Annotated in this window: 104 protein-coding genes, 3 tRNA genes and 1 pseudogene (2 of these 108 running past the window's edge); 57 read left to right on the plus strand and 51 right to left on the minus strand. The window is 66.2% G+C overall.

Annotated elements, in window-relative coordinates; all coding sequences use genetic code 11:
- Positions 1–585, plus strand: partial view of a peptide chain release factor 3 gene (locus tag ACSX1D_RS17200; protein ID WP_439859663.1) — the 3' portion only. 999 nt of this gene lie to the left of the window's left edge; only the last 585 of its 1584 coding nucleotides appear in the window; its start codon lies beyond the left edge, outside the window; its stop codon occupies positions 583–585.
- A gap of 60 nt (positions 586–645) precedes the next feature.
- On the opposite strand, the gene ACSX1D_RS17205 is transcribed toward ACSX1D_RS17200, so the two are convergent.
- The 3 genes from ACSX1D_RS17205 to ptsP are packed head-to-tail and all read right to left on the minus strand — an operon-like array spanning position 646 to position 6218.
- Positions 646–2391 carry a PTS fructose-like transporter subunit IIB gene (locus ACSX1D_RS17205; RefSeq protein WP_439859664.1) on the minus strand — a complete coding sequence of 582 codons (1746 nt, stop codon included), beginning with the start codon at positions 2389–2391 and terminating at the stop codon, positions 646–648.
- Between the two features lie 21 nt (positions 2392–2412).
- Positions 2413–3348, minus strand: coding sequence for a 1-phosphofructokinase (gene pfkB, locus ACSX1D_RS17210; protein WP_439859665.1), 936 nt, complete (start codon positions 3346–3348; stop codon positions 2413–2415).
- On the minus strand, positions 3348–6218 hold the full coding sequence (gene ptsP, locus ACSX1D_RS17215) for a phosphoenolpyruvate--protein phosphotransferase (protein ID WP_439859666.1): 2871 nt from the start codon (positions 6216–6218) through the stop codon (positions 3348–3350). The genes pfkB and ptsP overlap by 1 nt, the downstream gene beginning before the upstream one ends.
- A gap of 169 nt (positions 6219–6387) precedes the next feature.
- On the opposite strand from ptsP, the gene cra reads away from it, so the two are divergent.
- Positions 6388–7389 carry a catabolite repressor/activator gene (cra, locus tag ACSX1D_RS17220; RefSeq protein WP_439859667.1) on the plus strand — a complete coding sequence of 334 codons (1002 nt, stop codon included), beginning with the start codon at positions 6388–6390 and terminating at the stop codon, positions 7387–7389.
- A gap of 51 nt (positions 7390–7440) precedes the next feature.
- Positions 7441–8223, plus strand: coding sequence for a TatD family hydrolase (locus tag ACSX1D_RS17225; RefSeq protein WP_439862356.1), 783 nt, complete (start codon positions 7441–7443; stop codon positions 8221–8223).
- Between the two features lie 60 nt (positions 8224–8283).
- Here ACSX1D_RS17225 and ACSX1D_RS17230 read toward each other — a convergent pair whose 3' ends face one another.
- From ACSX1D_RS17230 to ACSX1D_RS17250, 5 genes and pseudogenes are all read right to left on the minus strand, one after another.
- The gene (locus ACSX1D_RS17230) at positions 8284–9213 is read right to left on the minus strand and encodes a methyl-accepting chemotaxis protein (protein WP_439862357.1); all 930 of its coding nucleotides are present in this window, start codon (positions 9211–9213) and stop codon (positions 8284–8286) included.
- Positions 9190–10269, minus strand: a pseudogene (locus ACSX1D_RS17235) (methyl-accepting chemotaxis protein); the annotation flags it as partial. The gene ACSX1D_RS17230 and the pseudogene ACSX1D_RS17235, both read right to left, overlap by 24 nt.
- Positions 10270–10527: 258 nt before the next feature.
- Positions 10528–11364, minus strand: coding sequence for a regulatory signaling modulator protein AmpE (ampE, locus tag ACSX1D_RS17240; RefSeq protein WP_439859668.1), 837 nt, complete (start codon positions 11362–11364; stop codon positions 10528–10530).
- Complete coding sequence (ampD, locus tag ACSX1D_RS17245) at positions 11361–11924, minus strand: 1,6-anhydro-N-acetylmuramyl-L-alanine amidase AmpD (protein WP_439859669.1); 564 nt, start codon at positions 11922–11924, stop codon at positions 11361–11363. The genes ampE and ampD overlap by 4 nt, the downstream gene beginning before the upstream one ends.
- Positions 11925–12019: 95 nt before the next feature.
- Positions 12020–14320, minus strand: coding sequence for a DUF1631 domain-containing protein (locus tag ACSX1D_RS17250; RefSeq protein WP_439859670.1), 2301 nt, complete (start codon positions 14318–14320; stop codon positions 12020–12022).
- A 463-nt stretch (positions 14321–14783) separates the two neighbouring features.
- On the opposite strand from ACSX1D_RS17250, the gene nadC reads away from it, so the two are divergent.
- Positions 14784–15632 carry a carboxylating nicotinate-nucleotide diphosphorylase gene (nadC, locus tag ACSX1D_RS17255; protein ID WP_439859671.1) on the plus strand — a complete coding sequence of 283 codons (849 nt, stop codon included), beginning with the start codon at positions 14784–14786 and terminating at the stop codon, positions 15630–15632.
- A 173-nt stretch (positions 15633–15805) separates the two neighbouring features.
- Here nadC and tfpZ read toward each other — a convergent pair whose 3' ends face one another.
- Both tfpZ and ACSX1D_RS17265 read right to left on the minus strand, forming a co-directional pair.
- Entirely contained in the window at positions 15806–16552 is a 747-nt protein-coding gene (gene tfpZ, locus ACSX1D_RS17260; protein ID WP_439859672.1) for a TfpX/TfpZ family type IV pilin accessory protein, read from the minus strand.
- A 123-nt stretch (positions 16553–16675) separates the two neighbouring features.
- Positions 16676–17185: a pilin gene (locus ACSX1D_RS17265; protein ID WP_439859673.1), complete on the minus strand. Its 510-nt coding sequence runs from the start codon at positions 17183–17185 to the stop codon at positions 16676–16678.
- 223 nt (positions 17186–17408) lie between these two features.
- Between ACSX1D_RS17265 and pilB the strand changes: the two genes are divergently transcribed.
- The 5 genes from pilB to yacG all read left to right on the plus strand — a co-directional run bounded on the left by pilB (position 17409) and on the right by yacG (position 22218).
- Positions 17409–19112: a type IV-A pilus assembly ATPase PilB gene (gene pilB, locus ACSX1D_RS17270; RefSeq protein WP_439859674.1), complete on the plus strand. Its 1704-nt coding sequence runs from the start codon at positions 17409–17411 to the stop codon at positions 19110–19112.
- A 2-nt stretch (positions 19113–19114) separates the two neighbouring features.
- Positions 19115–20332, plus strand: coding sequence for a type II secretion system F family protein (locus ACSX1D_RS17275; RefSeq protein ID WP_439859675.1), 1218 nt, complete (start codon positions 19115–19117; stop codon positions 20330–20332).
- A 3-nt stretch (positions 20333–20335) separates the two neighbouring features.
- Positions 20336–21208: a prepilin peptidase gene (locus ACSX1D_RS17280; RefSeq protein ID WP_439859676.1), complete on the plus strand. Its 873-nt coding sequence runs from the start codon at positions 20336–20338 to the stop codon at positions 21206–21208.
- A gap of 204 nt (positions 21209–21412) precedes the next feature.
- Complete coding sequence (gene coaE / locus ACSX1D_RS17285) at positions 21413–22021, plus strand: dephospho-CoA kinase (RefSeq protein ID WP_439859677.1); 609 nt, start codon at positions 21413–21415, stop codon at positions 22019–22021.
- A complete protein-coding gene (yacG, locus tag ACSX1D_RS17290; protein WP_439859678.1) occupies positions 22018–22218 on the plus strand; it encodes a DNA gyrase inhibitor YacG in 201 nt (66 codons plus the stop codon). The genes coaE and yacG overlap by 4 nt, the downstream gene beginning before the upstream one ends.
- A 35-nt stretch (positions 22219–22253) precedes the next feature.
- On the opposite strand, the gene ACSX1D_RS17295 is transcribed toward yacG, so the two are convergent.
- A complete protein-coding gene (locus tag ACSX1D_RS17295) occupies positions 22254–22943 on the minus strand; it encodes an energy-coupling factor ABC transporter permease (RefSeq protein ID WP_439859679.1) in 690 nt (229 codons plus the stop codon).
- A gap of 274 nt (positions 22944–23217) precedes the next feature.
- Here ACSX1D_RS17295 and ACSX1D_RS17300 point away from each other — a divergent pair, with 274 nt between their 5' ends.
- The 5 genes from ACSX1D_RS17300 (at position 23218) to ACSX1D_RS17320 (ending at position 26725) form a co-directional block, all read left to right on the plus strand.
- Positions 23218–23847 carry a DUF1780 domain-containing protein gene (locus ACSX1D_RS17300; RefSeq protein WP_439859680.1) on the plus strand — a complete coding sequence of 210 codons (630 nt, stop codon included), beginning with the start codon at positions 23218–23220 and terminating at the stop codon, positions 23845–23847.
- Positions 23844–24338 carry an MOSC domain-containing protein gene (locus ACSX1D_RS17305; RefSeq protein WP_439859681.1) on the plus strand — a complete coding sequence of 165 codons (495 nt, stop codon included), beginning with the start codon at positions 23844–23846 and terminating at the stop codon, positions 24336–24338. Before ACSX1D_RS17300 ends, ACSX1D_RS17305 begins: the two co-directional genes overlap by 4 nt.
- An 80-nt stretch (positions 24339–24418) precedes the next feature.
- Positions 24419–24592, plus strand: coding sequence for a DUF3094 family protein (locus ACSX1D_RS17310; RefSeq protein WP_439859682.1), 174 nt, complete (start codon positions 24419–24421; stop codon positions 24590–24592).
- 63 nt (positions 24593–24655) lie between these two features.
- A complete protein-coding gene (locus ACSX1D_RS17315; RefSeq protein ID WP_439859683.1) occupies positions 24656–25957 on the plus strand; it encodes an NAD(P)/FAD-dependent oxidoreductase in 1302 nt (433 codons plus the stop codon).
- Between the two features lie 48 nt (positions 25958–26005).
- Complete coding sequence (locus ACSX1D_RS17320) at positions 26006–26725, plus strand: substrate-binding periplasmic protein (protein ID WP_439859684.1); 720 nt, start codon at positions 26006–26008, stop codon at positions 26723–26725.
- Positions 26726–26738: 13 nt separating this feature from the next.
- Here the strand turns inward: ACSX1D_RS17320 and ACSX1D_RS17325 are convergent.
- The 3 genes from ACSX1D_RS17325 to ACSX1D_RS17335 all read right to left on the minus strand — a co-directional run bounded on the left by ACSX1D_RS17325 (position 26739) and on the right by ACSX1D_RS17335 (position 26981).
- A tRNA-Lys gene (locus ACSX1D_RS17325) sits at positions 26739–26814 on the minus strand.
- Positions 26815–26819: 5 nt separating this feature from the next.
- Positions 26820–26896: transfer RNA gene (locus tag ACSX1D_RS17330), tRNA-Pro, on the minus strand.
- 9 nt (positions 26897–26905) lie between these two features.
- Positions 26906–26981: transfer RNA gene (locus tag ACSX1D_RS17335), tRNA-Asn, on the minus strand.
- A 209-nt stretch (positions 26982–27190) separates the two neighbouring features.
- Here ACSX1D_RS17335 and ACSX1D_RS17340 point away from each other — a divergent pair.
- Positions 27191–29572, plus strand: a complete 2382-nt coding sequence (locus ACSX1D_RS17340; protein WP_439859685.1) for a DUF1631 domain-containing protein — start codon at positions 27191–27193, stop codon at positions 29570–29572.
- A 9-nt stretch (positions 29573–29581) separates the two neighbouring features.
- Positions 29582–29914, plus strand: coding sequence for a PilZ domain-containing protein (locus ACSX1D_RS17345; protein WP_439859686.1), 333 nt, complete (start codon positions 29582–29584; stop codon positions 29912–29914).
- A gap of 46 nt (positions 29915–29960) precedes the next feature.
- Here ACSX1D_RS17345 and clpB read toward each other — a convergent pair whose 3' ends face one another.
- The 3 genes from clpB to rluD all read right to left on the minus strand — a co-directional run bounded on the left by clpB (position 29961) and on the right by rluD (position 34357).
- Entirely contained in the window at positions 29961–32525 is a 2565-nt protein-coding gene (gene clpB / locus ACSX1D_RS17350) for an ATP-dependent chaperone ClpB (protein ID WP_439859687.1), read from the minus strand.
- A 123-nt stretch (positions 32526–32648) separates the two neighbouring features.
- Positions 32649–33386, minus strand: a complete 738-nt coding sequence (pgeF, locus tag ACSX1D_RS17355) for a peptidoglycan editing factor PgeF (RefSeq protein ID WP_439859688.1) — start codon at positions 33384–33386, stop codon at positions 32649–32651.
- Complete coding sequence (rluD, locus tag ACSX1D_RS17360) at positions 33383–34357, minus strand: 23S rRNA pseudouridine(1911/1915/1917) synthase RluD (RefSeq protein WP_439859689.1); 975 nt, start codon at positions 34355–34357, stop codon at positions 33383–33385. Before rluD ends, pgeF begins: the two co-directional genes overlap by 4 nt.
- A gap of 148 nt (positions 34358–34505) precedes the next feature.
- Between rluD and ACSX1D_RS17365 the strand changes: the two genes are divergently transcribed.
- Positions 34506–35498, plus strand: coding sequence for an outer membrane protein assembly factor BamD (locus ACSX1D_RS17365; RefSeq protein WP_439859690.1), 993 nt, complete (start codon positions 34506–34508; stop codon positions 35496–35498).
- Positions 35499–35571: 73 nt separating this feature from the next.
- Here the strand turns inward: ACSX1D_RS17365 and ACSX1D_RS17370 are convergent, their stop codons facing one another.
- Positions 35572–37203: an NAD+ synthase gene (locus ACSX1D_RS17370; protein ID WP_439859691.1), complete on the minus strand. Its 1632-nt coding sequence runs from the start codon at positions 37201–37203 to the stop codon at positions 35572–35574.
- A 176-nt stretch (positions 37204–37379) separates the two neighbouring features.
- On the opposite strand from ACSX1D_RS17370, the gene ACSX1D_RS17375 reads away from it, so the two are divergent.
- The 3 genes from ACSX1D_RS17375 to ACSX1D_RS17385 are packed head-to-tail and all read left to right on the plus strand — an operon-like array spanning position 37380 to position 40538.
- Positions 37380–37616 (plus strand): PP0621 family protein, encoded by a 237-nt coding sequence (locus ACSX1D_RS17375; protein ID WP_439859692.1) that lies wholly within the window; start codon positions 37380–37382, stop codon positions 37614–37616.
- A complete protein-coding gene (locus ACSX1D_RS17380; RefSeq protein ID WP_439859693.1) occupies positions 37606–39198 on the plus strand; it encodes a two-component system sensor histidine kinase NtrB in 1593 nt (530 codons plus the stop codon). Before ACSX1D_RS17375 ends, ACSX1D_RS17380 begins: the two co-directional genes overlap by 11 nt.
- A gap of 2 nt (positions 39199–39200) precedes the next feature.
- A complete protein-coding gene (locus tag ACSX1D_RS17385; protein ID WP_439859694.1) occupies positions 39201–40538 on the plus strand; it encodes a sigma-54-dependent transcriptional regulator in 1338 nt (445 codons plus the stop codon).
- A 61-nt stretch (positions 40539–40599) separates the two neighbouring features.
- Here the strand turns inward: ACSX1D_RS17385 and thiO are convergent, their stop codons facing one another.
- Positions 40600–41694 (minus strand): glycine oxidase ThiO, encoded by a 1095-nt coding sequence (gene thiO, locus ACSX1D_RS17390; RefSeq protein ID WP_439859695.1) that lies wholly within the window; start codon positions 41692–41694, stop codon positions 40600–40602.
- Positions 41695–41804: 110 nt separating this feature from the next.
- Between thiO and ACSX1D_RS17395 the strand changes: the two genes are divergently transcribed.
- The 7 genes from ACSX1D_RS17395 to ACSX1D_RS17425 all read left to right on the plus strand — a co-directional run bounded on the left by ACSX1D_RS17395 (position 41805) and on the right by ACSX1D_RS17425 (position 49080).
- Entirely contained in the window at positions 41805–42329 is a 525-nt protein-coding gene (locus ACSX1D_RS17395) for a GspH/FimT family pseudopilin (protein WP_439859696.1), read from the plus strand.
- A gap of 96 nt (positions 42330–42425) precedes the next feature.
- Positions 42426–42902 carry a GspH/FimT family pseudopilin gene (locus ACSX1D_RS17400; RefSeq protein WP_439859697.1) on the plus strand — a complete coding sequence of 159 codons (477 nt, stop codon included), beginning with the start codon at positions 42426–42428 and terminating at the stop codon, positions 42900–42902.
- Positions 42902–43363, plus strand: coding sequence for a type IV pilus modification protein PilV (pilV, locus tag ACSX1D_RS17405; RefSeq protein ID WP_439859698.1), 462 nt, complete (start codon positions 42902–42904; stop codon positions 43361–43363). The genes ACSX1D_RS17400 and pilV overlap by 1 nt, the downstream gene beginning before the upstream one ends.
- Complete coding sequence (locus ACSX1D_RS17410; protein WP_439859699.1) at positions 43360–44355, plus strand: PilW family protein; 996 nt, start codon at positions 43360–43362, stop codon at positions 44353–44355. The genes pilV and ACSX1D_RS17410 overlap by 4 nt, the downstream gene beginning before the upstream one ends.
- A complete protein-coding gene (locus ACSX1D_RS17415; RefSeq protein ID WP_439859700.1) occupies positions 44352–44831 on the plus strand; it encodes a pilus assembly PilX family protein in 480 nt (159 codons plus the stop codon). The genes ACSX1D_RS17410 and ACSX1D_RS17415 overlap by 4 nt, the downstream gene beginning before the upstream one ends.
- Positions 44832–44926: 95 nt before the next feature.
- Complete coding sequence (locus ACSX1D_RS17420) at positions 44927–48631, plus strand: pilus assembly protein (protein WP_439859701.1); 3705 nt, start codon at positions 44927–44929, stop codon at positions 48629–48631.
- On the plus strand, positions 48631–49080 hold the full coding sequence (locus tag ACSX1D_RS17425) for a type IV pilin protein (RefSeq protein ID WP_439859702.1): 450 nt from the start codon (positions 48631–48633) through the stop codon (positions 49078–49080). The genes ACSX1D_RS17420 and ACSX1D_RS17425 overlap by 1 nt, the downstream gene beginning before the upstream one ends.
- Positions 49081–49179: 99 nt before the next feature.
- Here ACSX1D_RS17425 and ispH read toward each other — a convergent pair whose 3' ends face one another.
- From ispH to murJ, 6 genes are all read right to left on the minus strand, one after another.
- Positions 49180–50124 carry a 4-hydroxy-3-methylbut-2-enyl diphosphate reductase gene (gene ispH / locus ACSX1D_RS17430; RefSeq protein ID WP_439859703.1) on the minus strand — a complete coding sequence of 315 codons (945 nt, stop codon included), beginning with the start codon at positions 50122–50124 and terminating at the stop codon, positions 49180–49182.
- 106 nt (positions 50125–50230) lie between these two features.
- A complete protein-coding gene (locus ACSX1D_RS17435) occupies positions 50231–50668 on the minus strand; it encodes an FKBP-type peptidyl-prolyl cis-trans isomerase (protein WP_439859704.1) in 438 nt (145 codons plus the stop codon).
- The gene (gene lspA / locus ACSX1D_RS17440; protein WP_439859705.1) at positions 50661–51170 is read right to left on the minus strand and encodes a signal peptidase II; all 510 of its coding nucleotides are present in this window, start codon (positions 51168–51170) and stop codon (positions 50661–50663) included. The genes ACSX1D_RS17435 and lspA overlap by 8 nt, the downstream gene beginning before the upstream one ends.
- Positions 51163–53994 (minus strand): isoleucine--tRNA ligase, encoded by a 2832-nt coding sequence (gene ileS / locus ACSX1D_RS17445; protein ID WP_439859706.1) that lies wholly within the window; start codon positions 53992–53994, stop codon positions 51163–51165. Before ileS ends, lspA begins: the two co-directional genes overlap by 8 nt.
- 10 nt (positions 53995–54004) lie before the next feature.
- On the minus strand, positions 54005–54943 hold the full coding sequence (gene ribF, locus ACSX1D_RS17450; RefSeq protein ID WP_439859707.1) for a bifunctional riboflavin kinase/FAD synthetase: 939 nt from the start codon (positions 54941–54943) through the stop codon (positions 54005–54007).
- 82 nt (positions 54944–55025) lie between these two features.
- The gene (gene murJ, locus ACSX1D_RS17455) at positions 55026–56564 is read right to left on the minus strand and encodes a murein biosynthesis integral membrane protein MurJ (RefSeq protein WP_439859708.1); all 1539 of its coding nucleotides are present in this window, start codon (positions 56562–56564) and stop codon (positions 55026–55028) included.
- A 192-nt stretch (positions 56565–56756) separates the two neighbouring features.
- Between murJ and rpsT the strand changes: the two genes are divergently transcribed.
- Positions 56757–57035 carry a 30S ribosomal protein S20 gene (rpsT, locus tag ACSX1D_RS17460; RefSeq protein ID WP_213641307.1) on the plus strand — a complete coding sequence of 93 codons (279 nt, stop codon included), beginning with the start codon at positions 56757–56759 and terminating at the stop codon, positions 57033–57035.
- Positions 57036–57123: 88 nt separating this feature from the next.
- Here the strand turns inward: rpsT and ACSX1D_RS17465 are convergent, their stop codons facing one another.
- From ACSX1D_RS17465 to rplU, 5 genes are all read right to left on the minus strand, one after another.
- Positions 57124–57588, minus strand: a complete 465-nt coding sequence (locus ACSX1D_RS17465; RefSeq protein ID WP_439859709.1) for a CreA family protein — start codon at positions 57586–57588, stop codon at positions 57124–57126.
- 9 nt (positions 57589–57597) lie between these two features.
- The gene (gene proB, locus ACSX1D_RS17470) at positions 57598–58716 is read right to left on the minus strand and encodes a glutamate 5-kinase (protein ID WP_439859710.1); all 1119 of its coding nucleotides are present in this window, start codon (positions 58714–58716) and stop codon (positions 57598–57600) included.
- Between the two features lie 77 nt (positions 58717–58793).
- The gene (gene cgtA / locus ACSX1D_RS17475) at positions 58794–60011 is read right to left on the minus strand and encodes an Obg family GTPase CgtA (RefSeq protein WP_439859711.1); all 1218 of its coding nucleotides are present in this window, start codon (positions 60009–60011) and stop codon (positions 58794–58796) included.
- A gap of 170 nt (positions 60012–60181) precedes the next feature.
- Entirely contained in the window at positions 60182–60439 is a 258-nt protein-coding gene (gene rpmA / locus ACSX1D_RS17480; protein ID WP_213641310.1) for a 50S ribosomal protein L27, read from the minus strand.
- 39 nt (positions 60440–60478) lie between these two features.
- Complete coding sequence (rplU, locus tag ACSX1D_RS17485) at positions 60479–60790, minus strand: 50S ribosomal protein L21 (protein WP_255837241.1); 312 nt, start codon at positions 60788–60790, stop codon at positions 60479–60481.
- Positions 60791–61035: 245 nt separating this feature from the next.
- Here rplU and ACSX1D_RS17490 point away from each other — a divergent pair, with 245 nt between their 5' ends.
- Positions 61036–62004: a polyprenyl synthetase family protein gene (locus tag ACSX1D_RS17490; protein ID WP_439859712.1), complete on the plus strand. Its 969-nt coding sequence runs from the start codon at positions 61036–61038 to the stop codon at positions 62002–62004.
- A 127-nt stretch (positions 62005–62131) separates the two neighbouring features.
- Positions 62132–62359: a PA4570 family protein gene (locus ACSX1D_RS17495; RefSeq protein ID WP_439859713.1), complete on the plus strand. Its 228-nt coding sequence runs from the start codon at positions 62132–62134 to the stop codon at positions 62357–62359.
- 87 nt (positions 62360–62446) lie between these two features.
- Here the strand turns inward: ACSX1D_RS17495 and ACSX1D_RS17500 are convergent, their stop codons facing one another.
- The 5 genes from ACSX1D_RS17500 to ACSX1D_RS17520 all read right to left on the minus strand — a co-directional run bounded on the left by ACSX1D_RS17500 (position 62447) and on the right by ACSX1D_RS17520 (position 67325).
- Positions 62447–63064 carry an FKBP-type peptidyl-prolyl cis-trans isomerase gene (locus tag ACSX1D_RS17500; protein WP_439859714.1) on the minus strand — a complete coding sequence of 206 codons (618 nt, stop codon included), beginning with the start codon at positions 63062–63064 and terminating at the stop codon, positions 62447–62449.
- A gap of 113 nt (positions 63065–63177) precedes the next feature.
- Complete coding sequence (locus tag ACSX1D_RS17505) at positions 63178–63483, minus strand: DUF6482 family protein (RefSeq protein WP_439859715.1); 306 nt, start codon at positions 63481–63483, stop codon at positions 63178–63180.
- 137 nt (positions 63484–63620) lie between these two features.
- On the minus strand, positions 63621–64115 hold the full coding sequence (locus ACSX1D_RS17510) for a TIGR00645 family protein (protein WP_439859716.1): 495 nt from the start codon (positions 64113–64115) through the stop codon (positions 63621–63623).
- Between the two features lie 194 nt (positions 64116–64309).
- A complete protein-coding gene (locus ACSX1D_RS17515; RefSeq protein ID WP_439859717.1) occupies positions 64310–64651 on the minus strand; it encodes a hypothetical protein in 342 nt (113 codons plus the stop codon).
- A 205-nt stretch (positions 64652–64856) separates the two neighbouring features.
- On the minus strand, positions 64857–67325 hold the full coding sequence (locus ACSX1D_RS17520; protein ID WP_439859718.1) for a Lon protease family protein: 2469 nt from the start codon (positions 67323–67325) through the stop codon (positions 64857–64859).
- Between the two features lie 142 nt (positions 67326–67467).
- Here ACSX1D_RS17520 and ACSX1D_RS17525 point away from each other — a divergent pair, with 142 nt between their 5' ends.
- Positions 67468–69102 (plus strand): cation:proton antiporter, encoded by a 1635-nt coding sequence (locus ACSX1D_RS17525; RefSeq protein ID WP_439859719.1) that lies wholly within the window; start codon positions 67468–67470, stop codon positions 69100–69102.
- Here the strand turns inward: ACSX1D_RS17525 and ACSX1D_RS17530 are convergent.
- Positions 69099–69434 (minus strand): TraR/DksA family transcriptional regulator, encoded by a 336-nt coding sequence (locus tag ACSX1D_RS17530; RefSeq protein WP_439859720.1) that lies wholly within the window; start codon positions 69432–69434, stop codon positions 69099–69101. The two genes, ACSX1D_RS17525 and ACSX1D_RS17530, sit on opposite strands and share 4 nt — an antisense overlap.
- 211 nt (positions 69435–69645) lie before the next feature.
- On the opposite strand from ACSX1D_RS17530, the gene ACSX1D_RS17535 reads away from it, so the two are divergent.
- Entirely contained in the window at positions 69646–70866 is a 1221-nt protein-coding gene (locus ACSX1D_RS17535) for an RtcB family protein (RefSeq protein WP_439859721.1), read from the plus strand.
- 63 nt (positions 70867–70929) lie between these two features.
- Here the strand turns inward: ACSX1D_RS17535 and ettA are convergent, their stop codons facing one another.
- Positions 70930–72594 (minus strand): energy-dependent translational throttle protein EttA, encoded by a 1665-nt coding sequence (ettA, locus tag ACSX1D_RS17540; protein ID WP_439859722.1) that lies wholly within the window; start codon positions 72592–72594, stop codon positions 70930–70932.
- A 318-nt stretch (positions 72595–72912) separates the two neighbouring features.
- Here ettA and ACSX1D_RS17545 point away from each other — a divergent pair, with 318 nt between their 5' ends.
- The 3 genes from ACSX1D_RS17545 (at position 72913) to ACSX1D_RS17555 (ending at position 79041) form a co-directional block, all read left to right on the plus strand.
- Positions 72913–77163 carry a sensor domain-containing protein gene (locus tag ACSX1D_RS17545; RefSeq protein WP_439859723.1) on the plus strand — a complete coding sequence of 1417 codons (4251 nt, stop codon included), beginning with the start codon at positions 72913–72915 and terminating at the stop codon, positions 77161–77163.
- 111 nt (positions 77164–77274) lie between these two features.
- The gene (gene glyA, locus ACSX1D_RS17550; RefSeq protein WP_439859724.1) at positions 77275–78528 is read left to right on the plus strand and encodes a serine hydroxymethyltransferase; all 1254 of its coding nucleotides are present in this window, start codon (positions 77275–77277) and stop codon (positions 78526–78528) included.
- A 144-nt stretch (positions 78529–78672) separates the two neighbouring features.
- Positions 78673–79041, plus strand: coding sequence for a PilZ domain-containing protein (locus ACSX1D_RS17555; protein ID WP_439859725.1), 369 nt, complete (start codon positions 78673–78675; stop codon positions 79039–79041).
- Positions 79042–79081: 40 nt separating this feature from the next.
- Here ACSX1D_RS17555 and radA read toward each other — a convergent pair whose 3' ends face one another.
- On the minus strand, positions 79082–80446 hold the full coding sequence (gene radA, locus ACSX1D_RS17560) for a DNA repair protein RadA (RefSeq protein WP_439859726.1): 1365 nt from the start codon (positions 80444–80446) through the stop codon (positions 79082–79084).
- A 211-nt stretch (positions 80447–80657) separates the two neighbouring features.
- A complete protein-coding gene (locus ACSX1D_RS17565; protein ID WP_439859727.1) occupies positions 80658–80906 on the minus strand; it encodes a YdcH family protein in 249 nt (82 codons plus the stop codon).
- 265 nt (positions 80907–81171) lie between these two features.
- Between ACSX1D_RS17565 and mscL the strand changes: the two genes are divergently transcribed.
- Entirely contained in the window at positions 81172–81579 is a 408-nt protein-coding gene (gene mscL, locus ACSX1D_RS17570) for a large-conductance mechanosensitive channel protein MscL (RefSeq protein ID WP_439862358.1), read from the plus strand.
- Between the two features lie 30 nt (positions 81580–81609).
- On the opposite strand, the gene ACSX1D_RS17575 is transcribed toward mscL, so the two are convergent.
- Positions 81610–82386, minus strand: a complete 777-nt coding sequence (locus ACSX1D_RS17575; RefSeq protein ID WP_439859728.1) for a ferredoxin--NADP reductase — start codon at positions 82384–82386, stop codon at positions 81610–81612.
- 88 nt (positions 82387–82474) lie between these two features.
- Complete coding sequence (locus ACSX1D_RS17580) at positions 82475–83470, minus strand: TRAP transporter substrate-binding protein (RefSeq protein ID WP_439859729.1); 996 nt, start codon at positions 83468–83470, stop codon at positions 82475–82477.
- 367 nt (positions 83471–83837) lie between these two features.
- Here ACSX1D_RS17580 and ACSX1D_RS17585 point away from each other — a divergent pair, with 367 nt between their 5' ends.
- Positions 83838–84962 carry a methyltransferase gene (locus ACSX1D_RS17585; protein ID WP_439859730.1) on the plus strand — a complete coding sequence of 375 codons (1125 nt, stop codon included), beginning with the start codon at positions 83838–83840 and terminating at the stop codon, positions 84960–84962.
- Positions 84963–85063: 101 nt separating this feature from the next.
- Here ACSX1D_RS17585 and ACSX1D_RS17590 read toward each other — a convergent pair whose 3' ends face one another.
- From ACSX1D_RS17590 to ACSX1D_RS17600, 3 genes are read right to left on the minus strand one after another with little or no spacing between them, the layout of a single operon-like run.
- A complete protein-coding gene (locus ACSX1D_RS17590) occupies positions 85064–85207 on the minus strand; it encodes a DUF2474 domain-containing protein (RefSeq protein ID WP_439859731.1) in 144 nt (47 codons plus the stop codon).
- A 10-nt stretch (positions 85208–85217) separates the two neighbouring features.
- A complete protein-coding gene (cydB, locus tag ACSX1D_RS17595; RefSeq protein ID WP_439859732.1) occupies positions 85218–86225 on the minus strand; it encodes a cytochrome d ubiquinol oxidase subunit II in 1008 nt (335 codons plus the stop codon).
- A gap of 2 nt (positions 86226–86227) precedes the next feature.
- Positions 86228–87667 (minus strand): cytochrome ubiquinol oxidase subunit I, encoded by a 1440-nt coding sequence (locus ACSX1D_RS17600; RefSeq protein ID WP_439859733.1) that lies wholly within the window; start codon positions 87665–87667, stop codon positions 86228–86230.
- Between the two features lie 215 nt (positions 87668–87882).
- Here ACSX1D_RS17600 and ACSX1D_RS17605 point away from each other — a divergent pair, with 215 nt between their 5' ends.
- Positions 87883–89133, plus strand: a complete 1251-nt coding sequence (locus ACSX1D_RS17605; protein ID WP_439859734.1) for an MFS transporter — start codon at positions 87883–87885, stop codon at positions 89131–89133.
- Positions 89134–89137: 4 nt separating this feature from the next.
- On the opposite strand, the gene ACSX1D_RS17610 is transcribed toward ACSX1D_RS17605, so the two are convergent.
- Positions 89138–90013, minus strand: coding sequence for a LysR family transcriptional regulator (locus ACSX1D_RS17610; protein WP_439859735.1), 876 nt, complete (start codon positions 90011–90013; stop codon positions 89138–89140).
- Between the two features lie 108 nt (positions 90014–90121).
- On the opposite strand from ACSX1D_RS17610, the gene ACSX1D_RS17615 reads away from it, so the two are divergent.
- Positions 90122–90538, plus strand: a complete 417-nt coding sequence (locus tag ACSX1D_RS17615) for a DoxX family membrane protein (RefSeq protein ID WP_439859736.1) — start codon at positions 90122–90124, stop codon at positions 90536–90538.
- Entirely contained in the window at positions 90535–91212 is a 678-nt protein-coding gene (locus ACSX1D_RS17620) for a glutathione S-transferase family protein (RefSeq protein ID WP_439859737.1), read from the plus strand. The genes ACSX1D_RS17615 and ACSX1D_RS17620 overlap by 4 nt, the downstream gene beginning before the upstream one ends.
- 29 nt (positions 91213–91241) lie before the next feature.
- On the opposite strand, the gene ACSX1D_RS17625 is transcribed toward ACSX1D_RS17620, so the two are convergent.
- A complete protein-coding gene (locus ACSX1D_RS17625; RefSeq protein WP_439859738.1) occupies positions 91242–91796 on the minus strand; it encodes a DJ-1 family glyoxalase III in 555 nt (184 codons plus the stop codon).
- 183 nt (positions 91797–91979) lie between these two features.
- On the opposite strand from ACSX1D_RS17625, the gene ACSX1D_RS17630 reads away from it, so the two are divergent.
- Both ACSX1D_RS17630 and trmA read left to right on the plus strand, forming a co-directional pair.
- Positions 91980–93272: an NCS2 family permease gene (locus ACSX1D_RS17630; RefSeq protein ID WP_439859739.1), complete on the plus strand. Its 1293-nt coding sequence runs from the start codon at positions 91980–91982 to the stop codon at positions 93270–93272.
- A gap of 77 nt (positions 93273–93349) precedes the next feature.
- Positions 93350–94438 carry a tRNA (uridine(54)-C5)-methyltransferase TrmA gene (gene trmA, locus ACSX1D_RS17635; RefSeq protein ID WP_439859740.1) on the plus strand — a complete coding sequence of 363 codons (1089 nt, stop codon included), beginning with the start codon at positions 93350–93352 and terminating at the stop codon, positions 94436–94438.
- A gap of 4 nt (positions 94439–94442) precedes the next feature.
- On the opposite strand, the gene ACSX1D_RS17640 is transcribed toward trmA, so the two are convergent.
- Entirely contained in the window at positions 94443–94829 is a 387-nt protein-coding gene (locus ACSX1D_RS17640; protein WP_439859741.1) for a DUF4345 family protein, read from the minus strand.
- A 134-nt stretch (positions 94830–94963) separates the two neighbouring features.
- On the opposite strand from ACSX1D_RS17640, the gene ACSX1D_RS17645 reads away from it, so the two are divergent.
- The 10 genes from ACSX1D_RS17645 (at position 94964) to ACSX1D_RS17690 (ending at position 104816) form a co-directional block, all read left to right on the plus strand.
- The gene (locus tag ACSX1D_RS17645) at positions 94964–95398 is read left to right on the plus strand and encodes a DUF411 domain-containing protein (RefSeq protein WP_439859742.1); all 435 of its coding nucleotides are present in this window, start codon (positions 94964–94966) and stop codon (positions 95396–95398) included.
- Positions 95399–95505: 107 nt separating this feature from the next.
- Positions 95506–96435 (plus strand): aldo/keto reductase, encoded by a 930-nt coding sequence (locus tag ACSX1D_RS17650; protein ID WP_439859743.1) that lies wholly within the window; start codon positions 95506–95508, stop codon positions 96433–96435.
- A gap of 25 nt (positions 96436–96460) precedes the next feature.
- Positions 96461–97735 carry an NTP/NDP exchange transporter gene (locus ACSX1D_RS17655; protein WP_439862359.1) on the plus strand — a complete coding sequence of 425 codons (1275 nt, stop codon included), beginning with the start codon at positions 96461–96463 and terminating at the stop codon, positions 97733–97735.
- A gap of 110 nt (positions 97736–97845) precedes the next feature.
- Positions 97846–98514, plus strand: a complete 669-nt coding sequence (locus ACSX1D_RS17660) for a TetR/AcrR family transcriptional regulator (RefSeq protein WP_439859744.1) — start codon at positions 97846–97848, stop codon at positions 98512–98514.
- Positions 98514–99098 carry an IMPACT family protein gene (locus ACSX1D_RS17665; RefSeq protein ID WP_439859745.1) on the plus strand — a complete coding sequence of 195 codons (585 nt, stop codon included), beginning with the start codon at positions 98514–98516 and terminating at the stop codon, positions 99096–99098. The genes ACSX1D_RS17660 and ACSX1D_RS17665 overlap by 1 nt, the downstream gene beginning before the upstream one ends.
- Before the next feature lie 135 nt (positions 99099–99233).
- Positions 99234–100589 (plus strand): 8-oxoguanine deaminase, encoded by a 1356-nt coding sequence (locus ACSX1D_RS17670; RefSeq protein WP_439859746.1) that lies wholly within the window; start codon positions 99234–99236, stop codon positions 100587–100589.
- 169 nt (positions 100590–100758) lie between these two features.
- Complete coding sequence (locus ACSX1D_RS17675; RefSeq protein WP_439859747.1) at positions 100759–101706, plus strand: adenosine deaminase; 948 nt, start codon at positions 100759–100761, stop codon at positions 101704–101706.
- A gap of 245 nt (positions 101707–101951) precedes the next feature.
- On the plus strand, positions 101952–102713 hold the full coding sequence (locus tag ACSX1D_RS17680) for a substrate-binding periplasmic protein (RefSeq protein ID WP_439859748.1): 762 nt from the start codon (positions 101952–101954) through the stop codon (positions 102711–102713).
- A 1-nt stretch (position 102714) separates the two neighbouring features.
- On the plus strand, positions 102715–104064 hold the full coding sequence (locus ACSX1D_RS17685) for a diguanylate cyclase domain-containing protein (RefSeq protein ID WP_439859749.1): 1350 nt from the start codon (positions 102715–102717) through the stop codon (positions 104062–104064).
- Positions 104065–104081: 17 nt separating this feature from the next.
- The gene (locus ACSX1D_RS17690) at positions 104082–104816 is read left to right on the plus strand and encodes an ABC transporter substrate-binding protein (RefSeq protein ID WP_439859750.1); all 735 of its coding nucleotides are present in this window, start codon (positions 104082–104084) and stop codon (positions 104814–104816) included.
- Positions 104817–104857: 41 nt separating this feature from the next.
- Here the strand turns inward: ACSX1D_RS17690 and ACSX1D_RS17695 are convergent, their stop codons facing one another.
- From ACSX1D_RS17695 to ACSX1D_RS17710, 4 genes are all read right to left on the minus strand, one after another.
- Positions 104858–105325, minus strand: a complete 468-nt coding sequence (locus ACSX1D_RS17695; RefSeq protein ID WP_439859751.1) for a copper chaperone PCu(A)C — start codon at positions 105323–105325, stop codon at positions 104858–104860.
- A 69-nt stretch (positions 105326–105394) separates the two neighbouring features.
- Positions 105395–106771 carry a PepSY-associated TM helix domain-containing protein gene (locus ACSX1D_RS17700; RefSeq protein WP_439859752.1) on the minus strand — a complete coding sequence of 459 codons (1377 nt, stop codon included), beginning with the start codon at positions 106769–106771 and terminating at the stop codon, positions 105395–105397.
- 131 nt (positions 106772–106902) lie between these two features.
- The gene (locus ACSX1D_RS17705) at positions 106903–107286 is read right to left on the minus strand and encodes a DUF2946 family protein (RefSeq protein ID WP_439859753.1); all 384 of its coding nucleotides are present in this window, start codon (positions 107284–107286) and stop codon (positions 106903–106905) included.
- An 82-nt stretch (positions 107287–107368) separates the two neighbouring features.
- Positions 107369–108286 carry a LysR family transcriptional regulator gene (locus tag ACSX1D_RS17710; protein WP_439859754.1) on the minus strand — a complete coding sequence of 306 codons (918 nt, stop codon included), beginning with the start codon at positions 108284–108286 and terminating at the stop codon, positions 107369–107371.
- Positions 108287–108390: 104 nt separating this feature from the next.
- Here ACSX1D_RS17710 and ACSX1D_RS17715 point away from each other — a divergent pair, with 104 nt between their 5' ends.
- The 5 genes from ACSX1D_RS17715 to ACSX1D_RS17735 form a co-directional block, all read left to right on the plus strand.
- Positions 108391–108684 carry a putative quinol monooxygenase gene (locus ACSX1D_RS17715; RefSeq protein WP_439859755.1) on the plus strand — a complete coding sequence of 98 codons (294 nt, stop codon included), beginning with the start codon at positions 108391–108393 and terminating at the stop codon, positions 108682–108684.
- 9 nt (positions 108685–108693) lie between these two features.
- Complete coding sequence (locus ACSX1D_RS17720; protein ID WP_439859756.1) at positions 108694–109710, plus strand: zinc-binding alcohol dehydrogenase family protein; 1017 nt, start codon at positions 108694–108696, stop codon at positions 109708–109710.
- Positions 109711–109822: 112 nt separating this feature from the next.
- Complete coding sequence (locus tag ACSX1D_RS17725; protein WP_439859757.1) at positions 109823–110092, plus strand: DUF2790 domain-containing protein; 270 nt, start codon at positions 109823–109825, stop codon at positions 110090–110092.
- A 164-nt stretch (positions 110093–110256) separates the two neighbouring features.
- Positions 110257–112104 carry a PAS domain S-box protein gene (locus ACSX1D_RS17730; protein WP_439859758.1) on the plus strand — a complete coding sequence of 616 codons (1848 nt, stop codon included), beginning with the start codon at positions 110257–110259 and terminating at the stop codon, positions 112102–112104.
- An 84-nt stretch (positions 112105–112188) separates the two neighbouring features.
- A protein-coding gene (locus tag ACSX1D_RS17735; RefSeq protein WP_439859759.1) for a hypothetical protein crosses the window boundary here: on the plus strand, positions 112189–112224 show its 5' end (the start). The gene runs 144 nt beyond the window's last position; the window shows 36 of its 180 coding nt (coding positions 1–36); it begins with the start codon at positions 112189–112191; the stop codon falls past the right edge of the window.

Raw genomic sequence — 112224 nt, forward strand, 5'->3', positions numbered from 1 at the left:
GGCAAGGACGTGCGCATCGCCGACGCCCTGACCTTCTTCTCCAGCGAGCGCGAGCAGTTGGAGGAGGCCTACGCCGGCGACATCATCGGCCTGCACAACCACGGCACCATCCAGATCGGCGACACCTTCACCGAAGGCGAGAACCTCGGTTTCACCGGCATCCCGCACTTCGCCCCGGAACTGTTCCGCCGCGTGCGCCTGAAGGACCCGCTGAAATCCAAGCAGCTGCGCCAGGGCCTGCAGGAACTGGCCGAGGAAGGCGCCACCCAGGTGTTCTTTCCCGAGCGCAGCAACGACATCATCCTCGGTGCGGTCGGCGTGCTGCAGTTCGACGTGGTCGCCAGCCGCCTCAAGGAGGAATACAAGGTCGAGTGCGCCTACGAGCCGATCACCGTGTGGTCGGCGCGCTGGATCGAGTGCAGCGACAAGAAGAAGCTCGAGGAATTCAGCAACAAGGCGGCGGAAAACCTGGCCGTAGACGGCGGCGGCCACCTCACCTACCTGGCACCGACCCGGGTCAACCTGAGCCTGATGGAGGAGCGCTGGCCGGACGTCAAGTTCCGCGCCACCCGCGAACACCACTGAGCCCCACGCCGGGCGCCGCCGCTGCCAGCTTGGCCAGGCGGCGCACGGCGCAGCCCGTATCTAGGCCTTCTCCCCCGCCACCACCAGCCCCACCGCCTCGCCGCGCTTGAGCAGCGCATAGCTCACCCCGGTCAGCAGGCTGCCGGCGGCTATCGCCAGCAGGTACAGCGCCGCCTGGTTGATCGCATTGGGGATCAGCAGGACGAACAGGCCACCGTGGGGCGCCATCAGCTTGCAGCCGAAATACATCGACAGCGCGCCGGTCAGGGCGCCGCCGGCGATGCACGCCGGGATCACCCGCAACGGGTCCTTGGCGGCGAAGGGAATCGCCCCTTCGGAGATGAAGCACAGCCCCAGTACCCCGGCCGCCTTGCCCGCCTCGCGCTCGCTCTCGGCGAACTTGCGCCGCGCCAGCAGCGAGGCGATGGCCATGCCGAGCGGCGGCACCATGCCGGCGGCCATGGTCGCGGCCATGGGCGCGTAGCTCTGCGAGGCCAGCAGGCCGACCGAGAACGCATAGGCGGCCTTGTTGATCGGCCCGCCGAGGTCGACGCACATCATGCCGCCGAGCAGTAGGCCGAGGAAGATGGCATTGGTGCTGCCCATGCCGTCGAGGAACGCAGTCAGCTCCTGGAGCAGGCCGGCCACCGGCTGGCCGACCACGTAGATCATCACCAGGCCGGTGAACAGGCTGGCCAGCAGCGGGATGAGCAGGATCGGCTTGAGCGCCTCGACGCTGGCCGGCAACTGCAGCCAGCGGTTCAGCGCGCGGGCGGCATAGCCGGCGAGGAAGCCGGCGATGATGCCGCCGATGAAGCCGGCGCCGAGGGAGCTGGCCAGCAGGCCGCCGATCATCCCCGGCGCCAGGCCCGGGCGGTCGGCGATGGAATAGGCGATATAGCCCGCCAGCACCGGCACCATCAGCTTGAACGCGGCATCGCCGCCGATCTGCATCAGCGTCGCCGCCAGGCTGCCCTCCTCCTTGAAGGCCTCGATGCCGAAGACGAACGAGAGGGCGATCAGCAGGCCGCCGGCCACCACCATCGGCAGCATGTAGGACACCCCGGTCAGCAGGTGCTTGTAGGGTCCAGCCTGGGCCGCCGGCTTGCTCCCCTGGGCACTCTGCGCCTGGGCCGGCGCCAGCGGCGTCGCCTCATCCAGGGCGCGGCGCAGGGTCTCTTGTGGCTGCTTGAGGGCCACCCCGGTGCCGCAGCGCAGCACCCGCTTGCCGGCGAAGCGCGCGGTGTCCACCTCGATGTCGGCGGCCAGCAGCACCGCATCGGCGGCGGCGATGTCGGCCTCGCTCAGCACGTTGCGCGCGCCCACCGAGCCACGGGTTTCCACCTGCAACGCGTAACCCAGTTGCGCGGCCGCCTGCTGCAGGGCCTCGGCGGCCATGAAGGTATGCGCCACGCCGGTCGGGCAGGCGGTCACCGCCACCAGCCTGGGCTGGGCCGCGGCGGCGCCCGCGGCATTCGGGCCGGCGTCGGCGGCCGCCAGCGGAGCGGCCTGCGCGGCGGCGTCGCGCAGGAACGCCTGCGGATCGGCCAGGGCCGCGGCCGGGGTCGACTGCAGCAGACGCTTGCCGACGAAGCGCTGCAGCGGCAGCTCGCCGGTCTTGACCACCACCACCAGGTCGGCGGCGGCGATGTCCTCGGCGCTGAGCGGCGAACCTATGGCCTTGGGGTCATGCACCTCGACGCGGGTGGACCAGCCCAGACGCTGGGCGGCGGCCTCCAGCAGGCGCGAGCAGAGCACGCTGGTGACCATGCCGTTGGGGCAGGCGGTGACGATCAGCAGATTCATGGAAAAGACCTCTTATTGTTTTTAACTCAGGGCGACCACGGTCACGCCCGCTTCCAGGCGCGCGAGCTGTTCCCGATCGTGAATACCGAACTCGAGCTGGGTCACCGCCTGGGCGCCGATGGCCGTGGCCAGGCGCAGCGTGCGCTCGGCCGGCCAGCCGCTGAGCAGGCCATGCAGGGTTGCGGCCAGCAGCGAATCGCCGGCGCCCACGGTGCTGACCACCTTGACCGATGGCGGCGTGGCCTGCAGGGCGAAGCCCGGGCCGAGCCAGCAGACCCCGGCGGCGCCACGCGACAGCAGCACGTGCTCGACGCCCTGGCGGTGCAGGCGCAGCGCCGCCGCCATTAGGGCGGTCGAGTCGAGGGCCGGCAGGTCACAGGCCTCGGCCAGCTCCTGCTCATTCGGCTTGACCAGCCAGGGCGACAGCGCCAGCCCGGCGCGCAAGGCCGCGCCGCTGCTGTCGAGCAGCAGCGGCAGATTGAAGGCCTGCAGGCGCCGCAGCAGCGCGGCGAACCACTCGGGGCCGACGCCCTGGGGCAGGCTGCCGGCCACCACGATGGCGTCGTGGCCGGCAACGATGGGTTCGAGCGTGTCGAGCAGCTCGGCCCGATGGCCGGCGCCGATCAGCGGCCCCGGGCCGTTGAGGTCGGTAATCCGCCCGTCGCCCTCGGCCAGCTTGATGTTGCTGCGGGTTTCCCCCGGCACCCGGACGAAGGCATCGACGAAGCCACGGCGCTCGAACAGGCGCTCGAAGGGCTGGGCATTGGCGGCGCCGAGAAAGCCGCTGACCGTGACCTTGTGGCCGAGGTCGGCGAGCACCTGGGCGACGTTGAGGCCCTTGCCCGCGGCCTGGCTGCTCTGCCCCAGGCTGCGGTTGACCGCCCCGGGGTGCAGCGCGTCGAGACGCACGGTGAGGTCCAGCGCCGGGTTCAGGGTCAGGGTCAGGATGCGCGCCATCAGTGGACCTCCCCGATCAGCGCGCGCACCGCCGCGGCGCTTTCCAGCGCCAGTGCCTGCTGCGCCAGGGCCTGGCTGTGGCGGTAGTCCAGCTCGCGCACCCGCGCCTTGACCAGAGCGATGGCCCGTGGCGAGACGCTCAGTTCATCCACCCCCAGGCCGACCAGCACCGGCACGGCGAGCATGTCGCAGGCCAGCTCGCCGCAGACACCGACCCACTTGCCCTGGGCATGAGCGGCCTCGACCGTCATGGCGATCAGGCGCAGCACCGCCGGGTGCAGGCCATCGGCCTGGGCCGACAGGGTCGGATGGTCACGGTCGATGGCCAGGCAATACTGGGTCAGGTCGTTGGTGCCGATGCTGAAGAAGTCCACCTCGCGCGCCAGCAAGGGCGCCAGCAAAGCCGCCGAAGGCACTTCGACCATGATCCCCAGCTGCAGGTCGTCCACCGGAATTTCCTGGCGCAGGCGCAGGGTCAGGTCGCGCGCCGCGCGCCACTCCTCGATGGTGCCGACCATGGGAAACATGATTCGCAGCGGACGGCCCTCGGCCGACGCCAGCAAGGCGCGTAGCTGGGTCTCGAGGATGTCCGGGCGCTGCAGGCTCAGGCGGATGCCACGCACGCCGAGAAAGGGGTTGCTCTCCGCCGCCATGGGCCAGTAGGGCAAGGGCTTGTCGCCGCCGACATCCAGGGTACGCACCACCAGCGGCCGGCCGTCGAGGGCGTCGAGCACACGGCGATAGGCCTGCTCCTGGACGGCCTGGCCCGGCGCCTCGGGCAGGTCCATGAACACCAGCTCGGTACGCAGCAGGCCGACGCCTTCGGCCCCCAGCTCGACCGCCTCGGCGGTATCGCCGCCGGAGCCGATATTCGCCGCCACCTCGACCGCGTGGCCGTCGCCGGTCACGGCCGGGCGCAGGCGCTCGGCATGGGCGCGCTCGCGCCGCTTCAGGCTGGCCTCGCGCTCGCGCCGGGCCTGCTCCAGGGCCTGCCGGTCGGGCGCCACGCGCAGCAGGCCGTGGTCGCCATCGAGCAGCAGCTCGGTGCCCTGGGCCAGGGCCAGCACCGCCTCGCCGGCGCCGACCACCGCGGGAATGCCCAGGGTCCGCGCGATGATCGCGCTATGGGCGGTGGCGCCGCCGCGGGCGGCGAGGATGCCGGCGACCCGCTGGCGATCGAGGCAGGCGACATCCGAGGGCGCCACCTCCTCCATCACCAGGATGTAGGGTTCATCGGGCTCGCGCGGCGCCTCGACGCCGCACAGCTGCCCCAGCACCCGACGGCCGATGTCGCGCAGATCGGCGGCGCGCTCGGCCAGCAAGGCATCGTGCAGGGCCTCCTGCTGCTGCGCCGCCGCCTCGACCTCGGTGATCCACGCCGCCTCGGCGCTGAAGCCCTCGGCCAGCCGGGCGTCGACGTCCTCGCGCAGGGCCGGGTCGCGCAGCATGACCTGGTGGGTGGCGAATATCTCGCGGATATTCTCCTCGCGGGTCGTCTCGATCAGCCGCTGGATATCCGCGCCGACCTGCTCCAGCGCCTGCTCCAGGCGCTGGCGCTCGGTGGCCGCATCCTCGCCGCGCTGCGGATAGTCGAAGGTCGCGGCGATGCGCACCAGCGCCGGGCCTATGGCGATCCCCGGGGCAGCCGCGACCGCCTGGATCCGCGCCCCGGGCAAGGGCGCCCGCGGCGCCGGCGGCTCACTCGGCGCGGCGCCCGTCGGCGCCGCCATGCCGCCAGCCGGCAGCGGCTCGACGGTTTCGCCGAGGCCCGCCTGCACGGCCGCCAGCAAGGCCGGCAGGGCGTCGTCGGCGATGTCCGGCTCGGCGCTGAACTCCAGCTCCTGGCCGCGTCGCGCGCCCAGGCCGAGCAGCTTGCTCAGGCTCTTCACCGAAACCCCCGGGCCGGCCTCACCGACCAGGCGCACCCGTACTTCGCCGGCGAAGGCCTGGGCGATCTCGGTCAGCGCCTTGGCCGGACGGGCATGCAGGCCATGGGCATTGGCCAGGGTGACGCGCTGGCTGGGCCAGTGCGCCGGCACCTCGCCGCCCAGCGCCTCGAGCACGCTGTGACTGGAACTGGCCTCGCTGAAGGTCGCCGCGCGCCCGTCGATCAGCAGGTCGCAGAGGCGCTCGAGCAACTGCCGCGAGGCCTCGCCGATGCTGGCCAGGCAGAACAACCCGGTCAGCGGCTGGCCGTGCAACTGCAGCGGCTGCTGCGGCGTGACGAAGGCCAGCCCGGGGCGCAGCACGGCCTGCTCGCAGTGCACCCACCAGAGTCCGTTGCCCAGCGGCAAGGGCGTGCGCTGGGTCAGGCCAGCGATAAAGCCTGGCTCGACACAGGCGCCGCGCTTGAGCAGCTGGGCGGCATGCCAGAGCAGCTCGTCGAAGTCGGCGGCGGCCACGTCCAGGCCGATCAGCTGGCTGTCCAGGGCCAGCTCCTGGGGCGCGCCCTGGAGCAGCGCGACTATCGCCTCGGGCTGCTGCGCCTCGCGCAGTGCCTGGCTCAAGTCGCCCTCGCCAAGGGCGCGGGTGAGCAGCTGCAGCAGGCGCAGATGTTCGTCGGAGCGGGCGGCGATGGCGATGGCCAGGTAGACCCTCTGCCCATCGCCCCAGTCCACGCCATCGGGGAACTGAATCAGGCGCACCCCGGTGCGGTAGACCTGATCGCGGGTTTCCGGGGTGCCGTGGGGGATGGCGATGCCCTGGCCCAGGTAGGTCGAGCCCTGCGCCTCGCGGGCCTGCATGCCGGCGAGGTAGCCGGGCGCCACCAGCCCCTCGCCGACCAGGCTGTCGGCCAGCATCGCCAGCGCCGCCGACTTGCTGGCGGCACGGCCACCCATCTGGATCTGCTTGGCATTCAATTCGAGCATAAGACTCTCCCCTGGCGACTGCGGCCGGCTGATGCAGGCGGCTCGCGACACCCTCGAGGATAGCCGGCCAAGTCGCTTGCTGAATCGTTTCATCAAGTACTGGCACGTTACCCCATAATCGGCGATCCTTGAAGCCCGATCGTCAGCCGCCAAATCCAGGACCACCGCCGTGAAGCTTTCCGATATCGCCCGCCTGGCCGGAGTCTCGGTCACCACCGCAAGCTATGTGGTCAATGGCCAGGCCGCCAAGCGGCGGATCAGCCCGGCCACGGTGCAGCGGGTGCTGGAGGTGGTCGAGGCCCACGGCTTTCGCCCCGACCAGCAGGCCGCCGGCCTGCGCCGCGGCCAGAGCCGCTGCCTGGGTTTCATCCTGCCGGATCTGGAAAACCCCAGTTACGCGCGCCTGGCCAAGCTGCTCGAGCAGCGCGCACGCAGCAGAGGCTACCAACTGCTGATCGCCAGTTCCGACGACGACCCGCACAGCGAGCGCCTGCTGCTCGAACTGTTCCGCTCGCGGCGCTGCGATGCCCTGATAGTCGCCAGTTGCCTGCCCCAGGACGACCCGGTCTACCGCCGCCTGGTCGCCGACGGGGTGCCGGTGATCGCTGTCGACCGCGCCCTCGACCCGGCAGCCATCCGCTCGGTGGTCAGCGACGACCGCCAGGCCGGCGCCCTGCTCACCGGCAGCCTGCTGCAACCGCCGCCGCGGCATATCGCCCTGCTCGGCGCGCGCGGCGAACTGGTGATCAGCCAGGCCCGCGAGCAGGGCTTCCGCCAGGCCCTCGCGGGCTTTGGCGGCGCCGTCAGCGTCAGCCATGGCGAGCAGTTCAGCCGCGCCTGCGGCTACCGGCTGATGCGCGCCCTGCTGGCGGGGGACGGCGAGATGCCGGATGCAGTGGTCACCACCGCCTACGTCCTGCTCGAAGGGGTGTTCGACGCCCTGCGCGAGCGGTCCCCCTCAGCCGACCAGGTCGAACCGCGCCTGGCGACCTTCGGCGATACCCAGCTGCTGGACTTCCTGCCGCAACGGGTCAATGCGATCTCCCAGCAACACGCACAAATTGCCGAGCGAGTGCTGGACTGGGCGCTGCAGGCGATCGAGCAGGACCACTACTTGCCCGGCGTGGAAGCCATTCCGCGGGTGCTCAAGCAGCGCCAGGCAGTACAGTAGGCACCCGCATCCGGCTGGCGCCGGGCGGGTAAATCGCCGATGCTTCAAGCCATGCGCCTGATCGATACCCACACCCACATGGACTTCCCCGACTTCGACGCCGACCGCGACGCGCTGCTGGCGCGCTGCCGCGCCCGGGGCGTGGAGCGCCTGGTGGTGCTCGGCGTGCACCGGGACAACTGGCCGCGCCTGTGGCAGCTGGTGCAAGGCGACAGCCGGCTGCACGCCGCCTTCGGCCTGCACCCGGTCTATCTCGAGCAGCACCGCGCCGAGCACCTGGGCGAACTGCGCGACTGGCTGCAGCGCCTGGCCGGCCACCTGCAGCTGTGCGCGGTGGGCGAGTTCGGCCTGGACTACTTCCTCGAACAGCTCGACCGCGAGCGCCAGCAGGCGCTGTTCGAGGCCCAGCTGGCGCTGGCCGCCGAGTTCGAGCTGCCCGCCCTGCTACATGTGCGCCGCGCCCACGCGCCGACCATCGCCACCCTGAAACGCTTCCGGCTCAAGCGCGGCGGCATCATCCATGCCTTCGCCGGCAGCTACGAGGAAGCCCGCGAATACCTCAAGCTCGGTTTCAGGCTCGGCCTCGGCGGCGCGCCGACCTGGCCCCAGGCCAAACGCCTGCGCAAGATCCTGGGGCAGTTGCCGGCCGACGCCGTGGTGCTGGAGACCGATGCCCCGGACATGGCCCCGGCCATGCACCCCAACCAGCGTAACAGCCCGGAATTCCTGCCCGATATCTGCGCCGAGCTGGCGCCGCTGCTGGGCCTGAGCGCGGACGAGCTGGCCGCCGCCAGCAGCCGCAACGCCGCCGAGCTGTTCGGCTGGAGCCTGTGAGCGGCGCCACAACGTAAAAAGGCCCGCCAGATGGCGGGCCTTCTTTGCACTACAGCGCAATCAGACGCTGAAGGCGCCGATCAGCTGCTTGAGGTGCGACACCTGCTCGGACAGCTCGCGGCTGGCCTGCTCGGTCTGACTGGCGCCCTGGGCGGTGCGCTCGCCGGCGTGGTTGATCTCCACGATGTTCTGGTCGATGTCGTGGGCCACCGCGGTCTGCTCCTCGGCGGCCGCGGCGATCTGCTGATTCTGGTCGACGATCATGCCCACCGCGGCGAGGATGTTCTCCAGCGCCTGCTGCACCTTGCCCGACTCGCTGACCGTGCCGTCGGCCATCTGGTGGCTGACGCTCATGGTCTTGACCGCCGCGCCGACGCCGCCCTGCAGCTTGCTGATCATCTTCTCGATCTCTTCGGTGGACTGCTGGGTGCGCTTGGCCAGATTGCGCACCTCGTCGGCCACCACGGCGAAACCTCGGCCCTGTTCACCAGCCCGTGCTGCCTCGATGGCGGCATTGAGCGCCAGCAGGTTGGTCTGCTCGGCGATGCCCTTGATCACGTCCAGCACCTGGCTGATCGAGGCGCTGTCGTTGGCCAGCTGGTTGATCACCGCCACCGACTGGTCGATCTCCCCGGCCAGACGCTGGATGCTGCCGACCTGAGATTCGACCAGGGCGCGACCGCTGACGGTTTCATCATTCACGCTCTGCGCACTGCCTACCGCCGCGGCGGCGCTGCGGGCGACCTCCTGAGCGGTGGCGGACATCTGGTTCATCGCCGTCGCCACCTGTTCGATCTGGTTGCGCTGCCCGGCCACCGCCTGGTTGCTCTCGCCGGAAACCAGCTCCACCCGGTCGGCCTGTCGTTCGACCTCGGTCACGGTGTGGCCGACACGCTCGATCAGGTGGCGGATCTTCCTCACGGTCTCGTTGAACACCTGGCCCAACTCGCCCAGCTCATCCTTACTCTGGGCCTTGAAGCTGACGGTCATGTCGCCGGCGGCGACCTGCCCCATGACCCCGCCGAGGCTCTTCAGGGTGGTGCGGATCGACACATAGAAACCGCTGTAGAGATAGACGATCAGCAGGAACACCAGCAGCAGGGCCGCCGCCAGCAGCATCATCTGCCCGCGATTGTCCTGCAGACGCTCCTGCAGCTGCTGATCGAGAAAGGCCAGCACCGCGTCGTTGAACGCGTAGGTCTTGCCCATCTGCGCACTGACCTGGTCATAGAACTGCTGCCACGGCATTTCCAGGGTATCGGCGACCACCACCTTGTCCTCGAACAGCAGGGCGCTGTCCTTCAGACTGCCGCGGCTGGCGTCGGCTTGACTCTGCAGCGCCGAACGCGCGCCCAGTGCCTCCTGCAGGTTGAGACCGTACTCCGCGTGAGCCTTCTCCAGCTCCAGCAACAGTTCGTCGAACTCGGTGCTGGCCGCCGAATTGAGGAAGCCCTGGCCCAACGAATAGGAGCCCGTCGCCCGGCCCTCGCTGAGCAGCGCGGTGACCATCGGCGTGACCACCGTAACCAGTTCGGTCATCTGCCGCACCTCACGCTGGCGATCCTGGCTCAGCCCCGCCTGACTGGCCACCAGCTTGATGAAGACCTGGGCGCTGCCCTGCAGCTTCCTGGCCAGCACCGTCTTGCCCTGCAGCGAGGATTCCTTCTGCAGCGCCTGCAGGCCGGCGATCAGCTCGTCGCGCTTGGCATTGAATTCCTCGACCTGCTCGGCGTCGCGCACCACCGGCGCCAGCCCCTGCAGGGTGGTGTTCAGGCTGCTCTGCAGCTGACCGATACGGCTGTTGAGGTCGCCGGCCTGGCCGGACTGACCGATGATCTCGTTGATCTTCAGCAGGTCGGCATAGCTCTCGAGGTCGCGGCGCAGCGACAGGCTGGCGCCGAGCAGATCGAGACTGGAGAGGGCCACCTGGGTGCCGACGAACTGCCGATAGGAGTCACGCACCAGGTAGTAGTTGGTGACCAGCATGGGCAGGAAGAACAGCACGCTGATCAGGCTGAACTTCATGCCGAAGCTGAGGCGGTTCATCAGCGCGATGGCCGGATACAACACGGTCTTCACAAGACGTCTCCTGTTGTAATTATTGTGGTGTATACAGGGTCGGTGACGCGGATTGGTAGAGCGCGGCAGTCACGACTCTGCAGCTCGATCCACGGCATCCGGGGTTGCTGCGCAGGTGCGGACACCCGACGCGCGCGACGCCTTATATACCCGTTATCGACGGGAGACTGTGTAACTTAAGGTTAAGCAGACCAGGCGCTCACGGCGCCGGGACAAGCGCTGGCGCTAGAGGAACAGCGTCCACAGGGCGAACACTGCGTACCAGAGGACGGCCGCACGCACCAGCAGCTGCCACAGGTTGTCCAGGCTGCTGACCCCGGCCTCGCCGGGCGCGGAGTCCGGGATGTCGCAGGCGGCGCGGCCGACGTTGATCGCCAGCTGCGCGGCACTGATGTCCCAGCTCAGCAGCTCGTGCAGCAACGCCCGATTGACCGCGACGAAATTGCCGACCAGGGCAAAGCTCGCCGCCAGAACCCGCGCCGGCAGCCAGTCGAAGGCATGCCGCAGGTGCACGGCACGCTCGCGCAGGGCCGGTTGCCCGGCGTGCTCGCAGAGCAGGGCCAGCAGGCGATAGGCCAGGGCCGCCAAGGGACCCAGCAGGGCATACCAGAAGATCACCGCGAAGAAGCTCTGGTAGGCCTGCCACAGCATGTGCCCCTGCACACGCTGCAGCAACGCACCCTCGGCGTCCGCGTCCAAAGCCAGGTCGCGCCGCGCCACCAGATAGGCCGCCTCGGTATCACCGCGCCGCCAGCTGTCGCGGAACGGCCCCAGGGCCGCCAGCAGGTCGCCTCGGCCGAGGCTGTAGATAAGCACCAGCAGATGCACCGGCAGGGCCAGCCAGCCGTAGAGCAGCGGCTCAAGCAGCGACAGCACCAAGGTCAGGGCCAGCAGCGGTAGCACCACCAACAGGGCAATGCCCAACCAGGGGCTCTCGATGAAATCCGGCTGTCGCTCGGCCTTCGCCAGCAGACGCAACCAGGGGCCATCCTGCTGGATGGCGTCGCGCCAGGCGGAAAACTTCTCGACCCACAGCACCAGCAACAGCACCAGAAAACTCATAACGCCTCCTTCTTATCCTTCAGCGCGGCGCGCAACCGCGGCCAGTCGAACGCCGGACCGGGATCGGTCTTGCGCGTCGGAGCAATGTCACTGTGCCCGCAGATGCGCTCCGAGGCGAGCGCCGGATAGTGCCGCTGCAGTTCACCAATCAGCGCCTCGAGGGCGATGTACTGGGCCTCAGTGAAGGGGATGTCGTCGGTGCCCTCCAGTTCGATGCCGAGGGAAAAATCATTGCAGTTCTCCCGCCCGCCAAAACTCGACTGGCCGGCATGCCAGGCGCGCTCATTGCAGGAGACGAACTGGGTAATGGCGCCGTCGCGCTCGATCAGAAAATGCGCCGACACCTGCAGCGTCGCGATGCTCGCGAAGTACGGATGCTCGTCGGCGGGCAGTTGGTTACGGAAGAATTGCTGCACCCTGCCGGTGCCGAACTGGCCCGGCGGCAGGCTGATATTGTGGATCACCAGCAGGGACACCTCCCCCTGCGGGCGCGCATTGAAGTTGGGCGAGGGACAGTGGTGGATGCCCGCGCACCAACCACTCTGAGGGTCCAGCTGCATATCGGCTCCTTGAACGAGCCACCACTCTAGTGCAGCGCTGCGGCGCGGCCAAGCGTTGCCGGCAATGCCAGGCGCGCCTCACGGCCGCGCCCGGGTCAGGCGCCCTTGAGCTTGCGCAGGTTGCCGATCACCGACTCCAGGGCGCGATCGAACAGCAGTGCGTCGTCGAGCAGGCGAATGGCGCAGCGGCGGAACTCCACGGCCAGGCCCATGCGGGTCTTCTCCAACACCTTCATGCCGGTGCGATTGACGAAGATGTACTTGCCCGTAGGCTTGATCACCGCCGCCAGCTTGCAGCGCAGCTTGTGCTCGTCGTCCTCCTGGAACTCGACCCAACTGCCGACCCGCAGGTTGTCCACCTGCTGCAGCGATTCGTCGTCATCCGGCAGCTTGATCTCCGGTTCGGCCACACGCCGCTCGCCCGGCGCCTGCAGCACCATCTCTTCGACCACCGCCACCATCGGAGCCGTCTCGGCCGCCGCTGCAGCCTCCTCGTCCGCCGGTAGCTCCAGCAGCGGCAGCTCGATACCCGCTTCGGCCAAGGCCACGCGCTGCTCCTCGTCGATCTCCGGCGCCTCGGCCAGCGGCCGCTTGAAGCGCTGGAAGGCCTGCACATGCAGCGCCTCCAGCTGGCTGAAGAACTCGCCGGTGGAGAACGGGTCGAAGGCTGCGCTGGCCATGCCCTCGCGCAAGGCCTTGAGCAGCCCGGGCACCAGTTCCAGCAGGCGCAGGCGCGCCTCCGGATCTTCGTGCGGCGCCACACTCCAGACCAGATCGTCCATGGTCTGCAGCGCCGCGTGCCACTGTGGCGAGTCCACCCCATGCTTCAGGCAGGTCAGCATCAGCACCTTGCTCCAGGCCTCCTGCAGCAGGCGCACCACCACCTCTGGCAGGGTCTTGCCGAGCAGGCGCTCATTCAACGCCTGCTCGACCTGGCGCCGGGCCAGCTCGGCCTTGGCGCTGCCCTCCTCGGCATCGCGGGTACGCTGCTCGAGCAGTTCGCTGCGGCGCCGCTCATCGCCGGTGAAAGCGAGAAAATCGGCGAGCAGCTCGGAGAAGATCACCGGATCGTCGACGAAGTCATTGAGCAGACGCTGCACCACCTGCTCGATCTTCTGATACAGGCTGTCGCGCCGGGCGTTGTCCTGATCGCTCCAACCGAGCGCCGCCGAGGCGATCTCGTTGAGCAGGCGTCGCGCCGGGTGACTGCCGCGACCGAAGAAGGTCTTGTCCAGCACCGCCACCTTGAGCATCGGGATCTGCAGGCGGCCGATGAGCGCCTTCAGCGAATCCGGCAGGGTGCGGTCGTCGAGAATGAACTCGAACAGCATCGCCACCAGGTTGATCACATCCTCGTCGACCTCGCCGACCACCCGGGCCTTGCCGCTCTTGGCGCTGGCCCGGGTCAGCAACTGGCCGAGCTGATCGCGCACATCGAACTCGTCGGCGACCTGCGCCGGCGCGCGCTGCTGCATGTAGGAGAGCAGGCGCATCAGGTCATGACTGGAAATCGGCTGCGCATCGGCCGGAATCTCGCGCCGCGGTATGCCGCTGCCACGGGCCTGGGACAGCAACTCCTGCAGGGCGCCAAATACCTCCTGCACGCTCTGCTCGGCATACTCGCCAGCGCTGGACTGCATGGCAGCGCCCTCGCCGCCGGCTGCCGACGAAGCACTACGCCCCGGCTGACGGCGCGTGGGCGCCGACTTCAGCTCCGGCAGCACGCCCGCCTCGATCAACGCCTGGTTGGCCTCGGCGTACAGCTGATCGAGATCACCCAGCACGTACTTCTCGAACAGCTTGAGGATGATCAGCTTGACCCTGATCTCCACACCCAGACCGCTGCACGACTGCAGGAACGCCTCACAAAGGGCCACCGGACCGAGCGGGTTGGAGCGCTCGTCGAGCTTCTTGCTGACCATGGCGTTGAGCCGCGCCGTCAGGTGGCTGACAGCCATGCTGTCGCGGCTCATGACCTTGGCGACCATGGCGTCCAGTGCCACCGTCTCCTCGAGTTCGTCGTTCTGCACCAGCGACAGGCTGTCGAACGACATGGCGTCCAAGGGAGGCGGCTTGCCGATCTCATACTGATTGAGACTGAAAAAGGACTCGAAGACCTTTTGCAGGAAACCGCGCTCGATGTTCTTGCGCTTCAGGCGCAGGTCGCGCATGGCTTCGAAGAAGGCGTTCTGCTCGGTGTTGCTGGTGGCCCGATCGGCCATCTCGAACAGGGTGTCGTCGGCATTGTCGAACAGCGCCTGCAACGCCTGCTTGAGCTGCTGCGCAGCCTTGTCACGCACTTGAATGAGCGCCACGGGCAGTCTTCCTAGCGGCGAAGTGGGCGATTGCTCAGGGGCCACCTTGCTCAGGTGCACCACTTTCGCATCAGTCTTCATTGCAAGCCTCCTGCAGACGGTCCCTTATGGGCGCACCGATCTGCACAGCGATCAACTGGGCGTCATCCGTAACGTCAAGGTCCTGGCGTCATCATTCCAAAAAGTAAAGTCATTATAGGGACGCCCCCGCACGCACCACGCAGACTTCTACTGCAGATATGACCCAGGTCACAGATGTAACGCGCCAGCTTCTCAACGGCCAGCTAAAGGCGACAAACGCATCAGTACGCCGGTATTTTCCGGCAAACAGCGGGCAACCCGTGGCGATCGCGCGCAACACGCAGCACCACGCCGGCCCACATCCCGACCAGGAACGCCTGACCATTATCCTTTTAAGACTAGCACTTGAGCGGTTCTGGCTACGTAGACCAGGTACTCATCCGAGAATGCCTACGGCGCCAATCCCGCTGCAACCGCCGCTCGCTATCCCTATAATCGCCCCACTCAGACTGTGGAGCCCGACATGCCCAACCTAACCCTCGCCGACCTCACCGCCGAAATCGAGGCCAACGTGCGCCGCGCCCTGAGCGAGGACATCGGTAGCGGCGACATCACCGCACAGCTGATCCCGGAACAGCGCCTGGCCCACGCCACGGTGATCACCCGCGAAGCCGCGGTAGTCTGCGGCACCGCCTGGGTCGACGCGGTGTTTCGCCAGCTCGACCCGCGGGTCACGGTGCACTGGGAAGTCCGCGACGGCCAGCGGGTCGCACCGAACCAGGCCCTGTTCCACCTGGAAGGCCCCGCCCGCGCCCTGCTGAGCGGCGAGCGCAGCGCCCTGAACTTCCTGCAGACCCTGTCCGCCGTGGCGACGCGCTGCCAGCACTACGCCGACCTGGTGCAGGGCACTGCGGTGAAACTGCTCGACACCCGCAAGACCCTGCCCGGCCTGCGCCTGGCGCAGAAATACGCGGTCACCTGCGGCGGCTGCCACAACCACCGCATCGGCCTGTACGACGCCTTCCTGATCAAGGAAAACCACATCGCCGCCTGCGGCGGCATCGCCGAGGCCGTGCAAGCCGCCCACCGGATCGCCCCCGGCAAGCCGGTGGAGGTGGAGGTGGAGAGCCTGGAAGAACTGCGCGAAGCCCTGGACGCCGACGCCGACATCATCATGCTCGATGAACTGTCGCTGGACGACATGCGCCAAGCCGTGGCCATCACCCAGGGCCTCGCCAAGCTGGAAGCCTCGGGCGGGGTCAACGAAAGCACATTGCGGGAAATTGCCGAGACCGGAGTGGACTATGTGTCGATTGGCACGCTGACCAAGGATGTAAAGGCGGTGGATTTGTCGATGCGGCTGAGGCTCTGACCCTGCCCGCCGAAACTCTACCCATGAGGGAAGCTTCCGCCAGACTCCTACAGAAATTGAGCACAGCGACGAAGCACTGCCGAATCTATTTCACCTGGCCCTGTATAACATCCGCAAGAATGGGCGGCGTCGATCTGTGACTGAAAGGCTTCCTGACCACTGCAACCCTCACCCTATAGGAGGTCAACGGGAACGTAGCCCACTGGCCAACCCTGTTCATTAATCAGCACAGACCAAGAAGACATTCGGGACGCTAGTGGTAATACCTTTATGCTTCTCGCCTTCAGCCCCAGCGCCTGAACCACCCCGTCAAAGACTTTCCGCTCAGCAGGCCTGCGCTCCATTAACGCATCCAACTGTACAGCCCGCTCAACCACCTGCGCCCGAACCTGATCGTACGCCACCCAACGCTGCGGCTGCATAGCTAGATCGAATCCCCGCAAAGCATCGTCTATCCCCTGGAGCACCTCTTCCGCGCTAGAGGCACGTCTTGTACCAATGAGAACAGGGCCAGAAATTGACAGCTGACGAAACTCCTTTGGTGCCTGCTCCAGCATGGCAGCCTCTAGGTCTGCCGCCCTGACCACCCTAAATCTATCAACCTCAAATACCGTATAAACGGGTCGCGCCTGATACAGGCTCCAACCTCCGTAACCCAAAGCCGACAACTGGACGATGAAGATGAAGAACAAGTCTCGACACAGCTCCACCCGAGCCTTATTCCGACTCGCGATCAGCGCAGTTAGCAACGGTCCCAAAACCACGTCCACCGTAAAGACCATCAAGAACAACAAACCGCCACCACTTATTCTCGAATAAGGCGGCGGGTACCAAACAAAGAAAACAACAGCAGCCAAGATCGCAACTACGACAGAGCTGCCGATAAAATGGAGGCTTGCAATCTTGAAACGGAAACCCACTCTCAACCTCCAATCCTGCAGCAGATCGCACAAACGAAAACGCCCCGCATTCGCGAGGCGTCAACATTCAGACTAAACGACGGAATTTCACGAAAGGCTTACCCCATCGAATAGTTTTCGCTGTTAGCGACACTCAGCCGGAGCAAGGTTCGCCGGCAGAGTGCCCGCAGCGCCGACACCGAAAGCTGCACCGAGAGCCATGCAACGCCAGCCGATATTGCCCTGGGCCGGAGTGAAGGCTGCAGTCGCATCAGGCAGCAAAACAGGAGCGGCAACACCACCAGAGAAAGGTACCAGGGTGACGGTTTGGTTAGCTGCGGTTCCAACACGGGCAGTAAACTGCAACGTGATAACACCGGTAGTCGGTGCAATGGTGATGGCAGCGACATTATCTGTTGCACTAAATGCAGGCGGATTGGTGTTGTAGCCTGTGGCTGCAGTGAAATTCCCACCAGCATGTATATCAGCAACATGGGCTTTAAAGGCCGAAGCCAGCGACAGACCTTCAGTAACACGAGCACGCTTGGTGTAATCCTGATACGCCGGCAGCGCAACCGCAGCCAGAATACCGATGATCGCGACCACGATCATCAATTCGATCAGGGTAAAACCCTTTTGCATTTGAGCTTTCATGAAGTCTCTCCTAAATATGGACAGGTCCAGTGACCTGCCCAGACTTATGCAGCTAGCATGCCAAACCGTAAATTAGCCGTTTTTTGGGCATTCAGGCACCGCATATCAAGCACTGCCTCCCCCGCCAAGACAGTAACTGACATTTTTTGGCACCCCAACTCACCATGTTTGGCAGTGGTCGACCAACTACGTTATAAGGCAGGCATAGCGTACGGAGTCTGCAATGAACGAAAGCGTGTCCCTTACCGGCCTGGCCAAACAGATGGTGCTGGCCGAACTGCTGGATGAGAAGTCAGCCCAGCAGGCCCAGCAGCAGGCCCAACGCAACAAGCTGCCCCTGGTGACCTATTTGGTTCAGAACAAGCTGGTGAAGAGCCGGGCACTGGCCGAACTGGCTGCCGACCAATTCGGCGTAGCCTTCTTCGACCTGAATACGCTCGACAAGGACGGGGCACCGCGTGAGCTGGTAAGCGAAAAACTGGCACGCCAGCACCGCGTGCTCCCCCTATGGCGCCGGGGCAACAAGCTTTTTATCGGCGTTTCCGACCCGACCAATCATCAAGCTGTTACGGATATCCAGTTCAGCACCGGCCTCAATACCGAGGCTATTCTGGTCGAAGACGACAAGCTTGGTGACGCCATCGACAAGTTCTTCGACTCCGCGTCCAGCGGCATGGAAGACCTGGCCGACGTCGATCTCGATGGGCTGGACGTCGAAGCCGTCGACGAAACCAAACAGGACAATGATGGCGGCGTTGACGCCGACGACGCGCCGGTCGTGCGCTTCGTCAACAAGATGCTGCTCGACGCCATCAAGGGCGGCTCGTCGGACCTGCACTTCGAGCCCTACGAAAAAGTCTACCGCGTACGCTTGCGCACCGACGGCATTCTCCACGAGGTGGCGCGGCCGCCGATTCAGCTGGCTCCGCGCATATCGGCCCGTCTCAAGGTGATGGCCGCGCTGGATATCTCCGAGCGGCGCAAGCCGCAGGATGGCCGGATCAAGATGAAAATTTCGAAGAACAAGGCCATCGACTTTCGCGTCAACACCCTGCCCACCCTGTGGGGAGAGAAGATCGTGATGCGTATCCTCGACCCGACCAGCGCCCAGATGGGCATCGACGCGCTGGGTTATGAGGAAGACCAGAAAGAGCTTTACATGACAGCCCTGAAACAGCCACAGGGCATGATACTGGTGACCGGCCCCACGGGCTCGGGTAAGACCGTTTCGCTCTATACAGGCTTGAATATCCTCAACACCCCGGACGTGAATATTTCCACCGCCGAAGACCCCGTGGAGATCAATCTCGAGGGGATCAACCAGGTGAATGTAAACCCGAAGCAGGGCATGGACTTTACCCAGGCGCTGCGTGCGTTCCTGCGCCAGGACCCCGACATCATCATGGTGGGTGAGATCCGTGACCTGGACACCGCATCCATCGCAGTCAAGGCTGCGCAAACCGGCCACATGGTCATGTCGACCCTGCACACCAACAGCGCTGCAGAAACCCTCACGCGCCTGCGCAACATGGGCGTGCCCTCGTTCAACATCGCCACCTCGGTCAACCTGATCATCGCCCAACGCCTGGCGCGCAAGCTGTGCGGCCACTGCAAGAAGGAAGTCGACATTCCCAAAGAGGCCCTTCTCGCCGAGGGCTTCCCAGAAAGCAAGATAGGCTCGTTCAAGATCTACGGTCCGGTGGGCTGCGAAAACTGCAAGGGTGGCTACAAGGGACGCGTCGGTATTTATGAAGTGGTTAAAAACACGCCCAACCTTCAGCGGATTATCATGGAGGAAGGCAACTCCATCGACATTGCCGCACAGATGCGTAAAGACGGCTTTAATGATCTGCGCACCTCAGCCCTGTTGAAGGCCATGCAAGGCGTAACCAGCCTTGAGGAAGTCAACCGCGTGACCAAGGATTAACCATGGCGGAAAAAGCACTGAAAACCAGCGTATTCAGCTGGGAAGGCAAAGACAAGAAAGGCGCCATCGTCAAGGGTGAAATCAACGGGCAGAACCCCGCGCTGGTCAAGGCCCAGCTGCGCAAGCAAGGCATCAACCCGACCAAGGTGCGAAAAAAAGCCACTTCGCTATTCAGCGCCGGCAAGAAAATCAAGCCCATGGACATCGCCCTGTTCACCAGGCAGATGGCGACCATGATGAAAGCGGGCGTTCCCCTGCTGCAGTCGTTCGATATCATTGGTGAAGGCTTCGACAACCCCAACATGCGCAAACTCGTGGACGAGGTGAAGCAGGAGGTCGCAGCCGGTAATAGCTTCGCCGCTTCGCTGCGCAAGAAACCCGAATACTTCGACGATCTCTACTGCAATCTGGTTGACTCCGGCGAGCAGGCCGGAGCACTGGAAACCCTGCTGGACCGCATCGCCACCTACAAGGAAAAGACCGAGGCCTTGAAGGCCAAGATCAAGAAAGCCATGAACTACCCGATCGCGGTGATCGTGGTGGCCATCATCGTTTCGGCCATCCTCTTGATCAAGGTAGTTCCACAGTTTGAGTCTGTGTTCGAGAACTTCGGCGCCGAACTCCCGGCCTTTACCCAGATGGTCATCGGACTGTCGCAGGCACTGCAGGAGTGGTGGCTGATCATTTTGATTGGAATGTTTGCAACCGCTTTCGCCCTGAAGGAAATGCACAAGCGGTCGCAGAAATTTCGTGACTGGATGGATCGAACCGTGCTCAAGATGCCTATTGTCGGCGACATTCTCTACAAATCGGCCGTAGCTCGCTTTGCTCGCACCCTTTCCACCACATTTGCCGCCGGCGTTCCGCTTGTGGAAGCTCTTGACTCCGTAGCCGGCGCAACCGGCAACGTCGTTTTCAAGAACGCGACCAATAAAGTCAAAGCTGACGTATCCACCGGCATGCAGCTTAACTTTTCCATGCGCACCACGGGCACCTTTCCATCAATGGCGATACAAATGACCGCGATTGGCGAAGAGTCCGGCGCACTGGACGAAATGTTGGACAAAGTGGCGACTTTTTATGAAGAGGAAGTTGACAATATGGTCGACGGCCTGACCAGCCTTATGGAACCCATCATCATGTCGGTGCTGGGTGTATTGGTGGGCGGCCTTATTATCGCCATGTACCTGCCCATATTCCAACTTGGCGCCGTCGTTTAGAGCATGTCAGTTATCCACTTTCTGGCCACACACGCGCTGGCCTTGGCTCTACTTGTCCTGCTGATCGGCCTGCTGATCGGCAGTTTCCTCAACGTAGTTACCTATCGCCTGCCCCTTATGCTGCAGCGAGACTGGCAGACACAGGCCAGGGAGATTCTTGAACTTCCGGCCCAGCCGCACCCCGGTACGTTCAACCTGCTCTTACCCAACTCCCAATGCCCACACTGCGGCCATGAGATTCGCCCCTGGGAGAACATTCCGGTACTGAGCTATCTGGCATTGCGCGGCAAATGCTCCAGCTGCAAGACAGCCATAAGTCCTCGCTACCCCATTGTAGAGCTGGCCTGTGGCCTGCTGTCTGCCTACGTTGCCTGGCATTTCGGTTTCACCTGGCAGACCGCCGGCATGTTGCTGCTGACCTGGGGGCTGCTGGCGATGAGCCTGATCGACGCCGACCATCAGTTGCTGCCCGATGCCCTGGTGCTGCCGCTGTTGTGGCTCGGACTGATCGCGAACTACTTCGGCTTGTATGCCAGCCTCGGCGACGCGCTGTGGGGGGCGGTTGCTGGCTACCTCAGCCTGTGGTCGGTGTACTGGCTGTTCAAGCTGGTGACCGGCAAGGAAGGCATGGGCTACGGCGACTTCAAGCTGCTGGCCATGCTCGGCGCCTGGGGTGGCTGGCAGGTGTTGCCGCTGACCATCCTGCTGTCGTCGCTGGTCGGGGCCGTGCTCGGGGTGATCATGCTGCGCCTGCGCAATGCCGAGACCAGCACGCCGATCCCCTTCGGCCCCTACCTGGCGATCGCCGGCTGGATCGCCCTGCTATGGGGTGAGCAGATCACCGGCACCTACCTGCAATTTGCCGGATTTCGCTAGCGCACCTGCGGGAGCGGGCTTGTTCGCGATACCGTGCACTCGCCGTACGGATCGCCAGCAGGCTCGCACCTGTAAGCAACCCATCTGCATTCCGTTCCGTCCGCTCAGACCAAGGCCCACGAGCGCCTCGGCCGTTCGCCGGCTCACGGCCGCATGCCTTACAATCGACGGCCAACCAGCAACCCACGCGAGCCGCACCCGTTTATGAAGCCCTGGATCCTCGGTATTACTGGCGGCATTGGCAGCGGCAAGAGCGCAGTCGCGCAGCTGTTCATCGACCTGGGCGTGCATCTGGTGGACGCCGATCATGCCGCGCGCTGGGTGGTCGAGCCCGGCCAGCCGGCACTGGCGAAGATAGCCGAGCACTTCGGCGCCGAGGTACTGCAAGCCGATGGCCAACTGGACCGCGCCGCCCTGCGCGCGCGCGTGTTTGCCGATGTCGCCGAGCGCCGCTGGCTGGAGGCCTTGCTACACCCCTTGATCCGCCAACGGATCGTCGACTACCTGGCCCGCGCCGAATCCCCCTACGCTGCGCTAGTGTCGCCCCTGCTGGTGGAATCGGGCCAGCACCAACTGACTCAGCGGATACTGGTGATCGACGCCCCCGAACAGTTGCGCGTGCAGCGCACCATGGACCGCGATCAGGCCACCGCCGAACAGGTGCAGGCCATCCTCAGGGCCCAGGCCAGCCGGGAAGAGCGCCTGCGCTACGCCGACGATGTGCTGGTGAATGACCGCGACCTGCACTGGTTGCGCAGCGAAGTCGAACGCCTGCACAATTTTTATCTCACTTTAAGCGGAGGCCAACCATGAGCGCACCCACCACCGTCGCCTGCCCCACCTGCTGCGCCCCCGTGGAATGGGGCCCGCAAAGTCCGAGCCGGCCGTTCTGCTCCGAGCGCTGCAAGCTGATCGACCTGGGCGCCTGGGCATCGGAAGAACACGCGATTCCCGGCAATGAACTGGAGGACGACCTGTTTTCCGGCGAGTTGCCGCCGCGCCAGCACTGATAACAGCCCGCAGATCGCGCCCGCCGCCCTACCATTCAATCTGACCTGTCGTCGCCTCTCCATGGCGCCGACAGGTAGCGCGTGCGATTGAAGGTCTCCAGCCAGTCGGGACAGAACACCACCAGCGCAGTGATCAGCATGCCGTTGATAAAGGCCTCGGGAAACATCGCCAGCCACAGGTAGCCGGCCAGGTCGCCCAGCCAGTACGGCAGCGTGAACAGCCCGTCGAGCCAGAGCAGACCCAACCCGAGCAGAATGCAAGCTAATGCTGACAGGGCCGCCGGAAAGAACGCACAGAAGAAGATATAGACGAACAGGTTGCGCGGGTGCGCGCGCTCTACCCGTAGGGCACAAAGCTCGGCAATCAACACTGGTACCAGCACCAGCAACACACCGTTCACCCCCAACGCCCGCAGGTCCTGATACCCCAGCACCAGCATGCCCAACTGAGCCGCGGCACCAGCCAGAATCGCCAGCGGCCAGTCGAGCAACAGGGTCACCGCGGTCATGCCGATCAAGTGGTAGGACAGCCCGGAGTCGAAATCGCGCCGCACCAGCCACAGCAGAAACAGCGCGAACGCCGTGCCGCACAGCAGGTGCTGCCGGCGCAGGTCACTGAACAGCGCCAGCCAGGGCGCACGCCAAATCGCCCACAGCAGCACCGCCAGATACAGCAGCCAACCAACCCACTGACTGCTGGATGAAAGCAACGCAGCCGCGATCATGACCGAAACCCCAACGCTTGGCGGATGAACGCAACCAGTCTACACCGCCGCCCACACAATCGAATCGGCGCAAGCTGGCTGCGGCAATCGGCCACCAGCGACTGACCACGCGCCCCCACTGCAACATCACATTAGCTGGGGACTCCGGACGACGACAAAGCTGCCGGCAGCCAACCGCCGGGCCGCCGCGACACGCCTGATACGCCGCGGTGCCAGATGTCTATTGGCGCCCAAAGGGTACCAAGCGCCCCGCACCACGGGCTAAGCTGAGCGCATGGACGACTCCGACTACTTGCGCCTGCTCACGCACCAGGCCGAGCAAGCCAATGCCTTTCTCTCCAACGCCCGCAAGTGGGAGCGCGAGCGCTGGGTGTGCCAGCGCCTGTTGCAAGCCCTGAACATCGAGCACCGCCTCGAGGAGTTCAGCGCAGCCGAACAGGAGCCGCCCGACGTGCTGTTTCGCGAAGCCAGCTTCGAGGTGTTCTTCGTACTCGACGAAGGGCGGCGCCTGAACGACGAATGGCGCGCTGAACTGGAGCGCCGCCGCAGCGCCTTTTCCCTCAAGCAACTGGTTCGCCGCGAAGCCAAGCCAAGGCGCATCCCAGCGGCAGAACTGCAGGCACGCCTGGGGCCGACCCTGCGCAAGAAAGCGCACAACTACAGCGAGCGCGGCCTCGACCTCGGCGAGCTGGACCTGCTCGCCTACGTCAACCTCAAGCGCGCCGTACCGGACTTCAACAGCCACTTCCCCCCGCCCACCGAGTATCTGCGCCAAGGCTGGCGCTCGCTGTCGCTGGTAGGTCCGACTTTTGCGCGAGTGCTGTTCGCCCACCCGGACGCGCCGGACTTCCTGCGCGGCAACCTGGGCCGCAGCGTGCTGTTCGACGTTGGAATCAGCCTATGAGCCCGCTGCAGCAATTGCTCGCCACCGTCCCACAACAGGGTCGAGTACGCTGGATTGGCGTGCGCCCGCTCGCGCGCGGCGAAATGCTCGAGCTGGAAGCAGTGGAAGCGCGTCGCGATGCCGGCCTGACTGGCGACCACAGCCGCCCAGGGCCGCGCAACGCGCGCCAGGTGACCCTGATTCAGTGGGAGCACCTGCCGGTGATCGGCGCCTTGATCGGGCGAACCGCCGAGCAGCCGCTGCGGGCGGAGGAGCTGCGGCGCAATATCGCCGTCAGCGGCATCAACCTGTTCAGCCTCAAGGGTCGGCGCTTCCGCATTGGCCAGGCGATCCTGGAAACCACCGGCTGGTGCCAGCCCTGCGCCCGCCTGGAGGAACGCCTCGGCCCCGGCACCTTCCAGGCAGTACGCGGCCATGGCGGGATCACCGCGCGAGTACTGCAGGGCGGTATTATCAGACTGAATGATGACCTTTGCGTTGAGCCTTTATAACCACCGCGGCTAGAATAGCCAGCATCTCCAGGCCGGGCGAACGCCATCAGGCACCCCGCGCCAGTCCCATCGAGGCCCCCATGTCCAGCCGCCTGAGCCCAGACGACCAACAACGCGTCGACCAGTACCTGAGCGCACCGCAACATCAAGTCGCGCGCCAGCCCTTCAGGGTCTGGCGCCTGCTGCTGGTGATCCTCGTCGTGGTCATCGGACTGGGCCTGCTGAGCCGCCTGCTGAGCCGGTTGGTGCTATGAGCTGCTTCGCGCTCGCCCAACCGCACGCCCTCCGCTTTCTTCAAAGCCTTGTGAGAGTGTCCCATGTCCCATCGCATCATCATCGTCGGCGGCGGCGCCGGCGGCCTGGAGCTTGCCACCCGCCTGGGTAGAACCCTGGGCAAGCGCGGCCGTGCCAAAGTCACCCTGGTCGACGCCAACCTGACGCACATCTGGAAGCCACTGCTGCATGAGGTGGCGGCAGGCTCGCTCAACTCCTCGGAAGACGAACTGAACTATGTAGCCCAGGCCAAGTGGAATCACTTCGAGTTCCAGTATGGCCGCATGAGCGGGCTGAATCGCGCCGAACGACGCATCACCCTGGCCGCCACCCTCGACGAGCACGGCGAGCTGCTGATGCCCGAACGCGAGCTGGGCTACGACAGCCTGGTGATAGCCGTCGGCAGCACCACCAATGATTTCGGCACGCCCGGCGCCGCCGAACATTGCCTGTTCCTCGATACCCGCGAGCAGGCGGAACGCTTTCACCGCCAACTGCTCAGCCACTACCTGCGCGCCCATGCCGACCAGGGCAACAGCAGCGCGCAAATCAGCGTGGCCATAGTCGGCGCCGGCGCCACAGGGGTGGAGCTGGCCGCCGAGCTGCACCACGCCGCCCACGAGCTGGCCGCCTACGGACTGGACCGCATCCGCCCGGAAAATATGCGCATCACCCTGATCGAGGCCGGCCCTCGGGTATTGCCGGCGCTGCCGGAGCGCATCGGCCAGCCCGTGCACCAGACCCTGGAAAAGCTCGGGGTGACCGTCATGACCAATGCAGCAGTCAGCCAGGTGACCCGCGACGCCTTGCACACCGCCCAGGGCGAAACCATCACCGCCAGTTTCAAGGTGTGGGCCGCGGGCATCCGCGCCCCGGGCTTCCTCAAGGATCTGGACGGCCTGGAGAGCAACCGCATCAACCAGTTGCAAGTGCGCCCGACCCTGCAGACTACGCGCGACGACAACATCTTCGCCTTCGGCGACTGCGCCGCCTGCCCACAACCGGGCAGCGAAGGCCGCAACGTGCCGCCGCGCGCCCAGGCCGCCCACCAGCAAGCCACGCTACTGGCCAAATCCCTGAAGCAGCGCATCGAGGGCCAGCCCCTGCCGGAATACCGCTACCGCGACTACGGCTCGTTGATTTCCCTGGCGAGCTTTTCCGCTGTCGGCAACCTGATGGGCAACCTGACCGGCAGCGTGATGCTCGAAGGCTGGCTGGCTCGGGTGTTCTACGTATCGCTCTACCGCATGCACCAGATGGCACTGTACGGTGCATTCCGCACGTTGCTGCTGATGCTCAGTGACCGCATCGGTCGCAGCACCGAGCCGCGCCTGAAACTGCACTAGCACCATCACCTATACTGCGCACGGCACACTCCGCAGTGAGACGTACCCATGCGCAGCCTCCTCTGGCTTGGGCTGCTGCTTACCGCACTCGCGGCCGCAGCGGAGCCCTTGCCGGTCTACTACATTGAAAAGCCGCCCTACTACCATAGCGAACAGGGCGAGCCGGCCGGCTTCCTGCTGGAACGCGCGCAGGCGATATTCAAAGAGGCCGGCATAACGATCAGGCTCCAGTCGCGCCCGTCCAAGCGCATCCAGATGAAACTTGCACTGGAGCGCGAAGCCGCCTGCTCGATTGGCTGGTTCAAAACGGAGCAACGCAGTGCCTATGCCTGGTTCTCCCGCCCCATCTATCGCGACAGGCCAATGGTCGTGCTGACCCGGACCGACCTGGCCTCGCAGGTCAAAGCCCACGAGAACTTCGCCGCACTGCTGAAGAGCCCACTGCGTCTGGGCCTGATTGACGGGTATTCCTATGGAGAACTGGACGCCCTGCTGGCCCAGGCCGAACACAGCAGCATTACCGCGGCGCCGACACATAACGTACTGATGCTAGCCGCCAAGCGCATCGACTACACCCTGGTCGACGAGCGGGAGATACCCTATATTCTGGCGGAAGCCGATATGTACGATGCCAGGGTGACGCAACTGGGCATGCCGGACTTACCAGCGGGACAATTGCGTTACCTGATGTGCAGCAAAGGAGTGGACCGAGCGCTGCGAGAGCGTATCGATCAGGCCATACTGGCCTTGGGCCTGCAGCCCGAGTGAAGCGAGGGAAAGGTGGTGGGTCGTGTAGGATTCGAACCTACGACCAATTGGTTAAAAGCCAACTGCTCTACCAACTGAGCTAACGACCCAAAAATGGTCGGGGTAGGGGGATTCGAACTCCCGACATCCTGCTCCCAAAGCAGGCGCGCTACCGGACTGCGCTATACCCCGGCTGAAGATTGGCTCCGCGACCTGGACTCGAACCAGGGACCCAATGATTAACAGTCATTTGCTCTACCGACTGAGCTATCGCGGAACTACCATCCTTCAATGCTCTGCTGCCGTTCCCGGTGTTCGCCGTTTCCCGCATCAGAGGCGCGCCATTTTACGGTTCCAGAACGCCCTGTCAACCCCTTAAAGTGCTTTTATGACAATGCCTTGCAGTCATGACATCGGCTGCTATATCTACTGAGACTGTGTTCGTTGCGGGACGCGCCGGCCGCAAGGCTTTAGCCAGGAAAATGCATGAGTATCCAGGACACGCCCCCAGACTCCCCGACTTCCGTACCGACCCTCGCCAGCCGTGGCATACAACCACGCTACGGCGAGCTGGGGCAGAGCTGCCGGAAGCTGGTGATGAATCGCCTGGCCGAACATCTGACCGGCGTCTTCGCCCAGGTCGACGACACCCTGTTCGAATGCGCGGAGCAGGCCGAGAACAATCAGGTGCAGACGCTGTTCTTCGACAGCATGCGCGAGATACGCAAACAGCGGCCGCAGATCGAGCGCAGCTATCACCAGAAGATCTCGCGCAATTTCTCCGACTTTCTCGACGGCACGCTCAGGCCGCCCACCAGAGCCGACGAGGTCGACGCAGAGCAGCTGGCCCTGGTGCAGAACGAGGATTACGAAGAAAGCCTGCAAGTCACCAATATGGTCAGCCGCGTCAAGGCGCGCTGCGCCCAGGCTATCTTCGCCCTGGAGCAGCGCCTGGCCCTGCTCAACAACGGCAAGAAGCTCGGCGAAGACGGCAACCCCTTCGGCCCGCAGATGATTGCCCAGGCATTCCGCGAAGCCCTAGCGCCCAGCCCCTTCCCGCTGCGCATCAAGGTGATCCTCTACGGCCTGTTCGACCAGCACGTCATGCACAGCCTGGACAGCCTGTATGCAGCCCTGAACCAGCGCCTCATCGACGCCGGCGTCCTGCCCAACCTGAAATACAGCGCCCAGCGCAGCAGCAGCAGCGCCGAGCGTCCGTCCGCAGCGCCCGCATCTGCTCCCGGCGAGGCCGCTGATGCCGCGGCGTCCGCGCCAAATGAGGGCCAGCGCGCGCCTGGCCGCGCGACCGAGCCCAGCAGTACGCACGCGATCAGCGGCACACAAGCGCCCCAGCCCCCACTCAATCTCGACGGGCCACCGCCGGCCGACCCCGCCCAGCTGCTCAGCAGCCTCGGCGCTCTGCTCGGCGAGCACCGCCAGCGCGACAGCGACGCGCCTCTGCTCGGCGGCACCCGCAGCATCGCCAGCTTCGCACCACGCGATGCCAGCCATACCTACAGCGCCAGCGACCTGCTCGAAGCGCTCAACCGCATGCAACGCCAGTCTGCCGAGGACCTGGCCCAACGCATAAGTCAGCGACAGCAGGTCGAGGGGCTGAAAGTCGACCTGCAGCAGCAACTGGAGGCGAACAGCGCCAACCCCGGCGAACACAAGCTGGCTGACAAGGAGGCCGACATCGTCGACCTGGTCGGAATGCTGTTCGACTTCATCCTGGACGACGACAACCTGCCGGACAGCTGCAAGACCATACTCTCCCACCTGCACACGCCCTATCTGAAGATCGCCCTGCAGGACAAAGCGCTGTTCACCCAGCATCACCACCCGGCACGCCGCCTGCTCAATGCCATGGCGCAGGCCGGCGTGCTGCATGGCGGCGAAGGCGATGAGCGGGGCCTGCTGGCCAAGTTGCAGTGGGTCGTCGAACAGGTCATTCAGGACCCAATTGGCAATGCTCAGCTATTCGAGCGCCTGCTGGAGGAGTTCAACGAGTTCAGCGAAACCCTCAAGCACAAGGTCGAGCTGCGCGAAAAGCGCGCCGTGGAGGCCGCCAAGGGGCGGGACAAGCTGCTCGGCGCACGCCAGCGGGCACTCGACGTGATCGACCGCAGCCTGCATGAGCGCGAACCACCGGCCATCATTCAGAACTTCCTCCAGCAGACCTGGGCCGACGTACTGGTCTTCACCCTCCTGCGCCACGGCGACCAGAGCAGCGAATGGCAGCGCACCTGCGAGGTCGCCGAGCAACTGGCCTGGAGCGGCACCGAACTGGACGATGCCGGGCGCGAGCGCCTGCAGGCACTGCGCGTGCCGCTGCTGGAGGACTTGCGCAAAGGCTTGAAGCAGCTGGGCAGCTATCACGAGAACGGCATCCGCCGCCTGCTGCACGACCTGGTCGCCTGCCAGCATGCGGTGCAGGCCAAGCAGCCGGGGCTCGCCGCCAAGCTCAATCCGACGCTGCCGGCGAGCCCCCTCGGCGCCATGCTCGGCGAAGACGCCGCGCTGGCCAGCCGCAGCCCAACCGGCGCCCCGCCCTCGCCTCGCGCACAGGTGCTCGCCAAGCAACTGGAACACATCGAATTCGGCACCTGGTTCGAATTCAGGACGGGCGCACAAACGCGCCTGCTGAAGCTTTCCTGGTTCAGCCCGACCACCCACAACTACATGTTCGTCGACCAGAGCGGCCAGCGCGCGGCGATCAAACCGCTCAGCCAGCTGGCCAGCGAAATGGAGCGCGGGCTGGCGCGCATACTGCCTCAGGAGGAGGATGCGCCACTGGTCGATCGCGCCCTGAATGCCATTTATCGTGTGCTGCAGCGTTTCACCGGGCGCGCGGCCGAAACCCCTTAAGGAGCCTCCATGGACGATCGCCGCAAGCACAGCCGCCACAGCACCGAGTTGCAGCTGGAGGTTTTCGAGCGGCACTCCGGGCAGCGCCTCGGCCGCGTGGTGGACATTTCGGCTGACGGTTTCATGCTCTTCAGCGACCAGCCACAAATGGCCGACATGCTGGTCGAATGCCGCCTGGTCAGCGAACTGGTGGTCAACGGGGTCGGCGAAATCAGCTTCGCCGCGGATTGCCTGTGGAGCCGCCCGGGCGCCGACGGCAAGCACTGCTGGGCGGGCTTTCATATCATCGACCTGGCGGAAGATCAGGCGGCGGCGCTGGCGCTATTGCTGCAACACCTCTAGACGCAAACCCGTGTCATCTGTCGCCGCGCCGGGTAACTACTGCGACTCAGGCGAATACGATTTCCTCATCCCTGACCGTCGCGGTGACCGCGCTGCCAGGGGCGAACCGTCCGGACAGGATCAGCTGCGCCAGCGGGTTCTCGATCCAGCGCTGGATTGCCCGCTTCAAGGGCCGCGCGCCGTAGACTGGGTCGTAGCCGACGGCCACCAGCTTGTCCAGCGCCTCATCGGAAAGCTCAAGGCTCAGCTCGCGCTCGGCCAGGCGCTGACGTAGGCGCCCCAACTGGATCTGCGCGATTCCGGCGATCTGCTCGCGCGCCAGCGGCTCGAACACCACCACCTCGTCGATGCGGTTGACGAACTCCGGACGGAAGTGGCTGCCCACCGCATCCATCACCGCCGCGCGCTGCGCATCGCGATCGCCCACCAGCTCCTGGATCTGCGCCGAACCGAGGTTGGAGGTCATCACCAGCACGCAATTCTTGAAGTCGACCGTACGCCCATGACTGTCGGTCAGGCGACCGTCCTCCAGCACCTGCAGGAGGATGTTGAAGACATCAGGATGGGCCTTCTCGACTTCGTCCAGCAGGATCACCGAATAAGGCTTACGCCGCACCGCCTCGGTCAGGTAACCGCCTTCTTCATAGCCGACATAGCCGGGCGGCGCGCCGATCAGCCGCGCCACCGAGTGCTTCTCCATGAACTCGGACATGTCGATGCGCACCAGCGCTTCTTCGGTGTCGAAGAGGAATTCGGCCAGCGCCTTGCACAGCTCGGTCTTGCCGACGCCGGTCGGGCCGAGGAACAGGAACGATCCACTGGGACGGTTAGGGTCCGACAGCCCGGCGCGGGAGCGGCGCACCGCATTGGCCACGGCGACCACGGCCTCCTCCTGGCCGATCACCCGCTGATGCAGCAGGCCCTCCATCTTCAGCAGTTTGTCGCGCTCGCCCTCGAGCATCTTGGACACCGGGATGCCGGTCCACTTGGACACCACCTCGGCGATCTCCTCTTCGGTGACTTTGCTGCGCAGCAACTGGTTCTCGGTCTTGCCGTGCTGATCGACCATCTGCAGGCTGCGCTCCAGATCCGGAATGATGCCATACTGCAGTTCGGCCATGCGGTTGAGATCCCCCTTACGCCGCGCGGTCTCCAACTCCTGGCGCGCCTGCTCGATCTTCTCCTGGATCTGCGCGGAGCCCTGAACCTCGGCCTTCTCGGCCTTCCAGATATCCTCCAGATCGGCATACTCCTTCTCCAGGCGGGCGATATCCTCGTTGAGCTTGGCCAGCCGCTTGATCGCCGCCTCGTCTTCTTCCTTCTTCAGCGCCTGGGCCTCGACCTTGAGCTGGATCATGCGCCGCTCCAGGCGGTCGAGCACCTCGGGCTTGGAGTCGATCTCCATACGAATGCGGCTGGCGGCCTCGTCGACCAGGTCGATGGCCTTGTCCGGCAACTGACGATCGGTGATGTAACGATGGCTGAGCTTGGCCGCGGCGATGATCGCGCCGTCGGTGATCGCCACCTTGTGGTGCACCTCGTAGCGCTCCTTCAGGCCGCGCAGAATGGCGATGGTGTCCTCTTCGCTGGGCTCGTCGACCATCACCTTCTGGAAGCGCCGCTCCAGGGCCGCATCCTTCTCGACGTACTGACGGTATTCGTCCAGGGTGGTCGCGCCGACACAATGCAACTCGCCGCGCGCCAGCGATGGCTTGAGCATGTTGCCAGCATCCATGGAACCTTCGGCCTTGCCGGCCCCGACCATGGTGTGCAATTCATCGACAAACAGAATGACCCGACCTTCCTGCTTGGCCAGTTCGTTGAGCACCGCCTTGAGGCGCTCCTCGAACTCGCCGCGGAACTTGGCCCCGGCGATCAGCGCGCCCATGTCCAGCGACAGCAGGCGCTTGTCCTTCAGGCCATCGGGGACCTCGCCATTGACGATGCGCTGGGCCAGGCCCTCGACGATTGCGGTCTTGCCCACGCCCGGCTCGCCGATCAGCACCGGATTGTTCTTGGTGCGGCGCTGCAGCACCTGGATGGTGCGGCGAATTTCGTCGTCGCGACCGATCACCGGATCGAGCTTGCCGTCCTCGGCACGCCTGGTCATGTCGATGCAGTATTTGTCCAGCGCCTGACGCGCCTCCTCGGCATTCGGATCGTTCACCGCCTCGCCACCACGCAGGTTGGCGATGGCGTTCTCCAGGGCCTTCTTGCTCACGCCCTGGGCCAGGAGCAGCTTGCCGAGCCGGGTGTTCTCGTCCAAGGCGGCAAGCAGGACCAGTTCGCTGGAGATGAACTGGTCACCCTTCTGCTGGGACAGGCGGTCGGCCTGGTTGAGCAATCGAGCCAGATCCTGGGACAGGTTCACGTCACCCGTGGGGCTCTGGATCTTGCCCAGCTGATCCAGTTCCTTGGTCAAGGCCTGGCGCAGACTGGCGACATCGAAGCCCACCTGGCGCAGCAGCGGCTTGATCGAGCCGCCCTGCTGGTCGAGCAGCGCCTGCATCAGGTGCAGGGGTTCGATGGCGGCGTGGTCGAGGCCGACGGCCAGGGACTGGGCATCGGACAGCGCGAGTTGCAGCTTGCTGGTCAAACGGTCGATTCGCATGGCGTCATCCTTCCTGATAGGGGCAGGCCGGCACGCTGAAACGGCCACAGCAAATGCCCGCCGAGATGAAGACTAGATAAGGCCGATTGTGCGTATTTCAAGCCGCGCAGGCATTGACCCGGGTCAGTCGGCGAGCCAGATCAGCGAGGCGAAGCGACCGGTGCGCGCGGCGCGGCGGTAGGAGAAGAAGCGCGGATCGCTGTAGGTATCGCAGCCGCCGCCATAGACGGCGGTCACCCCGCGAGCCGCCAGGCGGATGCGTGCAAGCAGGTAGATGTCGGCGAGATAGCGCCCGGCATTGGCGCTGGGCTCGAAGGCGCCGGCGGCATTGGCGTGCGCGGCGAGAAACGCCTCGCGCACCTCCGCACCGACCTCGAAACTCTGCGGGCCGATGGCCGGCCCCAGCCATGCCAGCACATGCTCCGGCGCGCAGGCCAGGGCATCCAGGGTCGCCTCCAACACTCCGCCCGCCAGGCCACGCCAGCCGGCATGGGCGGCCGCCACCCGACTCCCGTCCCGATCGCAGAACAGCACGGGCAGGCAGTCGGCGGTCATCACCGTGCAGGCAACGGACGGGGCGCCGGTCCAGCTGGCGTCGGCCTCGGCCACCCGAACGGGATCGGCCTCGACCACGGCGATGCCGTGCACCTGGCTGAGCCAGGCCGGCTGGCAGCCCAGCTGGCTGATCAGGCGCTGGCGGTTCTTGCTCACGGCCACTTGGTCGTCGTCGACGTGCTCGCCGAGGTTGAGGCTGTCGTAGGGCGCCAGACTGACGCCGCCGCTGCGCGTGGTGACGCAGGCCCTGACCCGTGCCGGCGCGGGCCAGTCCGGGGTCAGCCAGTCATGGGCCCAGGCGCTCACCCGATGAAGGCCTCGCGATCCTGACGCAGCAGGGTCAGCAACCAGACCAGATCATCGGGCAGCGGCGATTCCCACTTCATGCGCTTGCCGGTCACCGGATGATCCAGCTCGAGGAAGCGCGCATGCAGGGCCTGGCGCGGGAACTCCTTGAGGCTCTGCACCAGGGTCGGGCTGGCCGCCGGCGGAATACGGAAGCGCCCGGCATAGACCGGATCGCCGACCAGCGGGTAGCCGACATGGCTCATGTGCACGCGGATCTGGTGGGTACGCCCGGTTTCCAGCTTCACCCGCGTATGGGTGTGCGAGCGGAAGCGCTCCAGCACCCGGTAGTGGCTGACCGCCGGCTTGCCGCCGTCGGTCACCGCCATGCGCTGGCGCTGGGCCGAGCTGCGGCCGATGGGCGCATCGATGGTGCCGCCGGCGGTGATCACGCCGATCACGATGCACTCGTAGATGCGGCTGACCGTGCGTTTCTGCAGCTGATCGACCAGCTGGGTCTGCGCCTGGATGGTCTTGGCCACCACCATCAGGCCGGTGGTGTCCTTGTCCAGGCGATGGACGATGCCGGCGCGCGGCACGTTGATGATGTCCGGCACGTGGTGCAGCAAGGCGTTGAGCAGCGTGCCGTCGGCGTGGCCGGCGGCCGGGTGCACCACCAGCCCGGCGGGCTTGTTGATCACCAGCAGCTGGTCGTCCTCGTAAACGATATCCAGCGCGATGTCCTGGGCGAGCCACTCGCCCTGGGCCTCCTGCTCGGCGCGCAGCTCCAGCAGCGCACCGCCATGGACGATGTCGCGCGGCCGCAGCGGCGCGCCATCGACGGTCAGCAGCCCCTCCTTGATCCAGGCGGAAAGGCGCGAGCGCGAGTGCTCGGCGAACAGTTGGGCGGCGACCTGATCGAGGCGTTGCCCGCCCAGTTCGGACGGCACCTCGGCAGTCAAATGGATGGCCTGCTTATTTATGGATGACATGCTCGGCAACGGCGGGGGCGCAGCCTTTTGGTTTCGGCTACACGCTTGTGGTTAAATACGGCGTCTTTGCCCCAGGGATACCGGGGGCGCTCATCATAACAGGACGGCTTTGCTCAAGACAGCCGCCGTCACAGGGACGCAAGCCGCCATGCACGTGAAACACCTGCTGCTGATCGCCATCCTCGCCCTCACCGCCGCCTGCTCATCCAACGAGGTCATCGACGAAAACCTGAGCGAGACCGAGCTGTATCAGCAGGCCCAGAGCGACCTGGACAATAGCAGCTACACCAGCGCGATCGGCAAGCTCAAGGCCCTGGAGTCGCGCTACCCCTTCGGTCGCTATGCCGAACAGGCGCAACTCGAACTGATCTACGCCTACTACAAGAACGTCGAGCCGGAAGCCGCACGCTCCGCTGCCGAGCGCTTCATCCGCCTGCATCCGCAGCACCCGAACGTCGACTACGCCTACTACCTCAAGGGCCTGGCCTCCTTCGACCAGGACCGTGGCCTGCTGTCGCGCTTCCTGCCGCTGGACATGACCAAGCGCGATCCGGGCGCCGCCCGTGACTCCTACAACGAGTTCGCCCAGCTCACCAGCCGCTTCCCGACCAGCCGCTACGCGCCGGACGCCAAGCAGCGCATGATCTACCTGCGCAACCTGCTGGCTGCCTATGAAATCCACGTCGCCCACTATTATTTGAAGCGCCACGCCTATGTCGCCGCCGCCAACCGCGGCCGCTACGTGGTGGAGAACTTCCAGGAAACCCCGGCAGTCGGCGACGGCCTGGCGGTGATGACCGAGGCTTACCAGCGCCTGACCCTGAACGAACTGGCCGCCACCAGCCTGGCAACCCTCAAGCTCAACTACCCCGACCACCCGACCCTGGTCGACGGCCAGTTCGTGCCGCGCGAGGAGGAGATCGACAGCCGTTCCTGGCTGGCCAAGGCCACCCTGGGCCTGATCGAAAGCGACACACCGCTGCCGCCGGGCGAAACCCGCGCCAGCCAGGACGTGATCCGTCAGTACGAAGACGCCAAGGAGCAGATTCCCGACGAACTCAAGTCGCCGCAAGCGGATGCGCCCCAAGCAGACCAGGGCCGCTCCTGGTTCAGCTACCTGACCTTCGGCCTGTTCGACTGACGGCGCGGAGCCAGAATGAAAAAGGGAGGCCTGAGGCCTCCCTTTTTCGTTCACGCCCCACGGACCCGCTCGATCAGTCGCCGATACGCCAGCCGGAAGTAATCGGGTAGCGCCGGTCACGGCCGAAGCCCCGCTGGGTAACCCGCACCCCGACCGCCGCCTGGCGCCGCTTGTATTCGTTCAAGTCGACCAGGCGCAACACCCGCCTGACCGTGTCCTCGTCGAAGCCCTCGGCAATGATGGCGTTGGCCGACAGGTCGTGCTCGATATACAGCTTGAGGATCTCGTCGAGCACCGGGTAGGGCGGCAGCGAGTCCTCGTCCTTCTGATCCGGCGCCAGCTCGGCCGACGGCGGCCGATCGATGACCCGCTGCGGAATCACCGCCCCCAGGGTATTGCGGTACTCGCACAGGCGGAACACCAGGGTCTTGGGCACATCCTTGAGCACGTCGAAGCCGCCGGCCATGTCGCCGTAGAGGGTGGCGTAGCCGACCGCCATCTCGCTCTTGTTGCCGGTGGTCAGCACCAGATAGCCCTTCTTGTTGGAGATCGCCATCAGCAGCGTGCCACGACAGCGCGCCTGCAGATTTTCCTCGGTGGTGTCACGGCCCAGGCCCTCGAACACCGGCGCCAGGGTGCCCATGAAGGCTTCGACCATCGGCGCGATGGGCAGCACCCGGTAGCCAACGCCCAGCGCCTGGGCTTCGGCCTCGGCGTCCTCCAGGCTGATCTGCGCGGTATAGCGGTACGGCATCATCACTGCCTCGACGTGTTGGGCACCCAGCGCATCCACCGCCACCGCCAGGGTCAAGGCCGAATCGATGCCGCCGGAGAGCCCCAGCACCACGCCCTTGAAGCCGTTCTTGCGCACATAGTCGCGCACCCCCATGACCAGCGCCTGATACACGCTGGCCTCCAGCGCTGGCAGGGGTGCACAGGTCGCCGGCCGTGGAATCACTGCGTCCTCAACCACCTGCAAGTCGACCGGGTAGAACCCCTCATTGAACGCCCCCACGCGCTGACAGACCTGCCCGGCGGCATCGACCACGCAGCTGCCGCCATCGAACACCAGCTCGTCCTGGCCACCGACCTGGTTGACATAGACGATCGGCATCCCGCCCTCGCGCGCGCGCTCGGCCAGGTTCTCCTCGCGCTCGGACTGCTTGTCCAGGTGGAAGGGCGAGGCATTCAGGCTGAACATCAGCTGCGCCCCGGCCGCACGTGCCTGCGCCATCGGCTCGGCGAACCAGATGTCCTCGCAGATGTTCAGGGCAATAGGCACGCCCTTGATGTCCACCACGCAGGGCTGGTCACCCGACTCGAAGTAGCGCTTCTCGTCGAACACCCGGTAGTTGGGCAGCTTCTGCTTGTAATAGCTGGCCAGCAGCCGGCCATCGGCGATCACCGCGCAGGCGTTGTAGCGCAGCTCGTCCTCCAGCCAGGGATAACCGACCACCAGATAGATGCCGTGCACCTGCTCCTGCAGGCGCTGCAAGGCCTGCTCGATGCGCAGCTGCATGCTCGAGCGCAGCAGCAGATCCTCCGGCGGGTAGCCGCACAGCGCCAGCTCGGGGAATACGATGACATCCGCCTGCCACTGATCGCGCGCGCCGCAGGCCGCCTCGATTATCCGCTCGACGTTGCCATGCACGTCGCCGACGCGCAGGTTCATCTGGGCCATCACGACACGCAGGGTTTGGCTCATGACAGCCTCCACCAAACTAATCCCGTTTGCGCCACCGGAGATCGGCGGCGCCGTTGCACAAGCGCCATTGTCCCGCATCGCCGGCGCCGGAAACAATGCACAGCATCGGCTTTGGCCGCTGTGCTGCGACCGCCAGCTTGGCTAAACTGCCAGGCCTTACTGGAGAAAAGTGAGCCATGGGCCTGTTCCGCCTGCTGATCTTGATCGCTATCGTCGCCGCCGCGTTCTGGCTCTGGCGACGCTTTATCCGCCCGCCGAAGCGTGCCGACAACCTCGGCCGCAAGCCCGCCCCCATGGTGCGCTGCGCCCAGTGTGGCGTGCACGTGCCACGCGAGCACGCGCTCAACCAGGACGAGCACTGGTACTGCAGCCGCGCGCACCTGGAACAAGGCCGCAAATCCGGTGAGCAGTGAGGTCCTGTCCCTGAGCGGAGCCCAGGGTCGGCGCATCCTGCGGCTCTATCACCTGTACCGCCTGGCCATAGGCCTGGCCCTGGTCCTGCTGATCTCCAGCGACCTGCACGACGAGCTGCTGGACCTGGCCAATCCCGCCCTGTTCCGCAACGGCAGCTGGTTCTACCTGATCCTGAACATTCTGGTGGCGGTGGTGGTGCAGCGGCCACGCAGCCTGATTCAGCTGTTCAGCCTGGCGCTGGTCGACGTAATCCTGCTATCCGGCCTGTTCTACGCCGCAGGTGGCACCCCCAGCGGCATCGGCGCCCTGCTGATCGTCGCCGTGGCGATCGCCAATATCCTGCTGCGCGGGCGCATCGGCCTGCTGATCGCCGCCGTGGCCGCCATCGGCCTGATCTACCTGACCTTCTACCTCAGCCTCGACCGCCCCGCCGCCGCCGCCCAGTTCGTCCAGGTCGGCGCCCTCGGCGCCCTGTGCTTCGCCGCCGCGCTGTTCGTCCAGGGCATCACCCGGCGCCTGCATGCCAGCGAGAGCTTGGCCGAACAGCGCGCCGCCGACGTCGCCAGCCTGGAGGCGCTCAACGCCCTGATCCTGCAACGCATGCGCACCGGCATTTTGGTCCTGGATGATCAGCACCGGGTGCTGCTGGCCAACCAGGGCGCGCTGAGCCTGCTCGGCCGCGAGGACCTGGCCGGCAAGATCCTCGATCCGCACTGCTCCGCGCTGGTCAAGCGCCTGCAACACTGGCGGGACAACCCGACCCTGCGCCCGGCCAGCCTGCAAGCCCGAGACGACGGGCCGGTCCTGCAGCCGAGCTTCGTACCGCTGCAGCGTGGCGAGCAGCGCGAAACCCTGATCTTCCTCGACGACATCTCCCAGGTTGCCCAGCAGGCCCAGCAGCTCAAGCTCGCCTCCCTGGGCCGCCTGACCGCCGGTATCGCCCACGAGATCCGCAACCCCCTCGGCGCCATCAGCCACGCCGCACAATTGCTGCAGGAGTCGGAAGAGCTGCAGGGTCCCGACCTGCGTCTGGCGCAGATCATCCAGGACCACTCGCGGCGGATGAACCTGGTGATCGAGAACGTCCTGCAACTGTCACGCCGGCGCCAGGCAGAACCTCAGCTGCTCGACCTCAAGTACTGGCTGCACCGCTTCGCCAGCGAGTTCCGCAGCTCGGCGCCCGCCGACCGGCAGCTGCACCTGGAAACCCAGGGCGGCAGCATCCAGACGCGAATGGACCCGCATCAACTGACCCAGGTGCTGACCAACCTGGTGCAGAACGGCCTGCGCTACAGTGCCCAACAACATGGACGAGGGCAGGTCTGGCTCAAACTGTTTCGCGACCCGGACAGCGAACTGCCGGTGCTCGAGGTGCTGGACAATGGCCCTGGCGTGCCGGCCGAGCAGCTGCAGCACATCTTCGAGCCGTTCTACACCACCGAGAACAAGGGCACCGGCCTGGGCCTGTATATTTCCCGTGAGCTGTGCGAAAGCAACCAGGCACGCCTCGACTACAAATCACGCGAGGGCGGCGGCAGCTGCTTTCGCATCACCTTTGCCCACCCGCGCAAGCTGAGCTGAACATGACCCGCCAGATAGCCCTTATCGTCGACGACGAGCCCGATATCCGCGAACTGCTGGAAATCACCCTGGGCCGGATGAAGCTCGACACCCGCAGCGCGCGCAACGTCAAGGAAGCCCGCGAGTGGCTGGCCAAGGAACCGTTCGACCTGTGCCTGACCGACATGCGCCTGCCCGACGGCACCGGCCTGGAGCTGGTGCAGCACATTCAGCAGCGTCACCCCCAGGTCCCGGTGGCGATGATCACCGCCTACGGCAGCCTGGACACGGCGATCCAGGCCCTCAAGGCCGGCGCCTTCGATTTCCTGACCAAGCCGGTGGACCTCGCTCGCCTGCGGGAACTAGTCGCCACCGCCCTGCGCCTGCGCGCCCCGGAAAGCGCCGAGCTGCCCGTGGACAGCCGCCTGCTCGGTGACTCGCCGCCCATGCAGGCCTTGCGCAAGCAGATTCTCAAACTCGCCCGCAGCCAGGCGCCGGTGTATATCAGCGGCGAGTCCGGCAGCGGCAAGGAGCTGGTGGCCCGCCTGATCCACGAACAGGGCCCGCGCCGCGAGCAACCCTTCGTGCCGGTCAACTGCGGCGCCATCCCCTCGGAGCTGATGGAGAGCGAATTCTTCGGCCACAAGAAAGGCAGCTTCACCGGCGCCGTCGAAGACAAGCAGGGCCTGTTCCAGGCCGCCAACGGCGGCACCCTGTTCCTCGACGAAGTCGCCGACCTGCCGCTGGCGATGCAGGTCAAGCTGCTGCGGGCGATCCAGGAAAAGGCCGTGCGCACCGTCGGCGGCCAGCAGGAGCTGGTGGTCGACGTGCGCATCCTCTGCGCCACCCACAAGGACCTGGCGGCGGAAGTCGCCGCCGAACGCTTTCGCCAGGACCTCTACTACCGCCTCAACGTCATCGAGCTGCGCGTGCCGCCGCTGCGCGAGCGCCGCGAAGACATCAGCCAGCTGACCGAGGTCATGCTCAGGCGCCTGGCCGAGGACACCGGCCTGAGCCCCGCCCGGCTCGACCCCGAAGCCCTGGAGAAGCTCAAGAGCTACCGCTTCCCCGGCAACGTGCGCGAGCTGGAAAACATGCTCGAGCGCGCCTACACCCTGTGCGAAGACGACCGCATCAGCGCCGGCGACCTGCGCCTGGCCGACGCCTGCCCCGCCGGGGAAAACGGCGAAACCAGCCTGGCGCAGATCGACAACCTGGAGGACCACCTGGAGGAGATCGAGCGCAAGCTGATCATGCAGGCCCTGGAAGAAACCCGCTGGAACCGCACGGCCGCCGCCCAGCGCCTGGGCCTGAGCTTCCGCTCGATGCGCTACCGGCTGAAGAAGCTGGGAATCGACTGAGCCCCACCTCCGCTCGGGCGCCTACAGCAGCACCCGGCCGGTCGCCGCCAGCGCGATACCTTCAGCCCAGGCGCCCCGCCGGCGCGTAGGGCGCGGGGTCGATGATCGGCGTGCGTCCCAGCAGCAGATCGGCCAGCAGCTGGCAGGACGCCGGGGCCAATACCAGACCGTTGCGATAGTGGCCGCAGTTCAACCAGAGCCCCTCATAGCCGGGAACCGCGCCGATAAAGGGAATGCCCTCCGGCGACCCAGGGCGCAAGCCCGCCCAGTGCCCGACTCGCTCGGCCTCGGCCAGCGCCGGCAGCAAGGCCTCGGCCGACGCCTGCAGGCTGGCTAGCGCCGCTGGCGTGGGGGTCTTATCGAAGCCCGCGCGCTCCAATGTGCTGCCTACCAGAATGTGTCCATCGCGTCGGGGAATCGCATAGCGCCCCTTGGCCAGCACCATGCTCGGCAGAAAGTCCTCCGCGCACTTGTACAGAATCATCTGCCCCTTCACCGGCTCCACCGGAAGCTCGACGCCGAGCCCCTTGAGCAGCTCGCCGCTCCAGGCCCCGCTCGCCACGACGACACAATCGCCACGCATCTCGCCTTCAGCGGTAACCACTCCACGGACGCGCCCTTTCTCAAGGACAAAACCGCTGACCGCACACTGCTCACGCAGGGTCACGTTCGGCAGGTTCAGCAGCGCCGCGCGCAGCGCCTTGACCAGGCGCGGGTTGCGCACGTTGGCCACCCCGGCCATCTGCACCGCATGGGTAAAGCCCCCGGCCAACGCCGGCACCGCGCGCTGCACCGCCGCCATCTCGACCCGCTGCAGCGGCCGCCCCTCGCGCCTTGCCCAGTCCAGCGCTTGCGCTTCGTCCTCGAGATCCAGCCAGTACAGGCCGGTGACATGCACCTCCGGGTCGATGCCGGTTTCAGCCAACAGTTGCTCGCCCAGGCGTGGGTAGAAGTCCTGCGACCAATGGGCCAGCGCGGTGACGGCCGAGCTGTAGCGCCAGGGATAGAGCGGCGAGACGATACCGCCGCCGGCCCAGGAGGACTCGCGCCCCAGCCCACCCGCCTCAAGCAGCAATACCTTGAGCCCGGCCTGCGCCAATCGATAGGCCGAGAGCATACCGACGACACCGCCCCCCACCACGACCGCATTTTCCATGCACTTATCTAGCGACAACTCATACCCCCTTACTTGACACCTCGAGGTGCTCAGCTAAACAAACAGCAGGCCAGGATGGCCGTCCATACATGAGCACAAGGAAGCGCATCATGTCCCCCTATCGCCTCCAGGCCTTCAGCCTGATGGAACTGCTGGTCTCCATTGCCCTCACCGCAATCCTGCTGAGTATCGCAGCGCCGAGCTTCAGCGCCTACTTGCAACAGAGTCGACAGACTGCACACATCAACCAGATGCTCGCGGCCCTCAACTACGCAAGAAACAGGGCGATTTCTGGCGCAATGCCCGTCAGCCTGTGCGCGGGAACAAGCAGCTGCAATGGCTCGCGGCGCTGGCAAGAGCAACTGCTGATCTTCATCGACGTCAACCTCAACGGCCAACTCGACGGTAGCGATACGCTGCTGCAAATGGAGCCGCTGGTAACCAACTACACTTGGGACTGGTCGAACTTTCGCAATCAGAAGCACCTGAGTTTCAAGGTCGATGGCACCACCCATGCTCTCAACGGCACGCTCACCCTGTGCGAAAACACGCGCCCGGCTGCCCGAATCGTGATCAACCTCGCAGGGCGGGCCCGCATCGACCGGGCCGCGAGCAACAATCTCTGCAGCCGCTGAACCGTTCACCCCGGAGAAGTGGCCGGGCATCCCCCTTTTGTTGTGGATAGCACGCAACCTGAGATGATCTGCTCAACGATTCTGTAGAGAACAGTCATGCGCGACACCCGAGGCTTTACCCTGATCGAGCTCATGGTGACCGTAGCCGTCCTGGCCATCGTCATCAGCATTGCTGCCCCCTCATTCAGCGCCATGCTGCGCGACAACCGCATCGCCACCATCGGCAGCGAACTGCAGACGGCCTTGCAGCTGGCGCGCTCGGAAGCGATCAAGCGTCGCCTGGATGTCGTGGTGTGCCGGCGCAATGCCGCCGGTACCGCATGCGAGAATGGCACCGACTGGGGCGCAGGCTGGCTGATCCGTCAAGTCGGCGGCGATGTCCTCAAGGTCTGGGACAGCGTACAGGACAGCAGCATCACCGGCCCGAACGCCGGCATCACCTTCCGCGGTACCGGCCTGGCCGCTGCCGCCAGCAACTTCTCGGTTACCCAAAGCAGTTGCACCGGCCAGCAGAAACGCACGCTGTCGGTCTCGGTAACCGGAAACACCACCCTGAGCAAGGTGAACTGCTAATGCGCGCCCCACTCGCCAGGCCTCAGCAAGGGGCCACCCTGATCGAAGTGCTGATCGCCATCGTCGTGCTCTCCATCGGCTTGCTGGGCTTGGCTGGGCTGCAGCTGACCAGCATGCAGAGCAACCACAGCGCCTATTACCGCTCCCAGGCCACGCTGCTTGCCTATGACCTGGCCGACCGCATGCGCGCCAATCGCACGGCCGCGCTGACCAGCGCCTACCTCGTCGACTTCCCGACATCCTCCAGCAGCAACACGGTGAGCGGCACCACTGCCCAGAAGGACAGAGCCGAGTGGCTGAACAACCTCGCCCTGAAACTGCCGGACGGCACCGGCAAGGTGGAGAAGAGTGGCACCCTGGTGACCATTTCCGTGCGCTGGAACGACAACCGCGGCCGGATCAAGGCAACCGGCGACACCACCACGCCCACCGAGACCTTCGTCTACCGGACTGAAATATGAACACGACCCTTCACCTGCGGCAAAAAGGACTTTCGCTGGTCGAACTGCTGATCGCACTGGCCCTCAGCCTGCTGCTTATGGGAGGCGTGTTGCAGATCTTCCTCAGTAGCAAGCAGACCTACAGTAGCAACAACGCTCTGTTCCGCGTGCAGGAGAGTGGGCGTTTCGCCACCAGCTTCCTCACCTACGATATCCGCAACGCCGGCTACAAGGGCGAGTGCCTGGGCAGCCCAACCAATCTGCTCAATGAGACACACAGCGCCTACAGCCCGGACCTGTTCGACGTCAGCCAGGGAATCAAGGGCTGGAACGACACCTCGCCGAGCTGGGTGAGCAATCGCGTGCGCGGCGATGTGCTTGTCCTCAAGCACGCCGCCAACGCCTCCAATGTCACCGCGTCCGGCAATACGCCCCTCAACGCCAACACCATTAACCTGACCGGCTCGAGCACGATCCCACAGGACTCAATCGTCATCATTGCCGACGGCCAGGGCTGCGACGTGTTCCAGACGACCAACAACGCCAACGCCAACTCACTGACTCGCGGCAACGTCGGCACGCCTGGCAATAAGAACCCGGGGGCCAGCAACTTCAGCCATACCTATGGCCCGGACATGCAGATCCTCACCCTGGAGAGCGCCACCTACTACATCGGTAACGGCGCCAACGGCCTACCTTCGCTGCGCCGTATCAGCTATGCCACCGGTACCGCCAGCGACCAAGAGCTGGTCGAGGGGATCGAGGACATGCAGATCCTCTACGGTATCGCCGACCTCAACAAACAAGTCAGCAACTACGTCACCGCCAACAACGTCACCAACTGGGACAATGTCGCCGCGGTGCGCATCGAACTGCTCGCCGTCAGCGCCGATACCAACGTGGTCCCGGAAAACCAGGTGATCGCCTTCAACGGCGCCAACACGACCATCGCCAACCGCCGTCTGGCACACACCTTCTCGACCACCATCGGACTGCGTAACCGCCTACCATGAACAGACCTACTCCATCACTGCACATCCGCAGCCAGCAAGGCGCCGTGTTGATCATCGCCCTGGTCATGCTACTGCTGCTGACCATCATCGGCCTGAGCAGCATGCGCGGCACCTCGCTGCAGGAAAGCATGGCCGGCAACATGCGCGACAACAATGTCGCCCTGCAGGCCGCCGAAGCGGCCTTGCGCGATGGCGAAAACATCGTCAACAGCAAGTTCCTGAACGGCACCCTGAACACCCTGGAAGCCGCCCCGCAGACGGGGTCCTATAGCAGCTTCCCCGGGGTCAGCAGCAACCCCACCTACAAGATCACCCTGCTGGCCAAGCTGCGCACCAGCACCGAGGCCGGCGCAGCCATTACCGACGAGGGCGCCCTGGTGCGGGTCGAGGCCGACGGCTACGGCGTCAGCACCAACCTGAACAGCAGCGCCACTTCTCGCGCGCAGCTCAGCTCCACCTTCTTGGTCGAACAATGAACAGACAACTGTTGCGCCCGCACAAACAGGGAGTGTCCGCGATGATCAGGTCCGCCGTAAGCTCAAGCCCAGTAAACATCAGCGCCGGCTTTGCGATGTCCCTGTGCATCGCCCTGGCCGCCACCCCGGCCCAGGCGCAAGTCTCGCAGGCACCGCTGCTCTTGGGCGGCGGCAACGTACCTGGCAACCTAGCACTGGTGCCCTCGGTCGAGTGGCCGACCATCATCAGCATGGCCAACCTGGGCAACTACAGCGCCAGCACCACCTTCGTCGGCTACTTCGACTCGAACAAGTGTTATGACTACAGCGACGACACGGCCAACAGTGACAAACGCAACAGCCACTTCTACCCGGTCTCCATTTCCACCAGCCGCACCTGCGCCGGCAAGCTGTGGAGCGGTAACTACCTCAACTGGGCCGCGACCCAGACCATCGATCCCTTTCGTAGCGCCCTGACCGGCGGTTATCGCGTCAGGGACACCGCGACCGAAACCTGGCTGGAAAAGGCCCGGCACACTGGCCAGAACAGCAGCGGGCGTCTGCAAATATCCGGATCAACAACCGTGAGCGCTGCCACAGCAGCAGACTGGAGCGAGTTCAACACGCGGCTGGAGGGGTATGGCAACCGCATGCGCTTTACCTTGAACGGCAGCTGGAGTGGCACTGTCACGCCTTACAGCTCGTCCACCACGCTGACCGGCAATGGCGGCAACGTGTATGAAGTGGTAATGCGCGTGAAGGTCTGCGACGCCAGCGTCGGCCTGGAAACCAACTGCACAAAGTACGCCCAGGGCTACAAGCCCGAAGGCCTGATTCAGCTGTATTCCAAGGACATCCGCTACAGCGTCTTCGGCTACCTCAATGACTCCGACACCCTGCGCGACGGTGGCGTGCTGCGCGCCCAGCAGAAGTACGTCGGGCAGATCACCCGCAGCCCCGGCACGCCGGGGGAGCTGAGCAACCCGGCCAACGAGTGGGATGCCACCACCGGCGTTTTTGTACGCAACCCCAATCCGAGCGATGCCAGCGCGACCCACTCCAGCATTGCCGACAGCGGCGTGATCAACTACCTGAACAAGTTCGGACAGATGACCAGCCTGAACCACAAGTCCAAGGACCCGGTCAGCGAGCTGTATTACACCGCCCTGCGCTACTTCAAGAACCAGGGCAACGTGCCCGCCTACTCGACCATCAGCAGCGGCAACACCTATGACCTCGCCGATGGTTTTCCCGTCATCACCAACTGGCAGGACCCGATTCAGTACGCCTGCCAGAAGAACGTGATCCTCGGCATCGGCGACGTCAACACCCACCGCGACAAGAACCTGCCTGGCAACTCGCGGACCACCGATGAGCCCAGCATGCCGGCGCAGGTATCCTCCGACACCAGCATCAACGTGGTCACCGCGACGCAGAAGGTGGCCCAGCTCGAAGGGATCACCATCAACACTCCCTTCAGCGGCCGGGAAAACTCGGCCTACATGGTGGGCATGGCCTACGACGCCAACACCAAGGACCTGCGCAGCACCATCGCCGGCAAGCAGACCGTCTCTACCTACTGGGTGGACGTGCGTGAAAATCAAGTATTGCGGAGCAAGGACCAGAACCAGTATTGGCTTGCCGCCAAGTACGGCGGCTTCAAGGTGCCTGACGATTACGGCGACCCCTATGCACGCACGGCGGCCCTACCCGAATCCTGGTGGCGCACCACCACTGATGTTCTGAGCACCGGCGACCCACGCCCAGACAATTTTTATGTGGCGAGCGATGCAGCCAATATGGTGCAAAGTCTTAAGCAGGCCTTCGCCCAAATTGCCCTGGAAGCCAAGAGCACGACGGCTTCGCTGTCCAGCAACTCAAGCCGCCTGGAAACCGACACCGCCGTATTCCAGTCACTGCTCGATAGCACGCGTTGGAGCGGCGACCTGCTGGCCAAGCAGATCGGCAGCAACGGTGTGGTTGCCACAACCGCGACCTGGAGTGCCGCAACCGCCCTGGACAGCCTGGCCAACGTGTCCACCCGCAAGATCTTCACCATCAGCCCGCTGACCCCCGACTCCAACAACGGGCCTCGGCGTTCGACCACAGGCCGGGATTTCACCAAGACCGGAATTGACTCCACGCAACTGGCGCTCCTGGTCCAGCCTGGCGACACCGGCACCACAGAGGCACAGCTGCGGGTCGACTACCTGCGCGGCGACCGCAGCCTGGAGATCACCAACGACGACCGCACCAAACCCTTCCGCCAGCGCTCCAGCCGCCTGGGTGACATCGTCAATTCGGACCCGCAGTTCATCCACAAGCAGGACTTCGGTTACTCGCGTCTATCCTGGAACAGTGGCGCCGTCGGCACTGCCTACACGGCATTCCGCGGCTCCAGCAGCTACCAGAATCGCCTGCCCATGGTGGTTGTCGGGGCCAACGACGGCATGCTGCATGGCTTCGATGCCAGGCTCAGCAGCAACACGCTGACCAACGGCGGCAAGGAACTGTTCGCCTACGTGCCCGATGGCGTCATGGGCAACCTGGCCAAGCTCACCGACCCGGCCTATGCCCACCGCTATTATGTTGATGCCACTCCGCGCGTCGGCGATGCCTGGCTGGGCAGCACTACCGGTTGGAAAACCCTGGTGGTCGGCGCGACCGGCGCCGGAGGCAAGAGCATCTTCGCCCTGGACATCACCGACCCGAGCAACATGACCAGCAGTAATGTGCTGTGGGAGTTCAGCCATCCTGCCATGGGTTACACCATGGGCCAACCGGCACTGGTCGCGTTGCCCAACGGAAAGTTCGGCGTCATCGTCAGCAGCGGCTACCACGATACGGCCCCATCCACAGGACGGGTCTGGGTCCTGGACGCCTCCGACGGCAGCGTGATCAAGGACATCACCCTGCCGACCACTGGCAACCTGGGTGCCCCCCTGGCATCCGACACCGACTTCGACCAGGTCGCCGATCGCGTCTACGTGGCCGACACCCTGGGCAACGTCTGGCGCCTGGACCTGGGCAGCAACGTCAACCAGTGGGGCATTCCAAACGGACTGGGCGCCAACCCCATGTTCATCGCCAAGGACGCCTCGGGTAACCGCCAAGCGATCACGGCGCCGCTCTCATCCGCATTCAATGATGATGGCAAGCACATGGTCTTCTTCGGCACCGGTAGCTTCTACAAAGTCGGCGACAACGAAATCCCGAACAATCCACAAGTCGATACCTTCTACGGCATTATCGATGAGGGTCTGCTGACCAATGGCCGCGGCAACCTGCGCCAGCAGAAGATCCTCAAAGAGGCCACCCTGGCGAACGGCACCAAGGCGCGCGCCATCTCGGCCAACATCCTGCAATCGGGAGACCGCGGCTATTACCTGGATCTTGCCTGGCAAACCGCGGAAGGCGGCCCAGGCGCCAAGGGAGAGCGCGTCGTCGCCAAGGCGACCCTGCGCTCGGGTCGGGTTATTTTCACTACCATGACGCCATCGGCCGACCCCTGTGCATCCGGTGGCACCAGTTGGATCATGTCAATCAAGCTGTCGAGCGGCGGGCGCCTGGAAAACGTCTACTTTGATACCAGCGGTGACGGCAACCTGGACAGTGCCGACACCACAACCCTGCCAAACGAAAACGGGGAAATACCTTGGTCGGGTATTTCCGATCCAGACCATGGCGTCAGCAAGGGCGTGACACCGCTGTACAAGTGGCTTTGCTTCGCCGGCTCCAGCGGCGCCACGCCGAAATGCGTGGCGGTGTCTGGCTCGCAGCGATTTGGCCGAAACTCCTGGCGTGAATTAAGGACCAACTGATGAAGCAACCGAGCAATAGCCTGCACTGCGCCAAGCGCAGTGCAGGCTTCACCCTGATCGAGATGATGATCGTCGTGGCAATCGTGGCGATTCTGGCCGCAATTGCCTACCCGTCGTACCAGGAGCATGTGCGAAAGTCCCGGCGTGCCGACGCCCAGACCGCCATTCTTGAGCTGGCGCAGTTCATGGAGCGCCACTACACCTCGAACGGCAAGTACCTGACATCAACCAACGCCGCGCCTGCGCTCCCCTTTACCGAGGCGCCCAAGGACGGCACAACCAAGTATTACGACCTGAGCTTCGCCGCTGCCCCTACGGCGAACGCCTACACATTGCGCGCGGTCCCCAAGGGCGCCATGGCCGGCGACCTGTGCGGCACCCTGACCCTGAGCAATACCGGCGCCAAGGGCCAGTCAGGCGGCACACTTGCCCAATGCTGGCGACGTTAGGCCGCAGAACAAAAAAGGGTCGGCATTACGCCGCCCCTTTTCCTTTCCATCCAGAACAACAATCCGGCTCGATAACCGTTTAACTCCGCCCACCCGGGGTTATAAGGTCTTCACGCGCAACTCCTTGGGCATGGAGAAGGTCACGTTCTCCGGCCTTCCGGCCAGCTCGCTCTCACCGACTGCCCCCCACTCCTGCAACTGGCGGACCACGCCGCGCACCAGCACTTCCGGGGCCGAGGCGCCCGCGGTGATGCCGATGCCGGCGACGCCGTCGAACCATTCGCGCTTGAGGTCTTCGGCGCCGTCGATCAGGTAGGCCGGGGTGCCCATGCGCTCGGCCAGCTCGCGCAGACGGTTGGAGTTGGAGCTGTTGGGACTGCCGACCACCAGCAGCACGTCGCATTCGGCGGCCAGCTGCTTGACCGCGTCCTGGCGGTTCTGGGTGGCGTAGCAGATGTCGTCCTTGCGCGGGCCGCCGATGTCGGGAAACTTGCGGCGCAGGGCGTCGATCACCTTGCTGGTGTCGTCCATCGACAGGGTGGTCTGGGTGACGAAGGCCAGGGCTTGCGGGTTGCGCACCTGCAGGCGCTGCACGTCCGCCTCGTCCTCCACCAGGTAGATGGCGCCGCCGTTGCTGGCGTCGTATTGGCCCATGGTGCCCTCGACTTCCGGGTGACCGGCGTGGCCGATGAGGATGCACTCGCGGCCCTCGCGGCTGTAGCGCACCACTTCCATATGCACCTTGGTCACCAGCGGACAAGTGGCGTCGAACACCTTTAGGCCTCGCCGCTCGGCCTCGCTGCGCACCGCCTGGGACACGCCGTGGGCGCTGAAGATGACGATGACGTCGTCCGGCACCTGGTCCAGCTCCTCGACGAACACCGCGCCGCGCGCGCGCAGGTCCTCGACCACGAACTTGTTGTGTACCACCTCGTGGCGCACGTAGATCGGCGGGCCGAAGACCTCCAGGGCGCGGTTGACGATCTCGATGGCACGATCGACGCCGGCGCAGAAGCCGCGGGGGTTGGCGAGTTTGATATGCATGGGCGTGGATCTCGGCGCGAAGCGGGAACTGGGAGTTTAACGCCGCCCGCAGGCAGCGGGCGAATGGCCGCCAGGAGGGACTGGCTGGCAGCCCCTCGGCAAGGCCTCAGAGCGCCCTGACTTCGATGATTTCCACGTCGAAGTTGAGCGTCTTGCCGGCCAGCGGGTGATTGAAGTCGATGGTCACCTGGGCCTCGTCGAAGGCCTTGACCACGCCCGGCAGCTCGGTGTTGGCGGCATCGTTGAAGATCACCAGCAGCCCCTCGGACAGCTCCATGTCCTGGAACTGCGCGCGCGGCATCACCTGCACGTTCTGCGGATTGGGCTGGCCGAAGCCCTGCTCCGGCAGCACCTGCACGCTGCGCTTGTCGCCGGCCTTGAAGCCGAACAGGGCGGACTCGAAACCCGGCAACAGGTTGCCGTCGCCGACCCTGAAGGTGGCCGGGGCTTTGCCTTCGGTGCTGTCCACCACCTCGCCGTTTTCCAGCTTGAGGGCGAAATGCAGGGTGACTTCCTTGTCCGGGCCGATACGTAGCTCAGTCATGGGCGAGGTCTCCGGACTTGTTGCTCTTGAACATATCCAGCGCCAGAATGATGGCGCCGACGGTAATGGCGCTGTCGGCGATGTTGAACGCCGGGAAATACCAGCGGTGCTGCCAGTGCACCAGGATGAAGTCGACCACATGGCCGAGCACCACGCGATCGACCAGGTTGCCCAGGGCGCCGCCGAGCACCAGGGCCAGGGCGACGGCCAGCCAGGTTTCCTCGGGCTTGAGGCGCTTGAGCCAGATAACCAGCACCACGCTGACTACCAGGGCGATGGCGGCGAAGAACCAGCGCTGCCAGCCGGATGCCCCGGCCAGGAAGCTGAAGGCCGCACCGGTGTTGTAGGCCAGGGTCCAGCTGAAGTAGCCGGGGATCACCACCACCTGCTGGTACAGGGTCAGCACATCCTCGACGTAGAGCTTGCTGGCCTGGTCCGCGGCAAACACCAGCAGGCTCAGCCACAACCAGGCCAGGCGCCCGTAACGGCTGGCGTTAGGCATAGTGACGAACCTCGCCGGCGCCTTCGATGTTGTCCACACAACGACCGCAGATCTGCGGATGCGCGGCATGGCTGCCGACGTCCTCGCGGTGGTGCCAGCAGCGCCCGCACTTGGCGTGGGCGGACTTGACCACCTTGAGCTTGAGACCGGCCACTTCGGTTTCCACTGCATCGCTCGGCGCGCTGGCCAGCGGCGCCAGCGTCGCGGTGGAGGTGATCAGCACGAAGCGCAGCTCGTTGCCCAGCTTGTCCAGGTCGGAGATCAGGCTGTCTTCGGCGTACACCGTGACTTCGGCCTGCAGGTTGCCACCGATGGCCTTGGCGCTGCGCTGGTTCTCCAGCTCCTTGTTCACCGCCACCTTGACCGCCATGACCCGCTCCCAGAACTCGCGGCTCAGCTCGAAGCCCTGCGGCAACTCGCTCAGACCCTGATACCAGCCGTTGAGCATGACCGACTCGTTGCGCTCGCCCGGCAGGTACTGCCAGATCTCGTCGGCGGTGAACGACAGGATCGGCGCGATCCAGCGCACCAGCGCCTCGGCGATGTGGAACAGCGCGGTCTGGCAGGAGCGCCGCGCCACGCTGTCGGCGGCGGTTGTGTACTGGCGGTCCTTGATGATGTCGAGGTAGAAGCCACCCAGCTCCTGCACGCAGAAGTTGTGCACCTTCTGGTAGACGTTCCAGAAGCGGTAGCTGTCGTAGGCCTCTTCGATCTCGCGCTGCAGCAGCAGCGCGCGGTCGACCGCCCAGCGGTCCAGCGCCAGCATCTCGGTGTCCGCCAGCAGGTGCTGCGCCGGGTCGAAGCCGCTGAGGTTGGAGAGCAAAAAGCGCGCGGTGTTGCGGATGCGTCGGTAGGCATCGGCGCTGCGCTGCAGGATGACCTTGGACACGGCCATCTCGCCCGAGTAGTCCGAGGAAGCCACCCACAGGCGCAGGATGTCGGCGCCCAGGCTGTCGTTGACTTCCTGGGGCGCGACCACGTTGCCCAGCGACTTGGACATCTTGCGGCCGTTCTCGTCGACCACGAAACCGTGGGTCAGCAGCGCCTTGTAGGGCGCATGGCCGTCGATGGCGCAGCCGGTCAGCAGGGAGGAATGGAACCAGCCGCGATGCTGGTCGGAGCCTTCCAGGTAGAGGTCGGCACGCGGGCCGCTGGCATGGCCGAGCGAATGCGAGCCACGCAGCACGTGCCAGTGGGTGGTGCCCGAGTCGAACCAGACGTCCAGGGTGTCGCTGATCTTATCGTACTGCGCCGCCTCGTCGCCAAGCAGTTCGGCGGCGTCCAGCTGGAACCAGGCCTCGATGCCCTGCTGCTCGACGCGCTGGGCCACCGCCTCCATCAGCTCGACCGTGCGCGGGTGCAGCTCGCCGCTTTCCTTGTGCAGGAAGAACGGGATCGGCACGCCCCAGTTGCGCTGGCGCGAGATGCACCAGTCGGGACGGCCGGCGATCATGCCGTGCAGGCGCGCCTGGCCCCAGGCCGGGACGAAGGCGGTCTGCTCGATGCCGGCGATGGCGCGCTCGCGCAGGGTGTTGCCCTGGGCCGACTGCTTGTCCATGCCGACGAACCACTGCGCCGTGGCGCGGTAGATCAGCGGGGTCTTGTGCCGCCAGCAGTGCATGTAGCTGTGGTTGACCTTCTCGTGGGCCAGCAGGCAGCCGACCTCGGCCAGCTTGTCGACGATCGCCGGGTTGGCCTTCCAGATGAACTGGCCGCCGAAGAATGGCAGCGACTCGGCGTAGACGCCATTGCTCTGCACCGGATTGAGGATGTCGTCGTTGTGCATGCCGTAGCGCTTGCACGAATGGAAGTCGTCCTCGCCATAGGCCGGGGCCGAGTGGACGATGCCGGTACCGGCGTCCAGGGCCACGTAGTCGGCGAGGTAGACCGGCGAGAAGCGCTCGTAGAAGGGGTGGCGGCAGCGAATCAGCTCCAGCGCCTCGCCCTTGGCCCGGGCGACCACCTCACCCTGCAGGCCGAAGCGCGCGAGGCAGCTCTCCACCAGCTCCTCGGCCAGCAGCAGGTACCTGTCGCCGGTGTCGACCAGGGCGTAGTCGAACTCCGGATGCACGTTCAACGCCTGGTTGGCCGGGATGGTCCAGGGCGTGGTGGTCCAGATCACCAGGTAGGCGGCCTTGTCCAGGCCGCTCAGGCCGAAGGCCGCGGCCAGCTTGTCGGCGTCCTCGACCGGGAAACCAACATCGATGGTCGGCGACTGCTTGTCGGCGTACTCGACCTCGGCCTCGGCCAGGGCCGAGCGGCAATCGAAGCACCAGTTGACCGGCTTCAGCCCCTTGAACACGAAGCCCTGCTTGACCATCTCGGCCAGGGCGCGGATCTCGCCGGCCTCGTTGGCGAATTCCATGGTCTTGTAGGGATTATCCCAGTCGCCGAGCACGCCGAGGCGGATGAAGTCGGCCTTCTGCCCTTCGATCTGTTCGGCGGCGTAGGCGCGGCACAGCTCGCGGGTCTTGTCGGCGGCCAGGTGCTTGCCGTGAGTGGTCTCCACCTTGTGCTCGATCGGCAGGCCGTGGCAGTCCCAGCCCGGCACGTAGGGTGCGTCGAAGCCGGACAAGGTCTTGGAGCGGGTGATGAAGTCCTTGAGGATCTTGTTGACCGCATGACCGATGTGAATGCTGCCATTGGCGTAGGGCGGGCCGTCGTGCAGGACGAACTTCGGCCGCCCCTCGCTGATCTGCCGCAGCTTCTGATACAGGCCGAAGTCGTTCCAGCGCTGCAGGGTCTGTGGCTCGCGCTGGGGCAGGCCGGCCTTCATCGGAAACTGGGTATCAGGCAGATTTAGCGTGGCTTTGTAGTCGGTCATCTCAGGCTCTTCACTTAAGCGGTTGGCCCTGCCAATGGGCACGGGCGGCGGCAATATCGGCAGCAATTGCCGTCTTCAGGGCCTCGAGTGAGGCGAAACGCTGCTCGTCGCGCAGCTTGTGGTGGAACGCCACCGTCAAACGCCGGCCATACAGGTCGCCGGCAAAATCCAGCAGATGCACTTCCAGATGGGCGCTGCCGTCGCCGGCCACGGTCGGCCGCACACCGATATTGGCGACGCCCGGCCAGGCCTGGCCGTCCACCCGGGTGCTGACCAGGTACACCCCGGTCAAGGGCACGCGGCGGCGCTTGAGCTGGATGTTGGCCGTCGGCGCGTCCAACTGACGGCCCAGCTTCTGCCCGTGCAACACCCGCCCGGCAATCTGGAAAGGTCGACCGAGCAGCTGTTCGGCAAGCGCGAAGTCGCCACTGCTCAGGGCCTCGCGCACACGCGTGCTGCTGACCCGGCCGCCGTTCACCTCGACAGTGGCCGCGGCCTCGACGCTGAAACCCTGCTGGCTCCCGGCCTCGGCCAGGAAGGCGAAGTCCCCGGCGCGATCGCAGCCGAATCGAAAGTCGTCGCCGACCTCGAGATGGCGCACCGCCAGCCCCTCGACCAGCACCTCACGCACGAACTCGGCCGCACTCAACTCGCGCAGGCGCGGGTTGAACGCCAGGCACAGCACCCGATCGACGCCCTCCTCGGCCAGCAGCGCGAGCTTGTCGCGCAGACGGGTCAGGCGCGCCGGCGCCGTCTGCGGCGTGAAGAACTCGCGCGGCTGCGGCTCGAAAATCACCACGCAACTGGGCACCCCCAGTTCGGCCGCGCGCTCGCGCAGGCGCGCCAGGATGGCCTGATGGCCAAGATGGACGCCGTCGAAATTGCCGATGGTGGCAACACAGTCCCGATGCTGGGGCCGCAGATTATGAAGGCCTCGAACCAGCTGCATAGCACGCTTCTTGCTCAGAAAGTGGCCGATTATACGCACACCGCCCCGCAGACAACAGGCGGCAAATCCAACCTGTCGCCGATCAGGTGCGCGCCCGTCGGGCGAAGTCGCGCAGGCGGAAGCCAAGCAGCAGCAGCGTGGCGAAATAGCTCGCCAGCCCGACCAGCACCAAGCCTGCCAGTCGCAGCAGACGCAGCAGCATGTTGCCCTCGCTCCAGGCCGGCATGAAGTGCATGACCAGCAGCAACGTGGCGCCCATCGTCGCCACCGCCAGCAGCAGCTTGCCGAGGAACAGCCCCCAGCCCGGCTGTGGCTGAAAGTAATCGCCCTTGCGCAATTGCCAATACAGCAAGCCGGCATTCAGGCAGGCGCCAAGGCCGATGGCCAGGGCCAGCCCGGCATGGGCCAGCGGACCGATCAGCGCCAGGTTCATCAGCTGCGTGGCGATCAGCGTCACCACGGCGATGCGCACCGGCGTGCGAATGTTCTGCCGGGCGTAGAAACCCGGCGCGAGTATCTTCACCAGGATGATGCCGAGCAGACCGACCGAGTAGGCGATCAGCGCCCGCTGGGTCATGAGCGCATCATGGGCGGCGAACTTGCCGTACTGGAACAGTGAGACCGTCAACGGCTCGGCCAGCACCGCCAGGGCCACGGCACTGGGCAGCGCCAACAGGAAAGACAGGCGCAACCCCCAGTCGAGCAGCCGCGAGTACTCTTCGCGATCGGCACTGGCATGGGTCTTCGACAGTGCCGGCAACAGGATGGTACCCAGGGCCACACCGAGAACTCCGGCCGGCAACTCCATCAGGCGGTCGGCGTAGTACATCCAGGACACGGAGCCGGCGACCAGGAAGGAGGCGAAGATGGTGTTGATGATCAGCGAGATCTGACTGACCGACACGCCGAAGATGGCCGGCCCCATCTGCCTGAGCACCCGCCACACGCCCATGTCCTTGAGGTTGAGGCGCGGCAGCACCAGCATGCCGACCTTCTTCAGGTGCGGCAGCTGGTAGAGCAGCTGCAGCAGGCCGCCGACCAGCACGGCCCAGCCCAGGGCCATGATCGGCGGGTCGAAATAAGGAGTCAGCCACAGCGCGAAGACGATCATGCTGACATTCAGCAGCGTCGGCACGAAGGCCGGCACCGAGAAGCGGTTCCAGGTGTTGAGCACCGCACCGGCCAGCGACGACAGGGAGATCAGCAATATATAAGGGAAGGTCACTCGCAACAGATCGGTGGTCAGGGCGAAGCGATCGGCCTCATCGGCGAAGCCCGGGGCGGAAACCCAGACGATCCAGGGCGCGATCAGGATGCCGACCAGGGTGACCAGCGCCAGCACCAGGGTCAGCAGGCCGCTGACGTAGGCGACGAAGGTACGCGTCGCCTCTTCACCCTGCTGGGTCTTGTACTCCGCCAGGATTGGCACGAAGGCCTGGGAGAAGGCCCCCTCGGCGAAGATCCGGCGCAACAGATTGGGCAGTTTGAAGGCCACCACGAAGGCGTCCGAGGCCACGCCGGCACCGAAGATGCGCGCGATGATGGTGTCGCGCACAAACCCCAGAACACGGGAAAGCATGGTCAACGAGCTGACGGCGGCCAGCGACTTGAGCAGATTCATGTAATAATTCGATTTCCGCGAGCGAGCACGCCAGCGGACAATCCGCCGGCGCGCGAAGGCGACGAGTGTAGCGGCCTGCCACTGGTCAGGCCAGCAGGGACAAACGCCAACACGCTTGACAGGCGCCCCTGAGCTCGGCATGATTCGCGGCCTTATTTGTTTGTAACCCCCCAGTTTTCGAGGAGCTTGACGGTGGCCAATACACCTTCTGCCAAAAAACGCGCCAAACAGGCTGAGAAGCGTCGTAGCCATAACGCCAGCCTGCGCTCCATGGTCCGTACCTACATCAAGAACGTGGTCAAGGCTATCGACGCCAAAGACCTCGAACAGGCCAAGACCGCTTACACCCTGGCTGTCCCGGTCATCGACCGTATGGCTGACAAAGGCATCATCCACAAGAACAAAGCAGCCCGCCACAAAGGCCGCCTGAACGCCCACATCAAGGCGCTCGGTGAAGCTGCAGCAGCCTAAGCTGTCTGTTCTTGAAAAGCCGGCCCCAGGGCCGGTTTTTTATTGCCTATAGAAAAGGCCCGATCTCGAGTCGAGCCTCCTTTTCCGCTCAGGGCCGCTCCGGCCAGGGCAGGATCGGTATGGCCGTCACCGCATTCTGCGGACTGCCCTCGATCACCCGGTCGCTGTACACCAGGTAGATCAGGGTATTGCGCTTCTCATCGAAGAAGCGCACCACCTGCATGGTCTTGAACACCAGGGAGGTGCGCTCGCGAAACACCTCCTCGCCCTCTTTGAGCTCGGACTTGAAGCGAACCGGACCGACCTGGCGACAGGCGATCGACGCCTCGGCCCTGTCCTCGGCAAGCCCCAGGCCACCCTTGACCCCACCGGCCTTGGCCCGGGACAGGTAGCAGGTTACCCCCTCCACCCTGGGGTCATCGAACGCCTCGACCACGATCTTGTCGTTCGGCCCCAGCAGCTTGAATACCGTGGACACCTCGCCGATCTGCTCGGCGAAGACCAGCGACGGCAGCAGCATCAGCACCGCCGACAACCGCTTGGTCATGCGCATGCCCATCCCTCACACCAGAATCAGGTTGTCCCGATGCACCAGCTCGGGCTCATCGACATAGCCGAGCAGGCGCAGGATCGCATCCGACGGCTGCCCGATGATCTTCTGCGCCTCGAGCGCACTGTAGTTGGCCAGCCCACGCGCCACCTCACGCCCCTCGGGGTCGACGCACACCACCATCTCGCCACGGCGGAAGCTGCCCTGCACCGCCCTCACCCCCACTGGCAGCAGACTCTTGCGATCCTTGACCAGCGCCTTGACCGCACCAGCATCCAGCACCAGGGTGCCGCGGGTCTGCAAGTGCCCGGCCAGCCACTGCTTGCGCGCCGCCAATAGGCCGCGCTCCGGCGCCAGCAAGGTACCCAGCTGTTCGCCGGCCTTGAGCCGCGCCAGCACCTGCTCGATCGCCCCACCGACAATGATCGTGTGCGCCCCGGAACGCGCCGCCAGCCGTGCCGCGCGCAGCTTGGTCTGCATGCCGCCGCGCCCGAGCGCGCCACCCACGCCGCCCGCCACCGCATCCAGGGCCGGATCATCGGCACGCGCCTCGCTGATCAGCGCAGCATCCGGGTTATGCCGCGGGTCGGCGTCATACATACCATCCCGATCGGTAAGAATGACCAGCAGATCGGCCTCGACCAGGTTGGCCACCAGCGCCGCCAGCGTGTCGTTGTCGCCGAAGCGGATCTCGTCGGTGACCACGGTGTCGTTCTCGTTGATTACCGGCACCACATCCAGCTGCACCAGGGTACGCAGCGTGCTGCGGGCATTCAGGTAGCGCTTGCGATCGGACAGGTCGTCATGAGTCAGGAGGATCTGCGCCGTGTGCTGGCCATGCTCGGCAAAGCTCGACTCCCACGCCTGGATTAGCACCATCTGGCCGATGGCAGCTGCCGCCTGGAGCTCGTGCATGGCGCTCGGCCGGGCATTCCAGCCCAGGCGACTCATACCCGCCGCCACCGCCCCGGAGGACACCAGCACCAGCTCGACGCCCTGCTCGCGCAACGCCACCATCTGCTTGACCCACACCGCCATCGCCGCCCGATCGAGACCCCGACCATCGGCGGTCAGCAATGCACTGCCAATCTTTACTACCCAGCGCCGCGCGCCGGTCACCTTGTCACGCATGATCTTCCAACCTTAGCCAGACAGCGCCAGTTCCACCGTTACAAAAACGCCGCTATTAAGCGGCGCTGAAAACTTGCTTAATCCCGGACGTAGATAATCTCCGGGCCATCCTCGTCATCTTCGTCGTCGAAGTCATCCTCGTCGACATCATCGACGCTCTTGACCCCCGCCCGACGCAGCGCACGCTGATCATCCAGCGCCTGCAGACGGGCACGCGCCTCGTCCTCGATACGCTGATCCAGCTCGGCCAGCTCGTCGGCGAACTCCGGATTCTCCGCAGCACGCTCGGCACGCTCCTCCAGGTACTTCATGATGTCCTGACAGAGCCGCTCGGTACCCTCATGGGCCAGGGCAGAGATCACATAGACCGGTCCCTTCCATTCCAAACGCGCCACCACTTCAGCAACGCGCGCCTCGCGCTCCTCTTCCAGCATCTGGTCGGACTTGTTCAGCACCAGCCAGCGATCGCGATCGGCCAGCGCCGGACTGAACTTGGTCAGCTCCTCGACGATGGTCACCGCCGCCTCGGCCGGATCACTCAGATCCAGCGGCGCCATGTCCACCAGGTGCAACAACAGACGAGTCCGCGCCAGGTGCTTGAGGAAACGGATACCCAGCCCCGCCCCCTCGGAGGCGCCCTCGATCAGCCCGGGAATATCGGCCACCACGAAGCTCTTGTAGCGATCGACACTGACCACCCCGAGATTCGGCACCAGGGTGGTGAAGGGATAATCGGCCACCTTTGGCTTGGCCGCCGACACCGATCGAATAAAGGTGCTCTTGCCGGCATTCGGCAGGCCGAGCAGACCGACATCGGCCAGCACCTTGAGCTCCAGCTTCAGGTCGCGCGCATCGCCCGGCTTGCCCGGCGTGGTCTGCCGCGGCGCACGGTTGGTACTGGACTTGAAGCGGGTGTTGCCCAGGCCATGCCAGCCACCCTGGGCGACCAGCAGGCGCTGACCCGCCTTGGTCAGGTCACCGATCACCTCCTGGGTCGCGGAGTCGATCACCGTGGTGCCAACCGGCACCGGCAGGATCAGATCCTCGCCCTTGGCCCCCGTGCAATCGGTACTTCCGCCCTTCTCGCCGTTCGGCGCGAGAAAGCGTCGGGTATAGCGGTAGTCCACCAGGGTGTTGAGGTTCTCGTCGGCTTCGATATACACCGAGCCGCCGTCACCACCATCACCACCATTGGGACCGCCCTTCTCGATGAACTTCTCACGACGGAAGCTCATCATGCCATTACCGCCGTCGCCGGCCTTTACATAGATCGATACTTCATCGACGAATTTCATGGGTACGCCTCCCGCAGCACTGCGGGTCAACAGAATCTAAGAACATCAGGCTCTTGCCGGATGACCCCGCGCCGGTAGCGCGGCAACCCGGGTCATCGGGCAAGAACCCCTAGGATACAGAAACAAAAAAGCCCCGTCGCAAGGACAGGGCTTTTCCAGCAGCCTCGCGATTAAGCCGCGACGACGCTCACGTAACGGCGGTTGAACGCGCCCTTTACTTCGAACTTGAGCACACCTTCGACCTTAGCGAAGAGGGTGTGATCCTTACCCATGCCAACGCCGTAACCGGCGTGGAACTGGGTGCCGCGCTGACGCACGATGATGTTGCCGGCCTTGATGGCCTGGCCGCCGTACATCTTCACGCCAAGGCGTTTGGCTTCTGAGTCGCGACCGTTGCGGGTACTACCGCCAGCTTTTTTGTGTGCCATGAGTTCAATACTCCTGTTAAGGGATTAGGCCGAAACGAATCAGGCCTGAATACCGGTGATTTTGATCTCAGTGAACCACTGACGGTGGCCCTGACGCTTCATGTGGTGCTTACGACGACGGAACTTGATGATGCGAACCTTGTCGTGACGACCTTGCGAAACAACTTCAGCTACAACCTTGGCACCGTCTACAACCGGCGCGCCGATCTTGACGTCGTCGCCGTTGCCGATCAGCAGCACGCGATCAAAAGTCACGGCCTCGCCAGTGGCGATTTCGAGCTTTTCGATCTTGAGGAATTCGCCTTCGGTGACCTTGTATTGCTTGCCACCAGTAACAATCACTGCGTACATGGTAAATCTCCGTTAATCCTGCTCACCCAGCGCTTTATAGGTATGGTCATCGGCTGGCATGGCTGCTCGGGGCCGGAAGGACGCCCTTGCAATTGCGTAAGGCAGGGAAATGCCCAGGGGGAAGTTCAGGGTGCGCGATTGTACGCAACCCACAGACAGGGCGCAAGCACCGCTGGGGCTTGCCTTGACAGCCCCCCCCCTGCCCCCTAGCATGCCGCGCAACCTTAGAGGAGCACTTGTCGCCGATGCAACCCCAGGCCTTCTACCGCGTGGTGGCGGACGATTTTACCGCCGTCGACGGCATCATCCGCCAACAACTCGTCTCGCGCGTGCCGCTGGTAGAGAAGATCGGCGACTACATTATTTCTGCCGGCGGCAAACGCCTGCGCCCGCTGCTGGTGCTGCTCTGCGGCAAGGCCCTGGGCCGCGACGACGAGCAGCTGCGCCTGCTCGCCGCCACCATCGAGTTCCTGCACACCGCCACCCTGCTGCATGACGACGTGGTCGACATGTCCGACATGCGCCGCGGCCGCAGCACCGCCAACGCCCAATGGGGCAACGCCCCCAGCGTGCTGGTCGGCGACTTCCTCTATTCGCGCTCCTTCGAGATGATGGTCGAACTCGGCTCCATGCCGGTGATGAAGATCCTCTCCAAGGCCACCCGGGTGATCGCCGAAGGCGAAGTGCTGCAGCTGTCGAAGATTCGCGACGCCAGCACCACGGAAGACACCTATATGGAGGTGATCCGCGGTAAGACCGCCATGCTGTTCGAGGCCTCGACCCACAGCGCCGCTGCCCTGGCCGGCGCCTCGGCGCAACAGACCGAGGCCCTGCGCACCTTTGGCGACCACCTCGGCGTGGCCTTCCAGCTGGTCGACGACCTGCTCGACTATCGCGGCGATGCCAGCACTCTGGGCAAGAACGTCGGTGACGACCTGGCCGAAGGCAAGCCGACCCTGCCGCTGATCTACACCATGCGCGAAGGCACGGCCGAACAGGCTGCCCTGGTTCGCCAGGCAATCCAGAAAGGTGGCATCGAGGACCTGGAAAGCATCCGCAATGCGGTCGAGACCGCTGGCGCCCTCGACTACACTGCGCAGAAGGCCCGTGATTTTGCCGAGCGGGCCATCGCCTGCCTGGACGCGCTACCCGAAGGCGAATACCGCGACGCCCTGGTCGAGTTGAGCCGCTTCGCCGTCGCTCGCACCCACTGAGCCGCAACCGCGCCCAAGAGCCCGTCCTGCGTGACGGGCTTTTTATTGCCTGATGAAACCCAAATAAGCACTTGCCACCACCGTAATACGAATTATTCTCACAGAATCACTCAAGAGGATGATGAGCATGACCTACCTGATCGATGCCTGGCTGGATAGACCGCATCCGTATCTGCGCATACTGAACCGAGAAACCGGCGAGGCCTGCGCGGTACTGGAGGAAGAGGCGCTGGAGGAATTGCGCGAACAGGGAGACCTGGACCTGCAGGAACTGAGCTGCAACGAACCCCTGGTGCTCAAGGAGCTAGTCCGCAACCTGTTCCTGTTCTGCTACTCAAGGGCATTGCGCCCTTGAGCATCGGGGCCGGCGACTGCGCAGGCACAACCTGCAGAGCCGCCTGCGCGGGGGCCAGCGACGAGCCTGGCGCCCCGCGGGAACCGCTTAGAGGACGTCCAGTAACTCGACGTCGAACACCAGGGTGCTGTGCGGCGGGATGCTGCCGACGCCCTGGGCGCCGTAGGCCAGTTCGCTCGGTACGTACAGGCGCCACTTGCTGCCGGCATTCATCAGCTGCAGGGCTTCGGTCCAGCCGGCAATCACGCCGCCGACCGGAAACTCGGCCGGCTGACCGCGCTCGTAGGAGCTGTCGAACACCGAACCGTCGATCAGGGTGCCGTGGTAGTGCGCGCGGATGGTGTCTTCACGTGTCGGCACCGCGCCTTCGCCGGTGCTCAGCACTTCGTACTGCAGACCGGAGGCGAGCACGGTGACGCCTTCACGCTTGGCGTTCTCGGCGAGAAAGGCGATGCCAGCGCCGGCGGCCGCTTCGGCCTTGGCCTGGGCTTCGGCCTGCATGACCTCGCGGATGACCTTGAAGCTGGCGGACAACTCGGCCTCGCTGACGCGGCTGGGCTGACCGGCGAACGCATCGCTCAGACCGGCCAGGATGGCCTCGAGGCTGACACCCGGCGGCGGATTGTCACGCAGCTGACCGCCGAGCTGACGACCGATGCCATAGCTGACGCGGGTTTCGTCAGTAGAGAGATTGAGTTCGGACATGACACTGCTCCGCTGGGGCTGAAAAGGCCGGCCAGACTAGCACAGAAGCCACGCATGCCCCAGGCGCCGCCGGCAGTGCCCGGCACCTGCGACCAAGGCCCACCCCCCTCCGCTTACCAGGCCGAGGTGATCGAGATTGGTACCCTGACCGTATCGGGCTTGTCGTCCGCCATACCGCACATTTCATCATGCACCACCGCATGCACCAGATTGAACGGCACCCTGGGCAGTTCATGCAGCATGTCGCGGGCATGCTCGACGGAGCGCAGGTGCAGCACCTCGCCATGGCTGTCACTGAGCGAGTGCGCGCGCCCATCCATGCGCGCCTCGAGCACGTAGATGCCGCCCTCGATGGAGATCAGGTTGAGTTCGTCGATGCGCCCGGCGTGGGCATGAGCCGACAGATCGTGCAGATTCATGGAATTACCTCGCCCCCCGTCATGTACAGAAAAAGCAGCCTATATAATTTTTGTACAAGAGCAGGCAAGCGCAAGGCACAAAGCAAACCGCCCGTCCGTTTCACAACGGCCGGGCGGTGAGTGGGCCGCTGGGCGGATCAGTGGTCGTGCTTGGTCAGCTTGTCCAGGTAGCCCATGGCGAAGGCCGAAAGCACGAAGGCCATATGAATGATCACGTACCACATCAGCTTGCTGTCATCGATGTTCTGCGCGTTCATGAACACCTTGAGCAGGTGGATCGAGGAGATCGCCACGATGGAGGCCGCCACCTTCATCTTCAGCGAGCCGGAGTCCATCTTGCCCAGCCAGCTGAGCTTCTCCTTGCCTTCGTCGATGTCCAGCTGGGAGACGAAGTTCTCGTAGCCGGAGATCATCACCATCACCAGCAGGCCACCGACCAGGGCCATGTCGATCAGCGACAGCAGCACCAGGATCAGGTCAGCCTCTGCCATGGCAAAGACATTGGGCAGGATGTGGAAGACCTCCTGAAAGAACTTCAGCGCCAGCGCCAGCAGGGCCAGGGACAGGCCGAAGTAGATGGGAGCCAGCAGCCAGCGCGAGGCATACATCGCGTTTTCGATAAAGCGTTCCATGGGTACTCACAGATTAGGGGCGAAAATCTGCGGCCGAGTATACCCAGCACGCCCCGGCAGACAAGACCGGCGCACGAGGCCGAGTTATCCCCGCAAACTGTGGATAACGCTGTGGGCAGTCATAGGATTAATCGCCAGGCACCCGGGAATGCTGGCGCTGCAAGCGACCGATCAAAAGGCGACCAGCGACCCGATCAGGTTTCCGGGCGGAACTGGTAATTGCCAGGATGACGGCAGCGCTCGCCGTTCAAGCGCCGCAGCTCGGCTTGAATATGCAAGCGCCAGATCATCATTTCGGGGCATTCATCGTAGCCTTGCGCGGCCAGGCTTTCGGCGATCCCGCTGAGCACGCCCTCGGCCACAACAGGCCCGTAGAATGGGCCTTGCGCCTTGATGGCGGAGGGTTGTTCGCCGGAGATTCCGGCGGCACAGATCAGCGTCCAGAGTCCCTTCTCACCGGCCAGGGGCAGTACCACGCATTCGATGCGGGTGACCAAGCCCAGGCATTTACGAGTGAGGCAGAGGTTGCGCGGCATGGCAGCGACCCTCGCTAGGTCAGGTCTCCAGCCTACACCCGCAACGCCGATGAGGGAAACCCGAGGGTTATCCACGGCAATTGTGGATAACCCTGTGCACGAGGCGTGGGCAAGCCCGTCCAGGCCGCGCGGTGCGCCGCGACCGGCGCAGCGCTCAATGACTGACCAGCCACCGAACCGGACCACGCCCGGCCGCCCGAGGCACTCAGGCCGCGGGCTTCTTCTCCCGCGGCTTCTTCTCCTTCACCGGCGCGACCTCTGCCTCCTTCGCCTCCTTCGCCTCCTCGCCCTTGGGCTCTTCGCTCAGGTCGATCTCGGCGATCTCGCGCAGGCGCTCGACCACCCGGGCATTGACACTGCCGGCCGGGAACTGGCCTTCGGCGTTCGGCGTGCCGGCATCCTCGCCGACCAGCAGGCTCAACGCCTCGTCGACCTGGCGCACCGCGTAGATATGGAACCGCCCGGCGCGCACCGCCTGCAGCACCCGCTCGTCGAGCATCAGGGTGGTGACGTTGGAGTGCGGAATGATCGCCCCCTGCTCGCCGGTCAGGCCACGGGCCTCGCACAGGCGGAAGAAGCCTTCGATCTTCTCGTTGACCCCGCCGACCGCCTGCACCTCGCCGAACTGGTTGATCGAGCCGGTGATGGCGAAGCACTGCTTGAGCGGCGTGCGCGACAAGGCCGAGATCAGCGTGCACACCTCGCCGAGCGAGGCACTGTCGCCATCGACGTAGCCGTAGGATTGCTCCAGGGCGATGCTCGCGGAGATTTCCAGGGGGAACTCCTGGGCATAGCGGCTGCCCAGGTAGCCGGTGAGGATCATCACCCCCTTGGAGTGGATCGGCTGGCCCAGGTTGACCTCGCGCTCGATGTCGACGATGCCCGAGCCGCCCGGGTAGACCGTGGCGGAAATGCGCGCCGGCACGCCGAAAGCCGAGTCGCCGACCTCCAGCACGGTCAGGCCGTTGCATTTACCGACTGCGGCGCCGCTGGTGTCGATCAGGATGATGCCGGCCAGCATGTCGTCGATGATCCGCGCCGAGACCCGGCCGGTGCGAGTGGCCTTGGCCTTGAGCGCGCGCTCGATATGGCCCACGTCGGTCACCGGCTCGTTGGCCAGTTGGCGGATGAAGTCGGCCTCGCTGACCAGCTGGAACAGGTCGCCGATGCGCGCAGACAGCCGTCCCTGGTGCTCGGCCAGGCGCGCGCTGTAGGTCGCCAGGCGAGCCACCGCAGCCGCCGTCAGCGGCGCCATGCCCTCCTCCGAGGTGCGGGTCTTCATCAGCTGAGCGAACTGTTCCAGGCTCTCGTCGCCCAGGGGAATGTCCTCGTCGAAGTCGACCAGCACGCGGAACATCTCCTGGAAGTCCGGATCGTGGTCCTGCAGCGCGTAATACAGCTGGCGGGCGCCGATGATCACCACCTTGACCTGCAACGGGATCACCTGCGGATTGAGGGTCACGGTGGCGATGCGGCCGAGGTCGCCCAGGGGCGACTCCATCTTCAGCTGGCGCGAATGCAGGGCGCGCTTGAGCGCGTCCCAGACGAACGGCTCGCCGAGCATCTTCTCCGCCTCGAGGATCAGGAAGCCGCCATTGGCCCGGTGCAGCGCACCCGGACGCAGCTGGCGGTAGCTGGTGTAGAGCGCGCCCTGGTCGGTGTTGTACTCGATGCGACCGAACAGGTTGTCGTAAGTCGGGTGCGACTCGAACACCACCGGGGCGCCGCCGTCGGTGTGGTGGCCCACCACCAGGCTCGGGCAGTACTGCTCCTCGAGCAGCTTGCGCGCCTGCACGTCGACCTTCTCCACCTCCACCAGCTGATCGACTACGGTCTTCAGCAGGTTGACCTGCACCGCCTGCAGGTAGGCGCAGACCCCGGCGTTCTCCGCGTACTTCGCCGACAGCGGCGACAGCAGCGGCTGCAGGGCCACGGTGATGGTTTCCTCGTTGAGCTGACGCAGCTGGTTGTTCGACTCGCGCTTCCACTGCGGCAGGCTGGCCAGCTCTTCGTTGAGGCGCTCCTCGAGGGTCGCGATGTCGGCGTGGAAACGCTCGCGCTCGGCCTCCGGCAGCTGGGCAAACTCGGCCTCGTCCAGGGCCTTGCCCTCGAGCATCGGGGTGAAGGCGATATTGCTGCTGTCGCGGTACAGCGCCACGCCGCGCTCCAGGGCCAGGCGCTCGATCACGTCCAGGGCCTGGTCATAGCGCTTGTTGAAGGCGCGATCGATGACGCTCTTCTTCTGCTGGTAGGACGGGTGCTCGAAGACCGCCGGAAAGGTCGCCAGCAGGTTGTCGATCAGCACATTGATGTCGGCGATGAACTCGCCGGCGCTGCCGGCCGCCAGCTCCAGCGCCCGCGGCTCGCGCGGCTCGTCGAAATGGTTGACGTAGACCCAGTCGCACGGCGTGGCCAGGCGCTTGGCCTCGGCCTTCAGGTAGCGCTTGGCGAAGGAAAACCGCCCGGTGCCCGGTTCGCCCATGACGAACACGTTGTAACCCGGGCGCGGCATCGCCACGCCGAACTGCAGCGCCTCGACCGCCCGCTCCTGGCCCAGCACGCCCCGGAAGGGCTCGAGATCATCGGTGGTGGCGAAGTTGAACTGGGTGGCGGAGAACGGGCGGGTTAGAGCATCGGGCGCTAGCCGCAGGTGGGCAGCAACGGAATCAGGCATCGGAAATCCTTGAACAGAGGGGCACTCGCTGGGGAAATCATGGCGGTATCGGGCCGCCGCTACAAGCCAAAAGCTTGATCCAGGACAGCAGCGCAATCGGCGCAGAGGCCTAAGGTACGTCGTTGCCAAAGGAACCCCGTACATGAGCCTTTTCCAGGAAGTAGCCGCCCTGCTCGCACTATCGGCATTGCTCGGCTTTATCGCCGTGAAGCTGCGCCAGCCGCTGATCATCGCCTATATCCTCGTCGGCATCATCGCCGGCCCGGCCGTGCTGGGCCTGAGCAGCGATATCGAACCACTGGCCCTGCTCGCGGAAATCGGCATCACGGTGCTGCTGTTCGTAGTCGGGCTCAAGCTCGACATGCGCCTGGTCCGCACGCTCGGGCCAGTGGCCCTGGCCACCGGCCTCGGCCAGCTGACGTTCACCATCCTCTTCGGCTTCATCCTGTGCCGACTGCTCGATCTGGAGTGGCTGAGCGCACTCTATGTGGCCGTGGCCCTGACCTTCTCCAGCACCATCATCATCGTCAAGCTGCTGTCGGACAAAGGCGAGATCGACTCCCTGCACGGGCGAATCGCCATGGGTTTCCTGATCGTCCAGGACATCGCCGTGGTGCTGGCGATGCTCGCGCTGAATCTCTACCAGCCCAGCACGCCCGCCCCCAAGGGCGTCCCCCCGCAAGTCCTGCTCGTCGCAATGCTCGCCAGCCTGGCGCTGCTCTACCTGCTGATGCGCTTTGTCCTGCCGCGGCTGCTCACCTCGATGGCCCGTTCGCCGGAGCTGCTGATGCTGGTGGCGATCGCCTGGGGCACACTGCTGGCCGGCGGTGCCGAAGCGCTCGGCCTGTCCAAGGAAATCGGCGCATTCCTCGCCGGCTTCTCCCTGGCCTCGACCCCATTGCGCGAGGCGGTGGCCAGTCGCCTGACCAGCCTGCGGGATTTTCTCCTGCTGTTCTTCTTCCTGCACCTGGGCATCCAGCTCGACTTCGGCCACTTCCACGGCCAGATCGGCAGCGCCTTGCTGCTCTCGCTGTTCGTCCTGATCGGCAATCCGCTGATCGTCATGGCCATCATGGGCTGGATGGGCTATCGCAAGCGCACCGGCTTCATGGCGGGCCTGACCGTAGCCCAGATCAGCGAGTTTTCGATCATCTTCGTCGCCATGGGCATCGGCCTGGGCCACATCGACCAGGGCGCCCTGGGCCTGACCACCCTGGTAGGCCTGATTACCATCACCCTGTCGACCTACATGATTCTCTACGCGCAGCCCTTGTATGCGCGCCTATCGCCCTGGCTTGGGCTTTTCGAGCGATCGATCCCGCACCGTGAGAGCGTGGCGGACAACCCGCCCGACAGCACCGAGCTGGACATCATCATCTACGGCATGGGTCGCTATGGTCGACAACTGGCCATGCAGCTCGAACAGGATGGCATGCGCGTGCTCGGGGTCGACTTCGACCCCGAAGCCCTCGCCCTGGCGCGCAAGGAGGGACTCAACGTCTGCTATGGCGACGCCGAGGATGCGGACTTCCTCGCCCATCTCCCCATCCTGCAGGCAAGGGCACTGCTCAGCACCATCCCCCAGCGCGACATCAACGCCCTGCTCCTGCGGGCCCTGCGCGGCATATCGTTTCGCGGACAGATAACCCTCAGCGCCTTCCACGAGGGCGATATCGAGGCCTTCCACCATGCCGGCGGCGCCAACGTGCTGCGCCCCTATACCGATGCCGCGCAGACTGCAGCACGCAGACTGCTGGAGGAAATGGCCTCGGCCTAAGGTTTCGACGCAGCGGCGTGATCGGCGCAGCGCAGGCAGTACTCCGCGGCCGGCAGTGCCTGCAGGCGCGCCGGCTCGATCGGCTCGCCGCAGCGCAGGCACTCGCCGTAGCGCCCCTCTGCCAGCCGCAGTTTGGCCATTCCGACCTGGCGCAGCGCCGCCTCGGCCTCGGCCAGCAGCGCCTCCAGCACCTCGTCGTTCTGCCGCTGCAGCGCCTGCTCGGCGAAATCCGGCGAATGGCTGCGCGCCAGGTCCTGGCGTATGGCATTGGCCCGCGCACTGTACTCGGCCAACAACGCGTCGAGCGCCGCACGGGGTTCGAAGGCGGGCATGGAAGTACTCCTTATCGTGCTCTTGCTATAAGTGTGGACGCTCACGGCCAGCTTGCACGAGCGCCGGCGAAACTCCCGGGTGGTGCCGAGCGCCGCATGCCTGCCGTGCGGACAGGGTGTAGGCTTGATTCTGGGCGAGGCGCGCAGGGTCTGACGGTATCGAGCCGCCTCGCGCCGCCCTCCGCCACGTCACCGAGGCCAGTCCACGCCGATGAAGACCCGCACACCGCAGATTCTCCAAGCCGCCACCGGCAAACCGATCAAGCTCTGGACCGAGGGCGTACCAGTCGAGGAGGAGGCGCGCCAGCAGCTGCTGAAGACGGCGCGGATGCCGTTCATCTTCAAGCACCTGGCGGTGATGCCGGACGTCCACCTGGGCAAGGGCTCGACCATCGGCAGCGTCATTCCCACCCTCGGCGCCATCATCCCGGCGGCCGTCGGCGTCGACATCGGCTGCGGCATGATCGCCGCGCGCACTTCGCTGCGGGCCGGCGACCTGCCGGACAACCTGCACGGCCTGCGCCGCGCCATCGAGCAGGCGGTGCCCCACGGCAAGACCTTCGGCAGGCACGACCAGGGCGCCTGGGACGAGGTGCCGCTCCAGGCAGACCAGGCCTGGCGCGCCCTGGCCGCGCGCTTCAAGGCGATCACCGACAAATACCCGCGCCTGGAGAAGACCAACAACCGCCAGCACCTCGGCACCCTCGGCGGCGGCAACCATTTCATCGAGGTCTGCCTGGACGAGGCGGACCGCGTCTGGTTCATGCTGCACAGCGGCTCGCGGGGGGTCGGCAACGCCATCGGCACGCAGTTCATCGAGCTGGCCCAGGCCGACATGCGCCAGCACCTGGCCAACCTGCCGGACAGGGACCTGGCCTACTTCGAGGAGGGCAGCCGGCATTTCGCCGACTATGTCGAGGCGGTCGGCTGGGCCCAGGACTATGCCAGGCAGAACCGTGCGCTGATGCTGCAGGCGGTCATAGGCGCAGCGCGGCAAGTGCTGAGCCGCGCGTTCGAGACCAGCCTGGAGGCGGTCGACTGTCACCACAACTATGTGCAGAAGGAGCATCACTTCGGCCAGGAGGTGTTGGTCACCCGCAAGGGCGCGGTGTCGGCGCAGCGGGGCCAGCTGGGCATCATCCCCGGGTCGATGGGAGCGAAGAGCTTCATCGTCCGCGGCCTCGGCAACCAGGAGGCGTTCTGCTCCTGCAGCCACGGAGCCGGACGCAGCATGAGCCGCACCCAGGCCAAGAAGCAGTTCAACGTGGCGGACCAGGAACGCGCCACCGCCCACGTCGAGTGCCGCAAGGACAAGCAGGTGATCGACGAAATCCCCATGGCCTACAAGGACATCGATGCGGTCATGGCCGCCCAGCGCGACCTGGTCGAGGTGGTGCATACGCTGCGCCAGGTGGTCTGCGTCAAGGGCTGAGCAAAGGCCTGAAAAAAGAAAACGGAGCCCTGGGGCTCCGTTTTTCTGTGAAGAAGCTCCGGCTTACGCCAGCTTCTTGTGCCGCACCCGATGGGGCTGGGCGGCGGCCTCGCCGAGGCGCTTCTTGCGGTCGGCCTCGTACTCGGTGTAGTTGCCCTCGAAGAACTCGATGTGCGAGTCATCCTCGTAAGCCAGGATGTGCGTGGCCACGCGGTCGAGGAACCAGCGATCGTGGGAAATCACGATGGCCGCGCCGGGGAAGTCGAGCAGTGCTTCTTCCAGCGAACGCAGGGTTTCCACGTCGAGGTCGTTGGACGGTTCGTCGAGCAGCAGCACGTTGGCGCCTTCCTTGAGGGTCAGGGCCAGGTGCAGACGGCCGCGCTCACCGCCGGAGAGGTCCTTGACGAACTTCTGCTGGTCGCCGCCCTTGAAGTTGAAGCGGCCGACGTAGGTACGCGACGGCACCTCGTAGTTGCCGATCCGGATCATGTCGGAGCCGCCGGACACCGCTTCCCAGACGGTCTTGCCGCCGTCCAGGTCGTCGCGGCTCTGGTCGACGCAGGCCAGTTGCACGGTCTCGCCGATCTCGATGCTGCCCGAGTCCGGCTGCTCCTTGCCCATCAGCATGCGGAACAGGGTCGACTTGCCGGCGCCGTTGCCGCCGATCACCCCGACGATGGCGCCCTTGGGCATGCTGAACGACAGGTTGTCGATCAGCACGCGGTCGCCGTAGCCCTTGGTCACGTTGACGAAGTCGATGACCTTGTCGCCCAGGCGCGGGCCGACCGGGATGTAGATCTCGTTGGTCTCGCTGCGCTTCTGGAACTCCTGCGACTGCATCTCCTCGAAGCGCTGCAGGCGCGCCTTGGACTTGGACTGACGCGCCTTGGCGCCCTTGCGCACCCACTCCAGTTCTTCCTTCATGGCCTTTTCGTGGGCCGACTGCTGCTTGGATTCCTGGGCCAGGCGGGCCGACTTGGCCTCCAGCCAGCCGGAGTAGTTGCCCTCGTAGGGAATGCCGGCACCGCGGTCGAGTTCGAGAATCCAGCCGGCGACGTTGTCGAGGAAGTAGCGGTCGTGGGTAATCGCCACCACGGTACCGGGGAAGTCGTGGAGGAAGTGCTCCAGCCAGGCCACCGAGTCGGCGTCCAGGTGGTTGGTCGGTTCGTCCAGCAGCAGCATGTCCGGCGCCGACAGCAGCAGCCGGCACAGGGCCACGCGGCGCTTCTCGCCACCGGAAAGCACGGCGACCTTGGCGTCCCAGGCCGGCAGGCGCAGGGCGTCGGCGGCCACTTCCAGCTGGCGCTCGAGGTTGTGGCCGTCGGCGGCCTGGAGGATGGCTTCCAGCTTGCCCTGCTCGGCGGCCAGGGCGTCGAAGTCGGCGTCCGGCTCGGCGTAGGCGGCATAGACCTGATCCAGGCGCGCCTGGGCGTCCTTGATCACGCTGACGGCCTCTTCCACCACTTCGCGCACGGTCTTGTTCGGGTCGAGCTGCGGCTCCTGGGGCAGGTAGCCGACGTTCAGCTCGGGCATCGGCCGCGCTTCGCCGTCGAACTCCTGGTCGACCCCGGCCATGATCTTCAGCAGGGTGGATTTGCCCGAGCCGTTGAGGCCGAGCACGCCGATCTTGGCGCCGGGGAAGAAGGACAGGGAGATGTTCTTGAGGATTTCCCGCTTCGGCGGCACAACTTTGCTCAGCCGATGCATGGTGTAGACGTATTGAGCCATGGATAACCTGGGTTCTATGACAAGAAACTGGAGATTGGTCGGCGGCTGTCGCGCCCCGCGGCGGCGAATGTTTCGCCCGCCCGGGCCTGGCGAGACCGCCCGATGGGCGCTGCGCCACTCGCATGCTGCACGTGAACCAAGGCTCCCGCGCGCGTGCGGCAAAACTACCGGAATGCGCTGCACAGGGCAAACAGCGCTCGTCGGTTGGCCTGGCACTTTGCCGAGGTTGTGGCATGCTAGCCGACTTTCGCTGCCCACTCGGACGTGGACGCTCAATGCTGCCGGCATCAACCGGACCGTAGCTGCTGGATCTGACCCATGGCGACAGCCGTTCCACTCCCCTTCCCGAACACGCCGGGCGAGCCGCCGGCGACGCGTCCTCTGCGGAGCTCGGTCAAGGGCGCACTGGTGGCCCTGGTACTGGGCATGCTTGCCTTGCTGCTGTGGCAACTGCACCTCCAGGCGCGGCAGATGGAGGACAGCCAGCGCCAACTCAACCACGAATTCAACGCCCAGCTGGCCAACCACCTCGGCCTGAGCATGGACCTCAAGGCCCGCGCCGGCCTCGCGATGCTCAGCCCCTTCAGCCGTCCTCCCGCCACGCCCCCCCAGCGCGCAGCGGTACTGGACAGCCTGCGCGCGGTCTTCCCGAATGTGCTGAGCCTGGCCTGGCTCGGCCCGCGCGGCGGCATCCTCGGCGACAGTGCGCCCCAGGCAAATGACGCCCGCTTTCTCGGCCAGCTGTTCCGGCGCAGCCAGGGGGCCCCCTACCACTACGCCTTCAGCCCCCACGACGAGGGGCGCATCTACCTGCTCCTGCGCCAGGCCGGGGACGACGCCCCAGGCGGCTACTGGGCATTGCGCATGAGCACCGCGGCGCTGCGTGAATGGCTCTCCGAGCACCGCCAGGGCGACTACCAGTGGCTGCTCGAGGACAGCCTGGCGCAGCGCCTGATCGTCAGCAGCCAGGAGCGCCCGAGCCATGCCGCGAGCAGATTCCCGCCGGTGACCGCCGAAGACCTGGCCCAGAGCATCCTGCTGACCCCGCTCAATGGCAGCGACTGGCGACTGCGGGCGCTGTTCAACGAACGCAAGGTGCGCGCACAACTGCTGCCACAACTGGCGGGCAAATTCGCCCTGTTCACCCTCTGCACCCTGCTCACCCTGGTCGCCCTGTATCGCCTGCTGCGCGAGCAACGCCGGCTGCACGAGCTCAACGCCGCCTCGCGACGCTCGCTGCACCAGGCCGCCAGCGCCCTGGGCGCCGTCGAGGAGCGGGTGCTGGTGACCGACGGCAACGGCCAGATCAGCTACCTCAACCCCCAGGCCGAGGCGTTGTTCGGCCTGGCCAGCCGGGACGCGCAGAACCTGCACCTGCTGGACCTGCTGCCCCATCTCGACCCGTTGCTGCTGCACCACACCGCCTTCCATAGCGAGCAGGGCCCAGATCTGGTGGAGATCCAGCAAGACGCCAGCCGCCGCCTGTTCGCCATCAGCCGCAGCGACCTCGGCGAGGACGGCCGGCACCTGGGGTTCGTCTGGGTGCTGCGCGACGTCACCGAGGAACAGCACGCCACCCGCGTGCTGAAGGAGACCCGGCGGCGCTACCAGGACATCTTCGAAGGCACCGGCACCGCGCTGTGCGTGCTCGACCTGGCCGACCTGCACGACTACCTGCGCCAACTGCAGCTGCGCGACGGCGCCGAGCTGAGCCGTTGGTTACAGGCCAACCCCCGGCGCCACGGCGAACTGCTGCAACGCCTGCGCCTAACCGAGACCAATCAGGTGGCGCTGCGTCTGCTCGGTGTGAGCAGCGCCGAACAGGGTTGGCAGCACCTGATCAACAGCAGCCCGCTGCGCCCCGGCGGTTTCCGCATGCAGTTGCTGGCTGCCCTGCTGGAAAACTCCGGGCTGCTGGAGATGGAGCAGCGAATCCGCACCCCCCAGGGCCAGGAGCGCCACCTCTGGCTGGTCCTGCGCCTGCCGGACAATCCGGAGGATCTGCATGCGGTGACCCTGAGCATCAGCGACGTCACCAGCCGCAAACGCATCGAACTGTCCCTGGTCGAGCGCGAGCGCTTCTGGTCCGACGTGGTGCGCGCCGTGCCGGACACCCTCTACGTGCATGACGTGGCCAACCGCCGGGTGCTGTTCAGCAACCACCACCTGGGCCTGCAACTGGGCTACAGCCAGGTCGAGCTGAAGTGCATGGGCGAGCGTTTCTGGGAGCATATCCTGCACCCGGACGACAGCGACTACTACTGGCGCCTCCGCAACCTGCAGCAGGTGGTCGGTGACGGCGTGCTGCTCGACGCGCAGCTGCGCTGGCGGCGCCAGGATGGCGCCTGGCGTTGGTTCAGCATTCGCGAGCAGGCCCTGCAGCGTGACGCGAACGGGCGGGTCGGCCGCCTGCTGGGCATTGCCAAGGACATCACCGAACAGATCGAACGCAGCGAGTCGCTGCGCACCGGCGAACAGCGTTACCGCCTGCTGGCCGAGAGCATCAGCGACGTGATCTTTTCCACCGACAGCAGCCTGCAGCTGAGCTACGTCAGCCCCTCGGTGCAGACGGTGCTGGGTTTCACCGCCGAAGCGGTACTGAGCAGCGGTTTCCGCGAGCTGGCCAGCAACCCGGCGCAACTGACCGAGTTGGACCTGCTGCTGGAGCAGGTGCGCGATGGCCTCGGCACGCCCCAACGCGTGGCCGAGCTACGCCGGCAGCTGCAACCGAAAGTGTTCGTGTTCGACTGCCTGCGCGCCGACGGCCGCAAGATTCCGGTGGAACTGCGTCTGGTGCCCATGTGGGACGAGCACGGCCGCTTCGAGGGCCTGCTCGGCGTCGGCCGCGACATCGCCCAGCAACGTCGCGCGGAGAAGGAACTGCGCATGGCCGCCACGGTGTTCGAACACTCCACCGCGGCGATCCTGGTCACCGACCCGGCCGGCTATATCGTCCAGGTCAACAAGGCCTTCAGCCGGGTCAGCGGCTACAGCTCGGCGCAAGTGCTCGATCAGCTGCCGGGCATGCTCACCGCCGACCAGCAGCAGGCTGGCCACCTGCGTTACATCCTCGGCCAGCTCAACCAGCGCGGCAGCTGGGAGGGCGAGGTATGGCTCAAGCGCCGCAACGGCGAGAGTTACCCGGCCTGGGTCGGCATCACCGCCGTGCAGGACGAGGACGGCGACCTGGTAAGCTACGTGTGCTTCTTCAGCGACATCAGCGAGCGCAAGGCCAGTGAGCAACGCATTCACCGCCTGGCCTACTACGACGCCCTGACCCAGCTGCCCAATCGCACGCTGTTCCAGGATCGCCTGCACACCGCCCTGCAACACGGCGAGCGGAACCGCGAGTGGGTGGTGCTGATGTTCCTCGACCTCGACCGCTTCAAGCCGATCAACGACTCACTGGGCCACGCCGCCGGCGACCGCATGCTCAAGGACGTGGCCGCACGCCTGTCGGCCTGTGTCGAAGGCGACGACACGGTGGCGCGCATGGGCGGCGACGAGTTCACCCTGCTGCTGCAGTCGTCGGCCAGCCGCGAGGCCGCGATGAACCGGGCGATCCACGTGGCCGAGCAGATTCTCGCCAGCCTGGCCCGGCCCTTCGTCCTCGAGGGCCGCGAGTTCTTCGTCACCGCCAGCATCGGCATCGCCATGAGCCCCCAGGATGGCGACGAGCTGAGCCAGCTGATGAAGAACGCCGACACCGCCATGTACCACGCCAAGGAGCGCGGCAAGAACAACTTCCAGTTCTACCAGGCGGACATGAACGCCAGCGCCCTGGAGCGCCTGGAGCTGGAGAGCGACCTGCGCCACGCCCTCGGCCAGGGCGAGTTCGTCCTGCACTACCAGCCGCAGTTCTCCGGCAACGGCCAGCGCCTGACCGGCGTCGAGGCGCTGCTGCGCTGGCAGCACCCACGTCGCGGCCTGGTGCCGCCGGATGATTTCATCCCGGTGCTCGAGGAGCTCGGCCTGGTGGTGCAGGTCGGCGACTGGGTGCTGGCCGAAGCCTGTCGTCAGCTCAAGCATTGGCACCAGGCGAAGGTCCGCGTGCCCAAGGTGTCGGTCAACCTGTCGGCCCGGCAGTTCGCCGACGGCGACCTGGATCGGCGCATCGCCGCGATCCTCGCCGACAGCGGCGTACCGCCGGCCTGCCTGGAGCTGGAGCTGACCGAGAGCATCCTGATGCAGGACGTGACCGGCGCCCTGGGCACCCTGGCCGACCTCAAGCGCCTGGGCCTGTGCCTGGCGATCGACGACTTCGGCACCGGCTACAGCTCGCTGAACTACCTCAAACAGTTCCCCATCGACGTGCTGAAGATCGACCGCAGCTTCGTCGACGGCCTGCCCGACGGCGAGCAGGATGGGCAGATCGCCTGCGCCATCATCGCCATGGCCCACAGCCTCAATCTGGCGGTGATCGCCGAGGGCGTGGAGACTCAGGAGCAGCTGGATTTCCTGCGCGAGCATGAGTGCGACGAGGTGCAGGGCTACCTGCTGGGCCGGCCCATGCCGGCCCAGCAGTTCACCGCCCAGTTCGGCGGTGCCGCCCTGTTCATGCTGGGCTGATGAGCCCCGCTTGTGCAGCCCATGACCGCCATTCACGCCCCGCGCGCGCCGCGATGGGGTAGAATTCGCCCCCTCTTTCTACCGCCCAGCTGATTCTCAGGGGATTGCCATATGTTCAGCCGTGAATTGAACCTCGCTCGTTTTGACGCCGAATTGTTTGCCTCGATGGAGCAGGAAGCCCAGCGTCAGGAAGAACATATCGAGCTGATCGCCTCGGAAAACTACACCAGCCCGGCAGTCATGGAGGCCCAGGGCTCGGTACTGACCAACAAGTACGCCGAAGGCTATCCGGGCAAGCGTTACTACGGCGGCTGCGAATACGTCGACGTGATCGAGCAGCTGGCCATCGACCGCGCCAAGCAGCTGTTCGGCGCCGACTACGCCAACGTCCAGCCGCACTCCGGCAGCCAGGCCAACGCGGCCGTGTACATGGCCCTGCTCAACGCCGGCGACACCGTGCTGGGCATGAGCCTGGCCCACGGTGGTCACCTGACCCACGGCGCCAGCGTCAGCTTCTCCGGCAAGCTGTACAACGCCGTGCAGTACGGCATCGACGGCAACGGTCTGATCGACTACGACGAGGTCGAGCGCCTGGCCGTGGAACACCAGCCGAAGATGATCATCGCTGGCTTCTCCGCCTACTCCCAGGTCCTCGACTTCCCGCGTTTCCGCGCCATCGCCGACAAGGTTGGCGCCTACCTGTTCGTCGACATGGCCCACGTCGCCGGCCTGGTCGCCGCCGGCCTCTACCCGAACCCGGTGCCGTTCGCCGACGTGGTCACCACTACCACCCACAAGACCCTGCGCGGCCCGCGCGGCGGCCTGATCCTGGCGCGGCAGAACGAGGAGCTGGAGAAGAAGTTCAACTCCGCGGTGTTCCCGGGCGGCCAGGGCGGCCCGCTGGAGCACGTGATCGCGGCCAAGGCGGTGTGCTTCAAGGAAGCCCTGCAGCCCGAGTTCAAGGCCTACCAGCAGCAGGTGGTGAAGAACGCCCAGGCCATGGCCAGCGTGTTCATCGAGAACGGCTACGACGTGGTCTCCGGCGGCACCCAGAACCACCTGTTCCTGCTCAGCCTGATCAAGCAGGAGATCACCGGTAAGGACGCCGACGCCGCCCTGGGTCGCGCCTACATCACGGTGAACAAGAACTCGGTACCGAACGACCCGCGCTCGCCCTTCGTCACCTCGGGCCTGCGCATCGGCACCCCGGCCGTGACCACCCGCGGCTTCCAGGAAGGCGAGTGCCGCCAGCTGGCCGGCTGGATCTGCGAGATCCTCGCCAACCTGGGCGACGAGGCCGTGGAAGGCCGCGTGCGCGAGCAGGTCAAGGCGCTGTGCGCCAAGTTCCCGGTGTACGGCAACTAAGCCGCGCCAGGAACACGGAAGCCCGCCAATCGGCGGGCTTTTTCATGGTCGCGAAGCGGCACCGATGGCCGGCGCCCGGCAAGAATGCCGAGCCAGTCGCGGCGGCCTTGGCTATAGTGGACGCATCCGTCCGGGAGTCTGTAGATGAGTGATACCAGCCAAGAGCGTCGGCGCTTCCAGCGCATTGCCTTCGACGCACCCACCGAGATCGTCCAGGGCGCCCAGCGCTGGCCGGTCGAACTGCACGACCTGTCGCTCAAGGGCCTGCTGGTCAGGCGCCCGACGGACTGGAGCGGCGACGCCGAGCAGCCCTTCGAGGCGCAGGTCAACCTGGGTGGCGATATCCGCGTGCGCATGGAGGTGCTGTTGACCCGCGCCCAGGACGAGCTGCTGGGTTTCAGCTGCCAGCATATCGATCTCGACTCGATCAGCCACCTGCGCCGCCTGGTCGAGCTCAACCTCGGCGACGAAGCCCTGCTCGAGCGGGAACTGGCCGCGCTCGGCGGCGACTAGCCGGCACCCGCGGCCGCGCCGCCGGGCGCGGCGTGCGGCCCTACTCGAACAAGGCGTCCAGCGCCTGCTCCAGGCGCGTCACGGCGATGACCCGCAGCCCCGCCGGCGCCTCCTTGGGAGCATTGCCCCGGGGCACTATGGCGCGCTTGAAGCCGTGCTTGGCCGCCTCCTTGAGGCGTTCCTGGCCGCTCGGCACCGGGCGGATCTCCCCGGACAGGCCCACTTCGCCAAACACCAGCAAGTCATTAGCCAAAGGCCGGTTGCGCAGGCTGGAAATCACCGCCGCCATCAGCGCCAGGTCCGAGGCGGTCTCCAGCACCTTGACCCCGCCGACCACATTGAGGAACACGTCCTGGTCGTAGGTGGGAATGCCGCCGTGCCGGTGCAGCACCGCCAGCAGCATGGCCAGGCGGTTCTGGTCCAGGCCCAGGGTGACGCGGCGCGGGTTGCCCAGGTGGCTGGTGTCGACCAGCGCCTGCACCTCCACCAGCATCGGCCGGGTGCCCTCCCAGGTGGCCATGACCACGCTGCCCGGCACCTCCTCCTGGGCGCGGGTGAGGAAGATCGCCGAGGGGTTGGTGACCTCCTTGAGGCCCTTGTCGGTCATGCCGAACACACCCAGCTCGTTGATCGCGCCGAAGCGGTTCTTCACCGCGCGCAACAGGCGCAGGCGGCCGTCGGATTCACCCTCGAAATACAGCACGGTGTCGACCATATGCTCGAGCACCCGCGGCCCGGCCAGGGCGCCTTCCTTGGTCACATGGCCGACCAGGAAGATCGCCGTGCCGCTCTGCTTGGCGAAACGCACCAGCAGGGCCGCGCTCTCACGCACCTGGGCCACCCCGCCGGGGGCCGACTGCAGCTGCTCGGTAAAGATGGTCTGGATCGAGTCGATCACCATCACCTTGGGTTTTTCCAGGCGCGCGGTGGCGATGATAGCCTCGATATTGGTCTCGGTCATCACCTTGAGCTTGTCCTCCGGCAAGCCCAGGCGCCGCGCGCGCATGGCCACCTGCTGCTGGGATTCCTCACCGGTGACGTAGAGCGCAGGGAAGCGCGTGGCGATGTTGCACAGGGTCTGCAGCAGGATGGTCGACTTGCCGATGCCCGGGTCGCCGCCGATCAGCACCACCGAGCCGTCCACCAGGCCACCGCCGAGCACCCGGTCCAGCTCGCCGGAGGCGGTGGAAAAACGCGGCATTTCCTCGACGCTGACCTCGGCCAGGGTCTTGATCTGCGCCTGCTGGCCGGCCCAGCCGGTGCGCCCGCTGGGGGTGACGGCATTGGCCTCGAGGACGGTTTCCACCAGGGTGTTCCAGGCGCCGCATTCGCCACATTGGCCGGCCCACTTGGGAAAGGTCGCGCCGCACTCGGTGCAGCCGTACATGCGCTTGGCCTTGGCCATCTCGGACTCCGTCAGACGAAAGCGCGCATCATAGCCTGTCGCGCCAGCCGAACGGGATGATCCGCCGCGATGGCCTGCAGCGGCCCGCCCGGGGCACAAACGCATGTAGGCCGGGACAGGCCTGCTTCGGAGGAGGGATACCTCGAATGGAGAAGAGGGTCTATCCAAGGGTCGACGCGCCAGGCCAGCACCCCAGCCTGCGCGCCGCCAATCAGCTGCCGGCACCGTTACTCAGCATCGACGCGACTTCGTCTTTCAAGCTGACACGCTGCATCTTCAGGCCCAGCAGCTCCATCTCGTCCATGGCCACCCGACCGTCTTCTATTTCGTAGATGCGCTTGTCCAGCTCCTCATACTCCCGGACCAGCCGGGCGAAATGTCCATCAGCCTGGAGCAAGGCGCGCATCTGGCTTTCGAACTGCGGGAACTCACGGCTGAGCGGATGAGTTTGCAATGGCATGGCGGCATCCTCCGGTGGGGTTGGGGGTTGGCTTTACCATCAGCCTAGCTCAGCGGCGAAGGCAGCGCTTGCGCGGCCACTCTAGAGACTCCCGGCGAGCTGGCCGCCCTGCGCGAGATGGGGTGGAGCGGTTCCACGTCCACCTGTTTGCCAAGCCCGGTTGCGAGTCGCGCGCCGAGCGCCCCTGCGCCGATTGACGCCGAGCCGGCAAGGCCGTCGCGGCTGGCTACACTCAGGCCATCACATACAGAGGGTGGGCATGGGCATGAGCGTTCTCGGCGAGTTCAAGAGTTTTGCCATCAAGGGCAATGTGGTCGACATGGCGGTGGGCATCATCATCGGCGCCGCGTTCAGCAAGATCGTCTCGTCCTTCGTCGCCGACCTGGTCATGCCGCCACTGGGCCTGTTGATCGGCGGGGTGGACTTCACCGACCTGGCCATCGTGCTCAAGGCCGCGCAGGGCGATGTGACGGCCGTCACCCTGAACTACGGCAAGTTCCTGCAGACGCTGTTCGACTTCACCATCATCGCCTTCGCCATCTTCATGGCCATCAGGATGCTGAACAGGCTCAAGCGCGAGGAAGAAGCCGCGCCGGAGAAGCCCAAGGCGCCGACCCCGGATCAGCAGCTGCTGAGCGAGATCCGCGACCTGCTCAAGGCCCAGCAGAAGTAGCCCGCCGCCGGCCGCCCTGCTCAGCAAGGCCTACCAGTAGTTCTCCACCGCCACCTGGCCCGGTCGACGGGTCAGGCTCAGGTGCAGGCCGCGCTGTTTCAGGAGGGCGCGGGTGTCGTCGATCATCTGCGGGTTGCCGCAGAGCATCAGCCGGGAATGTTCGGGACTCAGCTCGACGCCGGCGGCCCGCTCCAGTTCGCCGCTTTCCAGCAGGGTGGTGATGCGCGCATGCAAACAGCCTGGCGCCTGCTCGCGGGTGACCAGCGGCAGGTAGGTCAGCCGGTCTGCGTACTCGGCCAGGTGCTCCAGCTGGCCGATGCCCCGGATCAACTCCTGGTAGGCCAGCTCGCTGGCGGTGCGGGCGCTGTAGACCAGGATGATGCGCTCGAAACGCTGCCAGGCCTCGAAGTCCTGCAGCAGCGAGAGAAACGGCGCCAGGCCGGTGCCGCTGGCCAGCAGCCAGAGATCGCGGCCATCGGCGAAGCGGTCGAGGGTGAGGAAGCCGAAGGCCTGCTTGTCCACCAGCAGGCGGTCACCGGCCTTCAGGCGGCTCAACTCCGAGGTGAACTCGCCGCCCGGCACGACGATGGAGAAGAACTCGAGGAACTCGTCGTGGGGCGCCGAGACCATCGAGTAGGCGCGCCAGACCAGCGAACCGTCGGCCTTCTGCACGCCGAGGCGGGCGAACTGCCCGGCGCGAAAGCGGAACCCCGGATCGCGCGAGCAGCGCAGGCTGAACAGGCTCGGCGACCATACGTGCACATCGCTCAGGATCTGGCGGGTGAACTTCTCCTCGCTGACGGTCATTTGGCCGACTCCAGGTCATCGCAGTGACTTCAGTGTCCCGCAAAGCGCGGGCGATAAACACCCTCGCACACTGCGGCCATTGCCCGGCTCAGCGGCGGTTGACGGTCTGCGCCGCGCGCAGCACATCGGCGCCGATCTGCGCCTCGTAGCGCTGCCACAGCGGCTCCATCGCCTGACGCCAGGCGGCCGTCTCGGCCGGGCTCAGCTGCACCAGTTCGGCCTTGCCGGCCGCGAGCAGCTGCGCCCGGTCGCGCTGATTGAGCTGTTCCGCCGAACGGCCGACCGCATGGCTGACCTCCTCGATGATCGCCTCCAGCTCCGAGCGGGTGCGAAAGGGTATGCCGTTCCAGAACGTCGAGTTGCTCACCAGCATGTAATTCAATGAGCCATGGGCGGTCTCGGTGATGAAGGGCTGCACGCTGTCCAGCTGCTGGCTACGGATGTTCGACCAGGGGTTCTCCGCCCCTTGCACGGCGCCGCTCTGCAGCGCCGCAAAGGTCTCGGCGAACGGCAGCTTGAGCGCCCGGGCGCCGAGCAGGTCGAACTGGGCCGCCAGCACGTCCGAGGGCTGGATGCGGAAGGCCAGGCCCTTGGCGTCCGCCGGCAGGCGCAGCGGGCGCGTGGCCGACAGCTGCTTCATGCCGTTGTTCCAGTAGGCCAGGCCGTGGATGTTGTGCTGGGCCATCGAACGCAGCAGCTCGCGGCCCTTGTCGCGCTTCTGGAAACGCTTGACCGCCGCCAGGTCGTCGAACAGGAACGGCAGGTCGAACACCTGCAACTGCTGGGTGTACTGGCCGAACTTGGACAGCGAGGGCGCCAGCATCTGCACCTGGTTGCCACGCAGCGCCGCCAGTTCGTCGGCATCGCCGAACAGCGTCGAGTTCGGGTACACCTCGACCCTCACCTCCCCCGCCAGACGCTCCTCCACCAGTTTCTTGAACAGCAGCGCACCCTGGCCCTTGGGCGTGTCCTCGGCGACCACATGGGAGAACTTGATGACGATCGGCGCCTGGTCCTGCCCCAGCGCGGCCGGGGATGCCAGCAGCAGGGTGGAACAGAACAGGGCCAGCAGGGGTTTGAACATCGACTTTCCTTAATGCAATGGCAGCCCGTGGCACCCGCGCTCGGCAGGGGTGCCATCGGTTCGATTGATTGTGAGCTGACGGATCGGCTGTGCCCCGCGGGCGCAGGATCGTCATGGGCTACCGGGTCGTATCCGCACCTGGTGCACGGAGGCCCGATTATTATTGGCGCGCTGCCAGGGGGCTCGCGGTAGCGCGTGCAGCCGCCCTGGTCGGCGGGGGCGGCATTCTTCGGCATAGGTCGCCGAGGCACAAGGGCGGTTTTGCCGGACCATTTCTCAGTTTCGAGACTTTTCCGGCGCTTGCGCCGACAATGGCGGCCGCGGCGCCGACGATCCGCCCTTGTCATCCAGCAACTCCGAGTGACCGATGCCCCTATTCACCAGCCCCTTCGCCCAGCTCGACCTGATCCGCCAGCCCGACCAGGCCAACGAGCCCTTGCAGGCCTTCGACGCCGCCGACGAATACCTGCTCAAGCACCTGCACGAGCAGGGCCTGGCCGGCGACGCCCGGGTGCTGCTGCTCAACGACAGCTTCGGCGCCCTGGCCGCCAGCCTGGCCGGGCACGCCCGGGTGACCAGCAGCGGCGATTCCTACCTGGGGCAGCTGGGGCTGACGGTCAACCTGGCGCGCAACCAGCTGCCGGCCGATGCGGTCAGCTTCGTGCCGGCCAGCGAGACGCCCCAGGGGCCGTTCGACTGGGTGCTGATCCGCGTGCCCAAGACCCTGGCGCTGCTGGAGGAACAGCTGATCCGCCTGCACGGCCAGCTGGCGCCCGGCGCCCGGGTGGTCGCCGCGGCCATGGTCAAGCACCTGCCGCGGGCCGCCGGCGACCTGCTGGAACAATACATCGGGCCGGTACAGGCCTCGCTGGCGGTGAAGAAGGCCCGCCTGCTGCTGGCCACCCCGCAGGAGAAGGCCAGGCCGCTGTCACCCTACCCGAGCCGCTACCGCCTCGAGCAACCGCCGCTGGAGCTGCTCAACCATGCCAATGTGTTCTGCCGCGAGGGCCTGGATATCGGCACCCGCGCCTTCCTGCCGCACCTGCCGAAGCACCTGGGTCGCATCCGGGTGGCCGATCTCGGCTGCGGCAACGGCGTGCTCGGCATCGCCTATGCCCTGGCCAGCCCCCTGGCCGAGCTGACCCTGGTGGATGAGTCCTATATGGCGGTGCAGTCGGCGACTGAGAACTGGCTCGCGGCCCTGGGCGAACGGCCGGCGACCATTCGCGCCGGCGACGGCCTGGCCGAGCAGGAGGCGGACTCCCTGGACCTGGTGTTGTGCAACCCGCCCTTCCACCAGCAGCAGGTGGTGGGGGATTTTCTCGCCTGGCGCATGTTCCAGCAGGCCCGCGCGGCGCTGATCAAGGGCGGCGAGCTGTGGATAGTCGGCAACCGCCACCTGGGCTACCACGCCAAACTCAAGCGCCTGTTCCGCGGCGTCGAGCAGGTGGCGGCCAATCCCAAGTTCGTGGTGCTCAAGGCGATCAAATAAACCAACGGGCCGCCGACCCGTAGGGTGCGCCATGCGCACCTAGGCGCCCCCATAGACGCTTGGTGCGCACGGCGCCCCCTACGCTATCGGGCCGATGGCCTTCAGGGCGTGCCCAGCCCCGCAGCACTCATGAACAGGCGCAGCAGCCCGGCCACGGCGCCGAGCGCCAGCAGGCTGGCGGCCCAGATCAGCACCAGCCAGGCCAGGCGCTGCCACAGCGGTTTCTTCTCCTGCGTTCCGCTCATTGCCCTGCCCTCAGTGGTAGCCCTGATCCTCGGTCACCTTGCCGCGGAACACGTAGTAGCTCCAGGCGGTGTACATCAGGATGAAGGGGATGATGAACAGCGCGCCGACCAGGATGAAACCCTGGCTCTGCGGCGGCGCGGCGGCGTCCCAGATGCTCACCGACGGCGGGATGATGTTCGGCCACAGGCTGATGCCCAGGCCGCTGTAGCCGAGGAAGATCAGCGTCAGGGTCAGCAGGAACGGCGAGTAGTTGGCGTTGCGCGCCACCGCCCGCAGCAGCGCCCAGGTGCAGACGACGACCAACACGGGCACCGGCATAAACCAGAAGAGGTTGGGCAGGCTGAACCAGCGTGCGGCGATCTCGGCGTGGGCCAGGGGCGTCCACAGGCTGACGATGCCGGTCACCGCCAGCAGGACGAACACCAGCGGCCGCGCCAGGTCGTGCATCTGCTGCTGCAGGCGGCCCTCGGTCTTCATGATCAGCCAGGTGCAGCCGAGCAGGGCGTAGGCGGCGATCAGCGCCAGGCCGCAGAACAGCGAGAACGGCGTCAGCCAGTCCAGGGCGCCGCCGGCATAGGCCCGGTCCACCACCTCGAAGCCGTCGATATAGGCGCCCAGCGCCACGCCCTGGAAGAAGGTCGCGGTCAGCGAGCCGCCGATAAAGGCCTTGTCCCAGATGTGCCGCTTGGCCGCCTTGGCCTTGAAGCGGAATTCGAAGGCCACGCCGCGGAAGATCAGCCCCAGCAGCATCAGGATCAGCGGCAGGTACAGGGCGCTCAAGACCACCGCATAGGCCAGCGGGAAGGCACCGAACAGCGCCGCGCCGCCGAGCACCAGCCAGGTCTCGTTGCCGTCCCACACCGGCGCCACGGTGTTCATCATCACATCGCGCTCGCCCTCGCTGGCGACGAAGGGAAAGAGGATGCCTATCCCCAGGTCGAAGCCGTCCATGACCACGTACATCATCACCCCGAAGGCGATGATCACCGCCCAGATCAGCGAAAGATCGATACCCATGTTCAGGCCCTCCCGCCCGGCAGATCGGTTTCCGTGTCATCCAAACCCTCGTCCGCCGCCGACAGCGGCCGCGACGGCGTGTGCTGCTGACCGGGACCGCCGTGGGCCACTTCCTCGCCCTCGCCGGTGACCGGGCCCTTGCGCACCAGGCGCAGCATGTAGCTGATGCCGACGCCGAACAGGGCGAAATACACCACCACGAACAGCGCCAGGGTCAGGCTCATCTGCGCCAGGCCATGGCCGGAGGAGGCGTCGGCGGTGCGCATCAGGCCCTGGATGATCCAGGGCTGGCGGCCGATCTCGGTGGTGTACCAGCCGGCGAGGATGGCGATGATCCCCGAGGGCCCCATCCACACCGCCAGGTGCAGGAACGGCCGGCTGTGGAACAGGCCGCCGCTGCGGCGCAACCACAGGCTCCACAGGCCGGTGGCGATCATCAGCAGGCCCAGGGCGACCATCACCCGGAAGGTCCAGAACACGATGGTCGAATTGGGCCTGTCCTCGGGCGCGAACTCCTTGAGCGCCGGCACCTGCTTATCCAGGCTGTGGGTCAGGATCAGGCTGCCCAGGGCCGGAATCTCGATCTTGAAGCGGGTCTGCTCGGCTTCCATGTCCGGCCAGCCGAACAGGATCAGCGGGGTCGGCTCGCCGCTGCTGTTGTCCCAGTGGCCCTCCATCGCGGCGATCTTGGCCGGCTGGTACTTGAGGGTGTTGAGGCCGTGCAGGTCGCCAATCATGGCCTGGATCGGCGCCACGATCAGGGCCATCCACATGGCCATCGACAGCATCTTGCGGATCGCCGGGTTGTCGCGCCCGCGCAGCAGGTGCCAGGCAGCCGAGGCGCCGACGAAGAAGGCGGTGGCGAGGAAGGCCGCGGTGGCCATGTGGGCCAGGCGATAGGGGAACGAGGGGTTGAACACCACCGCCAGCCAGTCCACCGGAATCACCCGGCCGTCGACGATCTCGTAGCCCTGGGGGGTGTGCATCCAGCTGTTGGAGGCGAGGATCCAGAAGGTCGAGATCAGCGTGCCGATCGCCACCATGACCGTGGAGAAGAAGTGCAGGCCGGGGCCGACGCGGTTCCAGCCGAACAGCATGACGCCGAGGAAACCCGCCTCGAGGAAGAACGCGGTGAGCACCTCGTAGGTCAGCAGCGGCCCGGTAACCGCCCCGGCGAAGTCGGAGAAGGCGCTCCAGTTGGTGCCGAACTGGTAGGCCATGACCAAGCCGGAGACCACGCCCATGCCGAAGTTGACGGCGAATATCTTCGACCAGAAGTGGTAGAGGTCGCGATACACCTCCTCGCGGGTCTTCAGCCACAGCCCTTCGAGCACCGCCAGGTAACTGGCCAGGCCGATGGTGATGGCCGGGAAGATGATGTGGAAGGAGATGGTGAAGGCGAACTGGATGCGGGCGAGATCGAGCGCCTCGAGGCCAAGCATGGAGCATTCTCCGTCAGGTGATTCGGCGCACGACCCGTGCGAGTGGCGGAACCGGTTTTGACCTGGATCAAGCACTGCCCAAAGAGTACCCCCCGGCCCGGTGGCGGCCGCTGTGGTTATTTGTCGCGCGGCGCGCCGTCGCCGCCGCCCGCTGGCAAGACCGCCCGCTCATGCTAGGCTGGCGCACCGTTCGTTAGCCACCTAAAGACCTCGCCATGTCCGTCCACGGCAAGTTGCTCCTTCGCCATCAGCGGCCGTTCATCGCCTTCTGGTTGGCGCGGGTGTGCACCGCCAGCGGCTTCCAGATGCTCACCGTGGCCATCGGCTGGCATATGTACCAGCTGACCGGCAACGTGCTCGACCTGGGCCTGGTGGGCCTGGTCGAGTTCCTCCCGCGGGTGCTGTTCATGCTGCACACCGGGCATGTCGCCGACCGCTACGACCGGCGCAAGGTGGCCGCGCTGTGCCAGGGCGGCCAGGCGCTGATCGCCCTGGCCCTGGTGCTGGGCAGCAGCAGCGGCGAGGTGACCCGCGAGCTGATCTTCGCCCTCGCCTTCCTGCTCGGCAGTACCCGCGCCTTCGAGATGCCGGCGACCCAGGCGCTGCTGCCCAGCCTGGTGCCGGCGGCGCTGTTCCCCGCGGCGGTGGCCGCCTCGGCCTCGGCGATGCAGACCGCGACCATCGCCGCCCCGGCCCTCGGCGGTTTCCTGTTTGCCTTCGGCAGCCTGTGGGTGTACGCGCCGACCGCCCTGCTCTATGGGCTGGCCTGCGCCCTGATGCTCAGCCTGCCGCCGCGCCAGGAGCCGCTGCGCAAGGAGCGCGCCTCGCTGGAGTCGCTGCTGGCCGGCATCCGCTATATCCGCAGCCGCCGCGACATCTTCGGCGCCATCTCCCTGGACCTGTGCGCCGTGCTGCTCGGCGGCGCCACCGCCCTGCTGCCGGTGTTCGCCAAGGACATCCTGCTCACCGGCCCCTGGGGCCTGGGCCTGCTGCGTTCGGCGCCGGCGGTGGGCGCGCTGCTGATGTCGTTCTGGCTGGCGCGCTTCCCCCTCGAGCGCAACGTCGGGCGGACCATGTTCACCGCGGTGGCGGTGTTCGGCGTGGCCACCATCGCCTTCGGCCTGTCGACCTCCTTCTGGTTCAGCCTGGCGGTGCTGGTGATACTCGGCGCGGCGGACATGATCAGCATGGTCATCCGCGGCGCCTTCGTGCAGCTGCACACCCCGGACGCCATGCGCGGCCGGGTCAGCGCGGTGAACGGATTGTTCATCGGCGCCTCCAACCAGCTCGGCGAGTTCGAGTCCGGGCTCACCGCCCACTGGTTCGGCACCGTGCCGGCGGTGGTGCTGGGCGGGGTCGGCACCCTGCTGGTCACCGGCGCCTGGATCAGGCTGTTCCCGAGCCTGGCCCGGCGCGACCGCCTGCAGGAACCGGAGGAGGCCGGCGCGGCGGCGCACCCGCGCTGATAGCTCAGTGCTGCAGGCGCGGGTCGGCGCTCAGCCGCTGGTAGAGGAACTCGCCGAGCGCGCGGATGCGCGCCACTCCGCGCAGATCCGGATGGGTCAGCACCCACACCTGGGTATCCAGCGCCGGGTCGGCATCGGCCAGGCGCACCAGCTCGGTGTGCGCCTCGGCCAGCGGACAGAGCAGCAGGCCGACGCCCATGCCCAGACGCACGCACTCGACCATGCCGACCAGGCTGTCGCTACGCGCCACCACCTGCTCATCCGCCACCCGCGCCGCCAGCCAGGCGGCCTGCCGCAGGTGCGCCAGGCTCTCGTCGGGGCCGACCCACTGGTGTTCGCTCAACGGCAGGTTCGCCGGTCGACCGGCCAGGTAGGCGGGCGAGGCGTACAGCGCGGTCTGGATACGGCCGACGCAACGGCCGAGCAGGTTCTCCGGCGGCTGGTTGGTGCCGCGCACCGCCATGTCGGCCTCGCGCTGGGTCAGGCTGAGAAAGCTGTTGTTGGTCACCAGCTGCAGCTGCACGCCCGGATGGGCCTGGCGAAACTGCGCCAGCAGCGGGGTCAGCAGGCTGGCGAACAGGGTGTCGGTGGAGGTCAGGCGAATGCTGCCGCGAATCTGCAGATCCTGGCCCAGCAGCTGGCGCCCGGCCCGTTCGATCTGCTCGTCCACCCCGTCCAGCTGCGCGGCCAGCGCCTCGCCTGCCGCGGTCAGTTCATAGCCGCCAGGCAGGCGCTGGAACAGCGCCACACCGAGTCGCTGCTCCAGGCGCTGCAGCCGCCGCAGCACGGTGCTGTGGTTGACCCGCAGGGCGCGGGCGGCCTGGCTGATCGAGCCGCCTTGGGCGACGGCGAGGAAGTACTGGAGGTCGCTCCAATCCATCGATGCAAATCCGCATAGGCGTTGTGCGGATATTGGGAATTTATCCGCCGAATTGCAAAGCATAGCCTGGGGTCAAGGCGCTACTGCCGACTGACAGGAGATGTGCCCATGCCCAGCCTCGCACTGCCCCGTTACCCCGCCGCCGCGCGCCTGCTGCTGCGCGCCAGCCTGGCCGCCATGTGGGTCAGCCATGGGCTGCTGCTCAAGCTGCTCACCTTCGGCGTCGCCGGGCTCGCTCAATGGCTGGCCAGCCAGGGTCTGCCGGCGGCCCTGGCCCTGCCACTGATCCTCGCGGAAAGCCTCGGCGGCCTGCTGATCCTGCTCGGGTTCCATGGCCGCTGGGTGTCCCTGGCGCTGCTGCCGATCCTGCTCGGCGCGCTGCTGATCCATGCGCCCAACGGCTGGGTCTTCAGCAACCCCGGCGGCGGCTGGGAATACCCGCTGTTCCTCGCCGCCATGTCCCTGGTCCACTTCCTGCTCGGCGACGGCCCGCTGGCCCTGAAAGCCGAAGGAGCTACCCCATGAACACCTCACTGGAACTGGTCAGCCACCCGCTGTGCCCCTACGTGCAACGGGCGGCCATCGTGCTGGCGGAAAAAGGCGTGGCCTTCAGCCGCCGCGATGTCGACCTGAGCGACAAGCCCGCCTGGTTCCTCGCCCTCTCCCCGCTGGGCAAGGTGCCGCTGCTGCGCAGCGAACGCGGCGTGCTGTTCGAGTCGGCGGTGATCGCCGAGTACCTCGACGAAATCTATGCCCCGCGCCTGCACCCCGCCGACGCCTTCGAGCGCGCCCGCCACCGCGCCTGGATCGAGTTCGCCTCGGCCGTGCTCAACGACATCGCGCGCTTCTACAACGCCGCCGACGCGGACCAGCTGGACGCCCGGCACCAGGCCCTGCGCCGGCGTTTCGAGCAACTGGAGGACAGGTTGCAGGCGGGCCCCTGGTTCGCCGGCGAGCGCTTCTCCCTGGTGGATGCGGCCTTCGCCCCGGTCTTCCGCTACTGGCAGGTATTCGAGCGCATCGCCGACTTCGACACCTTCGCCGGCCTGAACAAGGTCGAACGCTGGCGCCAGGCATTGGCCCGACAGCCTTCGGTGCAGGCGGCGGCGCCAGCGGACTACGCGCAGCGCCTGTGGCAGTTCATCGAGCGCCGCGACAGCCAGCTGTCCAGCCTGCTGAGGCGGACCACGGCCGCGTAGCCGAGCCGCCAACCGCCCCGCGCACGGACCTAGCCCACCAGCATGGCCTCGGCCACCTGGCGGCGGGTGCCCTTACCGCGCAGCTGTTCCACCAGGGTCAGGGCGAAGGTCAGGGCGGTGCCGGGGCCCTGGCTGGTGATGCAGTTGCCGTCGACCACCACCGGCTCGTCGACGAAACTGCAGCCGGACAGGCGATCGCTGAAGGACGGGTAGCAGGTCATGCGCCGCTGCTTGAGCACGCCGAAAGGCTGCAGGGCCATGGCCGGCGCCGCGCAGATGGCGGCGTAGAACTTGCCGGCCTTGGCCTGCTGGCGCACCCGCTCGGCCAGCGGTTCGTGCTCGCCCAGGCGCTGGGCGCCGGGCATGCCGCCGGGCAGCACGATCAGGTCGAACTCCTGGGCCAGCACGTCGACCAGCATGGCGTCGGCGGTCAGGCGCGTGCCGCGGGCGCAGGTGATCATCCGGCGGTTCTCGATGCTGGCCACTACCACCTCGATTTCGGCGCGGCGCAGCACGTCGATCAGGGTCACGCATTCGAGGTCTTCGACGCCATCGGCTACGGTGATTACGGCGCGTGTGGTCATGCTCTGCTCCTCGGCGGGAAAGGGAAATTAGCTGACCTTCCGGTCACAAATTCACCGGCTAAAGCCTAGCTGATATGATGCGCGCCTTTCTCGGATCGCCAGTAAAAACATGCACCCGCCAGCGGATGTGCTTTGCTTGCGGCCTGCACATCAACGGCGCCATCTGCGCCACAGGGAGACGCCATGCTGGAACGCCTATTCCACCTCAAAGCGCACAACACCACGGTGCGCACCGAGATCCTCGCCGGTCTCACCACCTTCCTGACCATGGCCTACATCCTCTTCGTCAACCCCAGCATCCTCGCCGAGACCGGCATGGACCGTGGCGCGGTGTTCGTCGCCACCTGCCTGGCCGCGGCCATCGGCTCGGCGATCATGGGCCTGCTGGCCAACTACCCGATCGCCCTGGCTCCGGGCATGGGCCTCAACGCCTTCTTCACCTACACCGTGGTGCTGACCATGGGCCATACCTGGCAGGTGGCCCTCGGCGCGGTGTTCCTCTCCGGGGTGATCTTCTTCCTGCTGTCGATCTTCAAGATCCGCGAATGGATCATCAACAGCATCCCCCTGGCCCTGCGTGCCGGCATCGCCGCCGGTATCGGCCTGTTCCTGGCGATCATCGCCCTGAAGAACGCCGGCATCGTCATCGACCACCCGGCCACCCTGGTGACCCTCGGCGACATGACCGCAGGCGGGCCGCTGCTGGCCTGCCTGGGCTTCTTCATCATCGCCGCCCTGGCCTATCGCAAGGTCACCGGCGCGGTGATGATCGGCATCCTGCTGATCACCGGCCTGTCCATCGTCCTCGGCCTGTCGAAGCTCGACGCCGTGGTGTCCATGCCGCCCTCGGTGATGCCGACCCTGCTGCAACTGGACATCATGGGTGCCCTGGATATCGGCCTGCTCAGCGTGATCTTCGCCTTCCTCTTCGTCGACCTGTTCGACACCTCCGGCACCCTGGTCGGCGTGGCCCAGAAGGCCGACCTGCTGGACAAGGACGGCAAGATGCCGCGCCTGGGTCGCGCCCTGCTGGCCGATAGCAGCGCGACCATGGCTGGCGCGGCCCTGGGCACCAGCACCACCACCAGCTACATCGAATCGGCGGCCGGCATCAGCTCCGGCGGGCGCACCGGCCTGACCGCCTGCGTGGTCGCCCTGCTGTTCCTCCTCAGCCTGTTCTTCGCCCCCCTGGCCGGCGCCGTGCCGGCCTACGCCACCGCGCCGGCGCTGCTGTTCGTCGCGGTGCTGATGATGAGCAGCCTGGCGCAGATCGACTGGGACGACCTGACCGTCGCCGCGCCGGTGGCGGCCGCCGCCCTGGCCATGCCGCTGACCTTCTCGATCGCCAACGGCATCGCCTTCGGCTTCATCACCTGGACCCTGGTCAAGGTCCTGGCCGGCCGCCGGCGCGACCTCAACCCGGCGCTGGTGATACTCTCGGCGCTGTTCGTGATCAAGCTGGGCTTCTTCGCCTGACACCGCCCAGCCAGTCCTCCAGGAGCGGGCCAGTCCCGCTCCTGTCCGTTTCAGCCGCAAGCACCGTCGAGTAGTCCATGAGCCGTCCCCAGTTCGATCCCGCCACCTACGCCGCCCAGCTAGACGAGAAGAAACAGCGCCTGATCGAGTTGCTGGCGCCGTTCGACGCGCCTGCGCCCGAGGTCTTTGACTCGCCCCGCGAGCATTACCGCCTGCGCGCCGAGTTCCGCCTGTGGCGCGAGGGCGAGGATCGCCACTACGCCATGTTCGAGGCCGGCGACAAGCACGCGCCGATCCTGCTCGACGACTTCCCCATCGCCAGCGCGCGGATCAATGCACTGATGCCGCGCCTGAAGGCGGCCTGGCAGGCCAGCAAGGTACTGAGCTTCAAGCTGTTCCAGGTCGAGTTCCTCACCACCCTGGCCGGCGACGCCCTGATCACCCTGTGCTACCACCGGCCGCTGGACGAGGCCTGGCAGGCCGAGGCCGAGAAACTGGCGGCCGACCTGCAGGTCAGCCTGGTCGGCCGCTCGCGCGGCAAGCGCCTGGTCATCGGCAAGGACTACGTCGAGGAAGAGCTCGAGGTGGCCGGCCGGCGCTTCCGCTATCGCCAGCCCGAAGGCGCCTTCACCCAGCCCAACGGCGAGGTCTGCCAGAAGATGCTCGGCTGGGCCTTCGAGGCGCTCGGCCAGCGCGACGACGACCTGCTGGAGCTGTACTGCGGCAACGGCAACTTCACCCTGCCCCTGGCCAGCCGGGTGCGCAAGGTGCTGGCCACCGAGATCAGCAAGAGTTCGGTGAACGCCGCCCTGGCCAACCTGGCCGACAACGGCGTCGACAACGTGACCCTGGTGCGCCTGTCCGCCGAGGAGCTGACCGAGGCGCTCAACGAGGTGCGGCCGTTCCGCCGCCTGGCCGCCGTCGACCTGAAGAGCTACGACTTCCGCAGCGTGTTCGTCGACCCGCCGCGCGCCGGCATGGACCCGGACACCTGCGAGCTGACCCGGCGCTTCGAGCGCATCCTCTACATCTCCTGCAACCCCGAGACCCTGGCCGCCAACATCGCCCAGCTCAGCGACACCCACCAGGTCACGCGCAGCGCGCTGTTCGACCAGTTCCCCTACACCCACCACATGGAAGCGGGCGTGCTGCTGAAACGGCGCTGAAGTTCTAGAGTCGGTTCAGGCCGCGCAGCGCCCAGAAGGCCAGCCCGGCCGAGACCACTTCCAGCAGCAGGGCATAGAGGTTGAAGGTCTGCTGGGCGCCGCCGTCCAGCCACAGGCCGCCGATGCGCGCCAGGGCCAGGGCGCTGTACAGCAGCACCAGCAGGGTCAGGGCGCCGCGCAGCAGTTCCACGCGCGCCAGGGCCAGCAGCAGGTAGGCCGCCAGGCCGAGCTGCAGGCCGCCATAGTAGGCGCGCACATCGGTGGCTGCGGCGGGGGCCAGTAACAGCATGCCGCTGAGGTTGCTCATCTCGTGGGGGCGGATGAAATAGGCCAGGCCGAGGCCGCCCAGCGCCAGTATCTGCAGGATCAGTACCACCCGCGCCAATAGCATCGACAGCTTCCTTCTCATGTTCCGTGAACGGCCAGCATAGGCCCTGCCTGGCATATCCGGAAACAGCCGGCGATTGGGGCCTTGGCGGCGCCGGGGTTATCCTGTGCTGCCGAACCCTTGGAGAGGCTCCCGCGATGCGCCCAGTGCTGCTGCTCACCACCCTGCTTGCCGGCCTGGCCCAGGCCGCCGAGCCGCTGACCATCGATGTCCACCGCGACCCCAACTGCGGCTGCTGCAAGGCCTGGATCAGTCACCTGCAGGACAACGGCTTCACCGTCGTCGACCATGTCGAGACCGACATGAGCGCGCTCAAGCAGCGCCTGGGTGTGCCGCCACGCCTGTCGTCCTGCCACACCGGGGTGATCGACGGCCAGTTCGTCGAGGGCCACGTGCCGGCGGCCGACATCCTCAAGCTGCGCCAGCGTCCCGATCTGCTCGGCGCCGCCGTGCCGGGCATGCCGACCGGCTCGCCCGGCATGGAGCGCGGCAACGTCCGCGACGCCTACCAAGTGATCGGGCTGGACCGCCAGGGCGGTGACCAGGTGCTGAGCGAGCATCCGGGCAACTGATCCGGCGCGGCCTGATCCACGGGACTATGCTCGAACGGTGAAGCGAGCGCCCGCGGCACCGCCCGCGTCGGTTTTTCAGCCCCGTCGGCCGCGCTCCGGAGGACAGCATGCCCAGCCGTCGTCAGGTCATTCAGCGCGGCGCCAGCCTGCTCGGCCTCGCCGCCGCCCTGCCGCTGCTACCCCGCGATGCCCTGGCCCTGGCCCTGGAGCCCGCCGGCCTGCTGCGGCGGCCGATTCCCGCCAGTGGCGAACTGCTGCCGGCGATCGGCCTGGGCACCTCGCGCACCTTCCACGTCGACCTCGACGACGCCAGCCTCGCGCCCCTGATGCAGGTGATGGACACCCTCCTCGCAGGCGGCGGCAGGCTGATCGACACCGCGCCCAGCTACGGCAACGCCGAGGCGGTCACCGGCGCGCTGCTGCAGCGCAGCGCCAGCCAGAGCAAGGCCTTTGTCGCCAGCAAGGTTTCCGCCAGCGGTCGTAGCCGCGGCCTGGCCCAGTTCGAGGCCAGCCTGCGCGCGCTGCAGCGCGAGCGGATCGACCTGATGCAGGTGCACAACCTGCAGGACACCGCAACCCAGCTGGCCCTGTTGCGTGAACTGAAGGCCCAGGGCCGGGTGCGTTATATCGGCATCACCCACTACCGCGAGGCCGCCCACGACGACCTGCTGGCGGTGCTGGCCAGAGAACCGCTGGACTTCGTCCAGTTCAACTACTCGGTGGCCGAGCGCAACGCCGAGCGGCGCCTGCTGCCCTACTGCGCCGACCACGGCATCGCCACCCTGATCAACCGGCCCTTCGCGCGGGGCCAGCTGTTCCAGCGGGTGCGCGGCCGGCCGCTGCCGGAGTGGGCACAGGAGATCGACGCCGACTCCTGGGCCCAGCTGCTGCTCAAGTTCATCCTCGCCCATCCGGCGGTCACCGTGGCGATTCCGGCTACCTCCAAGGCGCGCTACATGGCCGACAACCTCAAGGCCGGCCACGGCCGCCTGCCGGATGCGCCGCTGCGCGAGCGGATCGCCCAGGCCTTCGCCTGAGCCTCCGTTGCCCCTGGCCGGCGCGATGAACGCGGCGCAACGCCTGTCCCGGGCGATCAACGCCGAACCGGTCGAGCTGCGCGCGGCACTGAGCGGTTTCGTCCTGATGTTCTGCCTGTTCAGCGGCTACTTCATGCTCAGGCCGATCCGCGAGGCCATGGGCATTCGCGGTGGGGTGGAGAACCTGCAGTGGCTGTTCAGCGCCACCTTCGTGCTCATGCTGGTGGCCGTGCCGCTGTTCGCCTGGCTCAACTCGCGGGTACCCCGGGCGCGCTATGTCGACTGGGTCTACGGTCTGTTCATCCTCAACCTGCTGGCCTTCGCCGCGCTGTTCCGCGCCAGCGACGCGGTGTGGCTGGCGCGACTGTTCTACGTGTGGCTGTCGGTCTACAACCTGTTCGTGGTCTCGGTGGCCTGGAGCCTGATGGCCGACGTGTTCGATGCCGCCCAGGCACGCCGGCTGTTCGCCTTCATCGCCGCCGGCGCCAGCAGCGGCGGCCTGTGCGGCCCGGCGCTGGGCGCGCTGGTAGTCGGCAGCATTGGCCAGGCCGGGCTGATCCTCGGCGCCGCCCTGCTCCTGGCCGTCGCCCTGCTCGCCAAGCGCCGCCTGATGGCCTGGCGCGCGGTGGCGGGGGCCGGCCGCCCCGGCGCCCCGCCCAGCGAGAACCCGCGCGAGCCGGTAGCCGGCAACCCCTTCAGCGGCATCGGCCAGGTGCTGAGTTCGCCCTACCTGCTGGGTATCGCCGCCTTCGTCATCCTCCTGGCCAGCGCCAGCACCTTCCTCTACTTCGAGCAGGCGCGCCTGGTCGAGCAGACATTCCCAGAGCCGATCGAACAGGTGCGCGTGTTCGCCCTGCTCGATTTCGCCGTGCAGGCGCTGTCCTTGCTGGCGCAGTTGTTCGTCACCGGCCGGGTGGCGCAGCGGCTTGGCCTGCGCGCGCTGCTCGCCGGGGTGCCGCTGCTGGTCTGCCTGGGCTTTCTCGGCCTGGCCCTGGCGCCGACCTTCGCCATGCTGGCGAGCCTGATGATCGTGCGCCGGGTCGGCGAGTACGCCTTCGTCCGCCCGGGGCGGGAGATGCTCTTCGCCCCGCTCGACGCGCACAGCCAGTACAAGGCCAAGAGCTTCATCGACACCGTGGTCTACCGCGGCGGCGACGCCCTCAGCGCCTGGGCCAAGGCGTTGCTCGACAGCCTGGCCCAGGGCGTGCTGCTGGTCGCCCTGGTCGGCGCCGCTCTGGCCGCCCTGTGGGCCGCGCTTGGCTGGTACCTGGGCGCCGGCCGGCAGCCGCCCCGCCCCTAGTCGGCCTCGACGGCGGCGGCCGCGGCTTTTGCGCCCCTTGCGCTTGTCACTGCGGCGACTCTGGGTTATCTGTGCACAGGCTTGGCTTTCTGAACATTCCGGTATCGCTTATGACCCTCGCAGTTCCCGCACACAGCGCCAATCCCGCCGACAAGCCCGCCGGACGCATCCGCCAGAAGAACGAGGAGGCCATCCTTGCCGCCGCCGAGGAAGAGTTCGCCCGGCACGGCTTCAAGGGCACCAGCATGAACACCATCGCCCAGACCGTCGGCCTGCCCAAGGCCAACCTGCACTACTACTTCAGCAACAAGCTGGGGCTGTACCTGGCGGTGCTGAGCAATATCCTCGAACTGTGGGACAGCACCTTCAACAGCCTGACCGTCGACGACGACCCGGCCGAGGCCCTGGACCGCTATATCCGCGCCAAGCTGGACTTCTCCCGCCGCTACCCCAAGGCCTCGCGCATATTCGCCATGGAGGTGATCAGCGGCGGCGAATGCCTGTCGGCCTATTTCGATCAGGACTACCGCACCTGGTTTCGCGGCCGCGCCGCGGTGTTCGAGGCGTGGATCGCTGCCGGCAAGATGGACCCGGTCGACCCGGTGCACCTGATCTTCCTGCTGTGGGGCAGCACCCAGCACTACGCCGACTTCGCCTCGCAGATCTGCCGCGTCACCGGCCGCTCGCGCCTGACCAAGCAGGACTTCGCCGAGGCCGGCGACAACCTGGTGCGCATCATCCTCAAGGGCTGCGGCCTGACCCCGCCCGCGCCGCACTGATGGCCTTCACCCTGCTCGCGCCTTGCGAATACCGCGAGGACATCCGCAAGAGCCGCTTCCTCGCCCTGGCCGCCCCGGTGACCAGCGCGGCCGAGGCCCAGGCCTTTGTCGAGCGCGCCAGCGACCCGAGCGCCACGCACAACTGCTGGGCCTGGAAGGTCGGCCAGCAGTACCGCTTCAACGACGACGGCGAGCCGGGCGGCACCGCCGGCCGGCCGATTCTCGCCGCCATCGAGGGCCAGGACTGCGACCAGGTGGCGGTGCTGGTGATCCGCTGGTACGGCGGCATCCAGCTCGGCACCGGCGGCCTGGCCCGCGCCTACGGCGGCAGCGCCAGCAAGTGCCTGCAGGGCGGCGAGCGCACCGAGCTGGTAGCGCGCAGCCGCGTCGCATTCCACTGCGCCTTCGCCGAATTGCCGCTGCTCAAGGCGCGCCTGGACGAGCTGCAGGCGCTGCTGGAGGCGGAACGCTTCGACGCCAGCGGCGCCGAGCTGCAACTGGCCCTGCCCGAGGCCCGCGTCGACGAACTGCAGCAGTGGCTCGCCGGCATCAGCCGCGGGCGCATCGAGCTGCGGCGCCTGTAGCAAGGCGACGGTCGGGGTTGATCCTGACCAGGCAGACAGGTATCTTCGCCCCACGTCGTCCGACGTACCTGGATCAGCAGACAGGGTCAACACTGAGCTGGCTAACCTGAACTCAACCTCAGAGGAGCCTGCTCGATGGCAGCCACCCGCACCTGGATCAAGACCCCCCTCGCCGTCTTCACCGCCAACGACCAATCCGCCGCCGGTGGCCTGGTGGTCGAGAACGGCCGCATTGCCGAACTGCTCGACGCCGGCCAGCAGCCCAGCCGCCCCTGCCAGCACAGCTTCGATGCCCGCGAGCACGTGGTGCTGCCGGGGCTGATCAACACCCACCACCACTTCTACCAGACCCTCACCCGCGCCTGGGCACCGGTAGTCAACCAGCCGCTGTTCCCCTGGCTCAGGACCCTCTACCCGGTGTGGGCGCGGCTGCCCCCCGAGCAGCTGGCCCTGGCCACCCAGGTGGCCAGGGCCGAGCTGCTGCTGTCCGGCTGCAGCACGGCGGCCGACCACCACTACCTGTTCCCCGGCGGCCTGGAAAACGCCATCGACGTGCAGGTCGGAGTGGTGCGCGAGCTGGGCATGCGCGCGATGCTGACCCGCGGCTCCATGAGCCTGGGCGAAGCCGACGGCGGCCTGCCGCCGCAGCAGACGGTGCAACAGGCCGAGGTGATCCTCGCCGACAGCCAGCGCCTGATCGGCCAGTACCATGAGCGCGGTGCCGGCGCCCGGGTACAGATCGCCCTGGCGCCCTGCTCGCCCTTCTCGGTGACCCCGGACATCATGCGCGCCAGCGCCGAGCTGGCCAGCAAGCTGGACGTGCGCCTGCACACCCACCTGGCCGAGACCCTGGACGAGGAGGACTTCTGCCGGCAGCGCTTCGGCCTGCGCACCGTCGACTACCTGGACAGCGTCGGCTGGCTCGGCCCGCGCACCTGGCTGGCCCACGGCATCCACTTCAACCCCGAGGAAATCGCCCGCCTGGGCGCCGCCGGCACCGGCATCAGCCATTGCCCCAGCTCGAACATGCGCCTGGCCTCGGGCATCTGCCCGAGCCTCGACCTGCAGGCCGCCGGCGCGCCCATCGGCCTCGGCGTGGACGGCTCCGCCTCCAACGATGCCTCCAACCTGATCCTCGAGGCACGCCAGGCCCTGTACCTGCAGCGCCTGCGTTACGGCGCCGAGCGCATCAGCCCCGAACTGGCCCTGGGTTGGGCCAGCAAGGGCTCGGCCCGGCTGTTGGGGCGCGACGACATCGGCGAGCTGGCGGTGGGCAAGCAGGCCGACCTGGCGCTGTTCAAGCTGGACGAGCTGCGCTTCTCCGGCAGTCACGATCCACTCGCGGCCCTGCTGCTGTGCGGCGCCGACCGCGCCGACCGGATAATGATCGGCGGCACTTGGCGGGTCATCGACGGCCAGGTCGAGGGCCTGGACCTGGCCAAGCTGATCGCCGACCACCGCCAGGCGGCCCAGACGCTGATCGCCGGCTGAACCGAGGATGGGTTGAGCCTGTGAACCCCGTCGCAGAGGTGCAGGCGCCATGGGTATCGCTGCGTTCAGCCCGGCCTACGCAGCGATCGCCGCGACGCCGGGAGATTCTGCCCCGGAGGTCAGGTTAAACTGCGCCCAACTCCGGCCCACCCGACACGAGGCTCACACCATGTACGACTGGCTCAACGCCCTGCCCAAGGCCGAACTGCACCTGCACCTGGAAGGCTCGCTGGAACCCGAACTGCTGTTCGCCCTGGCCGAACGCAACAAGATCGCCCTGCCCTGGCAGGACGTCGAAACCCTGCGCGGCGCCTACGCCTTCAACAACCTGCAGGAATTCCTCGACCTCTACTACCAGGGTGCCGACGTACTGCGCACGGAACAGGACTTCTACGACCTGACCTGGGCCTACCTACAGAAATGCAAGGCGCAGAGCGTCATCCACACCGAGCCCTTCTTCGACCCGCAGACCCACACCGACCGCGGCATCGCCTTCGAGGTGGTGCTCAATGGCATCGGCCAGGCGCTCAAGGACGGTGAGCGGCAGCTGGGCATCAGCTCGGGGCTGATCCTCAGCTTTCTGCGCCACCTGTCCGAGGAGGAGGCCTTCAATACCCTGGAGCAGGCCCGCCCCTTCCGCGACGCCTTTATCGCCGTGGGCCTGGACAGTTCGGAAATGGGCCATCCGCCGAGCAAGTTTGCGCGGGTATTCGACAAGGCGCGCAGCGAGGGCTACCTGACCGTCGCCCATGCTGGCGAGGAGGGCCCACCCGAGTACATCTGGCAGGCCCTGGACCTGCTGAAGATCCAGCGCATCGACCACGGCGTGCGCGCCATCGAGGACGAGCGGCTGATGCAGCGGATCATCGACGAGCAGATCCCGCTGACCGTCTGCCCGCTGTCCAACATCAAGCTGTGCGTGTTCGACGACATGCGCCAGCACAACATCCTCGAGATGCTCGAGCGTGGCGTGAAGGTCACGGTCAACTCGGACGACCCGGCCTACTTCGGCGGCTACGTCACCGAGAACTTCGCCGCCCTGCACGAAGGCCTGGGCATGACCAAGGCGCAGGCCGAACGCCTGGCGCAGAACAGCCTGGACGCACGGCTGAGCTGAGACGCCCAGGATAGAAGGCTCGCTGCAAGCCCGCAGGGCACGCCCGTGATGACCATTGCCGGGTCGGGCCGCGCTCGCCGGGGGCGCCGATGAAACGCCAGGAGCATCGGCCAGCAGCCCGGGCACTGAAGTTTCCACCCTCGGCGCCGAAACAGAAGTAGATCCCCCCTGCAGATAGCAATATAGTGGCCCACCCGTTGCCTGTGCGCCCCCTGCAGGTTGCCTTTGCCGAGGTTGCCGATCACATGAAACGTGTCCTGTTCAGCGCTCCATCCGTTCGCCGCTTGCTGCTCGCCGCGCTGGCCTGCCTGTCGTCGCCTGCTCCGGCAAGCGACAGGATTCAGATCGTCACCGAGGAGCTGCCGCCCTACAACATGACCGAGGACGGCCGCCTCACCGGCATGAGCACCGAGGTCGTGCAGGCCGTGCTGGAGGAAGTCGGGGTGCAGGCGAACATCCAGTCCATGCCCTGGGCGCGCGCCTACGACATCGCCTTGAATAGCGAAAACGTGCTGATCTACTCGATCGCCCGCACTCGCCAACGCGAGCAGCTGTTCAAGTGGGTCGGCATCGTGGCGCCGATGCGCTGGCACCTGTACTCGCTGCCCCAGCGCAACATCCAGCTCAGGCGACTCGACGATGCGCGCCGCTACCAGATCGCCACCGTCAAGCAGGACGCCGGCGAACAGCACCTGCTGGCCAGGGGCTTTGCCATCGGCAAGAACCTGCAGTCGAGCAACAAGTACGCGCACAACTACGAAAAGCTGACCCTGGGCCGTGTCGACCTGTGGATCGCCAACGAGCTCAACGCCCGCTACCTGGCGCGCCGGGCCGGAGCCGAAGTACCGGTGCCGGTCCTGAGCCTGCCCGACCTGGCCGATGACGACGGCCTGAGCATGGCCTTCAGCCTGCAAACCTCGGACGCGCTGGTAGAGCGCTTTCGCCAGGGCCTGAAGACCGTCCGTGACAACGGCACCTACGCAACCATCGCTAAGCGGTGGCTGTAGCGTGGGCACGGCACGGTCCAGCCAGCTCGCCGGCGCGCCGCCCGAACAGGCCTCGCCCTGCAGCTCGCTCGGCCGCCGTCTGGTGCTGGCGACGCTGATCTTTTGCCTGCTGTTCACCCTGGTCACGGTCACCCTGCGCAGCGTGTCGGCATGGAACAGCAACCTGGCGGCGATGACCGCCGAGCTGAAGCTGATCGACCAGGTGTTCCAGAGCACCCTGGCCAAGGCAATCTGGGAGATGGACCGCGAAACCTTGCAGACCCAGCTGGACAGCGTCGCCGAGGCCGCGCCGGTAGGTCGGGTGCGCCTGAGCATACTGCGCCCCGGACGCCCTCCCGAGATGCTGGTCCAGCAGCGCCCCGAGCGCTTGCCCACGCCGTTGGTGCCATCGCTGCGGCAGACCCTGGCCTACGAGCCCTACCTCGGCGCGCGGGAAAACCTTGGCGAGCTGATCATCGAGGGTGACGAGCGGCTGCTGTGGCGGCGCCTGCTGAGCGACGTGACCAGCATCGTGCTCACCCAGATCATCCAGTCGCTGCTGCTGGCGGGCTTGATCATGTGGATGTTCAACCGCTCGGTCACGGTGCACGTGCGGCACATCGCGCGGCACCTGGGCGAACTGTCGCCGGCCAACCTCAAACAGCGGCTGCATATCGAGCGCAAGGCCTCGCGGCGCGACGAACTGAGCCTGCTCGAGGCCGGGATCAACAACCTGCAGGGCAAGCTGTCCGACTATTTCGAGCAACAGCGGCGCGACGAACTCGACCTCGCCGCCCACCGCGATCGTCTGGCCGAGCTGGTGGAGGAACGCACGGCCGAGCTGCTCCAGGCCAATAGCCGCCTGGAGGAACTCAGCCGCAGCGACCCACTGACCGGGCTGGCCAACCGCCGGCATTTCGATGAAATGAAGGAAATCGAGTTCCGCCGCGCGACCCGCCTGAACCAGCCGCTGTCGGTGCTGATGTGCGACATCGATTTCTTCAAGCTCTACAACGACACCTACGGCCACGCCCAGGGCGACCAGTGCCTGCAAGCGGTGGCCAACCGGCTGAAGCATGTCTTCGGCCGTGCCGGCGAACTGGTGGCGCGGCTCGGCGGCGAAGAGTTCGCCGTACTGCTGCCGGGCGCCGACCTCGACCAAGCACGCCAGGCCGCCACACGCTTGCGCCAGGACCTCGCCGCTCAGGCGCTGGCTCACGACGGCTCGCAGGTGGCGCCACACGTGACGCTGAGCATCGGCGTCGCGCAGTTCGACCCGCACAGCATGGACCGTTTCGATCAACTGCTGCAGTGCGCCGATGAGGCGCTCTACCGCGCCAAGCGCCTGGGCCGCGACCGCATAGCCCAATGACGACTAGGAGGCTGCTCATGACATTCCCCCGCTCCTTCTGCATCGCCATATTGCTCGCCCTGGCCGCTACCAGCAGCCAGGCACAAGAGATCCGGGCCGTCACCGAGGACACGTCCTACAGCTACCTGAAAGCGGGCCGCGTGGCCGGACCGGCCAGCGCGGTGGTGGAAGCCACGCTGCAACGGGCGGGGCTGAACGACTACAGCCTCGCCCTCTATCCCTGGGCACGCGCCTACGACATGGCGCTGCAGCAACCCAACGTGCTGATCTACCTGATCGCCCGCACCTCGGCACGAGAGCCCCAGTTCAAGTGGGTGGGCGAGATCACCCGCATCGACTACCACCTGTACAAACTGCGCGCGCGTACGGACATCCAGGTGCGCACCCTGCAGGACGCGCAGCGCTACAGCATTGGCGTGCTGCGCGACGATGTCCGGCAGAAGTACCTGCGCACCCAGGGCTTCAGCAGGCTGGTAGTCTCGGCGCATAACCGCGACAACTTCCAGAAGCTGCTGAACGAGCAGATCGAGCTGGTGCCCATGCCGGAACAGGATGTCGCCATGCTGTGTAAGGAGGCTCGCATCGACTGCGCCGAGCTGGAGCCGGTCTACACCCTGGACGCCATATCCACGGGGCTGTACATGGCCTACAGCCAGGCAACCGCCGATGAGACCGTGACCCGCACCCGCGCGGCCTTCGACAGCCTCAAGGCGGAGGGCCAGGTCGGCCGGCTGTTGAGCGGCCGCCGCTAGATCCGCAGCGGCCGCTTGGTTATCCCAGGGCCAAGCACCTGCTAGTGGTGCGACGTCTCTTCGACCGGCGGCTGCTTCTGCACCGCCACCTCGACCTCGACCTCGCCGGCCCTCTCGAACCTCAGGGTCAGCGGGAAGCGCTCGCCGTCCTTCATCTGTCGCGCCAGGTCGAACAGCATGACGTGATAGGCCATGGGCGCGAACTTGACCTCGCCGCCGGCGGGCACTTCCACGCTTTGCACCTGCTGCATCTTCATGGTCCCGTCGGCATGCACGTGCTCGTGCATCTCGGCCTTGCCGGCCAGCGGCGTCTGCACGGAAAGCAGGCGGTCTGCCTGCTGGCCCTGGTTGTGCACCACGAAATAGGCGGCGGCGGTCGGCGCCACCGGCGGCATCTCCCGCGACCAGGGGTGGGCGATGTGCAATTCTCCCGAGCTGTATTCATGGGCGCCGGCCAGCAGGCTGGTACCGAGCAGCGCGACCAGCAGCAGGCTTTTCTTCATGGGCATGGTGGTTCTCCTTGGGACGATGAATGAGGTATTGCAGATCACGCGAAAGCACTCCGCCACGGCCATGCCTCAACCCGCCTGCAGACGGGGCGTCACGCCCTGGCGGGAGCATAGCAAGCGGTCCAGCAGCCAGACCGGCAGCAGCGACGCGCCCACCAGCGGGAAGACGGCGCCGAGCAGCAGCATGATGACGACCGCCGCCTTCCAGCGCGGCAGGTCATGGCGCAGCGGCGGCACGCCGAGGCTGCCCTGGGGACGCCGGCGCCACCAGATGAGCAGGCCACTGACCGCGCTGAGCAGCACCATCAGGCAGACCCCGAGCATCAGCAACTGGTTGGCCAGGCCGAACAGCTTGCCCTCGTGCAGCACCACACCGGTCTCCACCACTCGGGCCACGGCGCCGTAGTCCTGCCAGCGCACCTCGGCCAGCACCGCGCCGCTGTACTGGTCGAGGTGCAGGGTGGCGTCATGCCGCGGATCGTCGGCGAACAGTGCAACGCTGTACACGCCCGTCTCGCCCTTGGGCAGGCTGATGCTGTAGCCGGGCTGCACGCCGCGCGCAGTGGCGGTGTCGACCACCTGCTGCAGGCCGATCCGCGTCGCGCCAGGCGTCGCGCCGTCGGTCGCAGGCGCCTGGTGCGCGGCATGGGGATTGGACAGCGGCAGCGGGGTGTTTTCCACCGCCCAGGCCACGGTCTGCCGGGCACTGCTGTTGAGGCTGCGCGCCTGCAGCTCGGACGTCGGCACCGCGTCCCACATGGCCGCCGGGAAGTGGTTCCAGGCGCCGGCGAAGCGCTCGCCCCAGAAGCCGGTCCAGGTCATCCCGGTGAGCAGCATGAACAGCAACAGCAGCGCCCCCCAGAAACCCGCCACCGCGTGCAGGTCGCGCCAGAACAGGCGGCCGCGACTGGCCAGGCGCGGCCACAGCACCCCGGCGCCGCCACCACCGCGCGGCCACCACAGGTAGAGCCCGGACACCACCAGGACGATGCCCCAGCCGGCGGCCAGTTCGATCAGGCGGTCGCCGAGGGTGCCGAGCATCAGTTCGCCGTGCAGCCGGCGGGCGATGGCCTGCAGGTTGTCCCGGGCGTCCTGGCTGCCCAGCAGGGTGCCGCGGTAGGGGTCGACGAACAGGTTGAGCTCGCGCCCCTGCTCGGCGATGACGAACTGCGCGCTCTGCCCTTCGGCGCGCGGCGGCAGGTACTTGCCGACGCTCGCCTGGGGGTATGCCTGACGCACCGCGACCAGCTGCTGATCGGCGCTCAGGCGCTGCTCGGCGACCGGCACCTGCAGCAACTCGGCATACAGCAGTTGGTCCAGCTGCGGCTTGAACAGGTAGATGATCCCGGTCAGCGACAGCAGGATCAAGAAGGGCGCGACGAACAGCCCGGCATAGAAATGCCAGCGCCAGGCCAGGTGGTAGAACGAGGGGGTGGTTTGTTGCATCGATGAACTCCAGGTAGCGCGGCCAGTGATTCGCGGGCCCCGCGGCCGCCGGCCCGCAGGCACGCGAATGCCGGCAGCCGGGGCCGGGCCCGGGAATGGAACAGCAGCCGGCACAGCGCCGGCGCGGATCGCTACAAGGAAGGGGAGGCGCGGGGGTTGGCCGAGGGCCAGAGGAAACGCACCGGCCGGGCGGCGCGCAAGGTCGGGAGCGCCGGCTGGCGGGCGGCGCAGAGCAGCCCGAGCAGGCCGAAGAAGGCCGCCAGGATCAGGGCGCCGAAGGTCGAGGACAGGGCGCAACCGGCCCCGCCGGCCGCCCCCTGGGACGCCAGGCCGGCTGCGCCGAAATCACTGCCTGAAGCGCTGCCGCCATCCAGGGAGCAATAGACGCCGTCCAGGCCGCTGAGCTGCAGGCCGGCCATCTGGCCGTGACCGATGCTGCAGGCGAGCGCGCCGAACAGGACGCTGAAATACAGCATCCAGGCGAGCAGCGTGCGGTCGGAGCGGGCCAGGTTCATGACGGGCGACTCTAGCAGGTGGCCGGGCTGCGGCAAGGGCGCCGAGCTGCGGCGGGATGTCGCGGCCCGTTGCCGGGCAAGCCTAGGATCGCCAGGGCGCCCGCGCCAGCAGTTCGGCGCAGCGGGCCTGGACGAACTCGCGCAGCAGGTGCACCGGCCTGCTCAACTGGGCGCGGTGGGCACAGATCAGATTGAGCGGGGTCGCTTCGCCGCGCCATTGCTTCAGCAACACCTTGAGCCGTCCGGCCTGCACATCGGCGGCCACATCCAGCCAGGACTTGTACACCAGGCCGAAGCCGGCCACCGCCCAGCGCCGCACCACATCGGCGTCGTCGCTGCAGCGATCGCCGCCCACCGTCAGGCTCTGCTCGCGCTTGCCGTCCTGGAAGCACCAGCGATCATGCAGCCGACCGCCGAGCATATAGAGCAGGCAGTTGTGTGCGGCCAGCGCCTCCGGCGTCTGCGGCTCGCCATGCCGCGCCAGATAGGCCGGCGCGGCGCAGAGCACCCGGCTGTTGTCCGGGGCGACCGGCAGGGCCACCAGACTGGAGTCCTCCGGCGTGCCATAGCGCAGGGCGATATCCACCGGCTCGCGAAACAGGTCGCTGACCCGGTCGCCGAGCAGCAGACGCAACTGCAACCGCGGATGGCCCTGCTGGAACTCGTCGAGCCAGGGCAGCAGGGTGTTGCGGCCGAAATCCGAGGGGGCAGAGAGCTGCAGCTGGCCGCTGATCTCGGCCTTGTTGCCGGCCAGCTGCAGACGCCCCTCCTCCAGGCTCTGCAAGGCCAGTCGGGCGTGGCCGAGGAACAGCTCGCCCTCGGCGGTCAGGCGCAGGCTGCGGGTCGAGCGGACGAACAGGCGCACCTCCAGCTGCTGCTCCAGGCGCTTGAGTGCGGCGCTGGCCACCGCCGGGGAGATATCCAGCAGGCGGGCGGCGGCGGACAGACTGCCGCTCTGCGCCGTACGCACGAACAGCTGCAGGTCATCGAAACGTATCACGGCGGCTATATTCAAAAAAATATTGAAAGAGACTCTAGTATCAGGACGTTTTTCTCGACAATCAAATAGCCGACCATGGGCGCTTCTCGAGCCGGAGTCGCACCATGTCAACGCCCCTCACCCTGATCGTCACCCTCATCGCACGCCCTGGCCAGGCCGCTGCCGTCGAGGCCGCTCTGCGCCTGCTGATCCCCTCCAGCCAGGCCGAAGCCGGTTGCCTGCAATACAACCTGCATCGCCACCGGGACAACCCGCAGCGGTTCAGCATGATCGAACAATGGCAAGACCGCGCCGCGCTCGACGCCCATGAACGGAGCGCCCACTTCCTGAGCTTTGGCCGCACCTGCGCCGGCCTGCTGGAACAGGTCGAACACCAGCCAATGCACCGTATTCTCTGAGGAGACGCCATGAAAGCCATCGCCTACTACCAGTCCCTGCCCGCCACCAATGCCGACGCCCTGCAGGACGTGCAGCTGGCCGAACCCACCCCCGGTCCGCGCGACCTGCTGGTGGCCGTCAAGGCCATCTCGGTCAACCCGGTGGATAGCAAGATCCGCAACAAGGTCGCGCCGGAGAACGGCGAGGCCAAGGTGCTCGGCTGGGACGCCAGCGGCATCGTCCAGGCGGTGGGCAGCGAGGTCACGCTGTTCCAGCCGGGCGACCGGGTGTTCTACGCCGGCGCCATCGACCGTGCCGGCGCCAACAGCGAGCTGCACGTGGTCGATGAGCGCATCGTCGGCCATATGCCGAAGACCCTGGGCTTCGCCGAGGCCGCCGCCCTGCCGCTGACCGCGATCACCGCCTGGGAACTGCTGTTCGAGCGCCTGCAGGTCGCCGAAGGCAAGGCCGGCCTGGGCCAGAGCCTGCTGATCGTCGGCGCCGCCGGCGGCGTCGGTTCGATGCTGGTGCAGCTGGCGCGTAAGCTCACCGGCCTGACGGTGATCGGCACGGCCTCGCGTCCCGAGACCCAGGCCTGGGTGCGCGAGCTCGGCGCCCACCATGTACTCGACCACAGCAAGCCGTTGAGCGAGGAGCTCAAGCGCATCGGCATCGACCAGGTGACCCATGTGGCCAGCCTGACCCAGACCGACCAGCACTTCGACCAGCTGGTCGCGGCCCTGGCCCCCCAGGGCCGCCTGGCGCTGATCGACGACCCGGTGCAACCGCTGGACATCATGAAGCTCAAGGCCAAGAGCCTGTCGCTGCATTGGGAGCTGATGTTCACCCGCTCACTGTTCCAGACCGACGACATGATCGAGCAGCATCGCCTGCTGGAGCGGGTCGCCGGCCTGATCGACGGCGACGTGCTGAAGACCACCCTGGGCGAGCACTTCGGGCGCATCGACGCGGCCAACCTGCGCCGCGCCCATGCCCTGCTGGAGAGCGGCAAGGCCAAGGGCAAGATCGTCCTCGAGGGCTTCTGAACCCGGGCCTGGCCCCGCCAGGGGCCAAGCCGACCAACGGCCTGACGGCCGCGTAACGGCCTCCGTGCTGCCACGTCCATATCTATGTAGGGCAACGCAGGAGGTCACCCAGATGAAACGCCTTATACCCCTCGCACTCGTCGCCGCCTTCGGCTTCTCGGCTGCTGCGCAGGCACAATCCCCGCTGCTGCAGGACGCCAGCCAGATCGAGCCGGTGGACTACCACTACGGCCTGAAGCTGGACGTACACAAGGTCATCCACATCACCGACAACTCGGACAAGGTCGGCGTGGTTCCCGCCACCATCACCTATCTCGACAGCCAGGGCAGGCTGCACAAGGTCAACTATCTGGAACTGGGACGCGCTAACGACGGCAATTAATTCCCAGTCCTGCTATCTTGGCGCCTGGCCCAGGTCCAGGCGCCTATCACGCCTCTCGCCCCCGGCCGCCACCCTCTAGACTGCAATCAGCTCAGTGACTGCCAGCGCGCGTGCCCGGCACGCCCAGCCTGCGCCCGTGAACATCCGATATATCGGTGGTAAGGATGCGACCCGAACTAGTAGCCCCACTGCGCCTGACCGGCGTATACGCCCTCTTCGGCACCGCCTGGATTCTCTCCAGCGACCAGCTGCTGGCCATCGCGGTGTCAGAGCCCACGCTGATCATGCGTCTGCAGACGCTCAAGGGCCTGGCCTTCGTGCTGCTCAGCTGCCTGCTGATCTTCTATGTCAGCCACCGCGATCGCCAGGCGCAGAGCCAGTTGCTCGGCGCCCTGACGCGCAACACCCGGCTGCTGCAGCAGGCCCAGCGCAACGCGGCGCTGGGCAGCTGGGAATACCAGGGTCGCTTCCACTGGAGCCCGGAGGCGCTGGAGCTGCTGGGCCGCGATGCCGGCAACGCCTCGAGCAACCTCGAACAACTGCTCACCTGGCTGCACCCCGCCGATCGCCAGGCGGTGCAGCGCGCCGTCGACGGCCTGCTCACCCAGCACAAGGCACTGAACATCGGCGCGCGCCTGCACCAGCCGCACCGCCAGCAGGTCACCTGGCTGATGCTGCGCGGCGAGGTCGACGGCGACGGGCAGATCCTCGGCACCCTGCAGGACATCAGCAGCCAGAAGCGCGACGAAGTGGCCCTGCGCGAGAGCGAACAGCGCTTTCGCCAACTGTTCGAACAGACCCCGCGCATCGCCGTGCAGGGCTACGACCGCGATCGCCGGGTGGTCTACTGGAACGCCGCCAGCACCCAGCTGTACGGCTACAGCGTGCAGGAAGCCCTGGGCAAGCGCCTGGAAGACCTGATCGTGCCGCTGCCGGCGCGCAACCAGGTGGCCAGCGCGATCAATCACTGGCTGCTCGGTGGGCCGCCGACCCCGGCCGCGGAAATGCAACTGCAGCGCAAGGACGGCAGCCCGGTGTGGGTCTATTCCAGTCGCTCGCTGCTGCGCGACAACCGCGACCGCCCCGAGATCTATTGCATCGACATCGACATCAGCGAGCACAAGAAGCTCGACGACCAGCTGCGCGCCAGTGAAGCCGGTTACCGCGAGCTGGTCGAGCAGCTCGCCGAGGTGATCGTGAAGACCGATGCCGGCGGCCACCTGAGCTTCCTCAACCCGGCGTGGGAACGCCTCAGCGGCTACGTCGCCTACGAGAGCCTCGGCCGCCTCCTGGCACGCTTCTTCGAGAGCAGCGACGGCGCGTGCCTGGCCCAACAGCTGAGCGCCCTGGCCAACGGCGAGCAGGCCAGCCTGCGCGGTGACTACCGCCTGCTGACCCGCCATGGCCAGCTGCGCTGGGTCGAGCTGCAGCTCAGCCGCCGGCCGGACAACAGCCTCAGCGGCAGCCTGCGCGACAACCACGAGCACCATCTCCAGCAGCAGCTGCAACTGGCCCGCGGCGCGCTGCTGGAGGGGCTGTTCGAGCGCCAGCCGCTGACGCAGATGCTCGAGGCCATCTGCCTGCGCCTACAGGCGCTGCTCCCGCAGATGCGCGCGGCCATCATGCTGCAGGACCCGCAGCAGCGCCTGCACCTGGTCGCCGCGCCCGACCTGCCCGAGCCCTATCGTCAGGCCATCGATGGCGTCCAGGCCGGCGCCGAGGTCGGCTCCTGCGGCCATGCCGCCTACAGCGGCGAGCTGGTGATCGCCGAGGACCTCGACACGCACCCCTACTGGCGCGACTTCCGCGACGAGGCCCGCAAGGCCGGGCTGCGCGCCTGCTGGTCGGTGCCGTTCAAGGATGACCAGGGCCGAGCCATCGGCACCCTGGCCATCTATCCGGATCGCCCCAGCCGGCCGAGCAGCCTGGACATCGCCCTGGTCGGCGGCTTCGCCCAGCTGGCCGGGCTGGCCGTGCAGCGCAGCGCCGGCCTGGTTCCGCAGCGCCACTGACCACCGGTCGCGTGCTTGACCCGAACCGGGGAAATGTCACCCACGCTGGCTAGACTGCTGCTTCCCTGCGAGGAGGAGCCCAGCGTGAATATCCACATCCAGTCATTGCGCACGGCCGAA

Origin of the sequence: Pseudomonas sp. MBLB4136, assembly GCF_051904765.1 — a bacterium.
Lineage (GTDB): Bacteria > Pseudomonadota > Gammaproteobacteria > Pseudomonadales > Pseudomonadaceae > Aquipseudomonas.

Coding starts and splice junctions, on each gene's coding strand:
- cydB (WP_439859732.1), bottom strand. CDS start 86,225: ATGGGTATCGATCTTTCGCTGATCTGGGCGGTGATCATCGCCTTCGGG.
- rpmA (WP_213641310.1), bottom strand. CDS start 60,439: ATGGCACACAAAAAAGCTGGCGGTAGTACCCGCAACGGTCGCGACTCA.
- ACSX1D_RS17615 (WP_439859736.1), top strand. CDS start 90,122: ATGCCCAGCCTCGCACTGCCCCGTTACCCCGCCGCCGCGCGCCTGCTG.
- ettA (WP_439859722.1), bottom strand. CDS start 72,594: ATGGCTCAATACGTCTACACCATGCATCGGCTGAGCAAAGTTGTGCCG.
- murJ (WP_439859708.1), bottom strand. CDS start 56,564: ATGAATCTGCTCAAGTCGCTGGCCGCCGTCAGCTCGTTGACCATGCTT.
- rluD (WP_439859689.1), bottom strand. CDS start 34,357: ATGTCATCCATAAATAAGCAGGCCATCCATTTGACTGCCGAGGTGCCG.
- ampD (WP_439859669.1), bottom strand. CDS start 11,924: ATGCAGCTGGACCCTCAGAGTGGTTGGTGCGCGGGCATCCACCACTGT.
- ACSX1D_RS17695 (WP_439859751.1), bottom strand. CDS start 105,325: ATGCCCATGAAGAAAAGCCTGCTGCTGGTCGCGCTGCTCGGTACCAGC.
- ACSX1D_RS17700 (WP_439859752.1), bottom strand. CDS start 106,771: ATGCAACAAACCACCCCCTCGTTCTACCACCTGGCCTGGCGCTGGCAT.
- ACSX1D_RS17565 (WP_439859727.1), bottom strand. CDS start 80,906: ATGCCATTGCAAACTCATCCGCTCAGCCGTGAGTTCCCGCAGTTCGAA.
- ACSX1D_RS17680 (WP_439859748.1), top strand. CDS start 101,952: ATGAAACGTGTCCTGTTCAGCGCTCCATCCGTTCGCCGCTTGCTGCTC.
- proB (WP_439859710.1), bottom strand. CDS start 58,716: ATGCGTGACAAGGTGACCGGCGCGCGGCGCTGGGTAGTAAAGATTGGC.
- ACSX1D_RS17620 (WP_439859737.1), top strand. CDS start 90,535: ATGAACACCTCACTGGAACTGGTCAGCCACCCGCTGTGCCCCTACGTG.
- mscL (WP_439862358.1), top strand. CDS start 81,172: ATGAGCGTTCTCGGCGAGTTCAAGAGTTTTGCCATCAAGGGCAATGTG.
- ACSX1D_RS17510 (WP_439859716.1), bottom strand. CDS start 64,115: ATGGAACGCTTTATCGAAAACGCGATGTATGCCTCGCGCTGGCTGCTG.
- nadC (WP_439859671.1), top strand. CDS start 14,784: ATGCCCAACCTAACCCTCGCCGACCTCACCGCCGAAATCGAGGCCAAC.
- ribF (WP_439859707.1), bottom strand. CDS start 54,943: ATGCAGCTGGTTCGAGGCCTTCATAATCTGCGGCCCCAGCATCGGGAC.
- ACSX1D_RS17465 (WP_439859709.1), bottom strand. CDS start 57,588: ATGCGCATGACCAAGCGGTTGTCGGCGGTGCTGATGCTGCTGCCGTCG.
- ACSX1D_RS17395 (WP_439859696.1), top strand. CDS start 41,805: ATGTCCCCCTATCGCCTCCAGGCCTTCAGCCTGATGGAACTGCTGGTC.
- ACSX1D_RS17640 (WP_439859741.1), bottom strand. CDS start 94,829: ATGCTATTGGCGCGGGTGGTACTGATCCTGCAGATACTGGCGCTGGGC.
- ACSX1D_RS17600 (WP_439859733.1), bottom strand. CDS start 87,667: ATGCTTGGCCTCGAGGCGCTCGATCTCGCCCGCATCCAGTTCGCCTTC.
- ACSX1D_RS17670 (WP_439859746.1), top strand. CDS start 99,234: ATGGCAGCCACCCGCACCTGGATCAAGACCCCCCTCGCCGTCTTCACC.
- ACSX1D_RS17305 (WP_439859681.1), top strand. CDS start 23,844: ATGAGCCCGCTGCAGCAATTGCTCGCCACCGTCCCACAACAGGGTCGA.
- pfkB (WP_439859665.1), bottom strand. CDS start 3,348: ATGGCGCGCATCCTGACCCTGACCCTGAACCCGGCGCTGGACCTCACC.
- ACSX1D_RS17705 (WP_439859753.1), bottom strand. CDS start 107,286: ATGAACCTGGCCCGCTCCGACCGCACGCTGCTCGCCTGGATGCTGTAT.
- ACSX1D_RS17300 (WP_439859680.1), top strand. CDS start 23,218: ATGGACGACTCCGACTACTTGCGCCTGCTCACGCACCAGGCCGAGCAA.
- ACSX1D_RS17605 (WP_439859734.1), top strand. CDS start 87,883: ATGTCCGTCCACGGCAAGTTGCTCCTTCGCCATCAGCGGCCGTTCATC.
- ACSX1D_RS17295 (WP_439859679.1), bottom strand. CDS start 22,943: ATGATCGCGGCTGCGTTGCTTTCATCCAGCAGTCAGTGGGTTGGTTGG.
- ACSX1D_RS17425 (WP_439859702.1), top strand. CDS start 48,631: ATGAAGCAACCGAGCAATAGCCTGCACTGCGCCAAGCGCAGTGCAGGC.
- ileS (WP_439859706.1), bottom strand. CDS start 53,994: ATGACCGACTACAAAGCCACGCTAAATCTGCCTGATACCCAGTTTCCG.
- ACSX1D_RS17660 (WP_439859744.1), top strand. CDS start 97,846: ATGACCCTCGCAGTTCCCGCACACAGCGCCAATCCCGCCGACAAGCCC.
- rplU (WP_255837241.1), bottom strand. CDS start 60,790: ATGTACGCAGTGATTGTTACTGGTGGCAAGCAATACAAGGTCACCGAA.
- coaE (WP_439859677.1), top strand. CDS start 21,413: ATGAAGCCCTGGATCCTCGGTATTACTGGCGGCATTGGCAGCGGCAAG.
- ACSX1D_RS17665 (WP_439859745.1), top strand. CDS start 98,514: ATGGCCTTCACCCTGCTCGCGCCTTGCGAATACCGCGAGGACATCCGC.
- ACSX1D_RS17625 (WP_439859738.1), bottom strand. CDS start 91,796: ATGACCACACGCGCCGTAATCACCGTAGCCGATGGCGTCGAAGACCTC.
- ACSX1D_RS17365 (WP_439859690.1), top strand. CDS start 34,506: ATGCACGTGAAACACCTGCTGCTGATCGCCATCCTCGCCCTCACCGCC.
- ACSX1D_RS17525 (WP_439859719.1), top strand. CDS start 67,468: ATGAGCCTTTTCCAGGAAGTAGCCGCCCTGCTCGCACTATCGGCATTG.
- ACSX1D_RS17370 (WP_439859691.1), bottom strand. CDS start 37,203: ATGAGCCAAACCCTGCGTGTCGTGATGGCCCAGATGAACCTGCGCGTC.
- ACSX1D_RS17375 (WP_439859692.1), top strand. CDS start 37,380: ATGGGCCTGTTCCGCCTGCTGATCTTGATCGCTATCGTCGCCGCCGCG.
- thiO (WP_439859695.1), bottom strand. CDS start 41,694: ATGGAAAATGCGGTCGTGGTGGGGGGCGGTGTCGTCGGTATGCTCTCG.
- ACSX1D_RS17505 (WP_439859715.1), bottom strand. CDS start 63,483: ATGAATCTGCACGATCTGTCGGCTCATGCCCACGCCGGGCGCATCGAC.
- ptsP (WP_439859666.1), bottom strand. CDS start 6,218: ATGCTCGAATTGAATGCCAAGCAGATCCAGATGGGTGGCCGTGCCGCC.
- ACSX1D_RS17230 (WP_439862357.1), bottom strand. CDS start 9,213: ATGACCGTCAGCTTCAAGGCCCAGAGTAAGGATGAGCTGGGCGAGTTG.
- ispH (WP_439859703.1), bottom strand. CDS start 50,124: ATGCATATCAAACTCGCCAACCCCCGCGGCTTCTGCGCCGGCGTCGAT.
- ACSX1D_RS17320 (WP_439859684.1), top strand. CDS start 26,006: ATGCGCAGCCTCCTCTGGCTTGGGCTGCTGCTTACCGCACTCGCGGCC.
- ACSX1D_RS17500 (WP_439859714.1), bottom strand. CDS start 63,064: ATGTCCGAACTCAATCTCTCTACTGACGAAACCCGCGTCAGCTATGGC.
- ACSX1D_RS17535 (WP_439859721.1), top strand. CDS start 69,646: ATGAAGACCCGCACACCGCAGATTCTCCAAGCCGCCACCGGCAAACCG.
- ACSX1D_RS17630 (WP_439859739.1), top strand. CDS start 91,980: ATGCTGGAACGCCTATTCCACCTCAAAGCGCACAACACCACGGTGCGC.
- pilB (WP_439859674.1), top strand. CDS start 17,409: ATGAACGAAAGCGTGTCCCTTACCGGCCTGGCCAAACAGATGGTGCTG.
- ACSX1D_RS17545 (WP_439859723.1), top strand. CDS start 72,913: ATGGCGACAGCCGTTCCACTCCCCTTCCCGAACACGCCGGGCGAGCCG.
- ACSX1D_RS17280 (WP_439859676.1), top strand. CDS start 20,336: ATGTCAGTTATCCACTTTCTGGCCACACACGCGCTGGCCTTGGCTCTA.
- ACSX1D_RS17315 (WP_439859683.1), top strand. CDS start 24,656: ATGTCCCATCGCATCATCATCGTCGGCGGCGGCGCCGGCGGCCTGGAG.
- pilV (WP_439859698.1), top strand. CDS start 42,902: ATGCGCGCCCCACTCGCCAGGCCTCAGCAAGGGGCCACCCTGATCGAA.
- lspA (WP_439859705.1), bottom strand. CDS start 51,170: ATGCCTAACGCCAGCCGTTACGGGCGCCTGGCCTGGTTGTGGCTGAGC.
- ACSX1D_RS17420 (WP_439859701.1), top strand. CDS start 44,927: ATGTCCCTGTGCATCGCCCTGGCCGCCACCCCGGCCCAGGCGCAAGTC.
- ACSX1D_RS17265 (WP_439859673.1), bottom strand. CDS start 17,185: ATGAAAGCTCAAATGCAAAAGGGTTTTACCCTGATCGAATTGATGATC.
- ACSX1D_RS17310 (WP_439859682.1), top strand. CDS start 24,419: ATGTCCAGCCGCCTGAGCCCAGACGACCAACAACGCGTCGACCAGTAC.
- ACSX1D_RS17650 (WP_439859743.1), top strand. CDS start 95,506: ATGCCCAGCCGTCGTCAGGTCATTCAGCGCGGCGCCAGCCTGCTCGGC.
- ACSX1D_RS17590 (WP_439859731.1), bottom strand. CDS start 85,207: ATGAGCGGAACGCAGGAGAAGAAACCGCTGTGGCAGCGCCTGGCCTGG.
- ACSX1D_RS17345 (WP_439859686.1), top strand. CDS start 29,582: ATGGACGATCGCCGCAAGCACAGCCGCCACAGCACCGAGTTGCAGCTG.
- ACSX1D_RS17490 (WP_439859712.1), top strand. CDS start 61,036: ATGCAACCCCAGGCCTTCTACCGCGTGGTGGCGGACGATTTTACCGCC.
- ACSX1D_RS17515 (WP_439859717.1), bottom strand. CDS start 64,651: ATGCCGCGCAACCTCTGCCTCACTCGTAAATGCCTGGGCTTGGTCACC.
- ACSX1D_RS17675 (WP_439859747.1), top strand. CDS start 100,759: ATGTACGACTGGCTCAACGCCCTGCCCAAGGCCGAACTGCACCTGCAC.
- ACSX1D_RS17730 (WP_439859758.1), top strand. CDS start 110,257: ATGCGACCCGAACTAGTAGCCCCACTGCGCCTGACCGGCGTATACGCC.
- trmA (WP_439859740.1), top strand. CDS start 93,350: ATGAGCCGTCCCCAGTTCGATCCCGCCACCTACGCCGCCCAGCTAGAC.
- ACSX1D_RS17585 (WP_439859730.1), top strand. CDS start 83,838: ATGCCCCTATTCACCAGCCCCTTCGCCCAGCTCGACCTGATCCGCCAG.
- ACSX1D_RS17555 (WP_439859725.1), top strand. CDS start 78,673: ATGAGTGATACCAGCCAAGAGCGTCGGCGCTTCCAGCGCATTGCCTTC.
- ACSX1D_RS17415 (WP_439859700.1), top strand. CDS start 44,352: ATGAACAGACCTACTCCATCACTGCACATCCGCAGCCAGCAAGGCGCC.
- ACSX1D_RS17715 (WP_439859755.1), top strand. CDS start 108,391: ATGTCAACGCCCCTCACCCTGATCGTCACCCTCATCGCACGCCCTGGC.
- ACSX1D_RS17340 (WP_439859685.1), top strand. CDS start 27,191: ATGAGTATCCAGGACACGCCCCCAGACTCCCCGACTTCCGTACCGACC.
- ACSX1D_RS17720 (WP_439859756.1), top strand. CDS start 108,694: ATGAAAGCCATCGCCTACTACCAGTCCCTGCCCGCCACCAATGCCGAC.
- ACSX1D_RS17690 (WP_439859750.1), top strand. CDS start 104,082: ATGACATTCCCCCGCTCCTTCTGCATCGCCATATTGCTCGCCCTGGCC.
- ACSX1D_RS17410 (WP_439859699.1), top strand. CDS start 43,360: ATGAACACGACCCTTCACCTGCGGCAAAAAGGACTTTCGCTGGTCGAA.
- ACSX1D_RS17655 (WP_439862359.1), top strand. CDS start 96,461: ATGAACGCGGCGCAACGCCTGTCCCGGGCGATCAACGCCGAACCGGTC.
- ACSX1D_RS17520 (WP_439859718.1), bottom strand. CDS start 67,325: ATGCCTGATTCCGTTGCTGCCCACCTGCGGCTAGCGCCCGATGCTCTA.
- yacG (WP_439859678.1), top strand. CDS start 22,018: ATGAGCGCACCCACCACCGTCGCCTGCCCCACCTGCTGCGCCCCCGTG.
- ACSX1D_RS17225 (WP_439862356.1), top strand. CDS start 7,441: ATGCGCCTGATCGATACCCACACCCACATGGACTTCCCCGACTTCGAC.
- ACSX1D_RS17205 (WP_439859664.1), bottom strand. CDS start 2,391: ATGAATCTGCTGATCGTCACCGCCTGCCCCAACGGCATGGTCACCAGC.
- ACSX1D_RS17435 (WP_439859704.1), bottom strand. CDS start 50,668: ATGACTGAGCTACGTATCGGCCCGGACAAGGAAGTCACCCTGCATTTC.
- clpB (WP_439859687.1), bottom strand. CDS start 32,525: ATGCGAATCGACCGTTTGACCAGCAAGCTGCAACTCGCGCTGTCCGAT.
- ampE (WP_439859668.1), bottom strand. CDS start 11,364: ATGAGTTTTCTGGTGCTGTTGCTGGTGCTGTGGGTCGAGAAGTTTTCC.
- ACSX1D_RS17645 (WP_439859742.1), top strand. CDS start 94,964: ATGCGCCCAGTGCTGCTGCTCACCACCCTGCTTGCCGGCCTGGCCCAG.
- ACSX1D_RS17580 (WP_439859729.1), bottom strand. CDS start 83,470: ATGTTCAAACCCCTGCTGGCCCTGTTCTGTTCCACCCTGCTGCTGGCA.
- ACSX1D_RS17530 (WP_439859720.1), bottom strand. CDS start 69,434: ATGCCCGCCTTCGAACCCCGTGCGGCGCTCGACGCGTTGTTGGCCGAG.
- cgtA (WP_439859711.1), bottom strand. CDS start 60,011: ATGAAATTCGTCGATGAAGTATCGATCTATGTAAAGGCCGGCGACGGC.
- glyA (WP_439859724.1), top strand. CDS start 77,275: ATGTTCAGCCGTGAATTGAACCTCGCTCGTTTTGACGCCGAATTGTTT.
- radA (WP_439859726.1), bottom strand. CDS start 80,446: ATGGCCAAGGCCAAGCGCATGTACGGCTGCACCGAGTGCGGCGCGACC.
- ACSX1D_RS17400 (WP_439859697.1), top strand. CDS start 42,426: ATGCGCGACACCCGAGGCTTTACCCTGATCGAGCTCATGGTGACCGTA.
- ACSX1D_RS17385 (WP_439859694.1), top strand. CDS start 39,201: ATGACCCGCCAGATAGCCCTTATCGTCGACGACGAGCCCGATATCCGC.
- ACSX1D_RS17275 (WP_439859675.1), top strand. CDS start 19,115: ATGGCGGAAAAAGCACTGAAAACCAGCGTATTCAGCTGGGAAGGCAAA.
- ACSX1D_RS17495 (WP_439859713.1), top strand. CDS start 62,132: ATGACCTACCTGATCGATGCCTGGCTGGATAGACCGCATCCGTATCTG.
- ACSX1D_RS17725 (WP_439859757.1), top strand. CDS start 109,823: ATGAAACGCCTTATACCCCTCGCACTCGTCGCCGCCTTCGGCTTCTCG.
- ACSX1D_RS17575 (WP_439859728.1), bottom strand. CDS start 82,386: ATGACCGTCAGCGAGGAGAAGTTCACCCGCCAGATCCTGAGCGATGTG.
- ACSX1D_RS17610 (WP_439859735.1), bottom strand. CDS start 90,013: ATGGATTGGAGCGACCTCCAGTACTTCCTCGCCGTCGCCCAAGGCGGC.
- ACSX1D_RS17250 (WP_439859670.1), bottom strand. CDS start 14,320: ATGAAGACTGATGCGAAAGTGGTGCACCTGAGCAAGGTGGCCCCTGAG.